Here is a 112,676-nt window from a genome sequence, read left to right on the forward strand (position 1 = left end):
TGGTGGTACAGCACAAAAGTGGGGGTGATCGACCTGAAGAAAAAGTCGATCACCATGGGTAAAGGATGTTAAAAAGTGTTCACTATGCCCCCGAACACCTGTCTGCCATGTCCCCGGACTGTACACCGGGAGAGGGAGAGGGTTAGGGTGAGGGCAAGCCCCGCTCAGCCCCTATCCGCCCTTACTTCTTCTCCGCCGCGAGCGCGGCCAGGCGCACGATCACCTCAACCGACTTCGCCATCACATTCAGCGACGCAAACTCATGCTTGCCGTGATAGTTGTAGCCGCCGGTAAACAGATTCGGACACGGCAGTCCTTTCCATGACAGCGCCGATCCGTCGGTGCCGCCGCGAATCGGCTTCACGTTCGGCTCAATACCGCAGTCGCGCATCGCCTGCAGCGCCAGCTCAATGATGTGCGGATGCGGTTCCACCTTCTCCCGCATATTGCGATAGCTGTCGCTGATTTCCACCTTGATGGAGCACTCAGCCTGCAGACCTTTACCGACGCGGCGGCCAATCTCCTGCAGCAGCTGCTTACGCTGTTCGTAGCTGTCGGCATCAAAATCACGAATCAGGTACATCAGCTCGGCGTGCTCAACCGATCCCTTAATAGTGTGCAGGTGGAAAAAGCCTTCATAGCCGTCGGTAAACTGCGGCTTCTCTTTGGCCGGCAGCTCGGCGTGGAAGCGCATCGCCAGGTCCAGCGCGTTCACCATCACGTTTTTCGCACTGCCGGGATGCACGTTGTTACCGGTGATTTTGACCAGCGCCGTCGCGGCATTAAAGTTCTCGAACTCAAACTCGCCGAGATCGCTGCCGTCAACGGTATAAGCCCAGTCAGCCGCAAACCCCTCAACGTCGAAGTGCGACGTGCCGCGACCGATCTCTTCATCCGGGGTAAAGGCCACGCGAATGGCGCCGTGCGGCACATCCCCTTTGGCCAGCTCGGCCATTGCCGTCATGATCTCAGCGATACCGGCTTTATCATCAGCGCCCAGCAGCGTTTTACCGTCGGTGGTGATCAGCGTATGCCCGGTCAGCTTGTGCAGCACCGGGAACATCACCGGCGAGAGCACTTCATCCCCATTGCCCAGCGCGATGTCACCGCCACGATAGTTTTCAATGATCTGCGGATTGACATTTTTCGCGGTGAAATCCGGCGAGGTATCCATGTGGGAAATAAAACCGATCACCGGCGTCGGCCAGTCGACGTTTGCCGGCAGGGTGCCCATCACACAGCAATGATCGCTTAAGGTGACGTCCACAAAACCCAGCGCAATAAGCTCTTCCTGTAACTGACGCGCCAGCGTCCACTGCCCTTCGCTGCTCGGCACCTGCCGCGCCTGAGGTTTTGCCTGGGTTTCTACTGCCACATAACTGAGAAAACGCTCAAGTAATTGATCCATCTGTCATCCCTCTAAAGAACCTGCATTATTATCATGGGGCCTGATTATCGCCATGTTGCGTCAAATCATTATCCTTCAGGTTAGCCCTCTCAGCCCAATCGTGCGCTGAAATTCGCCCTGCCAGCCACCCGTCCGGCTGGCCCGGTGAGCATACTCCAGCAATTTGCAGACTTTTCAAGGTTATTCCGTGTCTGAACATGGCAATGGCGCATTTTTCAGGTATTATCGCGCCCTTCATCACGGCAAGCTGTCGCCGGCGGCTATGCTGTAACCTGATTATCATCAGACTGAGTGACTAAAATGACGCAAACACGCGCGCAGCAGGCGCTGGTTACGCTTTCTGGCATCAGTAAAGCTTTCGATGGCAAAACCATCATCCCGGATTTCGACCTGACCATCGGTCATGGCGAATTTATCACCCTGCTTGGCCCCTCCGGCTGCGGTAAGACCACGATTCTGCGCCTGATCGCCGGGCTGGAAAGCGCCGACAGCGGACGTATCCATCTGGATGAGAGCGACATCACTGAAACGCCCGCCGAGCATCGCCATATCAATACCGTGTTTCAGAGCTACGCGCTGTTTCCGCACATGTCGGTGTTTGAAAACGTCGCGTTTGGCCTGCGCATGCAGAAAACCCCGGCGGCAGAGCTGACGCAGCGCGTCAACGAGGCGCTGGCGATGGTGCAGCTGGAAAGCTTTGCCGCGCGCCGGCCACACCAGCTCTCCGGCGGCCAGCAGCAGCGCGTGGCGATTGCGCGGGCGGTGGTCAACCGGCCCAAAGTGCTGCTGCTTGATGAGTCGCTCTCCGCGCTGGATTACAAACTGCGCCGCCAGATGCAAAACGAGCTGAAAGCGCTGCAGCGCAAGCTGGGCATCACGTTTGTGTTTGTCACGCACGATCAGGAAGAAGCGCTGACCATGTCCGATCGCATCGTGGTGATGCGTGACGGGCGCATTGAGCAGGACGGCACGCCGCGCGAGATCTACGAAGAGCCCGCGAACCTGTTTGTGGCGCGCTTCATTGGCGAAATCAACGTGTTTGATGCAGAAGTGATCGGTAGCGCGCACGCGCCGCAGGTACGGGCTCGCGTCGAAGGCCGCGAGTGTGATATTCACTGCCCGTTCCCGGTCAAACCCGGCGATCGGCTGCATGTGCTGCTGCGACCGGAAGATTTGCGCGTCGAGGAGATCGATCACGACAGCCGCAGCGAAAACCTGATCGGCTATGTGCGCGAACGCAACTATAAAGGCATGACGCTGGAATCCACCGTCGAACTGGAGAACGGCAAGCTGCTCACCGTCAGCGAGTTCTTTAATGAGGACGATCCGGATTTTGACCACTCGCTGAACCAGAAAATGGCGGTCAGCTGGGTGCCAAACTGGGAGGTGGTGCTGCCGTATGAAACGGATGCGTGATCGTCTGCAGAAAGCCATTGTGGCGCTGATCGTCGGCTGGCTGACGCTGTTCGTGTTGCTGCCGAATCTGATGATCTTCGTCACCAGCTTTCTGACGCGCGACGACGCGCACTTTGCCAGCATGGTGTTCACCCTGAACAACTACGGCCGGCTCCTCGATCCGCTGTATGCCGACGTGCTGCTGCACTCGCTCAACATGGCCTGCATCGCCACGCTGTGCTGCCTGCTGCTCGGCTACCCTTTTGCCTGGTGCCTGACCAGACTGCCGGCGCGTCTGCGTCCGCTGATGCTGTTTCTGCTGATTGTGCCGTTCTGGACCAACTCGCTGATCCGCATTTATGGTCTGAAAATTTTTCTCAGCACGCGCGGCTGGCTCAATGAATTTCTGCTGTGGCTCGGCGTCATCGACAAGCCGTTTCGCATCATGTTCACCCCGGAAGCGGTGATCCTTGGGCTGATCTATATTCTGCTGCCATTTATGGTACTGCCGCTCTACTCCAGCCTTGAGAAGCTGGATAAATCCTGCCTGGAAGCGGCGCGCGATCTTGGCGCCAGCAGGCTACAGACCTTCATCCGTATCATTTTGCCGCTGACCCTGCCCGGTATCGTTGCCGGCGCGCTACTGGTATTTATCCCGGCGATGGGGCTGTTCTACGTAGCGGATTTAATGGGCGGAGCAAAGAACCTGTTGATTGGTAACGTAATCAAAAGCCAGTTCCTCAATATTCGTGACTGGCCGTTTGGTGCCGCCACCAGCATTGTCATGACGCTGCTGATGGGGCTGATGCTGCTGGTTTACTGGCGCGCAGCGCGTCTGCTGAATCACAAGGCGGCATTGCAATGATGGCGCGCGGATTACGCTACGGCTTCATGGCCGTGATTTATGCCTGGTTCTACATTCCGATCATCATCCTGATCGTTAACTCCTTCAATGCCTCGCGCTTCGGCATCAACTGGCAGGGCTTCAGCACCCAGTGGTATCGCCTGCTGGTCAATAACGACAGCCTGATTCAGGCGGCGCAGCATTCGCTGATCATGGGCGTGCTGTCGGCCAGTTGCGCGACGCTGATCGGCTCGCTCACCGCCGTGGCGCTGTACCGCTACCGTTTTCGCGGCAAGCCGTTTGTCAGCGGTATGCTATTTGTGGTGATGATGTCGCCGGATATCGTGATGGCGATTTCGCTACTGGTGCTGTTTATGCTGCTGGGGATTTCGCTCGGCTTCTGGTCGCTGCTGTTTTCCCACATCACTTTCTGCCTGCCGTTTGTGGTGATTACCGTCTATTCGCGCCTGAAAGGCTTTGACGTGCGCATGCTGGAGGCGGCAAAAGATCTCGGCGCCAGCGAAGTGACTATTCTGCGCAAGATTTTGCTGCCGCTGGCGCTGCCGGCAGTGGCCGCGGGCTGGCTGCTGAGTTTCACCCTGTCGATGGATGATGTGGTGGTGTCGTCATTTGTCACCGGGCCCGGCTTCGAAATTTTGCCGCTGAAAATTTATTCCATGGTGAAGGTGGGCGTGTCGCCGGAGGTGAACGCGCTGGCTACCATTTTGATGCTGCTGTCGCTGCTACTGGTGGCAGCCAGTCAGCTGTTGCTGCGTGATAAAACCAAATAGAGGATAACCGATGAAAAAGTGGTCTCACTGGCTGGCGGCTGGGGCGCTGGCACTGGGTATGCAAAGCGCTCAGGCGGATGACAACAACACGCTTTACTTCTATAACTGGACCGAATACGTGCCGCCCGGGCTGCTGGAGCAGTTCACCAAAGAGACCGGCATCAAAGTGATTTATTCCACCTATGAATCCAATGAAAGCATGTACGCCAAGCTGAAAACCTGGAAAGCAGGCGCTTACGATCTGGTGGTGCCGTCGACCTACTTCATCGCCAAAATGCGCAACGAGGGCATGCTGCAGAAGATCGACAAGTCACAGCTGAGCAACTTCCGCAACCTCGATCCCGACCTGCTGAACAAGCCGTTTGATCCGAACAACGACTATTCCATTCCCTATATCTGGGGCGCAACCGCCATTGGCGTGAACACCGACGAGGTGGATGCGAAAACCCTGACCCAATGGGCCGATCTGTGGAAACCTCAGTATAAGCAGAGCCTGCTGCTGACCGATGACGCGCGTGAAGTGTTCCAGATGGCGCTGCGCAAGCTCGGCTACTCCGGTAATACGCAGGATCCAAAACAGATTGAAGCCGCCTATGAAGAGCTGAAAAAGCTGATGCCGAACGTGCTGGCGTTCAACTCGGATAATCCCGGCAATCCGTTTATGGAAGGCGAAGTCAACGTCGGCATGATCTGGAATGGCTCCGCCTGGGTAGCGCGCCAGGCTGGCACGCCGCTGCAGATTATCTGGCCGAAAGAGGGCGGGATTTTCTGGATGGATAACCTGGCGATCCCGGCGAATGCGAAAAATAAAGCGGGCGCGCTGAAGCTGATTAACTTCCTGCTGCGCCCGGATGTGGCGGCTAAAGTGGCAGAAACCATCGGTTATCCGACGCCCAACCTGGCGGCAAGAAAGCTGCTGCCGCCCGAGGTGGCCAGCGATCCGTCACTCTATCCGCCGGCTGAAGTGATCAAAAACGGCGAGTGGCAGAACGATGTCGGTGCCGCCAGCGTGCAGTACGAAACGCTGTTCCAGAAGCTGAAAGCGGGACGGTGAGGTTCTGAGGTGGAGGTTGTGCGGCCTGGCCCTCACCCTGCCCTCTCCCAGAGGGAGAGGGTTCATTTGTGCCGGATTCAGCCTGAACTTAAATCCTGCGCGTTTTTCCCCTTCTCCCGCCGGGAGAAGGCCGGGATGAGGGGAAACGCGCAGTACGCTGACTATTTATACAAGCCGCGCAAAAAAGTATGCACGAATTCGGGCACCACTTCGCTGGCTAAGCCGTAATGCGCTTCAGCGAATTCGTTACCGACCTGACTGGGGGCCAGATTCAGCTCCACGGTATGCGCACCCTGCAGTTTCGCCTCGTGCACAAAGCCTGCCGCCGGGTAGACGTGGCCTGAGGTGCCAATGGCGATAAACAGATCGGCCTGTTCCAGCGCCTGATAAATCTCCTCCATGCCGAGCGGCATTTCACCAAACCACACCACGTGCGGACGCAGCCGCGACGGGAACTGGCAGCAGGTACAGCGATCGTCCGGACCGACGTCCTCTGTCCACGCCAGCACCTGACCGCTGTGCTCACAGCGCACCTTCAGTAACTCACCGTGCATATGCAGCACGCGCTGGCTGCCGGCGCGCTCGTGCAGGTTATCGATATTCTGTGTCACCAGCAGGAAATTATCGCCCAGCACCTGCTCCAGTTCGGCCAGCGCTTTGTGCGCCGCGTTAGGCTGGATTTCTGGCTGCTGCAACTGACGCCGGCGCGCGTTGTAGAACCCCTGCACCAGCGCCGGATCGCGGCGAAAGCCTTCGGGCGTCGCCACATCTTCCACGCGATGCTCTTCCCACAGGCCATCTTCCGCGCGGAAGGTGCGGATGCCGGATTCTGCCGAAATTCCGGCACCGGTCAGCACCACCACGTGCGGCTGCGGATGGGCGGCAAGTTCGACCTGACGATCGCGCTCAAAGATGCGCTGGCGAAAGCGCTGATGCACTTTGCGGCGGTTCTTTTTGTAGCGGGCGAGTCGAAGGCGGCGGCGCGGTTGGCGCATAAAGGCTCCTTAATCTGCGGCGCTGAACGCCGCGCTGCGGGTGTTTTCCGGGTTACTCAGACCCGATAATAGCGGCTGGGTATGACGGCTGCATGCCGCAGACGCTGAAAATGTGCGCAGCCGCGAAGGCGGCTGCGTGTTTTGTCTTTACTGACCGCTCAGCACGCGGGCAGGATCGATGCGGCTGGCACGCCGCGCCGGATACCAGCTGGCAATCAGGCTCAGGCCAATCGCCGTTGCCAGCACGATGGCCACATCCAGCCAGTGCAGCTCGGACGGCAGAAAGTCGATAAAATAGATATCGCCCGCCAGCAGCTGATGCCCGGTAAGGTGCTCCACTACGCGCATTACCGGCGTCAGATTGAGCGCCACCAGCACGCCGACCACCACACCGCTGACGCTGCCCAGCAGCCCGGCCAGCAGGCCATACCAGATAAAGATGGCACGAATCAGGCCGTCTTTCGCCCCCAGCGTGCGCAGTACGGCGATATCGCTGCTCTTGTCCTTCACCGCCATCACCAGCGTCGACACGATATTAAAGCAGGCCACGCCAATCACCAGCACCATCGCCAGATACATGATGGCGCGAATCATCTGGATGTCACGATACATGTAGCCGTAAGTGCCAATCCAGCTGCGGATGGTGACATAGGAGTGGGTGGCTTCGCCGGCATCGCGCACCAGCTTCTGTGCCTGGAACGGATCGCTCATCTTCAGCGCAATGCCGCTGACGCTGTCGCCCAGATCCAGATACTTTTGCGCATCGGCCAGCGGCACCAGCGCCAGACTGTGATCCAGCATGCCGCTCAGCTGCAGAATACCGCTCACCTGCAGACGAATGCGTTTTGGCTGCAGCAGTTTGTTCTCGCCATCATTATTCGGGATCATGATGGTGATCCAGTCGCCCTGCTTTACGTTGAGCGATTTGGCGATGCCGCCGCCCAGAATGATCTGCTGCCTGCCGGCGCTGAACTGCGACCAGGCATCGCCGCTGACAAAACGCGGCAGCGCGCTGAGCCGCGGCTCCTGCTGAGGATCAACGCCCTTAACCTGCAGCGCCTGCAGCTTCGCACCGCTCTCAATCAATCCGGTAAAGTTAACGTAAGGCGCCGCCGCGGCGATGCCTGGCACCTGTTCGATGGGCGCAATCATCGGCTGCCAGTTGCGAAATGGCTGGTTAACCGCCTCAATTTCGCCGTGCGGTACCACGGCCAGAATGCGGTTGTTGAGCTCCCGCTCGAAACCGTTCATCGCGCTCAGCCCGATGATCAGCACCGCCACGCCAAGCGCAATGCCGATGGTCGAGATGATGGAGATCAGCGACACCATGCCGCCGCGCCGCCGGCCGCGGCTGAAGCGCAGCCCGAGCAGCAGGGATAAAGAGGACGCCATCAGATCGCTCCCAGCGTCAGGTGATCGCTCAGCTGGCCGTCGCGCATTTCCATCTGACGGCTCAGGCGCTTCGCCAGGTTGAGGTCATGCGTCACCACCAGAAACGCGGTGCCCTGCTGCACGTTGAGCTCGCCGAGCAGTTCAAAAATGGCATCCGCGTTGCGCGCATCGAGATTACCGGTGGGCTCATCGGCCATCACCAGCCGCGGCCGGTTCACCAGCGCCCGGGCAATCGCCACGCGCTGACGTTCACCGCCCGACAGCTCAGAAGGCCGGTGCGCCGCGCGCTTTTCCAGGCCAACCGCCGCCAGCATCTCGCGTGCGCGCGCTTCCGCTTCGGCTTTGCCGGTTTTGCCAATCAACAGCGGCATGGCTACGTTCTCCAGCGCGCTGAAGTCCGGCAGCAAATGGTGAAACTGATAAATGAAGCCGAGTTCCCGGTTGCGCAGCTCTGCTTTGGCCGCCGACGACATGGCGTTGAGCGATTTCCCGTCAAACACCACGTCACCGGAGGTCGGCGCATCCAGCCCGCCCAGCAGGTGCAGTAAGGTACTTTTGCCGGAGCCAGAGCTGCCGACGATGGCCGTCAGTTCGCCCGGCTGCAGGCTAAAAGCCACATTGCGCAGCACATCGGTCTGCACGCTGCCTTCCTGATAGCGTTTGCACAGGTCACGACACTGCAACAAAGGGGTATTACTCATAACGTAAAGCCTCAGCGGGTTGAACGGCGGCAGCGCGCCATGACGGATAGAGGGTAGACAGCAGCGCCACGGCCATCGAGACCAGCGCAATGGTGATCACCTGCCAGACATTGATATCCACCGGCAGCGCGGCGCCATCAAGGAACAGGCCGATCACCGGCATTAAATTGTTGAGCTGGCTGGCCAGCAGCACGCCCAGCAGCGTACCGAGCAGCGCGCCGATAATACCGGCGCTGGCGCCCTGCACCATAAATACCGCGACGATTTGCCGCCGCGTTAAGCCCTGGGTTTGCAGGATCGCCACTTCCGCCTGCTTCTCCATGATAAGCAGGCCCAGCGAGGTAATGATATTGAAGGCGGCGACGGCAATAATCAGGCTGAGCAGCAGCCCCATCATGTTTTTCTCCATGCGCACCGCCTGGAACAGGTCGCCCTTGCGTTCGCGCCAGTCTTTCCACGTCAGCCCCTGCGGCAGCGGCTGCTGGCTCAGCGCATCGACATTCAGCGGCTTATCCAGCCACAGGCGCCAGCCGGTAATGTTGCCGAGCGGATAGCGCATCACGCGCGAGGCATCCTGCTGGTTCACCAGAATCTGATAGCCATCGACTTCGCTATTGGCCGCGTAGGTTCCGGCAACGGTAAAGATGCGCTGGCTCGGCACGCGCCCCACCGGGGTAAACTGACTGACCGATGGCACCATCAGGCGCAGCTGATCGCCGCGCTTCACGCCCAGCTGCGAGGCCAGCAGTTCACCGAGAATGACCTTATACTGGCCCGGCTGCAGCACGCTCTGCTGAGTGTTGACCAGATAAGGCGTCAGCGGATCCGGTTCGTCAGGATTGATGCCCAGCATCACGCCCACCGACACGTTGCGCGCACTCTGCAACACCACATCGGCGGTGGTCAGCGGCGCAATACGCGTCACGCCCTGCAGTTTGAGATCCTGCGCGCGCATCTGCTGCGGATTGATGCTGCCGGTGTCGCTGGTCACCAGCGCCTGCGGCATCAGGCCGAGAATGTTGCCTTCCAGCTCGCGCTCAAAGCCGTTCATCACCGACAGCACTGTCACCAGTGCCAGCACGCCGAGCGTGATACCAATAGTCGAGAGCCAGGAGACGAAACGACCGAAACGGTCTGAAGCACGTCCACGCATGTAGCGCAAACCGATGAATAACGCGACTGGTTGATACATGAGATCCGTCTTGGCCGTTGCTCAAAATTAAGTAGAGCGATGATAAAGGAGCCGTCTGCTTTATGAAACCTCTAACCCGCTGAGTCAGTTGCAAAGTTGCGTCAAAATGCGTCCTCCTGCGCGACAATGCACAAAATTACGACAAAATAGTGACGCTATTAGTACGATTATTCGTCAGCAGGTGGGTTAGACTTAGCTTGCAGTACCGGTTTTCGCATCACAGTAAGCGCAGTACGGAGGTTCTTACCATGAGCAGGTTTCCTAAAGGCAGTATCGTTAAACATAAATCTGGCGAGATCAAAGGCGAAGTGGTCAATGTCTTTGAGCAGGGAGACGCGCTAACCGGTTATTATGTGAAGTGGGACGATGGCAACAACAGCTACCATGTCGAGCGCGAGCTGTCATGGGCCAATGTGGATCGTCCTCGCATGCACTACACACAGCAATCCAGTAAATAACGTGACGTGGCCAGGTCGCCATCAATGGCGACCTGGCAACCGGCCATACTGGCGGCCCTTCAGGGTGCCGCTAAGGTAAGGTGCGCATTCATGCACCCTGACATAAACTCAGAAAGGAGAGATGATCCTCACGGCGGAATGTGGAATGATGACGCCCTGGAAACTGAGGAGAGAATGTCGGACCTTATGTCGGAACAGCGTCGTTATACCCTGCCTGCTAAAGCAGGCGACCATCGTCAGCTCGGTCAGCTGGTCGGCGCCGCGCAGGCGGTTGAGTGTGCCAGCATCACCGAACGCCACAGCGGTCCGGTGTTAATGATCACCCCGGATATGCAATCGGCCCTGCGGCTGCAGGAGGAGATCAGGCAGTTTACCGATCTGCCGGTCACCAATCTTGCTGACTGGGAAACACTGCCCTACGACAGCTTCTCGCCCCATCAGGACATTATTTCCGCCCGTCTTTCTACGCTGTACCAGCTGCCCACCCTGACGCGCGGCATGCTGATTCTGCCGGTCAATACGCTGATGCAGCGCGTTTGCCCGCACAGCTTCCTGCACGGCCATGCGCTGGTGATGCAGCAGGGCCAGAAACTGTCGCGCGATGCCCTGCGCGACCAGCTGGAGCAGGCCGGTTATCGCCATGTCGATCAGGTGATGGAGCATGGCGAGTACGCGACGCGCGGCGCGCTGCTCGACCTGTTCCCGATGGGCAGCGATCAGCCTTACCGCATCGATTTCTTTGATGATGAGATCGACAGCCTGCGCCTGTTTGACGTCGACTCACAGCGCACGCTGGAGGCGGTGAGCGCCATCAACCTGCTGCCGGCGCATGAATTTCCCACCGACAAAGCGGCCATTGAGCTGTTCCGCAGCCGCTGGCGTGAAACCTTCGACGTGCGGCGCGAACCCGAGCACGTCTATCAGCAGGTGAGCAAAGGCACGCTGCCGGCCGGGATTGAGTACTGGCAGCCGCTGTTTTTCGAGCAGGAACTGCCTACCCTGTTTAGCTATCTGCCCGCCAGCACGCTGGTGCTGAACAGCGGCGATCTGCACGCCAGCGCTGAACGTTTCTGGCAGGATGCTAACGCACGCTATGAAAATCGTCGCATCGATCCTATGCGCCCGCTGCTGGAACCGGCCACGCTATGGCTGCGCCCGGATGCGCTGCTGAGCGAGCTGAAAAACTGGCCGCGCATGCAGCTCAGCGCTGAAACGCTGCCGGAGAAAGCCGCGAACAGTAATCTGGGCTATCAGCCATTGCCGGAGCTGACGGTGCAGGCGCAGGCCAAAGCGCCGCTCGATCTGCTGCGTCAGTTCCTCGAGCAGTTTACCGGTCAGGTGATTTTCTCAGTAGAAAGCGAAGGTCGCCGCGAGAGCCTGCAGGAGCTGCTGTCCCGCATCAAACTGCGCCCGCAGCCGATCGATCACTTCGAGCAGGCCGATGAGCAGCCGTACAGCCTGATGATTGGCGCCAGCGAGCGCGGCTTTATCGACACCCAGCGCCAGCGCGCGCTGATTTGCGAAAACGATCTGCTCGGCGAGCGCGTCAGCCGGCGGCGTCAGGACAATCGCCGCACCATCAATCCGGATGTACTGATTCGTAACCTCGCCGAGCTGCACCCTGGCCAGCCGGTGGTGCATCTTGAACACGGTGTGGGGCGCTACATCGGCCTGACCACGCTGGAAGCCGGCGGTATCGTGGCTGAGTATCTGATGCTCTCCTATGCCGGCGATGCCAAACTTTACGTCCCGGTGTCATCGCTGCATCTGATCAGCCGTTACGCCGGCGGTGCCGATGAAAATGCGCCGCTGCACAAACTGGGCAGCGATGCCTGGTCACGCGCGCGCCAGAAAGCGGCGGAGAAAGTCCGTGACGTGGCCGCTGAGCTGCTGGATATCTATGCCCAGCGCGCGGCCAAGGCCGGCTTTGCCTTTAAGCACGACCGCGAGCAGTATCAGCTGTTCTGCGAAGGTTTCCCGTTTGAAACCACGCCGGATCAGGCGCAGGCAATTAACGCCGTGCTCAGCGATATGTGCCAGCCGCTGGCCATGGACCGCCTGGTGTGCGGCGATGTTGGCTTTGGTAAAACCGAAGTGGCGATGCGCGCTGCCTTCCTTGCGGTGGAGAACGGCAAACAGGTGGCGGTGCTGGTGCCAACTACCCTGCTGGCGCAGCAGCATTACGACAACTTCCGCGACCGCTTCGCCAACTGGCCGGTGCGCATTGAGATGCTGTCGCGCTTCCGCAGCGCCAAAGAGCAGGCGCAGGTGCTGGAGCAGGCCAGCGAGGGCAAAATTGATATTCTGATCGGCACCCACAAGCTGCTGATGAGCGATCTTAAGTGGCGCGATCTCGGTTTGCTGATCGTCGATGAGGAGCACCGTTTCGGCGTGCGTCACAAGGAACGCATCAAAGCGATGCGCGCTGACGTCGATATTCTGACGCTCACCGCAACGCCGATTCCGCGTACTCTGAACATGGCGATGAGCGGCATGCGCGATCTGTCGATTATCGCCACGCCACCGGCGCGCCGTCTGGCGGTGAAAACCTTCGTGCGCGAGTATGACAGCCTGGTGGTGCGCGAAGCGATCCTGCGTGAAGTGCTGCGCGGCGGCCAGGTTTACTATCTCTACAACGACGTCGAGAACATCGAGAAAGCAGCGCAGCGGCTGGCCGAGCTGGTGCCGGAAGCGCGCATCGCCATCGGCCACGGTCAGATGCGTGAGCGCGATCTGGAACGGGTGATGAACGATTTCCACCACCAGCGTTTCAACGTGCTGGTGTGCACCACCATCATCGAAACCGGGATCGATGTGCCGAGCGCCAATACCATCATCATTGAGCGCGCCGACCATTTCGGTCTGGCGCAGCTGCATCAGCTGCGTGGCCGCGTTGGCCGTTCACATCATCAGGCCTATGCCTGGCTGCTGACGCCGCACCCGAAAGCGATGACCACCGATGCCCAGAAGCGACTGGAAGCGATTGCCTCGCTGGAAGATCTGGGCGCTGGCTTTGCGCTGGCGACGCACGATCTGGAGATTCGCGGTGCCGGTGAACTGCTGGGTGAAGATCAGAGCGGTCAGATGGAGACCATTGGTTTCACGCTCTACATGGAGCTGCTGGAAAACGCGGTGGATGCACTCAAGGCCGGACGTGAACCGTCGCTGGAAGATCTCACCAGCAATCAGACCGAGATTGAGCTGCGCATGCCTGCCCTGCTGCCGGATGATTTTATTCCGGACGTCAATACGCGCCTGTCGCTGTATAAACGCATCGCCAGTGCGGCCGATGAACAGGAGCTGGCCGAGCTGAAAATTGAGATGATTGACCGCTTCGGCAAGCTGCCCGACGCCGCGCGTAACCTGCTCGACATCGCCGCGCTGCGCCTGGTGGCGCGCCAGCTGGGGCTGCGTAAAATCGAAGCCAGCGAAAAAGGCGGCTTTTTTGAGTTCGCGCCGCAGAATCAGGTCGATCCCGGCTGGCTGATCGGCCTGCTGCAGAAAGATGCCAAGCAGTGGAAGCTGGATGGCCCGACGCGACTGAAATTCACCCGCGATCTGAGCGAACGCAAAACACGCATGGAATGGGTGCAGAATTTCGTCGCCGAGCTGGCGAAGAACCGGGTTTAAGGAGCGAGCTCGCAAACTTAGCGGAAAAAATTAAATCACCGCTTGATCCTGTGATATCACAAGGATGGCATCACAGGATTTATTCATGGAAGGAGCTCAATGATGAGCAGGCGAGAGGATATTCTTGACGGCAGTAAAGCAGAAAGAAGTGCTTACGGCCTGGTTTACACAGAAGTATTGGGCTGGATAGATCTCGGTCACGCCCAGGGCAATGACATCAGACAGTTATGGGCGCAAATGCTGTGCGGCGAAGCACAGAGCGGCCTGACGTATGACGTTACCTATAAACAATCAATGGCTGGCCTCAAAAGGCGCCTGACTGTGGGAAAATCAATCACCTGGCGTCTCAAAAAAGGTCTGTCATATCACCAAAAGCAAAGCATAGCTCTTGCCATGATGATGACGCTGGCGCGCAGGTTTGAAGGGCTGCAGAATTCTTTCCCTTTTAGCTGGGCTACTGACAGCGGATTCAGTGGCGAAGACCTTGTATCGGATCTCCTGGGTTTTTACCGGGTTGTGGCATGCATGAGCGGCATTTTCAGCTACCTGAAACCAGTGAGTCAGGCGGATGCATTAAGACGCTGGGACCATTATGGAAAAATTGGCTCCTGGAAAAACGAAACCTTTAAGCCACTGCTTTTCCCTGACCCTCTTCAATTCCCTAACGCCAAACCTCACTTTGGTCAGTTACCGATCTTCATGCGAAGCGTAACGCCCTATAATCGGTGGACATCAGAAGATGTTAGCATCATAGACCCGGACCGTGGCTTTATCCATTTTGGTAAGGGCATATCAAAACTATGAAAAAATCGCTCAGGATCCTACTTTGCGTTCTCATTGCGTGTGTGGTCGGTATGGCCTATGGCTTGAATTATCTCCGTATGGAGTTTGCAGATAGCGCTAATTATACAGAGCACGACACGCTGGATTACGACTTTTATACGCCTGATTTACTCAAAAAGATGCCGCGCATTACTGATAACTATAGCTTTTATTACAGTAACGTATCAGGTCCCAACCCCGCACTGATTTTTCAGCTGAGGTTTATTGGCGCGACCAACGCAGATAAAATTAATGCGTTTATGAAAGAAAAGGGTTTTAAACAAAGCGAAGCGTGCAGTTTTGCAGGTGACTGCTGGACTGGCGACGATCCGCTTGTCACCGTATCGATTGAAATTGAGGAACAACCGCGCACAGTTCTCGTTTCGATGGTAGATAAGCGAACCTGATTACCTCATAACATGCCTGCCAACAGATAATAAGCCAGACCGGTGATAGCTGATGAAATTCGTCATGAGGTATAAGCTCCGGATCTCTTTTCTTCACCCTGAATAAAAAAAACCAACGTAAAAAAAGCGCCTTGCGGCGCTTTTTTTGTTACTGCTGCTGTGAAGTAGCTTTGCCCAATCAGGCCTGATTCGAATTCAGGATCAGCTGACCATTACGGTCGAGCGGGATGCGGGTGCCAGGGTCATTCTCCATGCGGATTTTGCCCTGCTGGTCGCCTATTTTATAGGTCACGTCATAACCCAGCATTTTTTCCTGTTTATCGTACACGGTTTTGCAGCGCTGCTCGCTGGTGGTGTAGGTGTCACGATCCTGCAGCGCACCCTGCACCTGGTTACCGCCGTAACCGCCTGCCAGCGCACCGGCTACGGTCGCGATATCCCGGCCGCGGCCACCGCCGAACTGGTGACCAATCACACCACCGGCCACGGCACCCAGCACGGAACCGGCGATGCGGTTCTCATCCTGCACCGGACGACGGTGCGTGAGGGTAACGTTGCGGCACTCCTGACGCGGCTGCTTGATGCTCTCTTTGATTGGCGTTGCCGAAAGCACCTGAGCATACTGCGGGCCACGATCAAACACATCCATGCTGGCGACGGCGGCCACGCCCAACGCTGCTGCTACGCCGATTCCAATACCCGCTAACATTGATTTATTCACAGGAATGTCCTCCTGAAGTTGTTACCGCGCATTCCTGCCGCAACCCGATCCCGGGTTACCGAGGCATAACCGGCGTGCGCGCCGCGCCGTGTTCGTTGGCATAAGTTTTACAGATGGTCCGAAAATGCAACATCAGATTAATGGAGGAAACGCAGCGGAAAGCCAGCAGGACCAGCTTTTAGGAGAGTTCTGAGCGGCAGTGTCATTGCGCCGTAATCTGGCGCTGATTGAACGGCAATCAGCAGGTTACGGCAGCCGGGCGCGCAGCGGGCGGGGATGACCGCCCGCCAGCCATCAATGCAGTTTGAGACGCGGACGCAGCACGCGGTTGAGGCTGCCGACCAGCATCATCAGACCGGTCTTGAAGTATCCATGGAGCGCAATCTGGTGCATACGGTACAAGGAGATGTAGACAAAACGCGCAATACGCCCTTCCACCATCATCGAACCGCGCATCAGGTTCCCCATCAGGCTGCCGACGGTACTGAAGCGGGACAGCGACACCAGCGAGCCGTGATCTTTATACACGTAGGCTTTGAGCGGCTTGCCTTTGCGCTGGGCGAGGATGTTTTCCAGTGCTCGCGACGCCATCTGGTGCGCCGACTGCGCGCGCGGCGGCACGAATCCGCCGCCCGGCAGCGCGCAGGAGGCGCAGTCGCCGATGGCGTAAATATCGTCGTCCAGCGTGGTCTGCAGCGTCTCTTTGACCACCAGCTGATTAATGCGGTTGGTCTCCAGCCCGCCAATCTCTTTCATGAAGTCTGGCGCTTTAATACCCGCCGCCCACACCATCAGATCGGCTTCGATGAATTCGCCCCCTTTGGTATTCAGACCGTTGGCTGCTGCGCTGGTGACCATGGTTTGCGTCAGTACGCGCACGCCAAGCTTGCTCAGCTCCTGATGCGCCGCTGCGGAGATGCGCGGCGGCAGCGCAGGCAGAATACGCTCGCCGGCTTCCACCAGCGTAACGTTGAGCGCGCTGCTGTCGAGACCCTTATAGCCGTAGCTGTGCAGTTGTTTCACTGCGTTATACAGTTCTGCCGACAGCTCGACGCCGGTCGCGCCGCCGCCGACAATGGCGATATTGACTTTCTGCAGCTGCCCTTCGCTGGCAGAGAAGCGCAGGAACAGGTTGAGCATCTCATTATGGAACCGACGCGCCTGATGCGGGTTGTCGAGGAAGATGCAGTGATCTTTCACGCCTGGCGTGCCGAAATCGTTCGAGGTGCTGCCCAGCGCCATCACCAGACGGTCATACGCCAGTTCGCGCTGCGGTACCAGTAGCCCACCCTCCGCGTCGCGGATCTCCGCCAGTTCAATGGTTTTTGTGTCGCGATTAATTTGCGTCAGCGAACCCAGCTGGAACTGGAAACCGTGGTTGCGCGCATGCGCCAGATAGCTGAGCGCATCAATACCTTCATCCATCGAACCGGTCGCCACTTCATGCAGCAGCGGTTTCCACAGATGGCTGTGGTTACGATCGACCAGGATGATCTCCGCCTTTTTTTTGCGGCCGAGTTTATGGCCGAGCTGCGTTGCCAGCTCCAGCCCTCCGGCACCGCCACCGACGATGACGATTTTTTCCATGCTTGTAGTCAATGAAGACCCCCTCAAAGTTGTAAACCAAAAGTTAATTAATGGTTATATAAAACCTTAATAAACATAGGGTTGGCGACATTTAATCGCGAGCTGAGGGCAGAATAGCACGGCATAATCATCCGGACATAAGAAAATTGATGTACATCAATCTTTGCACTGCATTATCAGAATGTTACACGTTTTGTGCGCCGCATCACACGGCGCAGCAGCACTCAGGCAAGGGTTTTGAACGCTTTGATGCGTTGCAGATGCGGGGCAATATTTTTGAATTTGTGGCTGGCCTCCTCGTCCCACACGATTTCGTAGTACGGGTGCAATGCGGCCGCGCTGCGCTGATTATCCAGCGCTTCATCGTGACGTGACAAAATGGTCAGGCAGCGGTCGCGGTTCTTTTCACGGAAGTTGCTGACGCATTTGGTGGCGATATCAAGATACTCTTCCGGCCGGTCGATCTTGCCTTCCATGTTTTCATCAGGAAACAGGTTGGGATTGAATATCGCCTGGCGCATGCCGCAAAGGAAGCCGATGCGTTCCGCCCAGTAGCCGCCCAGGCCGACGCCACAAATCAACGGATGCGCATCGCTGCCCTGCTGGAGCAGTTTGTCGCACTCTTTCAGCAGAAACTGCATGTCGTGTTTCGGATGGCGGGTGCTGTAGCTGATAAGTCTGACGTCCGGGTCAATAAACTGCAGCTGCAGCACCTTTTCATGGTTGCCCGGACTGTTGGAATCAAAACCGTGCAGATAGATGATCATGATTATCCTCAGCGTGGAGTGAGATCCGGGCAGCGGCGATTATCTGCCCGACGCTTTGTGCGCCAGCCAGCGATCCTGCAGGTCACTGAGCTGACGCTGATTTTGCCGCCAGCGCTCGCTGGCCTGCAAACTCTGACGGTCAAAACGTCCCTGATGGTATAACTGCGTGACGCGCGTCGCCTGGATCGGCGTCAAATTATCCAGCACGCTCACCGCGCCAGCACGCTGATTGCACACCAGGATCATATCGCAGCCGGCATTCAGCGACTGCTGAGCCCGTTCCGCATAGCTGCCCATCACCGCCGCGCCCTCCATCGACAGATCGTCTGAGAAGATCACCCCGTTGAAGCCCAGCTCCTGCCGCAGCACCGTTTGCAGCCAGTAAGGCGAACCACTGGCCGGCAGCGGGTCCACTTCAGTATAGATAACATGCGCGGGCATCACCGCATCCAGCAGCTGCTCATCAATCAGCTGCTGGAAGATTGCCATGTCATGCTGGCGCAGCGTGGCCGCATCGCGCGTATCGCGCGGCGTCTCTTTGTGCGAATCCGCGCTGACCGCGCCGTGGCCCGGGAAGTGCTTGCCGGTGGTTTTCATGCCGGCTTCGTGCATGCCGTGGATAAACTGACGCGCCATCTGCAGCGCAATCACCGGATCGGCGTGGAAAGCGCGATCGCCGATGGCCGCGCTGATGTGGCCGATATCCAGCACCGGCGCAAAGCTGATATCGATATCCATGGCGATCATTTCCGCCGCCATTTGCCAGCCGGCCTGCTGCGCCAGCTCGCCGGCGCGCGCCATGTCATGCAGCGCGGCGAAGGATTGCATCGCCGGCAGCTGAGTAAAACCGTCGCGGAAGCGCTGCACGCGTCCGCCTTCCTGATCGACCGCCACCAGCAGCCGGTTGCGCGACGCCGCGCGAATCTGGCGCACCAGCTCCGCCAGCTGCGCAACATCATGGAAGTTGCGGGCGAACAGGATCAGTCCGCCTGTCAGCGGATGTTGCAGAATTTCGCGCTCTTCGGCGTCCAGCTCGTAGCCTTCGACGTCCAGCATCAGCGGTCCGGGCGTTGTCATCGTCATGTTTCGGTTCCTGAATTAAAGATCCTGCCAGCTGGCCTGCGCCAGCCGTTGCAATGTTTGATCGTGGCTCTGCTCGGCGCGCAGCTGATACCAGCTGGCCATCAGCAGCTGCAGCCACGGCTGCCAGCGCCGGCTTTGACGCCGCAGCGCCGTGGCCGACAGCCGCGCCTCGGCGGCATAGTCGGTTATCCAGTAATCGTGTTCAGCGCCATCCACCGCGCCGATAGCGGCCAGCTCCAGCGCCACGTCGCCATCCGCAGCATATTCCCAGTCAATTAAACGCAGGCCATCCGGGGTGGCAATCAGATTGCCAGGGTGGACGTCCATGTGCAGCGGTGCCAGCCGCAGCGGCGACGGTTCGCCGCGCTGCAGCAACTGGTTTAAGCGCCGCTGCCAGCGCCAGTGCCGTTGCTGACAAAGCTGCCAGTAGCGCTGCAGCAACGGTGTCAGCCGTAAGCGATAACCGGTTAGCGGCTGGTGATGCAGGCGCAGCAGCAGCGTCAGCACCGCTGCGCGTTGCGCGCTGAACTGATCCGGCGACAGCACCTCACCGGGCAGCCAGCGCTGCAGCAGCCACGGCGCCTGCCATGCCAGCGGCTGCGGCGCCAGCGCCGTGGCACGCAGCTGACGCAGGATGCGGTATTCGCGCTGGCGATCGACAAACGGGATGGGCTGTGGCGGTGTCCGGCGCGCCAGCAGATCGCCCTGATCGCTGCGTACCTGCACGCTGTTACCGCTCAGTCCTGGCAGCGCGAAAAAATGACCGGCAGCTTGCGCCGTCGGCCATTGTTGCTGAACCAGATGCTGCAGCCGGGGATCAGGGTTGTGCAACGCCGTTGCCCGACCAGATGATTTCGCCGGTCTGCACCAGCATCAGCTGCATTTGCAGCACAGGGGCTTTCACATCGCCCTGCGCGTTGCTGTACAGCACATACTGCGCGTTGACGATGCGCGCCAGGCCAATCGCTTTGCTGCGCGAGTTGAGGCTATCCTCTGGCGACAGGCCGAGCGTTTGCTTCGCCTGATTAAGCTGATCGTTTGAGACCAGGCTGAACTTGCCGTTATTGGCCAGCGCGTTCTCAATCGCTGCCGTGGCTTTTTCCGTTTGCAGCGAGCCGTTGGTGCTGTTTTTGATGCGATCCACCAGCAGCACGCTGCCCGGATTGACGCCCGCCGACTGCACCATATTGGCGACTAACGGCTGGACGCTGGCGTTCCAGTTGATGGTTTTCAGCTTCGGCGGCTGCGGCACAGTTTGCGGCGGCGGCACCGGCTGCGCGGGCGGTTGCTCTGGCTGGGTTGGCGTGGTCGGCTGCGTCGGTTCAACCGGCGCCGGGGTTTGTTGTTTCACCACACAACCGGTGAGCATCAGCGCAAACAGTAGCGCGCCGGAACGTTGTACACTGCGAATCACAGGTTACTCCTCAAAGATAAAGATAGAGACGCACCTTGCTGGCGGTCGGGTTACCCATTTGCGAGGCCACTTCTACGCTGCCGTGCGCCGGTACGGTTTGAGTCTGCGCCGGCTCCTGCGGCTCAATCTCCAGCCCTTTGTCATCGTACCAGTAGAAACGATAGTGCACGGTGACCGGCGTTTCACGCAGATTTTGCAGCACGCTGGCGGCGCGCTGCTGGCCGTCGCGGCTGGTCAGCGCGGGCTCATCGGTGATGATGCCCGCCGACAGTACGGCAGACTCCATCACCAGCGACTGGGAGGTGTTGATCATCGGCTTATCGCTGCTGCAGCCCACCAGGGTCAGCAACAGCAAGCCGCTCAGCCATTGACGCATCACAAGGTCCGCCTGAGGTTAGATGGCCAGCATCGGGCCCAGCGGCTGTCCGCCGACCAGGTGCATATGAATGTGGTAAACCTCCTGCCCACCGTGACGGTTGCAGTTGATGATGAGGCGATAGCCATCCTCGGCGATGCCTTCATCACGGGCAATTTTTGCGGCGGCGGTGACCATGCGGCCCAGCGCCTGCTCATGCGCCGCCTGCACATCGTTGGCAGTCGGAATCAGTACGTTGGGGACAATCAGAATGTGGGTAGGCGCTTTGGGCGCGATATCGCGGAAGGCGGTGACCAGTTCGTCCTGATAAACCACGTCGGCGGGAATTTCGCGACGAATGATTTTACTGAAAATGGTTTCTTCAGCCATGGTGCAGTTCCTTAAGCCTGAGTTCAGTCAGGCAGTATGCGTGAGGAATTCCGTTTCTTTCAACCTCAGGACCACTTTTCTTCATTAAATGGCTGCCTTTGCATCACTTTTTCACGCTGGCGCGTCACTGCGGGCGGTGTCTGGCGGCGGTAAAATAAAAAACCCCTCGGATGAGGGGTTTTGTCGCACCGAAGTTGCAGTGCGGTGAAGCGGCGGCAGAGGAGTAAAGCGTCCCGCGACAGGGATGTCGCGGGACGAGCCCCAGGGATGGTGTTGGCGTCTTTACGATCTGACGCCGCTTCACCGCACCGGCCCGGCCTGCCGTCATGTCACTTACATACTGCGGATATAGTCATCCATCTCGGTTTTCAGGTTATCGGACTTGGTGCCGAAAATCGCCTGCACACCGGAACCCGCCACCACAACACCACGCGCGCCGAGGTTTTTCAGTTCAGCCTGATCCACCTTCGCTACGTCCGCCACGCTGACGCGCAGACGGGTAATACAGGCATCAAGGTTAGTGATGTTCTCTTTGCCACCGAACGCCGTGACCAGCTTGCCCGCCATTTCACTGCCGGTCGCGCTGCTCTGCTCAATCGCCGTATCTTCACGACCCGGGGTTTTCAGATTCAGTTTTGCGATCAGCACGCGGAACACGGTGTAGTACACCAGACCGTAGATGATACCGACAATCGGGAACAGCCAGATTTTGCTGCTGTTGCCGCTCAGCACGATGAAGTCGATCAGACCGTGTGAGAAGCTGGTGCCATCACGCATGCCCAGCAGAATACAGATTGGGAACGCCAGGCCCGCCAGGATGGCATGGATCACGTACAGGATCGGTGCCACGAACATGAAAGAGAACTCGATCGGCTCGGTGATACCGGTCAGGAACGAGGTCAGCGCGGCGGAGATCATGATACCGCCCACTTTGGCGCGGTTTTCAGGTTTAGAAGAATGCCAGATGGCGATAGCCGCAGCCGGCAGACCGTACATCTTGAACAGGAAGCCGCCAGACAGTTTACCGGCAGTCGGGTCACCCGCCATGTAGCGCGGAATGTCACCGTGGAAGACCTGACCAGCCGCGTTGGTGAATTCACCAATCTGCATCTGGAAAGGAACGTTCCAGATGTGATGCAGACCAAACGGCACCAGCGCACGCTCAACCACACCGTAAATACCGAACGCCACCACCGGGTTCTGATAAGCCGCCCACTGGGAGAAGTCCTGAATCGCGGTACCAATAGGTGGCCAGATGAAGGACAGCACCACACCGGTGAAAATCGCGGTCAGACCGGAAATGATCGGCACAAAGCGCTTACCGGCGAAGAAGCCGAGGTATTCCGGCAGCTTGATGCGGTAGAAACGGTTGAACATGTAGGCTGCAATCGAACCGGCAATAATGCCGCCCAGCACCCCGGTATCGGCGAGGTGTTTGGCTTCGATCTCGGCTGCCGGCAGATGCAGCACCAGCGGCGCGACCACAGCCAGGGTTTTCACCATAATGCCGTAGGCGACCACGGCGGCCAGCGCCGACACGCCATCGTTATTGGTAAAGCCCAGTGCCACACCGATCGCAAAGATCAGCGGCATGTTAGCAAACACCGAACCACCCGCTTCGGCCATCACGTGGGAAACCACTTCCGGCAGCCAGCTGAAGTTAGCAGAACCAACACCTAACAAAATACCGGCAATCGGCAGAACCGATACCGGCAACATCAGCGATTTACCTACCTTTTGCAGGTTCGCAAATGCGTTCTTGAACATAGAAGCTCCTGAGTATGAGTGCATTTTTTAGCGCAGTGCGCATGGCAAAGGGGGAGGATCCTTAGCCGGGGTGACGCTGAGCGTCTTTTGATTTATTACGAAGGGTAAAATAAATGACGACACGTTACTTTGACGGCTATCACGTTTCACCAAACACAGCGCTGAAATTTCAGTCATTTCTTACTGACTTGCTGCTATAAACAGCAATAAATCACTGCCTGCGCCGCGAAACACGCAGCGCAGATGAGTGATTTCAGATTAATTACAGAGTTTGAAATAAAGCGCGTTAGCCGCCGAGTCGGCTCATCGGCACCTTAAACAGGCGGGAGAAGTTTTCCGTGGTGGCGGCCGCAAGGGTCTCAAGATCGACGCCCTTCACCACGGCCATATACTCAGCCACGTCGCGGGTGAAGGCAGGCTGGTTTTCTTTGCCGCGATGCGGTACCGGGGCCAGATAGGGTGAATCGGTTTCAACCAGAATGCGCTCCAGCGGTACATAGCGCGCTGCTTCGCGGATCTGTTCAGCGTTGCGGAAGGTCACAATGCCGGAGAAGGAGATGTAGAACCCAAGATCCAGCAGCTGCGCCGCCGTCTCTTTGTCTTCCGTGAAACAGTGCAGCACGCCGCCGCACCGCTCTACCTGCTCTTCACGCAGAATGGCCAGCGTGTCTTCGCGCGCATCGCGGGTGTGCACAATAATCGGCTTATTCAGCGCAATGCCGGTGCGGATGTGCTCACGGAACGAGGCCTGCTGCTGCGCTTTGGTCTCCTGCTGGTAAAAATAATCCAGCCCGGTTTCGCCCAGTGCAATCACCTGCTCTTCCGCCGCCAGACGGCGAAACTCTTCCACGTCATACGGCGTTTCCTGATTGAGCGGATGCACGCCGCAGGCCAGCGCGATGTTGTCGCGATCGCCGACCAGCTGTTTGATTTTGTAGTAATCCGGCAGCGTGGTGGCAATCGCCAGCATGAATTTCACATCCCGCGCCGCCGCTTTGGCAATCACGTCATCCAGATCGCGGTGCTGGGTTTCATAATCAAGGCCATCAAGATGGCAGTGCGAATCAACAATAAACATAGATCTCTCTTTTACCCTTAGCCGACCGTCGCGGGAGACAGCAAACGTCCCCAGGCAAGCAGACAGTCGGTCAGAATCAGTTCACGATTAAGCGCCGCCACGTGTAGCAGCTGCTCGCGACACTGCAGCCACTGCTGCACGCTGGCATTCAGCGCGCTGCTGCTGAACTGCTGCGCCAGCTGCGTCACCACGTCCGGGCGATCGCCATTACTCAGCCAGTTGCTGGCGCCCTGCTGCACTTTCATCGCATCCACCAGCAGCGAAAGCAGCCAGCCGAGGCGAACCGCCACATCGTCGCTGTTGAGCGCCGGCAACAGCTGCAGAATATCGCCGCTCAGTGCGCTGTTCAGGCTGTCGCACAGCGTTTGCCGTGCCTGCCAGCGGTCCGGCTGTAACAAGGCCAGCGCCGCAGCCGGTGCACCGTTGCTCAGACGCAGCGCCGCGCGCAATATCGCTTCCGGCTGCGGCTGCTGTTTCTGCAGCCATTGCAGGCTGTGCGTCTCTTCCGGCGGCGACAGATGCCACGTCATACAGCGGCTGCGCAGCGTGGCCAGCAGTCGCGACGGCTCGCGCACGCTGAGGAAAAACCAGCAGTTAGCGGGCGGCTCTTCCAGCGTTTTCAGGAGCGCGTTGGCGGCGGCTTCGGTCAGTTGCGCCGCATCCGGCAGCCAGACAATTTTCGCGCCGCCCTGCTGGGCAAAATGGTACAGCTTCTCACTGACGTCGCGAACCGCGTCAATGCCGAGCGAGGCTTTCCCCTTTTCTGCTTCCAGCCGATACCAGTCCGGATGGGTGTGTGCCTGCATCAGCTGGCAGCCGTGACACTGACCGCAGCTTTTCAGTCCCTGCGGCTGCTGACACATCAGCCAGCGGCTGACGCCCCACACCAGCGCATCGTCGCCCATGCCCTCAATGGCCTGAATCAGCAGCGCATGATGTGCCTGTCCACTCTGATGGCGAGCAATGATCTGTCGGTATGGCTGGTTCAGCCACGGATACCAGTTCATGCCGCCTGACCCGCCAGCCACTGACGCAGCACGGCTTTAAGTGACGCTGTCACATTATCAATCGGCTGTGTCGCATCGATGGTTTTGATGGTCGGATCGGCAGCGGCCAGCGCCTGATAGCGTTCGCGTGTGCGGGTAAAAAAGTTCAGCGACTCCTGCTCAATGCGATCCAGTTCGCCGCGCGCCCGGGCACGCTGCAGGCCAATCTCTGGCGTGACGTCGAGATAGAGCGTCAGGTCGGGACGAAAATCGCCCAGCACCGCATCGCGCAGCGTGGTCATCAGCTGAGTGTCGAGCCCGCGGCCACCGCCCTGATACGCCTGCGACGAAAGATCGTGACGGTCGCCCACCACCCAGGCACCGCGTGCCAGCGCCGGTTTGATGACGTTTTCTACCAGCTGCACCCGCGCCGCATACAGCATCAGCAGCTCGGCTTTATCACTCACCTGTTCGCCATCAATGCCCTGTTTTACCAGCACGCGCAGCTGTTCGGCCAAAGGCGTGCCGCCCGGCTCACGGGTAAAGACCACGTCTTCAATACCCTGCTCATGCAGGGCCGCGACCACCGCCTCACGCGCGGTGGTTTTGCCGGCGCCTTCCAGCCCTTCGATGACGATAAACTTACTTTTCATTTTTTTCCTTCATCGCCAGCCGGTAAACCTGCACGGCTTTATTATGACTGGCCAGATTGGTGGTAAAGGTGTGACCGCCTTTGCCATCCGCGACGAAATAGAGGTAATTGGTCTTCTCCGGATGGGCCGCCGCTTCCAGCGAGGCGCGCCCCGGCATGGCAATCGGTCCCGGCGGCAGGCCGCTGATGGTATAGGTATTGTACGCGGTCGGGGTCTCAAGATCCTTGCGCGTCAGCGTACCGGTATAGCTGTCGCCCATTCCGTAGATCACCGTGGGATCGGTCTGCAGTTTCATACCGGTGCGCAGGCGATTGATGAATACCGAGGCAACGCGCGCGCGCTCTTCGCTGACGCCGGTCTCTTTTTCGATAATCGACGCCATGGTGACCATCTGCTGCGGCGTTTTATACGGCAGACTGGCCATCCGCCCCTGCCAGATCTCATCCACCAGCTTGTTCATGCGCGTGTGCGCCCGCTCCAGCAGTGCCACATCGCTGGTGTTGGCAGTATACAGATAGGTATCCGGATAGAAACCGCCTTCCAGCTGGCTGACATCAAGCTTAAGCGCGGCCGCAACGCTGGCAAATTCATCATCCGGCAGCGTGTGTTTAAGGTATGGCGCTTTACGCAGCTCAGCCAGCCACTCTTTCAGCCGGGAACCCTCGACAAAGCGCAGCGGAAATTGCGCCTCTTTGCCGCTGGCCAGCAACTGCAGTAGCTGGCGCACCGTCATGTCGGTCTCAAGGCGATACGTCCCGGCTTTGAAGTTAGCCAGATCGGGCTCCAGCTTCAGCAACGGGCCAAACCAGATGCTTTGCAGAATGATGTGCTGGCTCTCCAGCTGCGCTTCCAGCACCACGCGACCGCTGCCGGCCGGCAGGGTATACAGGGTTTCCTGGTGAATGGTTAATGGCGTCGCGGCAAAGCGTTTAATCTGCCAGTAGCTAAATGCGGCAGCCAGGCCAGCGATGACTACGGCGCCGGCAACTATTTTTTTCATTCGGGTCATGATGCTTCCATCGTCTGGCAACTGGCGAGCAGTTGCTGGTACAGCGTACGTGCGGCAAAGGTGACGTCGTCTATTTGCCGCACGGGTAATACTGGCATCAGCGCGTTACAGATTACCACTTCATCGGCGCTTAACACCGCCGTTCGGCTGGCCTCCACCTGCTGGCAGTCGTGACCGGCCTGGGCCAGCTGCGCCAGCAGATAACGACGCATGATGCCATCAACGCCCGCCTGCGCGAGGCGCGGCGTGAAAATGACCTCACCGCTGCGCCAGAATAAATTGGCCGCACAGCATTCCACTACCGTCCCGGCGGTGTCAAGCACCAGCGCTTCGTCAGCGTCGCACGTGTCCAGCTGCTGGCGAATCAGCACCTGCTCCAGCCGGTTGAGATGTTTGATGCCGGCCAGCAGCGGGTTCTGCGCCAGCCGCACCGGGCTGGTCACCAGCCGCGCGCCCTGCTGCTGCAGCGTGGCGTAGTGCTGTGGCCAGGGGGCGAGCGCGATGATACGCGTGGGTTGTGTGCAGCCGGCGCGACTGTAGCCGCGTCCGCCCGCCCCCGGCGTCAGGATCACTTTGAGCACTGCTTCGCGCTGGCCCGCCGCCGCGCGGCGCATCTCTTCCGCCAGTAAGGCGCGGTCCGGCGCGGCCATCAGCAAACGCTGGCAGCCGTCCTGCAGACGCTGCAGATGCGCCTCCAGCAGCTGGATATGGCCCTCTCTGACTGCCGCGGTGGTGAAACAGCCGTCACCAAACTGCACCGCGCGGTCGCGGGCAGAAAGGGTGTCCTGTGCCACTCCGTTAATCCACATGCGCTTCTCCTCTGCCGCTGGCGTCAGCGTTGAATAGCACTGTGGCGCGTAACATTCCACGCCACTGCGTGACAAAATATAAAAAAGGCCCGCATTGCGGGCCTCTGTTCGGCTGGATAGCGCTTATACCTTGCGGAAGATCAGCGAGCCGTTGGTGCCGCCGAATCCAAAGGAGTTACACAGCGTGTACTCCAGTCCGCTGACCTGGCGCGCCGTATGCGGCACAAAGTCCAGATCGCAACCTTCGTCAGGATTGTCGAGGTTGATGGTTGGCGGAACCGCCTGGTCGCGCAGCGCCAGAATCGAATAAATCGCTTCTACCGCGCCTGCCGCACCCAGCAGGTGACCGGTCATCGACTTGGTCGAGCTGACCATCACGCTGTGCGCTGACGCACCAAATACCGACTTCACCGCCTGCGCTTCGGCTTTGTCACCGGCCGGCGTTGAGGTGCCGTGTGCGTTAACGTAGCCAATCTGCGCCGGATCCAGCTGCGCGTCACGCAGCGCGTTGACCATCGCTGCGGCTGCACCTGAACCGTCTTCCGGTGGTGATGTCATGTGGTAAGCGTCGCTGCTCATGCCGAAACCAACGATTTCCGCATAAATCTTCGCACCGCGTTTTTTCGCGTGTTCGTACTCTTCCAGCACCACGATACCGGCACCGTCGCCCAGCACGAAACCGTCACGATCTTTATCCCACGGACGGCTCGCCGCCTGCGGATTATCGTTACGGGTAGAGAGCGCACGCGCCGCGCCGAAACCGCCTACGCCCAGTGGCGTACTGGCTTTCTCAGCACCGCCGGCCAGCATCACATCTGCGTCGTTATACGCGATGATGCGCGCCGCATGACCAATATTGTGCACGCCGGAAGTACAGGCGGTCGCAATCGAGATGCTCGGACCTTTCAGGCCGTACATGATGGTCAGGTGGCCAGCGACCATGTTAACGATGGTTGAAGGCACGAAGAATGGACTGATTTTGCGCGGACCGCCATTGACCAGCGAAGTATGGTTATCTTCGATCAAACCCAGACCGCCGATGCCGGAACCGATAGCCGCACCGATACGTCCGGCATTCTCATCAGTTACGACCAGACCGGAGTCCGCCATAGCCTGAATACCGGCCACAACGCCGTACTGGATGAAGTCATCCATCTTGCGTTGATCTTTGCGCGAGATGTATTCATCGCAATTAAAATCTTTGACCAGACCCGCAAAACGCGTTGCGTAGGCACTGGTATCAAAATGGTCGATCAGGTTAATGCCGCTCTGACCGGCAAGGAGAGCACGCCAGGTAGACTCTACGGTATTGCCGACAGGAGACAACATGCCAAGACCGGTCACAACTACACGACGCTTAGACACGTTCGTCCTCCAGGGAGGGAAATAATGACGCTATGTGGGGCAAACATAAAACTCAGGCGGTCGAATGACCGCCTGAAGATATTCATTAACCTTTATGGTTATTGATATAGTCGATCGCTGCCTGAACGGTAGTGATTTTCTCAGCTTCTTCGTCTGGAATTTCAGTATCAAACTCTTCTTCCAGAGCCATTACCAGCTCAACGGTGTCAAGAGAATCTGCACCCAGGTCTTCAACGAAAGAAGCGCCGTTAACCACTTCGTCTTCTTTAACGCCCAGCTGCTCAGCTACGATTTTCTTAACGCGTTGTTCGATATCGCTCATACTATTTAATTTCCTATCAAAACTCGCTTTCGCGATGGTTTTCGTAGTGTATAAAATGTTGAAAAAGATGCAACAAAATCCCGGCTGGTCGAACCACGATTTTGCGTTATTCTGCGGTGTTTACCGCAGATAATGCAAATGATTTCGTGATTATCAGACCATGTACATGCCGCCATTGACGTGCAGCGTCTCACCCGTGATGTAGGCGGCTTCGTCAGAGGCTAAGAATGCAACAGCATTGGCAATCTCCTGCGGGTCGCCTAAACGACCTGCCGGCACTTCTGCCAGAATGCCCGAGCGCTGATCTTCGTTCAGTGCACGCGTCATGTCCGTCTCAATAAAGCCCGGAGCCACGACGTTTACGGTAATGCCACGTGACGCAACTTCTCGCGCCAGTGATTTGCTAAAGCCAATCAAACCTGCTTTTGCTGCCGCATAGTTTGCCTGACCCGCGTTACCCATGGTTCCAACTACCGAACCGATGGTAATGATACGGCCCACGCGCTTTTTCATCATGGCACGCATGACCGCCTTCGACAGGCGGAACACCGATGTCAGGTTGGTATCGAGGATATCCGCCCACTCATCGTCTTTCATGCGCATCAGCAGATTGTCACGCGTAATGCCTGCATTATTGACCAAAATGTCAACTTCGCCAAATTCGGCGCGAACTTTCTCGAGCACGCTCTCAATAGAGGCCGCATCGGTCACGTTCAGCAGCAGACCTTTGCCCTTGTCGCCGAGGTAAGCACTGATGGCTTCCGCGCCGCTTTCGCTGGTGGCAGTACCCACCACTTTTGCACCGCGTGCCGCCAGCGTTTCCGCGATGGCACGTCCGATACCGCGGCTGGCGCCGGTCACCAGCGCTACTTTACCTTCAAAGCTCATGATTTTCCTCTTATTCCTGGCCAAGCGCCGCAGCCAGTGACGACGGATCGTTCACCGCTGCAGCCGTCAGGCTGTCCACAATTCGTTTGGTCAGGCCGGTCAGCACTTTACCCGGACCGATTTCCAGCAGTTCAGTCACGCCCTGTGCAGCAATAAACTCAACCGCCTCAGTCCAGCGCACCGGGCTGTACAGCTGACGCACCAGTGCGCTGCGAATCGCCGCGGCGTCGCTTTCGCACTTAACGTCAACGTTATTGACCACCGGTACCGACGGCGCATTAAAGGTCACGCTTTCCAGCGCCACCGCCAGCTTATCCGCCGCAGGTTTCATCAGCGCGCAGTGTGACGGCACGCTGACCGGCAGCGGCAGCGCGCGTTTGGCACCGGCCGCCTTACAGGCGGCACCGGCACGTTCAACCGCTTCTTTATTGCCGGCGATAACCACCTGACCCGGCGAGTTGAAGTTGACCGGCGAAACCACCTGGCCCTGCGCGCTCTCTTCACAAGCTTTGCGAATTGCCGCGTCGTCGAGACCGATAATCGCCTGCATGGCGCCCGTACCTTCCGGCACCGCTTCCTGCATCAGTTTGCCGCGCAGTTCAACCAGCTTAATGGCGTCAGCAAAATTCAGCACGCCCGCACACACCAGCGCAGAGTATTCACCGAGGCTGTGTCCGGCCATCAGCGCGGGTTGTGCGCCATTTTTGCTCTGCCAGACGCGATAAATCGCGACCGAGGCTGCCAGCAGCGCCGGCTGGGTCTGCCAGGTTTTATTCAGCTCTTCAGCCGGACCCTGCTGGACCAGCTGCCATAAGTCGTAACCCAGCGCGTCAGAAGCTTCACGGAAAGTGGCTTCAACCTGTGGATTTTCCGCTGCCAGATCGGCCAGCATGCCGACGGTCTGCGATCCCTGTCCCGGGAAAACAAAAGCAATTTGCGTCATCTTGCGTTCCTGTCAATCAAAAGCGAACCAGCGCCGAGCCCCAGGTGAAACCGCCACCAAAGGCCTCGAGCAAAATCAGGTGTCCGGGCTTGATGCGGCCATCACGTACCGCTTCGTCCAGCGCGCTTGGCACCGACGCTGCCGAGGTGTTGCCGTGTCGATCCAGCGTCACCACCACTTTATCCATGCCCATGCCGAGCTTTTTGGCGGTGGCGCTGATGATGCGCAGGTTGGCCTGATGCGGCACCAGCCAGTCAAGCTGTTCACGATCGAGATTATTCGCCTGTAGCGTTTCATCGACGATATGCGCCAGCTCAGTGACCGCGACCTTAAACACTTCGTTGCCGGCCATGGTGAGGTAAGCCGGCTCATCCTGATGCGCGCGATCCTGGTACGGCAGCGTCAGCAGCTTACCGTAGCGGCCATCGGCATGCAGATGCGTGGAGAGGATGCCCGCTTCTTCGCTTGCGCCGAGCACCACGGCACCCGCGCCATCACCAAACAGGATGATGGTGCCGCGATCGTCAGGATCGAGGGTGCGAGCCAGCACATCCGCGCCGATCACCAGCGCGTGCTTCACCGCACCGTTTTTGATGTATTGATCGGCCACGCTCAGCGCATAGGTAAAGCCGGCACAGGCGGCGGCGAGATCGAAGGCGGCGCAGTCGTTGATTTCCAGCATCTGCTGGATCATGCACGCTGAGCTCGGGAAGGCATGGCTGGAAGAGGTGGTTGCCACGATGATCAGGCCAACGTCGCTGGCAGCTACGCCCGCCATTTCCAGCGCACGCTGGGCAGCGGTGAAGCCCATGCTGGCCACCGTTTCATCCGGTGCCGCAATGCGACGTTCACGAATACCGGTCCGGGTGACAATCCACTCGTCCGAAGTCTCCACCATTTTTTCCAGGTCCGCATTGCTGCGAACCTGCTCAGGCAAATAGCTGCCCGTACCGATAATTTTGGTAAACATCTACGCTTTGTCACTCCTGGCTAATACAGCGTCAAGGCGCGCGGCAATTCTCTCGGGAACTTGCTTGCGCACCGCCTGCTCTGCCTGTTCTATCGCCACGGCAAACGCGCGTTGATTCGCCGCGCCGTGGCTCTTGATCACTGTCCCGCGCAATCCTAACAGACAAGCGCCATTGTACTGGTCGGGGTTGAGATGACCGAAAAGTTTAGCCAGACGCTTTTGGATCCAGCGTCCCAGCCATTTCAGCCACCAGGCCCGTTTTTTTCCTTCACCTGACGATTTGAGCAGAGAAAGAAACATTCTTACCACGCCTTCCATGGTCTTCAACGTGACATTACCCACGAAGCCATCACAGACCAGCACATCCGTCTTGCCGGTGAGGAGATCGTTCCCCTCAAGGTAACCAATATAGTTGATCTGCGGCGAGGCCCGCAGCACCGCCGATGCGGCGCGAATCGTCTCCAGCCCCTTCGTCTCTTCCTGACCGATGTTGAGCAGCGCGACGCGCGGCTGGCTGATTTCCAGCACTTCTTCCGCCATCACCGCACCCATCACGGCAAACTGCACCAGCATTTCACTGTCGGAATCGACGTTAGCGCCCAGATCCAGCACCACCGTCTTGCCGTGCTGCTGATGCGGCAGCACGGTCATCAACGCCGGACGCTCAATGCCATCCAGCGGCTTCAGTAATAATTTTGCCAGGCCCATCAGCGCACCGGTATTGCCGGCACTGACGCACGCCTGCGCTTTCCCCTCTTTCACCAGCTCTAACGCCACGCGCATGGAGCTGCCGCGGCTGTTACGAATCGCCTGCGAGGGTTTGGCATCACTTGCAATAACCGATTCGGCAGGGATTACCTGCACACGCCCCAGTAACGAGGAATCCGCTTTGGCAAGAAATGACGAGATGATGTCGGGATCGCCGACCAGAAGAAGAACCAGCTGCGAATGAGAGGCCAGTGCCTGCAAGGCTGCAGGCACTGTCACGCAGGGACCGAAGTCCCCGCCCATGGCATCAACTGCCAGGGTCAAACGTGTCAAGGTATCGCCTTGCGTAACCGCAAAGAATTACTTGGTGATAACCTTGCGACCGCGGTAGTAACCATCCGCAGTGATATGGTGACGCAGATGAGTTTCACCAGAAACTTTATCTACTGACAGAGTGGTAGTGGTCAGCGCATCGTGCGAACGACGCATACCACGCTTAGAACGGGTTGGTTTATTCTGTTGTACGGCCATGGACCTTACTCCTATTACTTACGCTTTAAACTGGCTAATACGGCAAATGGGTTTGGTTTTTCCGCCTCTTCAGGCAGCTGGCCAAAGACCATGTCCGCGTCGGACACTTCACAGTGTTCAGAATCATGCACCGGAACGACCGGCAGCGCGAGGATGAGTTCATCTTCGATCACCGCCAGCAGGTCGATTTCACCGAAATCGTTGACATCGACCGGCTCGTAGGCTTCCGGCAGTGCCTCGGCCTGCTCATCAGAAGAGACAGGACTGAAGCAATAGCTTACGTGCACAGCATGCGGGAACGGTTGGTTGCAGCGTTGACATAACAACGTTACCTGCACATCGGCTGTTCCTTGCAGAACCGCGAGGCGCTGGTTGTCAACCGCAAACGACATGGCACATTCCACATCACTGTCCACACTCACGACCGTTTCGGCCAGGCGCGCCACCAATTCAGGTGCGTAAACACCGTGATAATCCAGGCGTTTTTGCGCGGCGCGGACCGGATCGAGCGTCAGGGGTAATTTTACCTTTTGCATAGGGCGCGCATATTAACTTTGTAACGTCATAGAGTCAAAGAAAAAGGCCGGTTTACAGCATCTTTCACCCGTTAGTCGCATCCAGTGCGGCGCATAGTTTAAAATGCCTGTCATCTTTACGCTATCACTTCTGCAAAAAAATGATGACACCGCTGGTTTTAGCCTCAACCTCTCCGTTCCGTCAGGCGCTGCTGCGCAAGCTCGGCCTGCCGTTTATCACTGCCGCCCCTGAAAGCGATGAAACGCCGCTGCCGGGAGAAGCCGCGCCGCAGCTGGTGCAGCGTCTGGCCATTGCCAAAGCGCAGGCGCTGGCCGCGCGCTATCCTGCGCACTGGATCATTGGGTCCGATCAGGTCTGTGTACTGGACGGCCGCATCGCCGGCAAGCCGCATACCGCAGAGAACGCCTGCCAGCAGCTGGCGCTGGCGAGCGGTAAAGCCATCACCTTTTATACCGGTCTGGCACTGATTCACCCTGCCAGCGCGCAGCAGCATGTGCTGTGTGAACCCTTTACCGTGCATTTTCGGCAACTGAGCGCGGCAGAGATTGCGCGCTACGTCGAGCTGGAGCAGCCGCTGCAGTGCGCCGGCAGTTTCAAAAGTGAGGGACTGGGGATTTGTCTGTTCGAACGGCTGGAGGGGCGCGATCCCAATAGCCTGATTGGCTTACCGCTGATCGCGCTGAATGGCCTGCTAAGGCAGGCGGGCATCAACCCGCTGAGCTGATGCCACGCTGTCAGGCTTTTTTCTGCTGGCGCAGCTGGGACAGGCAGTGCTTCAGTGCCTTATCCAGCGGCGCTTCCATACGCAGGCTTTCGCCGGTGTTGGGATGGGTAAACGTCAGTGCGGCAGCATGCAGGAACAGCCGCGCCAGACCGGTTGGTGCCAGCTGGCGATCGAATTCGCGATCGCCATAGCGATCGTCAAAGGCAATCGGGTGCCCGCCATGCAGGGTATGCACGCGAATCTGATGCGTACGTCCGGTCACCGGACTGGCTTTAACTAATGTCGCCAGGCCAAAACGTTCTTCAACTTTGAAGCGCGTTTCTGACGGCTTGCCCTCGGCGCTGACCCGCACCACGCGCTCGCCGCTTTGCAGAATGTTTTTCAGCAGCGGCGCCTGCACCACTTTCAGGTGCGATGGCCAGTCGCCGCGCACCAGCGCCAGATAATCCTTCTGCATGCCCTTCTCACGCAGCTGCTCGTGCAGTGAACGCAGCGCCGAGCGCTTCTTCGCCACCAGCAAAATGCCGGACGTGTCACGATCGAGACGGTGCACCAGTTCAAGGAAACGCGCCTCCGGGCGCAGCGCGCGCAGCCCTTCAATCACGCCGAAGCTCAGCCCGCTGCCGCCGTGCACCGCGGTGCCGGACGGTTTGTTCAGCACCAGCAGATAATCGTCTTCATACAGAATGCACGACTCCAGCGCCGCCACTTTATCCAGTTTGGGCGACACTGCCTGCTCTTCACGCTCGGCCACGCGCACCGGCGGCACGCGCACTTCGTCGCCGTCTTCCAGCTTATATTCAGGTTTTACGCGCTTCTTATTCACCCGCACCTCGCCTTTACGCAGAATGCGGTAAATCATGCTTTTCGGCACTCCTTTCAGCTGGGTGCGCAAAAAGTTATCAATGCGTTGACCGGCATTTTCAGCCGTGATGGCGACAAACTGTACGCCGGGATTCTCTGTTTTCATGGCGGCGATTCTAAATAGTGTCCCCGGATAGCGCCACCCCTTTTTCTGTGCTTAACTCTGACTTTATCGCCGCGTTACGCGGCCAGAATGCTGGCTTTTTCAACGATGCGATGATTACTCCTGCAAATGAACAGGTTAAGGATGAACAAACTTCACAGCTCGGTAAAAGTCGCCTTGCTATAAGTTGCTAAGCAATGGAATAATGCAGAGGTTTCTGTCCTGGAAAGAGTCAGGCAGGAAAAAGAGCGAAATTAAGGTATTTTGCCGGATGAAACGGACACGCAGCAATGGCGTAAGACGTGATGTTTAATCAGGCACTTAGCGGGCTGCGGGTTGCGGCCTGGACGACAGACTGGGATGTGTGGATTTTTGAATACTCTGTAGCACTTCCACCTTCAGGCGCTGGTTTTCCTTATGAAAAACAGGCCACCGACAAGATTTGCGCCCCTTTAGCCGCCGACAACCGTGAGGTTGACGTCAGTGCATGCAGACACGGGGCCATCGGTTGATTCTCGTCCAGGGTAACGATGCCCGCAGCTTTATCACTCATGTGAGAATAACGAGTAAGTCACGATGAAAAGAATGTTAATCAACGCAACTCAGCAGGAGGAGTTGCGCGTTGCCCTTGTTGACGGACAACGTCTGTACGATCTGGATATCGAAAGCCCCGGACACGAGCAGAAAAAAGCCAACATCTACAAAGGTAAAATCACCCGTATTGAACCCAGCCTCGAAGCTGCGTTTGTTGATTACGGTGCCGAGCGTCACGGTTTCCTCCCTCTGAAAGAAATTTCCCGCGAATACTTCCCTGCTAATTACAACGCGCATGGCCGTCCGAACATCAAAGATGTGCTGCGTGAAGGCCAGGAAGTGATCGTACAAATCGATAAAGAGGAGCGCGGTAATAAAGGGGCAGCACTGACCACCTTTATTTCGCTGGCCGGTAGCTATCTGGTGCTGATGCCCAACAACCCGCGCGCTGGCGGCATTTCCCGCCGTATCGAAGGTGATGACCGTACCGAGCTGAAAGAGGCGCTGTCAGCGCTGGAGCTGCCGGACGGCATGGGCCTGATCGTGCGTACCGCTGGCGTCGGCAAATCTGCCGAATCGCTGCAGTGGGACCTCAGCTTCCGTCTGAAGCACTGGGAAGCCATCAAAAAAGCCGCAGACAGCCGCCCGGCACCGTTCCTGATTCATCAGGAAAGTAACGTGATTGTGCGCGCCTTCCGCGACTACCTGCGTCAGGATATCGGTGAAATCCTTATCGATAACCCGAAAGTGCTGGAGCTGGCGCGTCAGCACATCGCCGCGCTCGGTCGTCCGGACTTCAGCAGCAAAATCAAACTGTACACCGGTGAAATTCCGCTGTTCAGCCACTACCAGATCGAATCGCAGATTGAATCGGCGTTCCAGCGCGAAGTGCGTCTGCCGTCCGGCGGTTCTATCGTTATCGACAGCACCGAAGCGCTGACCGCCATCGATATCAACTCCGCCCGCGCTACACGCGGTGGTGATATCGAAGAGACCGCCTTCAACACCAACCTGGAAGCCGCCGACGAGATTGCCCGTCAGCTACGTCTGCGCGACCTCGGTGGTCTGATTGTTATCGACTTCATCGATATGACGCCGGTGCGCCATCAGCGCGCCGTGGAAAACCGTCTGCGTGAAGCGGTACGTCAGGATCGGGCGCGTATCCAGATCAGCCACATTTCACGCTTTGGTCTGCTGGAGATGTCGCGTCAGCGCCTCAGCCCGTCACTGGGTGAGTCCAGCCATCACGTCTGCCCGCGCTGTAGCGGTACCGGCACCATTCGTGATAACGAATCGCTGTCGCTGTCGATCCTGCGTCTGATTGAAGAAGAAGCGCTGAAAGACAACACCAAAGAAGTGCACGCCATTGTGCCGGTTCAGGTGGCCTCTTACCTGCTGAACGAAAAACGTGAAGCGGTCAGTGCGATTGAGAAACGTCAGGGCGGCGTGCGTGCCATCATCGTGCCAAACGATCAGATGGAAACGCCGCACTACTCGGTGCTGCGCGTGCGCAAAGGTGAAGAGACGCAAACCCTCTCCTATCACCTGCCGAAACTGCATGAAGCTGAGATGGCGCTGCCTTCGGAAGAAGAGCACGCTGAGCGTCGTCGTCCGGAGCAGCCTGCACTGGCCGCCTTCGTGATGCCGGATGCACCACCGGCTCCGGTTGAAGTGAGCGAAGAGAGCCAGCCGGCAGCGGTTGACGTCAAAGCCAAACCGGCGGTCGCAGCACCCGCGACCGTCAGCACCGGTTTTGTTGCGCGCCTGCTTGGTGGCCTGAAAAAACTGTTTGCTGGTGATGCTCCCGCCGCAGCCCCTGCTGAAGAGAAGACCGAAGCGAAAACCGCGGAAGGTGACAGCACCCAGCAGCGTGGTGAGCGTCGTAACAATCGCCGCAACAACAACAATCGCCGCGAGCGCACACCGCGTAACAGTGAGCATGCACAGAGCCGTGAAGGTCGTGAGCCACGTGAAGCGCGCGAGCCACGTGAACCCCGTGAGCCTCGTGAAGCCCGCGAGCCACGCGATCAGGATAACCGCCGTAACAAGCGTCAGAATGACGCGCGCGGCGAACGTCCGGCGCTGACTGAAGAGCAACTGCAGCAGCGTGATGAGCAGCAGCAACAGCGTCGCGAACAGCGTGCTGAGCGCCAGCGTCGTCGTCAGGAAGAAAAGCGTGCGCAGCAGGAACCGCAGGTTGCTGAGCAGGTGCCTGTTGTTGATAGCGTTGATGACAGCGTTGCGCAGGAAGACGAACGCGTTCAGGTTATGCCGCGTCGCAAACAGCGCCAGCTCAGTCAGCGCGTGCGCGTAGGTGACAACGCTGAGGCGATCCCTGCTGAGCTGCCTGCCGCCGCCGTTACTGAAGCGGTGCAGGAAAACAGCCAGCGCGCCCAGCTGAAAGAGCAAGCCGAAACCGCTCAGGATGAGCAGGATGACAGCGAGAACCGTGACGGGGCCAACATGCCGCGCCGTTCACGTCGCTCACCGCGTCATCTGCGCGTCAGCGGTCAGCGTCGTCGTCGCTATCGTGACGAGCGCTACCCTACGCAGTCTGCGATGCCGCTGGAAACAGCAGCTGCCTCACCAGAGATGGCGTCAGGCAAAGTGTGGATCACCTATCCGGTCACACAGACTCATGAGCACTTCACCTCTAACCAGGCGCTGAACGAAATGCCAGACTATGGCTATCAGGATGCCGCCCCGGCGGAAGAACTGCCTGTAGCTGTCGAAGCCGCTGCCGTGGCACAGCCAGAAACGCCAGCGCCAGAAGTGGTGCATCAGGCTGAACCGCAGGCGCACACTGAGGTGCCGGTGGTGAATACTGATGACCTGACGCCAGTGGCGGCACCGGTTGATCACCAGCCAGCAGTGATTTCCGCAGCCGATGAAGCAGTTGCACAGGAAACCGCAGCAGAAGCGCAACCGGCTGTTACGCCTGCCGATGAGACGCAGCCAGTGGTTACCGAAGTGGTTACCGAAGCGGTTAGCGCAGCGGAACAGGCTCCGATCGAGGTGTCACCCGCGGTTGAAGCGCAGGTAGAAGAAGTGCTGTCCGCGCCGGTAGCGGCCGAAGCACCAGTCGCGCCGGTCACCGAACCGCACGCACCGGTTGCCGCCCGTGATACCGGGGTCAGCCATGCTGAGACCCGCTTTAAGCATCACGCTACGGCGCCGATGACCAAAGCACCGGCACCGGCATGGGAACCTGAGCCCGTGCGCCACAGTGACTGGGTCCGTCCGGCCTTCAACTTCGAAGGACGCGGTTCAGCCGGTGGTCACAGTGCCACGCATCAGGCTACCGCACCGGCTACCCGTCCGGAAAGCGCGTAAGTCTCTGCTGTAGAACATTACCGTATCCAAACCCCGGCTGGTCCGGGGTTTTTTATTGCCCGCATTCTCCCCTCCCACCTGACTGAACACTCTGAATAAAAGCCAAAAAAAATCCCACGGCCCTCGCAGGCAGTGGGAAAAACTAAGCGTACCCGGTTTAAGTACGCTCAAACAGTCAGGTTTATTTATTCATCTGGAACAGCGACATCTTCGACATATCGCTAAAGGTGGTGTACGACGCCTGCAGCAGCTGCTGCTGCATGGTGTAGGTAGAAATGGCTTCGGTGTAATCGACGTTCACCAGCGTGCTCATCTGATCTTTCAGCGTCACCTTGCGGTCGTCACCTTTTGCATCCAGCGTATCCAGTTCGTCCAGCTGGGTACCAATCTCAGAACGCACCGCCAGCACGTTGTTCAGCGAGTTGCTGAAGCCACGGTTGGCCTTGTCCATCGCCGCGCTGAAGGTCTGTTTAGTGGCATCGTCAGCGTCATTCTGCGGCACTTTCAGCGCCGCAATGGCGTCATCCAGCATATCGAACAGGTTAGTCTGGCTGGCGCTGCCATCCGGCTCCGGCTTGGCGTTGCTGGTCAGCTGGTCAAAAATTGAATTACCGGTATGGCCCACCGTCATGGTGCGTTCGCTGTCGACTTTCTGGGTGATCGCGTCGCTGCCACCGCTATAGATGATTTTACCGCTGGCATCTTCGGTGAACGGCGGCTTGTCGGACTCATAGCCGGCAAACAGGTAGCGGCCGTTCCCGTCTTTGCTGTTGGCCAGGTTGAGCAGCTGCGAGCGAATGCCCTCCAGCTGGGTAGCATAAGACGCACGGTCATCGTCACTCAGCGAGCCGTTACCGGCGCTGATCAGCGTGGATTGCGCCGACTGAATCGCCGTCGTGACATCACTCAGCGTGCTCTCTTCCAGCGACAGTCCCTGATTTGCGAACGAACGCGCCAGCGCAAACTGGCTGTCGCGCGCCTGCGTCTGCGACAGCACCACAGCGCGCGAAGCGGCGATCGGATCGTCAGACGGATTGGTCACGCGGCGACCGGTTGACAGTTGTTCACCCGCTTTCAGCCAGGAGGATTGCGCGTCAGTGACGCCGCGCACCTGCTGGTCGAAAATCATATTGGTACTGAGTCTCATCGGTCAGGCCTCCCGTATTAACCGCGAATGCTCATCAGAGCATCGAAAATGGTATTGGCGGTTTGCAGTACCTGCGCGTTCGCCATGTAAAATTGCTGATATTTGCTCAGGTTGGCGTACTCTTCGTCGAGGTTTACGCCAGAAACCGACTGCTGACGTTCGGTCAGCTGCGTCACCACGCCCTTCTGGGTGGTAGCGGCGGTTTCGAGGTTTTTGGTTTTGTTGCCGACGGTGCTCACCAGGCTGGCATAACCCTGCGCCAGCGTGGCGTTACCGTTAATCAGTTTGGCATCCTGCAGGTCCAGCAGCTTTTGCGCGTTACGGTTATCGCTGGCGCCACCCGCAGCCGAAGCTGCCGCGATCTGCGATTCACTGGTGATAGCCACTGACATGCCGCTAATCACATCCTGCACCGGTTTGACCAGGAAGCTGTCTTTGGCGTTAGCCGTTCCATTTACCGTTAATGACAGTCCGTCAAAGCTCATGGTGGTATTGCCGGCACCGTCGCTGCCCATGGTCGGCGTCACTTTCACGTTGTCGGAAAGACGCGTCACCGACCAGTTGCTGCCGTCATAGCTGACGCTGTAGTTAGAGGCTTTCATCGCCCCGGTGTCGGTCCAGCTGGCACTGACGGTGGCGGCTGAGGTGTTTTTGCTGTTGGTCACCACTGTCGGGCTACCAATATTGAAGAAGTTGATGCCGGTGTTGCCTTTGCTGTCATAGCCCTGGCTGTGCACCTGGTTGAAGCTGGTGGTGAATGCCGCTGCCAGCTGCCCGAGCTGGTTCTGCGCGTTATCCAGATCCTGGGTACGGAACGCCAGCAGGCCCCCGAGCGAACCGGTGGTCAGCGTTTTTTCCGGGATCTCAACGTTACCGGCCTGCTTATCGACATAGCCCACGGTAATGCGCGACGCATCGCTGCTGGAAGGCATGGCGATCAGCGAGGTGGTTTTGCTGCCGTTGACCAGCGTGGTGTTGCCCATCGAGACGATGTAGTTACCGTCCTGCTGCGAAACGTTTACGCCGACCAGGCCATTCAGGTTATTGACCAGCTGATCGCGCTGATCGAGCAGGTCGTTAGGCGCAGAGCCGCCGCCGGTGGTCAGCTTGGCGATCTGCGTGTTGAGATCGGCAATCTGGCTGGAGTAGGTGTTGATCTGCTCGACGCTGGCTTTGATGTCCGTATTGACGCTGTTTTGCATGCTGGTCAGATACTGTGCGGTAGTCTGGAACTGGTTTACCAGTCCCTGCGCATAGCTCAGCATAGACTGACGCGCAGAAGGATCGTCCGCGTTACTCACCACGTTCTGCACGTTAGTGAAAAAGCTCTGAATCGAGTCAGACAGGCTGGTGGTCGACGTCGACAGCAGATCATCAATATTCGAAATCTGGTTGTACTGTGAATTGACCGCGCTGTAGTTGGCGCTGTTACCGCGCAACTGGGCGGTAATAAACTCATCGTATTCACGCTGCACGCCGGTCACGTTGACGCCGTTGCCATAATAGTTGCTGCCCTGCAGCGTACTGTTGGCCTGCGACAGCAAAATCGTCTGGCGCGAATAACCGGCCACGGTGTAATTACTGATGTTGTTACTGGTGGTGCTTAATGCGGCCTGTGCGGCGCTCAGCCCGCTCATCGCGGAGTTAATTATGCTGGACATCTCGGTTCCTTTTTCCCGTTAACCGGGCTGGCAGTCATCAGTGCGATTGCGCGGGCCACAACGCCCGCGGCATGTGAAGGTTATCGGCGTGCTTAAGCGAAACTTGAGCAGAAAAATCAGAACAGGTCGGTGAAATCCTGGCTGTAAGCCTTAACCACTTTTTCGCCCATGTTTTTGAATTGCTGGATCATTCCTACCAGTTTCTGCGCATATTTCGGGTCAGTCGCGTAGCCGGCCGCCTGCAGCGCGCGCGCACCCTGCTCGGCGCTCGGTGCGTTCGCCACCGCCGCATAACGTGGATTACTGGAAATCAACCGGACGTAGTCGCTGAGCGCTTCGAAATAGGAGCCATAAACGCGGAAGGTGGCGCGCACTTTCTTCGCTTCACCGCCCTCGTATTCCGTGGTCATGATGTCGGTGGTTTCGCCCTTCCAGTCGCCGCTGGCTTTGATCCCGAACACGTTGTAGCTCGGCTTGCCGTCGCGCGTCAGGATCTGCCGCTGGCCCCAGCCGGACTCCAGTGCCGCCTGCGCCAGAATCAGATGGTGAGGAATGCCGCTCTGCTGGCTGGCCACTTTCGCCGGCTGCGCCAGCTGGGCGATAAACTCATTGCTGTCACCCGGCAGGCTGGCCGGCGAGACCGGCAGACGCGGCACCGCTTTGCGCACCATCTGCTCCAGCTGCGTGGGCGCCATGCTGCTATAGATGAAGCTGTTATCCAGTTTCATCGGCACGGTACCGGCGCTTTCGTCCGGTGCCTGCGCCGGCTGCATCTGTTTGACAATGGTGTCGGCCAGACCCAGTCCGCGCTTGCCGATTTCCTGTGCAATCTGCTGATCGTAAAGCGAGGTGTAAAGCCGCGTCTGATCGTTGCTCAGCATGCCATCCTGCGGCAGCGCTTCACGCATGCTCTTCAGCATCATCTGCACGAACATCCCTTCGACCTGCTTCGCCACCTGCAGCGCTTTGCCTTTCGGATCCACGGCAGCCTGGCGTTTCAGTTCGTTCAGCGAGCGGCTGTCATACGCCGCGTTCATCAGCGATTGCGTATCGGTCATCAGATAATTTCCAGCTTCGCGCGCAGGCAGCCCGCGCTCTCCATCGATTGCAGAATCGACATCAGCTCAATCGGTGTCGCACCCAGCGCATTCAGCGCCCGCACTACGTTGTTCAGGTTGGCACTGGCGTTAACCCGCTGCAGCGCGCCACCGCTCTGACGCAGATCGATCTGCGTTTGCGTGGTGGCAACCGTCTGACCACCGGCAAACGGCGTATCCGGCTGGCTGACGTTCTGCTGCTGATTAACCGTGACCGACAGGTTGCCCTGCGCCACCGCACAGGTGTTGAGCGTCACTTCGCGATTCATCACCACTGAACCGGTGCGCGAGTTAATGATCACTTTGGCGTCTTCCAGCGGTACCGACACGTCGATGTTCTGGATCTCCGCCAGCAGACGTACCTGCGAGCTGTTGTTTGGCGACACGCGAATTTGCACGGTACGGGCGTCCAGCGGCAGCGCTGACCCTACGCCACGGCTGTTGATGGCATCGGCGATGCGCTGCGCCATAGTGAAATCTTCGTTGTTAAGCTGCAGGTTGATGGTGTTCTGGCTGCCGAAGTTGCTCTGCAGCTCACGTTCCACGGTGGCGCCACCGGTAATGCGGCCGCCGTTGAGCTGGTTAACCTGCACGCTGCTGCCGCCGGCCGAGGCTCCCGCCCCGCCGACCAGAATGTTACCCTGCGCCAGCGCGTAAACCTGGTTATCGACGCCCTTCAGCGGCGTCATCAGCAGCGTACCGCCGCGCAAGCTTTTGGCGTTACCCAGAGAGGACACCACCACGTCAACCGTCTGTCCCTGACGGGCAAACGACGGCAGTTTGGCGGTGACCATCACCGCCGCCACGTTTTTCAGCTGCATGTTGGTGCCGGCAGGCACGGTGATGCCCAGCTGCGACAGCATGTTACTCACCGTTTGCGTGGTGAACGGCGTCTGGGTGGTCTGGTCACCGGTGCCGTCAAGGCCAACCACCAGACCGTAACCAATCAGCTGGTTATCGCGTACGCCCTGCACGCTGGTGAGATCGCGGATGCGGTCGGCCTGCGCCATCAGGCTGCTGATGCCGAGCAACAGGCCCAGGCCCAAACGCAGCAGTGTAGTGTTTTTCATCATGACCTCTTACATCGGCGAGACGTTCAGGAAGAAGCGCTGGAACCAACCCATGGTCTGCGCCTCATTGATATAACCGTTACCGACGTACTCAATACGTGCATCGGCGACCTGCGTTGACAGCACCGCGTTGCTGGCGCTGATGGTGCGCGGGTTCACTACGCCAGAGAAGCGAATAAATTCGGTGCCCTGGTTGATTTCAATCTGTTTCTCGCCGACCACGCGCAGGTTGCCGTTCGACAGCACCTGGTTAACGGTGACGGTGATGGTGCCGGTAAAGGTATTGTTGGCGGTTGCGCCACCTTTGCCAGCGAAATCGTTTTTGCCGTTGGCATCGAGCGCGGCTTTTTCGCCGCCGGCGCCCACCAGTCCGGCCAGGCCGGTTGGGATGGCGCTCAGGCCAAAGCTGTTACTGCCGTCGCGGCTGGCATTGGCTGAAGAGCTTTTGCTGGCGCTGACGTTTTCCTGCAGCGTAATGGTCAGGGTGTCACCAATGTTACGTGGACGACGATCCTCAAACAGCGGCTGATAGCCGTAGTTGAGCGGCGCCACGCCCTGAAAAATGGAACCGTTCACCACCGGCGGTGCGGATGGCGTCGGCTCAGCCGTCGTCGCACCCTGTACCAGTGGCGTGCGCGGCACCAGCGCACAACCGTTAAGGGTCAGTAGCAGCGTGGCTACTAACCAATGCCCAGGCTTGAGAATCACTTGCTTCGCCACGGAGTTCTGACCTTTTTCATGTTCTTAATCGGGCCAGACGCGCTGGCCCAACGATCCCGGCATTACAGCTGGGTTAACTTCTGCAGCATCTGATCGGAGGTGCTGATCGCTTTGCTGTTGATCTCATAAGCGCGCTGCGTCTGGATCATGGTCACCAGCTCTTCCGCCACGTTGACGTTGGAGGTTTCCACGTAACCCTGATACAGCAGACCGGCCCCGTTCTGGCCCGGCGTGCTTTCGGTCGGCGCACCTGAGGCCTGGGTTTCCTGATAGAGGTTTTCCCCGACGCTATCCAGTCCGGCATCGTTCATGAAGGTGCTGAGCGTCAGCTGGCCAACCTGCGCCGGCTGCGTCTGCCCCTGCTGTGTCACCGTCACTACGCCGTCACGCGCAATGGTGATGCTGGTGGCATTCGCCGGAATAGTGATGCCTGGCTGCACCGGAAAACCGGCGTTGGTCACCAGCTGGCCGTTCTGGTCCACCTGGAACGAGCCGTCGCGGGTATACGCAGAGGTGCCGTCCGGCATCTGCACCTGGAAATAGCCCTGACCGTTGATCGCCACATCTTTTGAGTTGCTGGTCTGCGACAGGTTGCCCTGGTTGTGCAGACGTTCGGTGGTCACCGGACGCACACCGGTACCGATCTGCAGGCCCGACGGCAGCGTGGTCTGTTCTGACGACTGCGCACCCGGCTGACGCAGGGTCTGGTACATCAGGTCTTCGAACACCGCGCGTGAACGCTTAAAGCCGTTGGTGCTGACGTTCGCCAGGTTGTTGGCGATGACGTCCATGTTGGTCTGCTGTGCGTCAAGACCGGTTTTCGCGATCCATAAAGAACGAATCATTGTGTTTTCCTTAAGCCTTAGCTGCTCATATTGAGCAGCTGATTAGCCCGCTGTTCGTTTTCATCGACGTTGGAGATCACTTTCATCTGCATCTCGAAACGTCGGGCGTTGGCGATCATGTCGACCATGGTTTCCACGGGCTTCACGTTGCTGCCCTCCAGCACGCCCGGCATCACCTGCACGGTCGCGTCATTCGGCAGCGCCGCGCCGCGCTGTGCCTGAGTGGCGGCGTTGGGACGGAACATGCCGTCATCACCGCGCGTCAGTTCCTGGCCTGTGGCACGTACCAGCTTCAGCCGTCCGAGCTGCACCGTGGCGTTCGGCGCGTCACCGGCGTTAAGCGCGGTGATGGAGCCGTCGGCGGCAATGGTCAGTTGCGCGCCCTGCGGCACGGCAATCGGACCGCCATCGCCCATCACGGGATTGCCCTGAATGGTCAGCTGGCCGGTCGGGCTAATCTGCATGTTACCGTTGCGGGTATAAGCTTCGCTGCCGTCAGCGGTACGCACCGCCAGCCAGCCATCCTGCTGCACCGCCACATCGAGCGGACGCTCGGTATAATCGAGCGAGCCCTGCGACATATCGGCACCCGGCGTCGAAGCGGCCACCAGCGTACGTGTTGGCAGCGACCAGCCGTTGACCGGCACCGCGCGCAGCGCATTGAGCTGAGCGCGAAAGCCCGGCGTCGAGGCGTTGGCGAGGTTGCTGGCGGTGACAGACTGTTGCTCCATCGTCTGACTGGCCGCGCCCATCGCGGTATATATTGCGTGATCCATAAAGCAATCCCGTTAGCGTATTAACGAAGGTTGACCAGGGTGTTAAGAATCTGGTCCTGCGTTTTGATGGTCTGGCTGTTGGCCTGATAGTTACGCTGGGCAACGATCATATTCACCAGCTCTTTACTCAGGTCGACGTTGGACGCTTCCAGCGCGCCGGAGGTCAGGTTGCCGTAGGTACCGGTGCCTGCCAGACCGACTGCCGCCTGGCCCGAAGAGTTGGTTGCCGACCAGACGTTATCACCCTCGGACTTCAGCCCTTCCGGGTTAGAGAAACTCGCCAGCACAATCTGACCCAGCAGCTGGGTTTTCTGGTTGGAGTAAGTCCCGGTGATGGTGCCGTCGTCGTTGATGGTGTAGCTGGTCAGATCGCCCGGTGCATAGCCATCCTGGGTTGGGTTACCGAAGTTGGTTTTGCCGGTGTTCTGCTGCAGGCTGCCGAGCACGCTGAGGCTGACGGCCTGGTTGGCCGCAGCACCGTTGGCACCCTGAATGGTCAGCGCCACGGTGCTGGCCGAGGTCAGGTTACCGCTGGTATCGAATACCATGTTGAAGTTACCAGCAGCCTGACCGGTGGTGGAATCAATCGCGTGCACCGTCCAGTTGTTGTCGGCCGTTTTGACGTAGTACAGATCCAGCGCGTGGTCGTTACCCTGCGAGTCGTACACGGTCACGGTGCTTTTAGCGTTGTAAGTATCCACGTTGGTCGCCGTGAACGCACCGCCGGTTGGCACCGCATCGGTTGAGTTCAGGTTGGATACCATGGTGGCGGTAGTGGTGGCGCGCGCCGACATCTGGGTGGTCGGAATGCTCAGCGCGACCGGGTTGGCACCGGCCTGAATGGTTGGCGGAGTGCCGTTAGCCGGATAGCCGGTTACGGTCAGGCCCTGGGTGTTCACCAGGTTACGGTTTTCGTCCAGCGTGAACTGGCCGTTGCGCGAATAGAACACGCCGCCGCTGGCGTCGGTCAGACGGAAGAAACCGTTGCCGCTCAGCGCCACGTCCAGCCCACGGCTGGTGGAAGTGGTGGTGCCGTCGTTAAAGTTCTGAATCACCGCTGCGACTTTGGTACCCATACCAACGTTCGAACCGGCGAACATATCGGCAAACGCGATGGTGCTGGATTTAAAGCCGGCCGTCGCCGAGTTGGCGATGTTGTTACCAATAACGTCGAGGTTGCTGGAGGCAGCGCCCAGGCCGCTCACCGCTTGTGAAAATGACATGCTATTTCTCCTGCTAAGAGGTTAGTCAGAGAATCTGACGAATTTCATCGAGGGTCGCGGAGCCCATGGTGCCGAGATCCAGTTTTGCGGTGTTATTCACGGTGCTGACGCCGTTGACATAGGCGTAGTTCAGCGGCTGTGCCACCAGTTGGGTGCTGCCATTGCTGGCGGCGAGTGAAACCGTATATTTGCCGTCCGGTGCGGCGCTGCCATCGTCCATCTTGCCGTCCCACGAGAAGGTGTGAACGCCGGCGCTGAGACCGCCGAGATCGATGGAGCGCACTACGCTGCCGTTGCCATCTTTGATGGTGACGCTGGTGGCGGTCGACGCGGTGCCCAGCTCCACGCCAAACGGCGTGCTGGTGCCGCTGCCGACCAGCACCTGGCTGCCCTTCACCATCACGCCATGGCCGATCAGCGTTGAGCTCTGCAGCGACTGGCTGGTGCTGATCTGACCGGAGATCGATCCCAGCGTGGTATTGAGTTTTTCAATGCCGCTCAGGGTGTTGATCTGCGTCAGCTGGGTTGTCAGCTGACTGTTGTCCATCGGGTTAGTCGGGTCCTGATTTTTTAGCTGCGTCACCAGCATGTTCAGGAACTGGTTTTGCAGATCCTGCGCGCTGTTGCCGCTGCCGGTGCTGCTGCTGGAGCTGAGGACCGTGGGGTCGAGGTTGTCTTTAATCCCTACTGCAAGGCTCATAATGCGTCTCCGTTACTGACCCATGGTGAGGGTTTTCATCATCATTGACTTCACCGTGTTCAGCACTTCGACGTTGGCCTGATAGCTGCGCGACGCGGACATGGTGTTAACGGTTTCGGCGACCACGTCGACGTTAGGCATTTTGACGTAGCCTTTCTGGTCAGCCAGCGGATTACCCGGGTCATACACCAGTTTGGCGGGCGTCGGGTCGTTCACGACACCGGCTACTTTGACGCCGCCGGTGGCCGCGCCCTGAGCGGCATCGGTCTGGAAAATCACCTGCTTCGCCACGTACGGCTGGCCGTCCGGCCCGGTGACGCTGTCGGCGTTGGCCAGGTTACTGGCGCTGACGTTGAGCCGCTGTGACTGTGCGGTCATCGCAGAACCGGCGATATCAAAGATATTCAGCAATGCCATGATTATTGCCCCTGCAGAACGCTCATCATGCCTTTGATCTGGCTACTGATGAGGGTGAGATCGGTTTGGTATTTCAGGCTGTTATCCGCAAACTGCGTACGCTCGCGATCCATATCCACGGTGTTACCATCCGCGGCAGGCTGATCGGGAATGCGGTACAGCAGATCCAGTGCGGGCTGTGAGTTGGTCTGCGCTTCAATGTGACGTGATGACGTGACATTGAGCGCCAGGCTGCTGCCTTCGGCACGGCCGTTCTGCATCACCTTGCTCAGCTGGCTGGCAAAGTCGATATCCCGCGCCTGGTAGCCCGGGGTATCGGCGTTGGCAATGTTAGACGCCAGAATCTCCTGGCGCTGCGCCCGCAGGTTTAATGCTTCTGTACCAAATCGCAGCGCGGCATCGAGTTTGTCGAGCATGCTTCCTCCGCGAATGAGAATTTCGAGCTGACAGCTTAATGGGACAAAAGCAAGGGCTATCGTCTGAATAGCAGCAAAAATCGTGGCTATTTTTCACCTTGAATTTTTGGTGCGCGGAGTAGACTCAGTGCCATCTTTTCGACAGGAGGCGTTGATGCGTACAACTTCTTCCCTGCTGGCCCTGCTGTGGCTGGCCTTCGCGACGCCCGGCTATGCCGCCGATCTCAGCGCGCAGCTGACTCAGTTCTTTCAGGCGCGCGATCCGCAGCACGCCGCCGGTATGACGGTGGTGGTCCGCACGCCGCAGACGCAGTGGCCCGCCTGCGACACACCGCAGCTGCTGCTGCCGGGTAACAGTCGCCAGTGGGGCAATCTGAGCATTGCCGCCAGCTGCGGCCAGAATCGTCGCTATCTGCAGGTGCAGGTGCAGGTCACCGGCGAGTATCTGGTGGCCAATCGTCAGCTGGCGCGCGGCAGCAACGTCAGCGCCAGTGATTTCCGCCTGGAGAGTGGCCGGCTGGATACGCTGCCGGCGCGCGCGCTGCTCAGCAGCAGCAATCTGGCGGACGCCATTGCCCTGCGTGACATTGCGCCAGGCCAGCCGGTGACGGCCACCATGCTGCGCCAGCCGTGGCGGGTGAAAGCCGGTCAGAATGTGATGGTAATTGCCAGCGGCAACGGCTTTAATGCCAGCAGTGAAGGTCGTGCGTTAAACAACGCCAGCGCGGCGCAGACGGTGCGCGTGCGCATGAGCAATGGCCAGGTGGTAAGCGGTCGTGTCAGCGAGGATGGGAATATTCTGATATCGCTATAAAGCGTTAAAGAACGCTGTTGTTCTGCCGATAGAGATATCAACAATGATATTACCCTATGCTGACTCAGTTGGCTGATCCCCAACTGACCCTAACAGGAGCCACACCATGAGTATCGACAGAACGCAGCCTTTAAAACCGGTGAGCACTGTACAAACCCGTGACAGCAGCGACAACCAGGCAAAAGTGCGTCAGAACAGCGCACCGGCCGCCAGCACCAGCCAGAATGGTGCAGAAGTGACGCTGAGTCCCGCTCAGGCGCAGCTGATGCAGCCGGGCAGCAAAGATATTAACACAGCGCGCGTAGAGCAGCTGAAGACCGCCATTCGTAATGGTGAACTGAAAATGGATACCGGTAAGATCGCCGATGCGCTGATCGCCGATACCAGGGCGTTTTTAGAGGGTAAATAGTCCCGATGGATAATCTGCTGACCACCTTAGATAAAATGCAGGATGTGCTGAGTTCGCTTAACGTCGTGATGGATGAAGAGCAGCAGCAACTTTCTGCCGGACGGATTAATGGCAACCTGCTGCAGCGCATTACAGAAGATAAAAGCGCGCTGCTGACGACGTTGAATTATCTGGACGAGATGCGCCGCAAAACCGAGCTGTCGCTGGGTACCAAAGCGCCTTATCGTGGTCACAGTGATATTGCACGCCGCTGGCACAGCATTCAGCAACATACCCAGCGTCTGCGCGACGCCAATCAGCACAATGGCATGCTGTTGCAGCATCAGATGACCTTTACTGAACAGGCGCTGTCGGTGCTGAAACCGCATCAGACCCAGTCGTTCTACGGTCCGGACGGTCGTGGTTTAGGGCAGGCCACGCTGAGCCGCAAAGGCTAAACGCAGCCGTGCTGCGGGTCCGCTGAATCAGGGTCGGCCACGCCGGGCGACCCTTTTTTATTGTGCGCTCACACCGCCGTGCGGCGGGCAAAATCGCGCGGGCGGAAACCCAGTAAACCGAGCATCACGAAGTAAGCGCCGCCGCCAATGGCGCACACCGCCGCCAGCCGCAGTAGCCGCCACCACATCTGCCCCTCTTCCCACGCCGGCATCACCTGCAGAATGCCCAGCAGCGCAGCAGCCATCACCGCCACGGCGACCAGCAGACGCAGCAGGAAACCGTGCCAGCCCGGCTGCGGCTGAAAGATTTGCTGTTTGCGCAGCTGCCAGTAGAGCAGCGCCGCATTCAGGCAGGCCGCCAGACCAATCGACAGCGACAGACCGGCGTGCTTCAGCGGGCCAATAAACGCCAGGTTCATCAGCTGGGTCATGATCAAGGTGGCGATAGCAATCTTTACCGGCGTTTTGATGTCCTGCCGCGAATAGAAGCCCGGCGCCAGCACTTTCACCACGATCAGCCCCATCAGCCCAACCGAATAGGCAATCAGCGCGCGCTGGGTCATCGCCGCATCAAAAGCGGTAAATTTGCCGTACTGGAACAGCGCCACGGTGAGCGGACCGGAAAGAATGCCCAGCGCAACCGCGCTTGGCAGCGCCAGCAGGAAGCACAGACGCAGGCCCCAGTCCATCAGACGGGAATATTCATCGTGGTTGCCGCTGGCAAAACTCTTCGCCAGCGACGGCAGCAGGATGGTGCCGAGCGCCACGCCCAGCACGCCAGAGGGAAACTCCATCAGACGATCGGCGTAGTACATCCACGACACCGAGCCGGAGACCAGAAACGAGGCGAAAATGGTATTGATGATCAGCGAGATCTGGCTCACCGATACGCCGAGAATCGCCGGGCCCATCTGGCGCATCACCCGCCACACGCCGGCATCGCGCAGGTTGACGCGCGGCAGTACCAGCATGCCAATCTTTTTCAGGTGCGGCAGTTGATAAAACAGCTGCAGCAGCCCGCCCACCACCACTGCCCACGCCAGCGCCATCACCGGCGGATGGAAGTGCGGTGCGGCAAACAGCGCAAAGCCAATCATGCTGATATTCAGCAGCGTGGGCGCGAACGCCGGGACGGAGAAGCGGTTCCAGGTGTTGAGAATCGCCCCGGCCAGCGACGCCAGCGAGATCAGCAGAATATAAGGAAAGGTGACGCGCAACAGCGAACTGGTTAAGGCGAACTTGTCGGCGGTATCGGCAAAACCCGGCGCCGTCACCACAATCACCCAGGGCGCAGCGACCATACCCAGCACCGTCACCACCGCCAGCACCAGCGTCAGCAGGCCTGATACATAGGCAACAAACACCCGCGTGGCGTCTTCGCCCTGCTTGCTTTTATATTCGGCAAGAATTGGCACGAAGGCCTGTGAAAAGGCGCCTTCGGCGAAAATACGGCGCAGCAGATTGGGCAGTTTGAACGCCACGAAAAAGGCATCGGTGGCCATGCCAGCCCCGAAAACGCGCGCCACAATGGCGTCGCGGGCAAAGCCCAGCACGCGGGAAAACAGGGTCATCGAACTGACCGCAGCCAGCGATTTCAGCAAATTCATAATGAGTGGCGCATCCTGAAAAGTGTCGGATAAATGAGCAACTTAGCGCGGACATCCTGCGATGTCCGGCGATAGTCTACTGCTGCGGTGGGAAATGACCAGCATTGAGTGTTACAAGGGATTATTCCTGTACGGCGTCGCGCCACAGTTTTTCCACCAGACGCTGCGCCGCCAGCGCCTGTTCACCGCTGGTTTCAGGCATCGTCTGATTTTCCACGCACTGGATAAAATGGTGTGCCGCACCGCTGAAGCCACGCTGGGTCAGATGACTTTGCCACGCCGGCGGGGCATCACTGCGCAGGCCGCTAAGCGTCTCTTCACGCCAGTCGCGCATCTCATTAATTTCGATGTAACGCCCGTCGCAGATGGCGCTGACCACTTCACGCTGCGTGCCCGCGCGGCGATGCATACTGGTGGTAATTTGCAGCGATCCGGCCGAGAAATGGTGCTCACCGTAGAGCATTGCGCCGTCATCATGGGTGTCGATATGGCCGAGCTCCAGCCTGAGCTTGCCGCCGGCCAGCCACAGCGCGGTATCGACCACGTGCAGATAATCATCCAGCAGGGTAAAGCGCAGGTCGTGCGGGCCGACGCTGTCTGCCCGGTGTTTCTCAATGCGCAGCGAGGACGCGCCCGGCAGCTGCGCTTTCAGCTGCTGGTAGCGCGGTGCAAAGCGCCGGTTGAAGGCCACCATCAGTTTGCGTTTGCGCTTTTCCGCCAGCGCCACCAGCGTCTCGGCCTGCTGCAGCGTTTCGGCCAGCGGCTTATCGACACAAACATCTTTACCGGCCAGCAGCAGCGCCTGCACCACCTCAAAATGGCTGGCAGTGCTGCTGTGCACAAACACCGCATCGCTGGCCGCCGCCAGCGCATCCAGCTGACTAAAATAAGGAATACGGTAACTGTCGCAGATCGGCTGCGCCCGCGCCTGGCTGGGCGAGAACGCGCCGACCAGCTGCCAGCCGCTGGCCTGCGCCAGCACCGGCAGCCAGGCTTTCTGCGCGATACCGCCAAGCCCCACCACACCAATACGCAGCGTCATTTCACGCCTCCCGCTGCAGCAGTTGCTGCAGCTGAGCATCAAGGCGCGCCACCTGCGCTTCCAGCTGAGCAACGCGCGCGGCCAGATCGTCAGACTCAGGCGACGCGGTGTGGCTGGCAGGTAGTTCGTCCACCACCTCGCCGCCAAACAGGTGCATATAGCGGCTTTCACGCTTGCCCGGCTCGCGCGCCAGACGCACCACCATGGGGCCTTCGTCGCGCGTCGTCAGCCCCTCCAGCGTGCGTTCCACCTCGGCCATGTCCTGAAACTCATGCAGACGACCACTGCGGGTACGCAGTTCGCCCGGCGTCTGCGCGCCGCGCAGGAACAGTAGCGTCAGCACCGCCACTTCGGCGGCATTCAGCTGCAGATTGCCAAACGCCGAGTTGCAGAAACGCTGTTCATATTTGCTGACACGCTGACCGAAACCGCTGTTAGCGGTGACCAGATGCTTTTTCACCAGCTCATCGAGCTGAGCCTGCACCTCGCTTTCGCTCAGGTTCATTACCGGCTCACGGTTAGATTTCTGATTACAGGCGGTGACCACGCCATTGAGGGATAACGGATATTGATCCGGCGTGGTGACCTGCTTCTCCAGCAGGCAGCCGATCACGCGCAATGCCTGCGCGGAGAGAGCCATCTTCATTACGTGTTCCTTTTATTATTGTCCGCGACGATCCGGGTTCCATTCGCGCCAGGTAAGCGCCGTCAGCACATGATCCTGCCAGCGACCATCAATCAGTAAATAGTCTTTGGCGTAGCCCTCTTTTTCAAAGCCGAGGCGCGCCAGCAAATCACCGCTGCGCTGATTGTGCGGCATATAGTTGGCCATGATGCGATGAATGCGCTGCTGGCGCTGCATATAGCGAATCGCCGCCTGCAGCGCCTCAAACATCATGCCCTGCCCCTGCCACTTCTCTCCCAGCGAGTAGCCGAGATAACAGGCATGAAACGATCCGCGCAGCACATTGCTGAAGTTGGCGACGCCGCGCACTTCATGCTCTTCCGGGTCCATCAGCACAAAATAGAACGCGGAGCCCTGTTTATGCATGTCGGCAATTAAACCCAGGCGCGCCTGCCAGCCAGAGGGATAACAGTGGCTCTCATCGCGCACCGGTTCCCAGGGTTTAAGAAAGGCGCGGTTTTCGGCGTAGTAATCCGCCAGACGCCAGGCATCGCGTTCATGTACTAAACGCACCACCAGACGATCGGTGGTAAGCCGCACGCGCGGGCCAGCAGAGCGATAGCCAAACATCATGACTCCTGAAATCCATAACGAAAGAAAGATGTACGCCAGCGGCGTTACTTCTCACTATAACCGTCACCCCGGCTGCGGTAAAACCCCGCGCATCGCTCATGGCAATTGATTCCGATTAAGGATTAATTTCTCTTCAGGCTGGATAAAAAAATATCATCCTGAAAACGCTATTTTTCCCGCCGGAGCAGGCAGAAAATAGACCAACTGGTCACTTTTCCTTCTCACTTGCTCAGGATTCAGCATGTCACGGGTTGCGCGGGCACGACGCCTTGGAAAAACGTTTCTGTTAGTCGATAACATGCTGGTGGTAATGGGATTCTTTGTGGTGTTTCCCCTGATCTCCATTCACTTTGTGGAACAGCTTGGCTGGGCCGCGCTGCTGGTGGGCATTGCGCTCGGCCTGCGTCAGCTGGTGCAGCAGGGGCTTGGCATCTTCGGTGGGGCGATTGCTGACCGCTTTGGCGCGCGGCCGCTGATCGTTACCGGCATGCTGATGCGTGCCGCCGGTTTCGCCTGTATGGCGCTGGCGCATCAGCCGTGGCTGCTGTGGCTGGCCTGCCTGCTGTCCGGACTGGGCGGCACGCTGTTCGATCCGCCACGCAGCGCGCTGGTGGTGAAACTGGTGCGGGCACGCGAGCGCGGACGCTTCTTTTCGCTGCTGATGATGCAGGACAGCGCCGGCGCGGTGCTGGGCACGCTGATTGGCAGCTGGCTGCTGGCGTGGGATTTCCGTCTGGTGTGCTGGGTCGGTGCGGCGGTGTTTGTCGTCGCCGCCATCTTTAACGCCGTGTGGCTGCCAGCATGGCGCATCTCTACGGAGCGTATCGCCATGCGCGAGGGAATGCAGCGCGTGTGGCGCGACCGCCGTTTCCGCCTGTATGTCTTTACCCTGACCGGCTATTACATTCTCGCCGTGCAGGTGATGCTGATGCTGCCGGTCATGGTCAATCAGGTGGCGGGCGCACCGGCGGCGGTGAAGTGGATGTACGCGATTGAAGCACTGCTGTCACTCAGCCTGCTCTATCCGCTGGCGCGCTGGAGTGAAAAGCGCTTCCGCCTGGAAACACGCCTGATGGCCGGACTGTTTCTGATGACCTTCAGCCTGCTGCCGGTTGGCATGACCGATTCGCTGCCGTCGCTGTTTTTGCTGATCGCCGTCTTCTATCTCGGATCGATCATCGCTGAACCGGCGCGTGAAACCCTGAGTGCGTCCCTGGCCAGCGCCCGGGCACGCGGCAGCTACATGGGGTTCAGCCGGCTCGGCCTGGCGATTGGCGGGCTGATTGGTTACTCCGGTGGCGGCTGGATGTTCGATATGGGCCAGCAGCTGGCCCTGCCGGAGCTGCCGTGGATGCTGCTCAGCACCGTCGGCATGATCACGCTGCTGGCGCTGTGGTGGCAGTTCCAGCCGCGCCAGGTGGCACCGGCGATCTTCAGCAGCTAGTTTGCCGGTTCAGGCGTTCTCTTCCATACTTCCCGCACGTCCGGAAAAAGGGTGACCTCCGTCACCCTGAGAATCACAGGAGAAACGGGATGAAACTTTACATCTACGATCACTGCCCTTTCTGCGTCAAAGCACGCATGATATTTGGCCTGAAAAACCTGCCGGTTGAGCTGATTGTGATGCTCAATGATGATGAAGCAACGCCGAAAAAGCTGATTGGCCAGAAAATGGCGCCGATTCTGCAAAAAGCCGATGGCAGTGCGATGCCGGAGAGCATGGATATCGTGCGCTTTGTCGATAATCAGGATCGCCAGCCGCTGCTGACCGGCAAGCAAAATCCCGCCATCGCCGACTGGCTGCGACGGGTCAATGGCTACATCAACAAGCTGCTGCTGCCGCGCATCGCCGAGGCCGCGTTTGCTGAATTTGCCACCCCCGAAGCGCGTGATTACTTCCGCGAAAAGAAACAGGCCAGCCTCGGTGACTTTGCCGAACTGCGTAAGCATGCCCCGGGTTTCATCAAAAATATCAGCGATGATTTGCGCCAGCTGGATAAATTGATTGTTAAACCCAATGCGGTAAACGGCGAGTTGTCTGAGGATGACATTCATCTGTTTCCGCTGCTGCGCTCGCTGACGCTGGTTTCCGGTATCGAATGGCCGAGCCGTGTCGCCGACTACCGCGATAATATGGCAAAACAGACGCAGGTGAATCTGCTGTCGTCGATTGCGGCCTGATGGCGCTGTGATGAGAAGCGCGCGGCTGCGTTTCTCATCTCTCTCCTGGTGACACCTGGCCCTGAATCAGGCAGGCTTAAGGCTGTTTGGCCGTATCAACCAGGAAGAAGAAATCATGAAGAAGGCGTTTCCCGGGCTGTTTGCCCTGTTTTTTGCCGTGCTGCTCAGCGGCTGTAACCAATTGACGCAATACACCATCAGCGAGCAGGAAGTGAATCAGGCGCTGCAAAAGCGCAACAACTATGAGAAAGACATCGGCGTGTCCGGGCTGGTGAATGCCCATATTGTACTGACCGACCTGAGCAGCCAGATTGGCCGTGAAGAACCCGGCAAAGTGACGCTGTCTGGTAAAGCCAACATCAACGTCAGCTCGCTGTTTGGTCCGCAGCAGGCCGAAATGCAGCTGAAGATGAAAGCGCAACCGGTGTATAACGCGCAGCAGGGCGCCATCTATCTGCAGGACCTCGAAATCGTCGACGCGCAGGTGCAACCTGAGAAGATGGCGTCGATTATGAAAACCCTTACGCCGTATCTGAACGAATCCCTCAAGCGCTATTTCAATGAAAAACCCGCCTACGTGCTGAGCGCCGACCGCAGCAAAGGTGAGGCGCTGGCGAAGAAACTGGCTAAAGGGCTGGAAGTGAAGCCTGGCCAGCTGGTGATTCCGTTTACCGATTAACGTTGCAAGGGGCCGTTCTCAGTGGCGGCCCTGCATAGCGTGGCAGGATGCCGACATGATTCTGCCCGCGCCTGCCACGCTGCTACGCAATTTGCCGCGCCTGCGGTTATTTCTCTCCCGCACTGCAAAATCCCGTGCAAACGGTTGCCCGCCCCCTTATGATTAGTCCCCGGCCTAAACGAGCCATTTCGTTTTCACCTCAGCCGGAGCCTTTTTGAATGACAGCCCAACCCCAGCAAATCACGATTCGCCGCCCTGACGACTGGCACATCCACCTGCGCGATGGCGCGATGCTCAATGCAGTGCTGCCCTATACCAGCGCGGTGAATGGTCGTGCGATTGTCATGCCAAATCTGGTTCCGCCGGTTACCAGCGTTGCGGCTGCCGAAGCGTATCGCGCACGCATCATGGCGGCGCTGCCTGCTGGGCATCACTTCACGCCGCTGATGACCTGTTACCTCACCGATTCGCTTGATGCGGACGAAATCGAACGCGGCTTCCGCAGCGGGATTTTTACGGCGGCTAAACTCTATCCGGCACACGCCACCACCAACTCCAGCCATGGCGTCACCAACATTGCTTCAATTGCCAGCGTGCTGGAGCGCATGCAGGAAATCGGTATGCCGATGCTGGTGCACGGCGAAGTCACCGATGCGCACATTGATATCTTTGATCGTGAAGCGCGTTTCATCGAAACCGTGCTGCAGCCGCTGCGCCAGCAGTTCCCGGGTCTGAAAGTGGTGATGGAACACATCACCACGAAGGAAGCTGCAGAGTATGTGGCCGCCGGTAACGAACTGCTTGGCGCGACCATTACGCCACAGCATCTGATGTTCAACCGCAACCACATGCTGGTGGGCGGCGTGCGCCCGCATCTCTACTGTCTGCCCATTCTGAAGCGCAACATTCATCAGGAAGCGCTGCGTAACCTGGTGGCAAGCGGCAACCGGCGTGTCTTCCTGGGCACTGACACGGCACCGCACCTGCGCCATCTGAAAGAAGCCAGCTGCGGCTGTGCCGGCGTATTTAATGCGCCGACGTCGCTGCCCGCTTATCTGACCGTGTTTGAAGAGCTTGGCGCACTGGAGCATTTTGAAGCCTTCTGCTCTGAGAACGGCCCCAGGTTCTACGGCCTGCCGCTCAACGACGGTACCCTGACGCTGGTGCGTGAGCCGTGGACGGTGCAGGAGAGCATCACGGTCGCTGACGATACGCTGGTTCCATTCCTCGCCGGTGAAACCCTTAACTGGCGCATCAAAGAATAATTATCTGCCGCTTGCCTTCGGGAATTTTATACTGTACAAATAACCAGTATATTATCCCGGAGGCGTTTATGCGTGTTGAAATTACCGTAGCAAAGACTCAGCCCCTTCCCGCCGGTGCACTGGATGCACTGAGCGCTGAACTCACTCGCCGTATCTCCCGCGATTTTCCCGACGACAATCATCACGTCAAAGTGCGCTATGCCGGTGGTAACCAGCTCAACGTGTTTGGCGGCTGTAAAGAATCACGCGACCGCATCAGCGATATTTTGCAGGAAACCTGGGAAAGCGCTGACGACTGGTTTATTACCGATTAACCGCCACTGTGCCGTTTTTGCCGGGCCCGCCGCCCGGCTTTTTTGTTTTTATTTCCCGCTCGCCAGAAAAACCCGCGCCAGCTAGACTCTGATTAAACGATGTCCTATTCTTGCCTCGTCGTGCTTACAGGAGGTGTGTTGCACATGACTACTGAAAAACCAGAAGAGGCGATGACGTTTGGGGAATTACTGGCCTTCATTGCTGAACAGCAACGCCGTTTGACCGTGCTGGAAAATGCCTTTGCTACGCTGACCTTCTGTCTGGACGATCGCGCCAGTCAGCTGCTGGCTCACAATCTGACGCTCGAAGCGCAAAACCAAAATCATGACGCTCAGTTACAGCAGCATTTTGCCCGGCTGGCGGACGAGATCCACCGGCGCAAAGGGCAGCTGCCTGCCGAGTCGCAGGGATAATTTCAGATTTTTACCCTGGCGTTCAGCCCGTTAAAGTTTTAATGCTGAGATGCCGATAATCGGTATGACGACATGTTGCGCTGCGACAATAAATACCCAGCTGCGTATGGCGTTTATTTATTCGTTGAAAACCGGCTTTTGGCTGCTTTTATTTTGCTGTGTTTTTAACCACCACACTTTTTAACTACTGTACTGTTAATTCCATGTTATAATTATCTCGCTAGTGCAAGATACAGACGCATTGAACCTCGAAAGCACTTCGTTTAACGAGTAATAAGGAGGTTATAATGGACAGAAGTAAAGACGTCATCCAGACCCATCCGCTGGTGGGATGGGATATCAGCACCGTTGACAGCTATGACGCCATGATGATCCGCCTGCACTCGCTATCATCGCAGGACCAGAAAGAAGAAGAAGCTGACGTGGGCCCAACATACTGGCTGACAACTGACGTAGCCAGACAGTTTATCTCAATCCTCGAAGCTGGCATTGCAAAGATCGAGTCCACTGAGCAATACCTACGCGATAATCGCAAGCACTAATCATCACCATCGCGTGAAAAGGCACCCTACAGGGTGCCTTTTTCATGGGCGCACTCTTTTGATATGCTATTGAAAAAAATCGCCGTTTTGCAGGAGTGATGTCGTCATGGTTTATGATCTGATTGTGGTGGGAAGTGGTTCCGTCGGAGCTGCCGCGGGTTTCTATGCGACCCAGGCGGGCCTGTCGGTGCTGATGATCGACAGCGCGCACCCGCCCCACAGCCAGGGGACGCATCACGGCGAAACCCGTCTGATTCGTCACGCTTACGGCGAAGGTGAACGCTACGTGCCGCTGGTGCTGCGCGCCCAGACGCTGTGGGACGAGCTGGAGCGCCAGAGCGGCGAACGCATTATGCACCGCAGTGGCATTCTTAATCTGGCGCCAGCCAGCTCGGATTTCATTCACAACGTGATCGACAGCGCTAACCGCTGGCAGTTAGCGGTGCAGGTGTTACAAGCCGATGAGGTGCGTAAACGCTGGCCGCAGCTTAGCGTACCGGACGGCTACGTAGGCGTGTTTGAGCCCAACTCTGGCTTCCTGAAATGCGAACAGGCGGTACGCAGCTGGGTGCAGCTGGCGGAACAGGCCGGCTGCGCGCAGCTGTTTAACTGCCCGGTCAGCGCAATTGGCCGCGAGGGCGATCTGCAGCAGGTCACCACCAGCGATGGCATATTCCGCGCGCGCAAGCTGCTGATCAGCGCCGGCACCTGGGTCAGTCAGCTGGTGGACAATCTGCCCGTTACGCCGGTGCGCAAGGTGTTTGCCTGGTATCAGGCCGATGGGCGCTACAGCGAAAATAACCAGTTCCCCGGCTTTACGGTAGAGATGCCGGATGGCAGCCATTTCTACGGCTTCCCGGCAGACAATAATGCCCTGAAAGTGGGACGCCACGATGGCGGTCAGCCGATGCAGACGCCAGCGGACCGCAAACCGTTCGGCAGCATCGCCGCTGACGGTAACGAAGCCTTTAGCTTCCTGCGCCAGTTTCTGCCAGGCGTAGGCGTGTGCCTGCATGGTGAAGCCTGCAGCTATGACAACACGCCGGATGAAGATTTTATTATCGATACCCTGCCCGGTGAGCCTGACCGACTGATCATCACCGGCCTGAGCGGCCACGGGTTTAAATTCGCCAGCGTGCTGGGTGAACTGGCCAGCGAATTTGCGCAGAATAAACCGTTCTCCTTTGACCTCACGCCCTTCTCACTTTCGCGTTTTGCCTGATTTTGTTGCTGCCGGTGCGGAGCGCACTGGCAGTTGTTGACCTTTCCTGACACAGATTTACTTTACGTCCGCGTTTATGGCGCATTTGGTGTAGCAATACCCATTGCCGCCAGGACTAAAACTGCTATTTGCTTATCTATTCAGAATTATTGAATTACACCGCCAGCCTTTCGCCATATATATCGAACCCGTAAATTCAAAGTTATAGAAAAGTAAGGACGATTGATTTTCTATTTCAGGTTGTAGATTCTCATTACCACTTATTTCCTGATAACGGCTTAACTATGTGGCGTAATTCTCCACGGCATTACGGTGCGTTAACCATTGCGTTGCACTGGCTGATGGCGCTGACGATTTACGGTATGTTCGCGCTGGGTTTATGGATGGTCGGACTTGGCTACTACGACGGCTGGTATCACAGCGCCCCTGAGATTCACAAAGGCATCGGCATCTTACTGTTTGCCGCTCTGCTGCTGCGCCTGTGCTGGCGCGTCATATCGCCACCGCCGTCACCGCTCGCCAGTTACTCGCCGCACGTACGCCGTGCCGCCCATGCTGTGCACTGGCTGCTGTATGGCCTGCTGCTGGTGTTGCTGATCAGCGGCTATCTGATCTCTACCGCAGACGGCAAGCCGGTCTCAGTGTTTGGCTGGTTTGAGGTACCGGCACTGTTTACCGGCGCGGGTGAGCAGGCCGATGTCGCCGGTGAGGTCCATTTATGGCTGGCGTGGGCTCTGGTGCTGTTGTCTGCCCTGCACGCCCTGGCCGCGCTGAAACACCATTTTGTCGATCGCGACATGACGCTGAAACGGATGCTCGGTTACCGCATCCCCTTAACCTCTGAAAAGGAAAAGTAATTTGATCAGGAAAACCCTGCTGGCGCTCAGCGCCGCTGCCCTCTTTTCGACCAGCCTGAGTGCCAGCGCGGCTGAGTATAAGTTTGATAAAGAGGGTCAGCACGCGTTTGTCCAGTTCCGCATTCAGCATCTTGGCTACAGCTGGCTGTACGGCAGCTTTAAAGATTTTGATGGCAGCTTCACCTTTGATGAAGCCAATCCCGCCGCGGACAAGGTCAATGTGACCATCAATACCAACAGCCTCGATACCAACCATGCCGAGCGCGACAAGCATTTGCGCAGCGCAGATTTCCTCAACACCGGCAAATTCCCTCAGGCCAGCTTCAGCTCGACTGAGGTTAAAAAACAGGGTACGGATTATAAGATCACCGGCAACCTGACGCTCAACGGCGTAACGAAGCCGATCACGCTGGATGCGCAGCTGATTGGGGAAGGCAAGGATCCGTGGGGCGGTTATCGCGCCGGCTTTGCCGCCAGCGGCGAAATTGTGCTGAAAGAGTTCAACATCAGCAAAGATCTCGGTCCGGCCTCGCAAAAAGCCGAGCTGATCATTTCAGTCGAAGGTGTGCGTCAGTAATCAGCAGTACAGCCTGGCGGGCAATGCGCCAGGCTGTTAAGCCGTTACTTTTTGTCCAGCGCGGGGATCGCCATGGTCATGTTGAGTAAACCGCGCGATTTATTGAACACTTTGTTGCCATTTTCACGGCCAGCGCGGCGCGCGCGCTGCTCTTCCGGCGCCAGTTTCGACTCTTCCATGCACAGCGGGCTGCAGCAGTTCTGATACTTTTCTGCACAGCTCGGGCACTGGATAAACAGAAGATGGCAGCCGTCATTAACGCAGTTGGTGTGGCTGTCGCACGGTGCACCACACTGATGGCAGCTGGAGAGAATATCGTCAGAGATACGCTCGCCCATACGCTCGTCAAACACGAAGTTTTTGCCTTTGAAGCGCACCGGTAAACCCTGCTCGCGCGCGCGGCGGGTATATTCAATGATGCCCCCTTCAATGTGGTAAACATCATCAAAACCGTTGTGTTTCATCCACGCACTGGCTTTTTCACAGCGGATGCCGCCGGTACAGTACATGACGATTTTTTTGTCTTTCTGCGCCTGCAGCATATCCACCGCCATCGGCAGCTGATCGCGGAACGTATCGGCTGGCACTTCCAGCGCGTTGTCGAAGTGGCCCACTTCGTATTCGTAGTGGTTACGCATATCCACAAACACCGCATCCGGATCGTCGAGCATGGCGTTGACTTCGGCCGCTTTGAGATAGTTACCGACGTTACTGGCGTCGAAGCTACCGTCTTCAATACCGTCAGCCACGATGCGATCGCGCACTTTCAGGCGCAGCACCCAGAACGATTTGCCGTCGTCATCCAGCGCGATGTTCATGCGCAGATTGTCGAGCGCCGGGTCAAAGGCATAGAGCATCGCCTTCATCGCCTCATAGCGACTGGCCGGCACGCTGATTTGCGCATTAATCCCTTCCTGCGCCACGTAGACGCGGCCGAACACCTTCAGCTGGGTTAAGGCAACATAGAGACGGTCGCGGAATGCCTGTGGATCGGCAATCTGGAAGTATTTGTAAAAAGAGACTGTGGTACGCGGCTCGGTTTCGGCCAGCATACGTTCTTTCAGCTCTTTATTGGAAACGAGGTTGTGTAACACTGGCATGGTGAACACCTGTTAGCAATCAGAGAAATTTAGCGCGCATATGATACCTGAATTGAGCGTGATGCAAAGCCTCTGGTGCAATTCTCCTGCCATCAGCCACAATCGATGGGGTTCTGCGTTGTGCTCGCTAATATCTGCGCAGAAATGCTGTTCGTCGTGCGCTGACGCACGGATGGTTGATTTCAGTCAGAGAGAAAAAATGGCATAATCCCGGCCAATTACAGAAACCGGACTCTCTGGTACACGACGCAGGACATTGATATTTCCATGACGCAACTTCCGCAATTTACCCGCGAACTCCTTCATCCACGCTACTGGCTGACCTGGCTGGGCATCGGTTTCCTCTATGTGCTGGTGCTGTTGCCCTACCCGCTGCTGTACGTGACTGGCTGCGGGCTGGGACGCCTTGCCATGCGTTTTATGAAGCGTCGTGTTCAGGTCGCGCAACGCAATCTGGCGCTGTGCTTCCCCGATATGCCGACCAGCGAACGTGAAGCCATGGTGAAGCACAATTTCGAATCGGTGGGAATGGGGCTGATTGAGACCGGCATGGCGTGGTTCTGGCCGGACTGGCGTATTCGTAAATGGGTCAGCACCAGCGGCCTGGAGCACGTTACCGAGGCGCTGGCACAAAAGCGCGGCATCCTGCTGATTGGCATGCACTTCCTGACGCTGGAACTGGGTGCGCGCGTGTTTGGCATGTACAACCCGGGCATTGGTGTGTATCGCCCTAACGACAACAAGTTACTGGACTGGCTGCAAACCTGGGGACGCATGCGTTCCAATAAAAGCATGCTGGATCGCAAAGACCTGAAAGGCATGATCCGCGCCATGAAGAACAACGACATCATCTGGTATGCGCCTGATCACGACTACGGCCCGCGCAGCAGTGTATTCGCCCCGTTCTTTGCCGTTCAGGAAGCCGCGACCACCACCGGCACGCATATGCTGATTCGTCTGGCCAATCCGAGCGTGGTGCCGTTTCTGGCACGCCGCCTGCCGCACGGCCGCGGCTACGAACTGAAAATGATGCCGGATATCCGCCACAAATTCTCACTGGAGAGTGAACTGGATACCGCTATCGTGATGAATAAAGTGGTGGAAGAGACGGTGCTGCTGGCGCCTGAGCAGTATATGTGGCTGCATCGTCGCTTTAAAACCCGGCCCGAAGGGCAGCCTTCACGCTATTAATCGGTTGCGGGGTATTATCAATGCCCCGCGTTATTTACCGCACATTTGCCTTAATTCACGTGATTATTGGCGCAGTGGCGCGCTAAAAAAGGCCCAGCCTGAACTGCTATGTCTTCCACTCGCTGACACTTAAGTTAACGGCAGCCTTTACGCCGCCTGCTGCTATCTTGCGCATTAATAACGGTTTTTCGCTGCTACGCTAACGCGTTCTCCCTCGCCCGCCGCTGCTTTTCAGTGCCTGAGTTTATACAGCAATACGCGTAAAATTTGACGGGTGCGGATCTGATTTTGACGACTTCCAGGCCTTTTCCTATTTAATTTTACTCAGGCTTGCCTTCTTACTTACTTATCTAATAAATTTTACTGATTAAACAAGTATTTGTCTGAAAGTTCACCGCCATATTCTCTTTTGATTAAAAATTCATCTTTAATATATCTTTATGGAATTGGTTAGCCCGATTGAATCCAGTTAGTTTCGACCCTGACAGTTAGTTCGTTAACTGCGCGTTTAAAAATATAAAAAGATTACACACAGCAAATATATTCAGGACACATAATATGAATAAAGGTATCTACTACTACGTGACGATCAGTACCGATCAGGAGGGTTACCATCTGCTGCATCGGAAAGAGTGTAAACGTCTGCCGGTTAAGGAGGATATGGTGTTCATCGGTACGCTCTATAATTTAAATCAGGCTTTGGCCACCGCACGAATTAATTTTAAAAAGGTGAAACCCTGTATTAAATGCTGCATCCGTTATTCTGCACCCGTGTTACGCGAGTCGGTACGACCGGTTCTGCACTTTCCGCAAAAAATGATGTAACCGGCGCGGGTGGATGACTTTTTACCCATCCACCCCGTCATTGTTCTCTCCCGCCCTGACAGCCGCCAATTTTCGTCTATTCTTCTGTGAAATCCCTTTTTGCACTGACAAGGAGTTGCAGATGAGCCTGTATAGTACTTTAGAAGAAGCCATTGAAGCCGCACGCGAAGAGTTTCTCGCCAGCCAGCCTGAACTGGAGCAGGATGACGCCAGCGTCAGCCAGTTTGCGCTGCAGAAGTACGTGATGCAGGATGGCGACATTATGTGGCAGGCGGAGTTTTTCGCTGATGAAGACGGCCAGGGCGAATGCCTGCCAATCTGCAGCGGTGAAGCGGCGCAGGCGGTGTTCGACGGTAATTTCGATGAAATTGAGCTGCGCCAGGAGTGGCAGTCGGAAAATACCCTGCACGAATGGGACGAAGGCGAATTTCAGCTGGAGCCGCCGCGCGACCTGGAAGAAGGCGAGGCAGCGGCCGAAGAGTGGGAAGACGACGACAGTCCGTCAGACAACTGGGCGTAAGTTACTCGTACGGGCCGTGCTGTGCGTCAACCGGCAGTAGCAGCGTGTCCATCACCAGCGACAGCGGCAGATCGAGAATGGTCAGCACGCGCCACGGCCCGTCACGCACATCCCACTGCACGCCCGGATAATACTGGTTGCCGTGCCCCTGTCCGGGTACGGTCCGGCTGATAATGCTGCCACAGCCCGTCAGCAGCAAAATGGCGGCGCACAGCGCAATTAACTTCAGGCAATATTTCACTGCATTTACTCATCCTGAACTGACACCCCTGATTCTGATGTGCGTCAGTGACTGTTTAAATGTGCTCAGGAACGCTGGCACGTGTCATCGCGCCATTTTAGCTGCGGGTGCAGCTAAACCGCTATGCCTTTATGCGTAAAGATTGTGTGAGGCGCGTTGTGCCCCCCGCTGAAGCGCAGGCATAAAAAAAGCGGCATCGCTGCCGCTTTTTCATCACCGTTAGCCTGTCAGGCGCGCTGAGGCAGCGCCTGCGGGTTAAGCGTGAGTTTCTGATAACTCTCTACCCACTGATGATATTTATCCGCTCTTTCCCACAAACGCGTGTGCACGCGCGCCAGCACCACCGGATCGCTGATCAGCTGCAGACGCTGTTCGCGATTCAGTTTTTCCGGTGCATCGCTCAATGCCTGATCGACGCGGCGATCGCGTGCGTGATCCAGCAGTGCGCTCTGCTTATGGCGCGATGTCGCCATCGCCGTCGCCAGCGCGTTGAACGCCGGATTGAACAGCGCATGCATAAAGCCATGCTTCAGCGCACGTTCCCGGTTCAGCTGCAGATAGTGATCGGTGTCGACCAGCTCTTTCGGCGGCTCATACTCTTCCGGGATCAGGAACAGCCTGGCACGCTTACTCTTCAGCCCGACCGTGGCACGACTCGACATCACCGAGACAAACGGCGACAGAATCAGCGAGAAGACGATTGGCGCCAGCCACCACAGGAAGTTGAGATCGAGCACGCCCATCCCGACGGCCCAGACAATGCCCAGCAGCATCTGTGAACCATGGCGACGGAACGCTTCGCTCCACGGCGTGGCGTCATCGTCACGCTGCGGCGAGTTCCACACCACTTCCCAGCCGAGGAAGGCGCTGACCACAAACACGGTGTGGAACAGCATGCGCACCGGTGCCAGCAGCACCGAGAACAGCATCTCAAGCAGTAGCGAGAGGAACAGGCGGAATGCGCCACCGTACGGTTTCGCCCCTTTAAACCAGATCAGCACCACGCTGAGCAGTTTTGGCAGGAACAGCAGCACCAGCGTGGTGGAGAACAGCGCAATGGCCAAATCCGGACGCCACTGCGGCCACACCGGGAACAGCTGACGCGGCTGCAGGAAGTAGGTCGGTTCCATCAGCGTATGCACCACCTGCAGGGCGGTCGACAACGCAAGGAACATAAACCACAGTGGCGCCGACAGGTAGGACATCACGCCGGTCAGGAACACCGCGCGGTGCACCGGGTGCATGCCTTTTACCAGGAACAGGCGGAAGTTCATCAGGTTGCCGTGGCACCAGCGACGGTCACGCTTCAGCTCATCCAGCAGGTTCGGCGGCAGCTCTTCATAAGAACCCGGCAGATCGTAGGCGATCCACACGCCCCAGCCGGCACGACGCATCAGCGCCGCTTCCACGAAGTCATGTGACAGGATCGAACCGGCGAAGGAGCCTTCACCCGGCAGCGGTGCCAGCGCACAGTGTTCAATAAACGGCTGCACGCGAATGATGGCGTTGTGCCCCCAGTAGTGCGATTCGCCCAGCTGCCAGAAGTGCAGACCGGCGGTAAACAGCGGCCCGTAAACGCGGGTGGCGAACTGCTGACAGCGCGCATACAGCGTATCCATGCCTGAAGCTTTTGGCGACGACTGGATAATACCGGCGTTCGGGTTCGCTTCCATCATGCGCACCAGACCGGTAAGACACTCACCGCTCATCACGCTGTCGGCGTCCAGCACCACCATGTAGCTGTAGTTGCTGCCCCAGCGACGGCAGAAGTCATCGATGTTGCCGCTTTTACGCTTCACGCGGCGGCGACGACGGCGATAGAAGATCTTGCCTGCCCCACCGACATCCCGCACCAGCTCCATCCACGCTTTTTGCTCGGCGATGGCGATGTCGGCATCGTAGCTGTCGCTCAGGATGTAAACGTCGAAATGCTCCGCGTTACCGGTGCGTTTCACTGACTCCCAGGTGGCGCGCAGACCGGCGAACACGCGTTCCACGTCTTCGTTACAGATTGGCATGATCAGCGCGGTGCGATGTTCCGGATTGAGCGGCTCATCACCGGTGGTCGAGTACGAGATGCTGTACTTATCGCGACCGATCAGCAGCTGCAGGAAGCCCATCAGCGCGGTCCAGAAACCGGCCGATACCCAGCAGAACAGGATGGCAAACAGGAACAGGATGCCGGTCTGCAGAATATACGGCAGGATCAGCTCCACCGACTGCAGCCAGTTCTGGTTAAACAGCTCGACCGGATCGAGCAGCGTCCAGCCCTGATACGGCAGAATGGTTTTCATGTACCAGGTGGCGACCACGGTCTGCAGAATGGTCAGAATCAGCAGCACGTAGCGACGCATGGAACCTACGTGGCGCCATTTGTCTTCCGCTTTCTGCTCTTCCACCGTGGCATAGCGTGGATTGCCTTTCTGCCCGCGCAGGGAATCCCAGGCGCGCGCAATCGGGTTAGTACGCCAGGCTTCCGGGAACATCAGCGAACGCTTCACCGGCGGCATCGCCTTCAGCGTGGTGCGGTCGAGATAATCTTTACTGAGCTGCTGGCCACCGGCGAGCGAATCCGGCCACGCCATGGAAACGCGCGACGAGACCGATTTCAGCGGCGCATCGTCCGGCCGTTCGCTGGCGGCGATATCCTGCCCCAGCGCGCTGTGAATGGCATGAAATGCCTGCGCATTCTGCAGCGAGGCGCTGAGCGTGGCGCGTGCTGCCGCATCAAGCGGCAGCGCCTCCACGTAAGATTGAGGTAAATAAGTCGATTTATTCATTGGCAGGTAACTGATAGCTCCAGGTTTCCGTCAATGTCTTGTCGCCGCTCACCAGCGCCGCACGCATTTCGGTCGGCTGCTTGTTGTCTTTCACGCGCAGACGCAGCACCAGACGCCAGCCTTTGGTGACCGGGTTGTAGCGTACGCTCTGCTCGACCACGTCGGCGTTGTTACCGACGCTGACCTGCGGCGCCACCTGGGTGTTTTCCGGCAGCTTGCTCATCGCTTTACCGACAAAGTCCACGGTAAAGGCGATGGAACCATCCGGCTGACGCACCAGGTTAGACTGCTTCACATCGCCCGCAGAACGCAGCGTGTCTTTCACCCAAGCCACATCGTCCTGGTGCAGCTGGTTTTCATCACGCGTAAAGTGCAGACGGTATTTGAAGTTCATCTCTTTGCCTGGCTCTGGCAGGCTCTCCGGCGTCCAGAAGGCCACGATGTTATCGTTGGTTTCATCCGCCGTCGGGATCTCTACCAGCTCTACGCGGCCTTTGCCCCAGTCGCCCTGCGGCTCAACCCAGCCGCTTGGACGCAGATCATAGCGGTCGTCCAGGTCCTGGTAATGGCTGAAGTCACGGCCACGCTGCAGCAGACCGAAGCCTTTCGGGTTTTCGATGGTAAAGGTGCTGACCGCCAGGTGTTTCGGGTTATTGAGCGGACGCCAGATCCACTCGCCATTTCCGGCGTGAATCGACAGGCCATTTGAATCATGCAGTTCCTGACGGAAGTTGCTGACCGGCGACGGCTGGTTAGCGCCAAACAGGAACATACTGGTGAGTGGGGCTACGCCAAGTTTACCGACGTTGTCACGCAGATACACTTTAGACTGCACGTCCACGGTGGACTCTTTGCCTGGCTGGATCACAAAGCGATAGGCACCGGCGGCGCGCGGAGAATCCAGCAGCGCATAAATTACCAGCTGTTTATCCTGCGGCTTCGGCCGCTCAATCCAGAACTCTTTAAAGCGCGGGAACTCCTCACCGGAAGGCAGCGCGGTATCAATCGCCAGACCACGCGCCGACAGGCCATACACCTGGCCTTCGCCAATCACGCGGAAATAGCTGGCACCCAGGAAGCTGGTGATCTCATCGTCTTTACCCTTTTTATTTAAAGGATACAGCACTTTGAAACCGGCAAAACCGAGGTTTTTCACCGCATCGGCATCGTGTTTCACGTTGCCGAAATTGAAGTAGTCAGGGTTATATTTGATTTCACGTACCGAAGACGCGGTGACTTCATTGATTTTCACCGGCGTGTCGAAATACATGCCCTGATGATAGAACTCGAGCTTAAACGGCGTGCGCAGTTTGCCCCAGTATGCTTTGTCGTGGTTAAACTGGATCTGCTGATAGTCAGCAAACTTCATTTCACGAAACTGAGAGGGTAAATTGCTTTTTGGCGCTTCAAAACCTTTCCCTGCCAGCGCCTTAGCTTGCTTTGCCACATCATCAATGTTGAACGCCCAGCTATTGTTGGCGTACAACGCCAGCAGAACTGCTGCGCCTACCCAGCGCATCTTCACCAGCCCGCCATTATTCTTCACTTTAGTCAGCACATCCCCCCCTTTCGTGTGCTTAGATCAAACCCATTTATCTTAAAGGATTATTCGGTTTTCCGACAGCTTATGTAAAAGATTGTTCCCCTGATTCGTAAGCCGAAAGTGTACTTTTCGGATAATTAAACCCGGAAGATTAAGAAACAGATTCACCTGATAGTATACGCTGTTTACAGCCGGTAGAATTTCGTCCGGCATAATCCGGTTTCAGGGTGAAACCGGCAAGTAAACTGACAAACCGGAAGCTTATGAGTTCAGCCAAACCCGAACGTGAATATTTCCTCGACTCGATTCGAGCGTATTTAATGCTGCTGGGCGTGCCTTTTCACGTCTCACTGATTTACTCGACCCAACGCTGGTCGGTTAACAGCCAGGACGCCTCACTGTGGCTGACGGTGCTGAATGATTTTATTCACGCCTTCCGCATGCAGGTGTTCTTTGTTATTTCAGGTTATTTCTCGTATATGCTCTATCTGCGCTATCAGCCCAACAGCTGGCTGAAGGTGCGGCTGGAGCGCGTCGGCATTCCGCTGTTAACCGCAGTGCCGCTCATTACCCTGCCGCAGTTTTTTATGCTGAAAAATCTCACCAGCAAAGTCGGCGACTGGGCAAACTTCTCGCTGTATGACAAGTACAACGCGCTGATGTGGGATCTGATTTCGCACCTGTGGTTTTTACTGGTACTGGTGATTCTCACCGCGTTTGGCATGCTGAGCTTCCGCTGGCTGCGCGATCAGCAGCGCCGCATCGATTATCAGCAGGTTGGCTGGGGCAAGCTGACGCTGGCCCTGCTGGCCTATGCGCTGGTGTGGTGCGCCTTCCGCCGGCTGATTTTCCACTTTGCTCCCGCGCTGTTAATGGATGGCCTGTTCAGCATTGCGGTAATGCAGTCGCTGTTCTTCCTGCCGTTCTTTATGCTGGGTGCGCTGAGCTGGAAACATCAGGCGCTGAAAGCGCTGTTTGTGCGTTTTAATCCGGTGATGTGCTTTGGTGCCATTGCGGTGTTTATCGCGTACAGCCTGAATCAGCGCTACAGCAGCGGTGAAGGCTGGCTGTACGAGCTTGATGCCATCATTTCTACGCTGATGGGCTTGTGTATGCTGAACGTCTGCTTTAGCTTCGGCCACAAGCTGCTGAACAGCCACTCGCCGCGCATCATGTATCTGGTGAACGCGTCGCTGTTTATTTATCTGGTGCACCATCCGCTGACCATCCTGTACGGCATCTACGTTACGCCACACATCAGCAGTAATACGCTGGGCTTCTTTGTCGGCCTGCTGATGGTGTTTGGCGTTGCCTTTGCCCTGTACGAGATTCATCTGCGTATCCCGCTGCTGCGCTTTTTGTTCTCCGGCAAGCCGCAGCGCAAACCAGAGACCTCCGCGCAGACGTAACGGCGTGCTTACCCGCCGGGCTGCGCGCGGTGCAGCCCGGCTATAGCAGCCACTCCACCGGCAGACGCCATACCAGCCGCACCAGCAAACGCTGCAACAGCGTGCACTGCGGCTCGTGCTTATGCACCACTTCCCGCGCTTCGCCGCTGTACTCCACCCAGTTAACGCGGCCCCACTTATCCAGTCGCAGTGCCCAGGCGCGGTCGCGCATGCCGCTGCTGAAGCGCTGATGGGTCTGCTGCGCCAGCGCTTCGCTCTCAATCACCAGCCCCATCTCCGTATTCAGCACCGCCGAACGCGGATCGAAATTAAACGAGCCAATAAACACTTTGCGGTTATCGACGGTGAAAGTCTTGGCGTGCAGGCTGGAGCCGGAATTCCCGGTCAGGCCGCGATCGTGCGGGGCATCCGCGGCATTGGCCTGCGGCTTCAGTTCGTAGAGCGCAATGCCGTGACGCAGCAGCTTCTTGCGCCAGCGCGCATAGCCGGCGTGAACCACGGTGACATCATTGGCGGCCAGCGAGTTAGTTAAGATGGCGATCTTAACGCCCCGCCGCTTCAGCGCCAGCAGCTGCGCCACGCCGGCACGGGTCGGGACAAAATAGGCCGAGATGATATCGAACTGCTGCTGCGGCGTGCCGATCACCTCCAGCATGCGCTGCGGCAGCAAAGAGGAGCGCTTCGCTTTGCCCAGCCCTTTGCGCGGATCGTCACTTAACAGCCGCGTGTGTGCCCAGGTCATGCTCAACGAGCCCTGCTCCAGCTGGCTGACAAACGAAGATTTCTCCAGCCGCGCCAGATAGCGCTGCACCGCCTCGCTCTGCTGCCACTCCGGCGGTAAACGCACCGCTTCATGCGGCGGTGCGCCGGTGTCCACGACGCTGCGCAATGGCGATACCGCTTTGCTGTGCCAGTAGCGGGCGAAATCTTCCGCCACTTCATCTACCGCCGGTCCCAGCGCCAGCACGTCGAGATCGGTAAACAGCGGCTCATTGCCGGTGCCAAAATATTCGTCGCCGATGTTACGGCCACCCACCAGCGTTACCGCGCCGTCCACGGTCAGGCTTTTGTTGTGCATCCGGCGATTCAGGCGGGCGAAGTCAGTCAGATAGCCCAGCGCGCGCAGGGTTCGAAACGAGAAGGGATTAAACAGCCGCACGGCGATATTCGGATGCCGATCGAGTTCGGCCAGCGTTTCATCCAGCCCGGGCGTATTGTTGTCATCCAGCAGCAGGCGCACCTGCACGCCGCGCTCCGCCGCATCCAGCAGCGCGCTGAACAGCAGGCGTCCGGACATGTCGTTGTGCCAGATGTAATACTGGACGTCGATGGTGTGCTGCGCCATGCCCATCAGCAGATAGCGTGCCGCAAACGCATCCAGCCCATCGTTCAGCGGATGAATGCCGCTCAGTCCCGGATGACGGGCACATTGCTGTTGCGCATGTTCTCTCAGCCCGTCGCCCGGCCGTTCGCGTGAGGAACGCAGTGCCGCTTCGCTCATACTCAATCCCTGCTTACCCTGAAGCTGTTATTGTTGGTATCACCGCACGTAAAGGCAATCAGAGCCGTCTACTTCCGCGTCGGGTGCGGCGTTAATTTAGTCTAGACTTAGCCAGGCGTTCTGCATCCGGCGTTCTTCGTGAGGAGAAGATCATGACTCAGCTATCCCCGCGCCATCAGCCCCGGCTATTTCGCAGCTTTTTTCAGGGCAGCTTCCCCTGCTCTACCGCCTGCCGCAGCGGCGGGCGACGACTGGATATGGTCATCAGCAGCGGCCACGACATGCTGCTGGAGAAAGATTACGCCGCGCTGGCGCAGGAGGGATTGCGCACCGCGCGCGACGGCGCCCGCTGGCACCTGATTGAGGCCACGCCAGGTGAATACGACTGGCGCACCTTTCTGCCGATGATTCACGCGGCGGCGCGTCATGATTTACAAATCATCTGGGAGCTGGCGCACTTTGGCTACCCCGATCATCTCGATATCTGGAAGCCGGCGTTTGTGGAGCACTTTGGCCGCTTCGCGCGCGCCATGGCTCAGCTGATGCGGGATGAGGGCGTGGAGCAGCCGTTCTTTACGCCTATCAATCAGATATCCTTCTGGTCCTGGGCCGGCGCCGATGTCTCGTGGCTCGATCCCTACGCCAGCGCGCGCGGTCGCGAACTGAAACGTCAATTGGTGCGCGCCTCGCTGGCGGCCATGCACGCCATTCGCGACGTCTATCCGGACGCCCGCTTCGTGCTGACCGACCCGCTGGTGCAGATCGCCGCCGATCCGCACAACCCCGACAGTAAACCCTATGCCGACAGCCAGCATCAGGCGCAGTTTGAAGCCTGGGACTGGCTGGCAGGACGCGATGCGCCGGAGCTGGGTGGTCAGCCCGATTTTCTCGACATCCTGGGGCTGAACTATTATCCCGACAACCACTGGTTCTTCTCCGGCGACACCATTCCGCCCGACCACCCGCAGCGTCAGCCGCTGCACCGGCTGCTGATGCAGTGCTGGCAGCGTTATCAGCGCCCGCTACTGCTGGCAGAAACCGGCGCGGAAGGCGACGCGCGCGCGCCCTGGCTGCGGCATGTCAGTGATGAAGCGCGGCTGGCCTTAGCGCAGGGCGTGGCGCTGGAGGGCATTTCGCTCTATCCGGTGGTGGAGTATCCGGCGTGGGCCGACGATCGGCGCTCGCCTGGCGCGCTGTTTGGTCTGGGCGATCCCAATGGCAATCGCACCCTGCACGAAGCGCTGGCGCTGGAGTTACGCAGTCAGCAGATTAAATGGCGCACCCAGGATTAAGAGTGCTGCACCGGGCTGGCGGTTTTGGGCGGGCAGGTTTGTACATCCAGTGACGGATCGGCTGGATGGCGCACGTCCGTCAGCCAGGTCATGGTGAAAAGGAACACTACGCCGATCAGGCAGGCGGAAAGCAGTCCAATGATGGCGATCAGTTTGTCATCCCGGGATTCCATCGACATCTCCTTGCGGGCGTCCGTAGTCGGTTGCTGGCCTCAGCTCATCCATAATGTAAGCATCAGGACGAAGATTATAAGGGTAACCGAGGTCACTGCAAGTACCACAATGGCGAAGTGCGCATCATCCAGCGGTTGCCGTAAAGGTTCGTCGTGATCGTCAGGTGGCGCGGGTGAACTCATGATGACTCAACAGGAAAGAGGCGTTTTTCAGCGGGATTGCCGCACAGAGTGTAATGGAATAGCGGCCAACGTACAGCACTATTTCTGGCGGAAAAGACCACGGAGCGTCACTACGCCCCGTGGTGGCCGCTTAGAAATCGTAGCTCATGCTGATTTTCAGCGTGCGCGGGTCGCCCTGCGCGAGATAGGTGCCGGTGTCATCAACGTTTGACCAGTACTTCTCATTGGTGACGTTTTCGACCGCCACGCGCCACACCAGATCGTTCTGATTCACCTTCATGCGGTAACGCATACCGAGATCCAGCGTGGTGTAGCTGTCCAGCTTGAGGGTGTTGGCCGAGTTGGCATACTGAGAGCCGCTGTGGTTGAGCAGCGCCGTGGCCGTCAGCCCCTCCACCGGCTTGATGTCATACTCCGCGCCCAGCACGTAGGTGTAGCGCGGCACGCCGATCGCCTGTTTGCCATCGTAAGTGCCGCCGGCGGTTTTCTTCATCACCGGATCGATCCAGGTGGCGCTGGCGTTGAGGCGCAGGCCCAGCACCGGCTCACCAAACACGTTGGCTTCCACGCCGCGATGGCGCTGCTCGCCATCCATGACGTAGACATTGTCACTGTTGATCAGGCCGGACGGTTTCTGGATTTCAAACAGCCCCAGCGAGCCGCCGATGCGGCCGAAATCCGTTTTCACACCGATCTCATTCTGCTTCGAGTGCGCCACGCCGGTCACGGTGCCATAGTTGACGGCGTCTTTAGGTGCCACTTCACCAGGCTGCAGCGCTTCCGTATGGTTCGCGTACAGCGCCACTTCTTTCCATGGCTTGTAAACCACGCCGTACGTTGGCATCCAGCGGTCGTTGGTGAAGCGCGAATCAACGCTTTCCGCGCCGGTGTTGTAGTTATAGCTGCGCACCACCACTTTCTGATGGCGTGCACCGACGGTCACCAGCAGCGTATCGTCCAGTAATCCCAGCGTATCGCTCAGCAGATAGCCCTGAGTGCGGGTGCGCGACGTGGTAAGCGGATCGGAGAACTTGCCGCCGGCGAAGGTGGCCGCCGGTTCCGTCACGTCACCGCTGTGGTAGATATTAAACGGCGTGCCCACCAGCGACATGTCGTAGGCATTTTTCGCATTGGTGGTCAGCGCCGAGTAACCCACGTTGACTTTATGGCTGACAAAACCGGTGTGGAACTCACCGCGCAGCCCCACCATGCCGCTCATGTTGTCCTGAATACGGTTGGAGTAGAAGCTGCTGATGGTACCGTCACCGTTGCTGTTGGTAATGGTCGGCGCGCCGTAGTTGCCGGTTTCATGGGCGTGCTGTGCGCCGAGGCCGGTATAGGCCGTCCAGCTGTCGGTAATATCGTATTCTGCTTTGGCGATACCGAATTCAGATTCCATATCGCTGTACACCCATTTCTGGCTGTAGTTGTGCGAATTTGACGGCACCGCCGGGATCACGCCGGCGCTGGCGAATTTCACGCCCTGTAAGCCGTCATGGAAGGTTTTCTTCTGATAGCCAACGTCCAGCGAGGTGCGCAGCCGGTCGCCGCGATAATCAAGACCGACCGAAGCCGCCGTGGTGCGTTTTTTCTCGCCGTCAACGCCGGTTTCGCCCTCGCGATGCACGGCGTTAAACCGCACGCCAAACTGATTGTTATCGCCAAAGCGACGCCCCACGTCCAGCGTTCCGCCGACCTGAGACGAGGAGGTGTAATCGAGGCCCACGCGATTGATCGGCGTATCTTCGGCATGTTTCGGCTCGAGGTTGATCATACCGCCGACGCCGGAACTGGCTGCGCCGTTAACCAGACTGTTGGCGCCTTTGAAGATCTCCACGCGATCGATCAGCGAAGCGTCCATCACCTGGCGCGGCACCACGCCCGGCAGACCGCCGAAAGTCATATCATCGCCGTCGAGAGTGAAACCCCGAATGCGGTAAGTTTCAGCAAAATTGCCGTAACCTTTGACGTTCTGCACGCCCGCATCGTTGCGCACCACATCGGCGATGGTTTGCGCTTGCTGGTCCTGAATCATTTTTGCCGTATAGCCGATGACGTTGAACGGCACGTCCATGGCGTTTTGCTCGCCCAGCATGCCGAGGCGACCGCCGTGGGCAATCTGGCCGTCGAGAAAGGCCGGTACTAAGTCGTTGCCGCCGGGTTTGAATTCACTCTGCGGCGTGGCGGTAACGGTCAGCGTCTGCTGTTCGTTAGCGCCCTGAGGAGCATTACTGGTGTTAGTGGTAGCAGCCATCACTGGCAAACAACCGGCGCTGACCAGCATGGCCAGCAGCGTCGGTTTCATTCCGGGATTGAAAGGCGTTCTGCGCATGGTTATCCCCTGATGTAAATTATACTGAGAATCATTATTATTGCGGTTTGCGATTATGCGCAGCGTACAGACAAATGCAAGCGAAATCCGGCGGTGTATCACCGCCAGAGGCATCATCGGGGAGGAAGATTCCCGCCGGGCGACGGGAATGAGGGGTAAACGGAGAGACTCAGGCGTCGCGCCAGCGTTTAAACACCAGCGAGGTGTTGATACCGCCAAAAGCAAAGTTGTTTGACTGGACGTAATCGGTCTGAAGCTGCCGGGGCGCGCCAGTGATGTAATCCAGCTCACCGCATTCGGCGGCGGGCTGCGTCAGATTCAGCGTTGGCGCAAACCAGCCCTCACGCATCATCTCAATACTCATCCACGCTTCCAGCGCGCCGCAGGCACCCAGCGTGTGACCGAAGTAGCTTTTCAGCGAAGAGATGGGCGTACGATTGCCAAAAATCGCTGCCGTCGCCTGGCTTTCGGCAATATCGCCGCGATCGGTGGCGGTACCGTGTGCGTTAATGTAACCAATCTGCGCTGCCGTCACCCCTGCGCTGTCCAGCGCGCGCTGAATACAAATCTGCATGGTTTCACGCTGCGGCTGAGTGATATGGGCCGCGTCACAGTTAGTGTGAAAACCGACCAGCTCCGCATAGATGGTCGCGCCGCGCGCCTGCGCATGTGCCAGCGATTCCAGAATCAGCGTGCCCGCCCCTTCGCCAATCACCAGACCGTCGCGCTGTTGATCGAACGGTGCCGGCGAGGTGTGCGGCGCGTCGTTACGCTGGCTGGTGGCAAACAGCGTATCGAACACGGCGGCTTCCGAGGGGCACAGCTCCTCTGCCCCGCCCGCGACCATCACGGTCTGATAGCCATGGCGAATGGCTTCCCACGCGTAGCCAATCGCCTGGCTGCCGGAAGTGCAGGCGCTGGACGTGGGGATCACGCGACCGCGCAGACCAAAAAACAGCCCGGCGTTTACCGCCGTGGTGTGCGGCATCATCTGCACGTAGGTGGTGCCGGTGATGTTGTTGGTGTGCTTTTCCGTCAGCATGGTGGCGAATTCGCTCACCGGACCGGTGCTGCCGGTCGAAGACCCATAGGCGATGCCGGTTTCACCATTGGTCAGCACCGGATGGTCAATCAGGCCGGCCTGCTCCAGCGCCAGCTCGGTGGCACGCGTCGCCAGCAGTGAGACGCGGCCCATGGCGCGGATGCGTTTACGCGTGTAGTGCGGCGGCAGCGTGAAGTCATCGATCGGCGCGCCCAGCAGCGTGTGCAGGCCATCATAGACTTGCCACTCCGGCATTTTACGTACCGCATTCTGGCCCTGTTTAATGCGCTGCGCCACCGCGCTCCAGCTCTCACCGAAAGCGGTGACGCCGCCCATACCGGTAACCACTACCCGCTGCATCACAACATCCCTCCGTTGATGGAAATCACCTGCCGCGTAACGTAGCCAGCGATATCCGACATCAGATAGCTGGCCAGGCCAGCGACTTCGTCTGCCGCGCCCATACGTTTCATCGGAATGATTTTCAGCGCTTCGTCGATTACCTGTGGCTCAAGATCGGTCATGCCGGTATCGATCAAACCTGGCGCGATACAGTTAACGGTGATTTTGCGTTTCGCCAGTTCAATCGCCAGCGCTTTCGTGGCGCCGATGATACCGGCCTTGGCCGCGCTATAGTTGACCTGCCCGCGGTTGCCCATCATGCCAGATACCGAAGAGAGGGTAATGATGCGTCCGCCCTGGCGCAGGCCGATCATCGGCATGACGCAGGGATGAATCACGTTGTAGAAGCTGTCGAGGTTGGTGTGGATCACGCTGTCCCATTCGTCTTCGGTGAGCGCCGGAAAAGCACCGTCGCGGGTAATGCCCGCATTGCTGATCACACCATAATAAGCACCGTGCGCAGCGATATCCTGCTCCAGCGCGTTACGCGTGGCTTCCCGCTGTGCCACGTCAAACTGCAGCGTGCGGCCGCGGCCGCCTGCGGCAACGATCTGCGCCAGCGTCTGCTGCGCACCGGCGGCGTCGCGGTGGTAATGCACCACAATATCAAATCCGTCGGCGGCCAGACGTAAAGCCATGGCACGGCCAATACCTTTACTGGCCCCGGTTACTAATACGCTGCGGGTCATCACTCGGTTCCTTGTTGCGCTAATCGGGTTAATTCGTCGTCGTCGGGCTGGTAGGTGTTCAGTCGTCCGCTGGCCAGCAGGCTGGTGCCGCAGCGGATCTCGCCCTCAAAACTGCCCAGCTTGTCATCGCGCATCAGCAGGTGCATCTCAATCTGCAACGCACTGTGTGCCGCGAAGGTGGACGCACTGGCGCGATAGCCGCGCCCGCCCAGCAGCATGCCGGGGCGGATGTCACTGGCGCCGCGCTGGCGGGCATGAAAGCCGGACCAGACGCCCACGGTCTGCGCCATAATCTCGACGCCAAACCACGCCGGCAGTTCGCCCTGCGGCGTGAGAAACGGTGCCAGCACGCCGTGCGGGCTCACCGTGACCGCACAGACAACGCTGTCTGGCGTGACGTCAAGCACGCGCTCAAGCAGCAACAGCGGCGCGCGATGCGGCAGGTAATCGCCCACCGGCAAAAAATCATTCATGCGAAGATCCTACAATCAGGCAGGTATTGTTCCCGCCAAAGGCAAATGAGTTGGAGGCAATCACCGGGCGCGCCAGCGGCTGTGCCACCGTCAGCAGTCCACAGGGCGGCAGCGTACTATCCTGCGTCGCATGCGAAAAATCCTGCGGCGGCAGCGACAACTGTTGCTGGATAATCAGGGCCGCCAGCGCGGCTTCGGTGGCGCCTGCTGCGCCCAGCGTGTGGCCAGTGAGGTGCTTGGTGGAGCTGCACGGCACGGCATCGCCAAACAGGCGGTGAATCACCGCTGCTTCAACCTGATCGTTGAGCGGCGTGGCGGTACCGTGCAGATTGATATAGCCCACCTCGTGCGGCTGCAAACCGGCCTGCTGCAGCGCCATGCGCATGGCGGCTTCCGCGCCCACGCCCTGCGGATGCGGCGCTGACATGTGCCAGGCATCTGACGATTCACCGCAGCCCAGCAGCGCCAGTGGCTGTGGCTCGCGCGTCAGCAGCAGCAGCGCCGCCGCTTCACCAATCGAAATACCGTCGCGCCCGGCGCTGAACGGTGCGCAGTGATGTTCCGACAGCGAATCGAGGCTGGCAAAGCCGTTAATCGGCATGCGGCTGAGCGAGTCCGCACCGCCAACCAGCGCCACGTCGGCCAGACCGGCAGCAATCAGCCGCGCCCCGCTGATGATGGCGCGCGCGCTGGAGGAGCAGGCCGTAGAAATCGTGTACGCCGGGCCATCCAGCTGCAGATAGTGCGCCAGAAAGCGCGACGGATCGCCCAGTTCCTGCATCCGGTAGTCATAACCGGCATGACCGCCGTCCGTCTGCCGATCGCCCTCATCCACGCCGGAAGTACTGGTGCCCAGCACGGTGGCCACGCGGGCGCGACCATAGCGCGTAATCGCCTCATCCAGCGCTGGCTGACACTGCTGCAGCGCCGCCAGCAGCAAACGATTGTTACGCGTATCATGCGCCGCCAGTTCAGCCGGTACCGGCGGCAGCGCGCCCGGCACTTCACCCAGCCAGCAGCGTTTGCCCTGCGCTAACCAGCCGTCACGCGGCTGCATGCCGGGCGCTGTGCCCTGCTGTAGCTGGGCGGCAATCTGCGCCAGGCTGCTGCCCAGCGCATTGACCATGCCAAAAGCCGACAGGTAAATCATGAGGAGGCGTCCAGATGCTGGATGTGAATCTGATAGCCAAAGGCGCGCTGATCAACGCTAATCGGCTCACGCTGTTCCCCGCGCTGCAGATAATGAATCTGGCTGATCAGCTGGCCGGAAGCATCGCGCAATTCGCGCCGGTCGCCCACATCGCGTAGCGTCCAGCCGGACGGCAATTGCGGCTGCCACGCGCTGACCGGCCAGTAGCTCAGCATAATATCGGCCAGCACCTGGCTGGCTGGCGGCAGGTCGGGCAGCGCCATCATCTGCTGGGTATGAATCCCCTGTTGATCGTAAGTGACGCGGAATAGCCGGATGCCAAGCGATGACAGCCCGGCCAGCGAGATCTGCTGCGCATTCGCGCTGAGCAGCACCAGCAATGACTGGGTTTTGCCCTTCACGCGCCCGGTCAGCAACTGCTGCTGCTGAAAGCCGGGCGAGATACCCGGTGCCGGCAGCGTGACGCGCACGCCGGGTTTGAGCCAGGCCGTGGGCCGGCTGGACTCGTCATGGTGAGACGCACATCCGCTCAGCAGCAGGCTGAGCGCCAGCAGTAACGCACCCATTCTCATCGTGATTTCCTTTTTCCGCCCGCCAGCGCCAGCGGCGCCAGTAAAAATGCACAAAAAATTCCGCTGCACAGCACGGTACCAAAGCTGCTGATGGCGCTGGTGCTGCTGAATACCAGCATGCCCAGCGTCAGCAGCGTGGTCATCATCGCCAGCGTCACCGCCAGCATCGACGTCAGCGGCGTGCCGCGCGGATTACTGAAGAACAGCGTGTAATTGATGCCAATGCCCAGCACCAGAATCAGCGCCAGCAGCGCAAACAGATTCAGACTGGCACCCAGCCAGCCGAGCGTGGCCAGCGCGGCCGCCAGCGACAGCCATGACGGCAGCGCGCTGCGCAGCCCGGCTTTGAGGCCAAGGCGCAGGGTATAGCTGACGGTGATCAGCAGCAGCGCCAGCGCCAGCAGGCCGCTTAGCAACGTGCGCCAGAAGCCAAACAGCTCATCGTAACGGGCCTTGCGATCAACCCAGCTCACACCTGCCTGCGCTGTCGCCAGCTTTTGCAGCGCGGCACTGTTCTGCACGCCGCTCACCGGGACCAGCACGCTGCTGCGTCCGTCAGGCAGCGACAGCCACAGCAACCGCCAGCCTTCACTCAGCGGACTCGCCAGCCACGCCTGCACGCTGACCGGCATCGGCTGCAGACTGGCCTGCGCCGGATTAATCCCGGCCTGTTGCAGACGCGCCATGATAGTTGGGGCCGCCTGCTGTAACAGCGCGACATCCTGCTGCTGCTGTTCAAGCGTGCTGAGCGGCAGCAGGCGATAGCTCGCCAGCCAGCCCTGCTGCTGCGCGCGCTGCAGTTCGGGCGCCAGCGCATTAAGCCGCTGCAACACCTGCTGCTCGTTATCACCCCAGACGACAAACCAGGTTTGATCGGCCTGTTGCCCGGTGAGCTGCGCCAGCTGGCGATCCTGCGCCAGCAGCTGCGCCGGCGCGCTCTGCAGATGAGCAATATTATCGTCGACGCGCAGCTGTAAGATGCCGCTCAGCGCGTAAAGGGCTACCAGCAGCGGTAACCCGACGCGCAGCCCGCGCTGGCGGCGCCACGCGGCCAGCCAGCGCGCCAGCCACACCATCGCCGGCACCGGTCGCACCGGCAGACCGCGCACCAGCCACGGATAGAAACAGATCACCGTCAGGCACGAGGCGCTCAGGCCGCTGGCGGCAAATACCGCCAGCTGGCGCAGCCCGGGAAACGGTGCCAGCAACATCAGCAGCCAGGCGATCGCCGTGGTGCCCAGCGCCAGCAGCAGCGTACCGCGCACTTTATGCAGACTCTGCCACGGTGTGGCGTGCTCGCCGTGCACCATGCGTTCCGTCAGGTAGTACAGCGTATAATCGGCCGAGATGCCGACAATACTGAGACTCATCACCAGCGTGGTGAGATGCAGCTCACCAAAAAACAGCAGCGTGAACACGGTGCCGGCCATCGCCCCGATGGCTACCGACAGCGCGCTCAGCGCCAGCGGCCGCAGTGATCGAAACACCAGCCACACCAGCAGCAGCAAACCGCCCAGCGTCACGCTGCCCAGCGTGGCAACATCATGCTGCGCGCGCTGGCTGGCATCGTCGCTGAACAGCACCGTGCCGCGCGTCAGCAGCTGCGCCTGCGGCCAGCGCTGTTTCAACTGCTGCTCAAGCTGATGCAGCGCGCTGACCAGCTGATGGCTCTGCGCCATGCTGAAGGCGTTATGTACCAGTTCGCCGTGCAGAAAATACCAGCGGCGCTGCTGCGCATCGCTGACCGTCAGCCAGCCGTTGTGCAGCACCATTTTGCTGGCGTTCTGCTGCAGCGCCAGCTGCGCGCCACGCACCAGCAGCAGCGGGTCACCGGCAAGCTCTTTGCTGCTCACCCCGGCAAACGCCGAAAACAGCTGCGCCAGAATCCAGTCGGCCTGCGCGCCGCCGCCGTGCTGCAGTCGCGCACGCGTCAGCGGATCGATCAGCCCGTTGCGATGCTGATAAGCAAAGCTTCCCCAGCGCTGCAGCTGATCATCATCCAGCGCGCCGCTAACCTCACTGAGCATCGGCAGTGCCCGGAGCTGCGCCTGCAACCACGCGGCGGCGGCGTCACCGTCCGCACCAGGCGCACTTACCAGCCACACCAGCTGGCGGTCGAGCCGCTGCATAAAGCCCTGCTGAATCTCCGCCGGTGCCTGGCCAAGATTCTGCTGCGGCAGCAGAGCCAGCACGCTGCTGTTAATGTGGCTGCGCGGCAGTAACCAGGCCAGCGCCAGCATCAGCAGCAGACAGACGGCCAGCCAGGCGCGCGCGGCAAAAATCTCACTGCGCTGCGGCAAAACGGGCTCGCTCTTCATCAGTCAGTTGGCCGGGCTGCGTACGGGTATCGCTCAGGGTGATTTCCGTTTTATCGCCCTGGCGGTCATCCAGCGTAATGCGGTTGAGATACGCCGCGCCCTGCAGATCGATGCGGTTGAAGATCTTATTCAGCGGTGCCGCTTTCGGCGTCAGGCTCAGCTGCCAGCCGTCGCCACCGTCATCGTGGAAATCGAGCACAAAATTCTCGCGCAGTACCTGCTCATCCGCCTGGAACAGCGCGCGCAACAGATGGTTAAACTGGAACATCTGCGGATTGCTGTCAGCGGTGATCACCTGCGGTGGCTGGCCGCTCATGCTTTGCACCATGCGGTGATCATCCAGAATCAGCGTCATCGGGAACGGTGTCGCCTGGTGCCACCACAGCCCCTGCTGCTGAGCAATCAACAGCTGGCCGCGCGACACCAGCGGCTGTGCCATGCCAGCGATGCTGCGCACCTGAACAAAGCTGGCGCGAATCACCGGCTGGCTGGCAAAGCGCTGCTGTAGCTGTTCCAGCGTCACCGCGCTGGCGCTGGCGCTGAGCAACGTCAGCAGCAGGCAGAACAGACGAATCATGATGACACCCCCAAACGCTGCAGCAGAATATCCGGCGAGACAAAGCACATCTCCTGCGTGCTGGCGCTGACCGCCACCTGCAGCGTGTGCGCTTTGGTGGTCACCTGCCCGGCAGCGTTACGGATGACATAATCGATGCGCAGCCGGTTTTCATATTCGCTGATGCTGGCTTCAACACGAATGGCCTCTTCACAGCGCAGCGGCAGGCGGTATTTAACCCGGGTATCGACCACCGGCCAGACGTAGCCGCTGGCGCTCATCTCTGCATAGCTGTAGTTGATGCTGCGCAGCAGCGCTTCACGCGCCACTTCGAAGTAGCGGAAATAGTTGCCGTGCCACACCACGCCCATCGGATCGCAGTCATGAAACGAGACCACCCGTTCAATCTCCGCGCGCCAGCTTGCGTCACGCATCGCGTTGCTCCTCTTCGGGCAGAGCCCAGAAATCGTAAAAGTTAAACCAGTCCAGCGGTGCCAGCAGGGCATGATGCTGCAGGCGCGCAGCGTAGCGATCGACCGCCGCCTGCAGCGCCTGCTGTCGCCCATTGCGCGGCAGCGGTAAAGGATCGGCAAAGGCCTCGCAGTGCACGCGCAGTTTGCCCTGCTGGCGCAGCGCGAACATCAGCAGCACCGGACAGCGCAGCGCCGCCGCCAGCACAAAGGGTCCCTGCGGGAACGGTGCCGGTTGGCCCATAAATTCACTCCACACCACGCGCCGTTCGCCGCCGCGCTGACGCTGCACGGCGGTGCGGTCGCCAACAATGGCCACCCACTCACCGGCATCCAGCTTTTGCTGCAGTAAAATTGCGGTGTCCGGGCCGATATCACTGACCGGCAGCAGATTGACGCCCGCCTGCGGCGCAATGCTCTCCAGCACTGCGCGGAAGCGCTGGGCGTTGTCGGTGAACACCAGCGCGTTGATCACCAGACCGCTGACCTGCTTCGCCATCGCCCGGCAGGCTTCGATATCGCCCAGATGCGAGGCGAGAATCAGCTGGCCTTTGCCTTCAGCGGCGCGAATCACCGTTTCCGCACCGGGCGCGAAGTCGATATCGCGTCCCCATTGCAGGTCACCGCGCCAGCTGGCGACTTTATCCAGCATGCTGTTGCCAAAACGCAGGAAGTGGCAATAGCTGCTGAGCGGCCGCGGCAGCGCAATCTGCTGTTGATGCGCCACGGCCTGTACGCGCGTCAGCCACTGCTGCGACGCCGCCCGCGCCGCGCGACCGCTGAGCCAGTACACCGCCACCACCGGCCACAGCAGCAGAATAAACGGCAGGCGGCCGGCACGCTGGTACAGCCACAGCATAAAGCGCAGCCCCCACTGGCCGCGGCGCTCTGGCGTCGCTGCCCAGTGCGCCTGCTGACGCCGGCGGGATAGCAGCTGCGGGATGCGTGGCAGCATGCCAAAGAACAGACGGGTGTGCATCCACGAGATACGCAGGTTGTCATGCAGCGCGTCAAAGTGTGAGACGCCGCTCGGCGGATAGGTCACGCGCGTGCGGATAAACCGGCTCGGCGTGCCCTGCCAGTAGAGGCGCACCATGATCTCGGTGTCAAAATCCATGCGCTGGCCGATAGCGCGGCGATCGCACAGCTCAAGCGACGCTGCCAGCGGATAGACGCGGAAACCGCACATGCTGTCTTTCAGCGAAAACGACAGCGTTTCCACCCATACCCAGAAATGGGTGATGTAGCGTCCATAGAGCCGGGATTTCGGGATTGAGGCATCGTACTGCGGCTGGCCGGAGATCAGGCAGTGCGGATAGCGTTCGGCCTCTGCCAGCATGCGCGGTGTGTCCTCCACCTGATGCTGTCCGTCGGCGTCCAGCTGCAGCGCATGACTAAAGCCCACGGCCGCGGCGGCGCGCAGTCCGGCAATCACCGCCGCTCCCTTACCTTGGTTGTGCGGCAGCGTCAGCACCCGGAGCTGCGGCGCATCCAGCGCAGCGATGTGCTGTTTGGTCCGGGCATCGCTGCCGTCGTCGACCACGATCACCGGCAGGTTGAACGGGGCCAGCCGCGCCAGCACCGACGCCAGCATGGCACCGTGGTTGTAGCAGGGAATCAGCACGCAGGGCGCAAAAGAGGCACTCAGCACAGGCGAATCTTCCCGCTGCTGGCGACCTCAGCCTGCGCACCGCGCAGCAGCGCGTAGCGAAAACTCAACAGCGACTTTTCCGGCAGCCACTGCAACTGCAGTTCCAGCTGCGCATCCGGCGGCACCGGCTGCTGGAATTTGATGTTTTCAATCGAGGCAAAACTCTTACCCGGCGCGAGGCGCGTCAGGCCGTAGTGCAGCACCCAGTCAAGCTGCGCCACTCCCGGCAGAATCGGCAGCGTCGGGAAGTGGCCGCGAAACCATAGCAGGTCGGCAGCCACCAGCAGGCGCAGGGTGAGCGTGCCATCCTGCTGTTGCGCGTTTAATTCAACCGGTAACATCAAACAGTTCCTCTATCTGCGGCCATGCGCGTTTGCTCTGCGCGGTGACCGGAATTGCCGTCACCACACGCCAGTAGCGCGGCATGGCGACCGGCTCCAGCCAGGGTTGCAGCGCGCGTTTCCATTGTTGTTTACGCTGGTGCAGCGTGGCGGCGTCTGGCAGCTGCGGCAGCGCCAGCACCACCGCGATGGCATGGCGGCCGTGACGCTGAATCGCCAGCGCGGCGGCATCTTCCACACAAGGCAGCGCCAGCAGGCGACGCTCTACTTCGCTCAGCGACACGCGCTTGTCTTCAATTTTCACCACCCGATCCTGGCGCCCTGCCAGCTGAAACTGGCCCGACGGCTGCTGCACAATACGGTCGTCCAGCGCACAGCCCGCGCGGCTCTCCAGCAGATCGGAGAAGACCTGCCAGCGCTGCGGCGCGATCTCGCGCAGCGAGACGTGGGGGAAACACTGCCACAGCGCAGCGTCATCGCTGGCCCGGCGCCACGCGATCACCCCGGTTTCGGTACTGCCGTAAATTTCATCCACCGCGCAGTCCAGCGTTTGCTGCGCGCGTTGCGCATCCGCGCCCGGCAACGCGCCGCCCGCGGAGACAATCAGTGCACAGGGCGGCGCCACCAGCGCCGTGTCCAGCCGGCGCAAAAACGCCGGGCTGCTGATAAAGGCGTAGCGGCGATCGGCACGCTGATCCGCCAGTTGCTCACCATAAAAAATTTGCTGCGCGGCGAACGGCAGGCCGAGCGCCATCGGCAGAATAATGCGAAAACTCAGGCCATACAGATGCTGATGGCTTACCGAGGCAATGACGTGACACGCCTGCAGACGCGTGCCCCACAGATCGGCCAGCCACTGAGCTTCCAGATCCATAGCGCGCAGTGATTTGACCACGCAACGAGGCGTTCCGGTTGAGCCGGAGGTGAACAGCACCAGACTCGCCTGCGCCGCTATATCTGGCAGGGCGCCCTGCGCCAGCGCGCCGTCCCAGCGTAGCTGTGGCAGGGTGACCGCCAGCGGCATATCGCTGATCACGCCATCAAGACTGTCGTGCATCTCTTCCAGCTGCGCTGCGCGGCAGTGGCCGGGGATGACCGGCGTTTTGCCGGCGTACCAGCTCGCCAGCAGCGCCACGGTAAAGTGGTAACTGTTGTCAAAGCACAGCGCCCAGCGTGCGCCAGGCTGCGCCTGTAGCTGATGGGTTAAGCCCAGCACCTGCTGCCGCATCTGCGCCAGCGTATGCAGCTGTTGCCCCTGCCAGGCGACGAGACGATCGGCGCCGTGCAGCCAGTCGCGAATCGCCACGGCCTTCATGCGTGTTTCCTCATGCGCTGACGCAGCAGCCATTCGCCGCCCATCAGCGCGCCCATCAGCACATAGCTGATGCACCCGTTCCAGAGTGTCCATAGCCGGATATGACTCAGCAGGCAGGTAGTCAGGGCCACGCTGCCGTTGAAAATAAAAAACCCGCACCACACCTGCGTCACGCGTCGGGTATAACGGACGGCACGCGGCGGCAGCTGAGGTTCACGCAGGCGCGCCAGGCGCTCTACCAGCGGCATCGGGCTGAACAGCGACGCGGCGAACAGCAGAAGCAACAGGCCATTCACCACCACCGGATACCACAGCAGCAGATGCTGCGCCCGCAACACGATACTGGCGAGAGACAGCAGGCAGCCGATCAGCGCCAGCAGCAGCAGCGTGCGGTTCAGCGCGCCCTGCGCCTGACGCAGGCTCCAGATGCGCGCCGCAAACACCAGCGCCAGCAGCACCAGCACGCCGCGCCACTGCGGGTGAGTCAGCGCCAGCCATACCAGCAATGGCCAGGCGATCAGCGCCAGCGCGTTCAGCAGCTGCAACAGCCTGTGCATGGCGTTTATCAGGCCTGGTCGCGCATCAGCTGGTCGACGGCGTCAACCACGTCCTGTACGGTGCGCACCGCGCGGAAGGCTTCTGGCTTGATCTTACGCCCGGTGCGTTTTTGCAGATGCACCACCATGTCAACCGCATCAATACTGTCGAGTTCGAGATCTTCATACAGGCGAGCGTCCGGGCGGATCTCGTCCGGATCAATTTCGAACAGCGTAGCCAGCAGCGTCGCCACTTCCTGGTAAATATCTTGTTTATTCATGTCGACGGTTCTCAGGCTTGCTGTTGTTCAACAAAAGCGGCCAGCGTGGCCACGGAAAAAAAGTGCGCCCGCAGCGTTTCGCTCTCGGCGGAGAGCTGCACGCCGAAGCGGTTTTTCACCGCCAGTCCCAGCTCCAGCGCATCGATCGAGTCGAGCCCCAGCCCTTCGCCAAACAGCGGTGCATCGCTATCGATATCATCCGGACTGATATCTTCCAGATTCAGCGTGTCGATAATCATGGTTTTAATGTCGTCAATCAGTGCTTGCATAACTTACTTTGTCTCTTCAGGCACCAGCGCCTGTTGCAGATAACGCGTCAAACGGCGCGCGGCCAGCGGCTGCGCATCCTCATCCGCTTCGTGAAAGGCGTGGCTGGCAATACGCGATTGTACGCGTACCGTAAAAACCGGTTTAACCAGCGGAATCTGATACCAGCGGCTTTGCTTGTCGAGCATACGCTGGGTACAGGTGATATGAATCACGCGCAGATCGCATCCGGCGCGCACCGCAATATTTGCCGCACCGCGCTGCAGTTGCAGCGGCTGGCCGTAGCGGGTGCGCGTCCCTTCGGGGAAAATTAGAATGGTATCGCCGCGTGCCAGCCGCTGCTGGCTATCCGGCAGTAGCGTCTCCGCCTCGCTGTTGATCAGGTAATCGGCTGATTTAATAACGCCGCGGAAGAAAATGTTGTGCTGCAGGTCGGCCTTCACCAGGCAATCCATCTCGGGTAACAGCGAGGCGATCATCACGTAATCGATCAGCGACGGATGGTTGGCGACAATCAGGCAGCCGCGATCCTGACGCAGCGCTTCTGCACCCAGCATCTGATAGTCATACACGCCGACAAAACGGCAGAAGCGCAGAAAGCAGCGAAAGTTCAACGCAATGCTGCGGCGCGCGATCTGCCGCCGGCGCAGACCGTCACGCTGAATCAGCAGCAGCAGGTTGAACCAGATCAGCGACAGCAACAGACCGCCAATGCTGAACAGGCTAAAGCAAAGCGCGGTCATCACCAGCCGCCAGTAATAGTTGCCACCGCGCCGCTGACGCATCGGCATAGCGTTATCCGCCATGAGCACGCTCCCAGCGCCACTGATGACGCTCGCCGGCCAGGGTGAAATCCGCCGTTTCGCTCAGCATCGCATGCAGAAACTGCAGGCTCTGCGGCAGCGCATCGGGCTGAGCGCGGGCGGCGATCGCCGTACAGCGCCACGCTTCGCCGGCGCGCAGCAGCAGCGCAACCGCGTAGGGTGCATTAAAGGTATCGATCTCCGGCAGCCACGGACGGTAGTAGTCGGGCACCAGCCCGTCAAAATCCACCAGCAGCACCTGCCGGTAACCGGCCTGATGCAGCGTGATGACCTCAAGCAGGCCCTGCTGGAAGCTGTCGATGCCGGCAGAAATTGACGATGACACTAATGGCTGACGTGCGGCGATGGTCAGGCTGCCGACCGCCGAGTTGTGCACCGACATCGCGAAGTCGGTGGGGGATAGCGGCTGGCCGTCCGCAAGCGTACGCAGAATACGCAGATTGCGTTCCAGTTCGCCATGGCGGCTGGTAAACACCACGGCGTCAACCGACTGTCGGGCCAGCAGCGCAAGGCCGCACTCAACGGCAGCGCGGCTGCCGGGGCTGAGACGACGGGCAGTCATCATCGGTAAAAACTGAGGTTTGGCGATAGCCAGGCAGGCATCCAGTACCGGCGCGTGTTGCGCCCAGCGCTGCCAGTCGTCGGCACTGCTGTGGCCCGGCGCGATGGCATGCCAGTCAACAAGGGAGTAAGCGAGTTTCATACCTGCATTCTTTCTTCAGCCTCAGGGATGGTCAGATTTTCGCTGCGCGGCATCCCTTCCCTGCTCTCTATTCCAGTCATCCGCCTCACGCGGATGTCGCCGAGTTCTCAGGCGGACATCGGGTCCGCCTGTTTCTATTTCGGCAGCGTGCCAGCTAACTTTACGATTAACTGTTAGCGGCGCGCGTGATGACTTATTTTACCGCCTGCACCGCCAGACGGGTCTGGATGCCCTGGTTCAGGTTCTGAATCCAGCGGTTGTAGTTACGGTGAATCTGGCCACTGCCTGCTTTCAGATTGGTGCTACTGACGTAATCAATGCGGTAGCTGTTAGCAGTATAGGTAATACGGATATTCGCCGTGTGGCCGCGTTCTGCCAGCAGACCATTCATCACGCCCGAACCCGCCGGTGAGATCACCCAGTGATTGGCCGCGCCAGCTTCCACGATAGCGCGCTGCATCTGCTGATCGCTGTAGCTCTGCGCGACCGTCTGGCTGACGTTCTGGATCGGTGCCGTGCGCGATGCACAGCCGGTGATAAATACCGCTGCAACCAGCAGTGCCAGCGTGGCTTTTTTATTCATCATTTCCTTTTCTTCCCCTGTCATGGCAAGCCGCGCAACCACGCGGCCGTGCAGGCAACAACCCCTGCATAGTTCCGTTCAGACTGTGTAAAGCGCCGCGGATAATACCACTAATTGTAAAGACAAGTAAAAAAAAGCATGAACCACTTAAGTTCGGGCTGGTGCTGTTGTGAAAGCGGGGTGAACGGGCTTTAGACGTCATTTATGACCGCAGCCAGGCGGCTGCGGCATGATGATCAACCCTGCCAGCCGCCGCCGAGGGCGCGGTAGAGATCGATTTGCGCCAGCAGCAGCGTGTTTTTCACCGCCACAATATTCAGCTGGGTGCTGAACAGCGTGCGCTGCGCATCAAGCTCATCAAGGTAGGACGCATAGCCATTCTGATAACGGTTGCGCGCAATCCGCCACGCCTCGGCAACGTAGCGCTCCTGCGCCTGCAGTTCCGTCAGCTGCTGCTGGCTGCGCGTAATGGCATCCAGCGCGTTATCCACCTCGGCAAAGGCGTTGCGCACCACTCTTTCGTAGCCGTACAGCGCCTGGTTGCGCGATGCCATCGCCACATCCACCTGTGCGGTCAGCGCTTCGCGGTTGAGCAGCGGTGCCAGCACGCTGCCGCCGATGCTCCACAGGCGGAACGGATTATCCAGCAGATCGTGTAGCTGGCTGCTCTGCAGCGTGCCGGACGCCGTCAGGTTGAGCGATGGCAGCAGCTGTGCCTGTGCCGCCGCCAGCGACGCGTCGCTCGCCAGCAGCAGGCGCTGCGCCTGGACTATGTCAGGCCGGCGATTCAGCAGCTGCGACGGCAGCAGCGCCGGCAGTGCGTGTGGTCGCAGCTGGTCGAACTGGCTGCTGCGCGCAATCTGGCGCGGATTCATGCCCACCAGAATGCTGAGTGCGTTCTCCTGCTGGGCGATCTGATGCTGCAGCTGGGGAATTTGCGCTTTCGCCGTCTGATACTCCGATGCCGCCTGCATCCATTCCAGCCGCGAGGTATAGCCGGTTTCGAACTGACGCTGCGCCAGGTTCAGCGAGTTCTGCCGCGTTTCCAGCGTGGCCTCGGTGACGCGCAGCTGCTCGTCGAGCGCGCACAGGCTGAGGTAACCGGACGCGACCGAGCTGGCCACCGTCAGCTCGGCTGCCGAGGCCGCCGCACGCTGCGCCGCCAGCGTGGCTTCCGCCGCGCGGGTGCTGTTGCTGCGGCTGCCCCACAAGTCGACCTCATAATTCGCCTGCAGCAGTCCCTGAAATACCGCACTTTCGTACGGCTGGCCGGTTGCCGCTGACAGCGCACGCTGATGGGTTGCCGCCACGCCCGCCGACAGCGTGGGGAAGTTGTCGCCCTGCGCAGCGCGCAGCTCGGCGCGATACTGATCGACGCGCGACCGGGCAATGAGAATATCGCTGTTGTGTTGCAGCGCCTGGTTCACCAGCCAGTTGAGGCGATCATCACCAAAGCTGCGCCACCACTGTGCTTCCGGCGCGGCGGCGGGCCCGACCTGCTGGCGCCAGTCGGGCGGAATCGGCAGCGACGACGGCGCCTGCTCCACTTCGCGGGCGCAGCCGGTCAGCAGCATCGCGATGAGCACCGCGAGTAACGGCCGCTTCATAACGCATCCCGGTGTGGTTCGGCGGCGGTATCAATGTCGACTTCCACTGACATCCCGGGCCGCAGCTGCTGCAGTTCATCACCAAGAATTTTGATGCGCACCGGAATGCGCTGGGCGATTTTCACGAAGTTACCGGTGGCGTTATCTGGCGAGATAGCGCTGAACTCAGATCCGGCCGCGGGCGAGATAAACTCAACGCGGCCGTCAAAGCGCTTGCCGTCCAGCGCATCAACGCGGATCGACACCGGCAGACCGGGGCGCACGCGCGCCAGCTGGGTTTCCTTCAGGTTGGCGATCACCCATTTATTATCCGGCACCACCGAGGTCAGCCGCGTGCCGGCAGTAACGTACGTGCCTTTGCGCACCGACAGCTGACCGAGCTGGCCGCTGTCCGGCGCGATAATGCGCGTATTGTCCAGATCGATATTGGCCAGCTCCAGTGCCGCCTGCGCGCTGGCTACGTCGCCGGCCAGCGCCGCGCGGTTAACGATAGTGGTTTGCAGATTCTGCTGCGAGACCGCCACCTGCGCCGCCGCCTGGCGCAGCTGGGCCTGAGCCTGCGCATTGGCTGCGCGCGCGGCGTCACGCTCGCGTACCGACAGCGAGCCATCCGCCGCCAGATTTTCCACCCGCCTCAAATCCAGACTGCTTTTCAGCGCCTGCGCTTTGGCATTCTCCAGCGCGGCTTTATTGCTGGCGATTGTGGCCTCCGCACTCTTCTGCTGCTGCTGGTTGTTATTCTGCGCGGCAATCTTCATCGCCAGCTGTGCCTGCGCCTGATGCACGCGCTGGCGATAGATACGATCGTCAATGGTCATCAGCAGCTGTCCTTTGCGCACCGGCTGCAGATCCACCACCTCAACGTTCGTCAGGTAGCCGCTGACCTGCGGGCTGATAAAGGTCACCTGGCCGCGCACGTAGGCGTTTTCCGTTGACTGGATGGTGCTGGTGAAGGGCCACAGCTGCCAGGCGTATAAGATCACCAGCACGCCCACGATGGCGATACCGCTCCCGGCGGCGATAGAGAGAATGCGTCGGCGGTTGGTGCGCTCGCGCTCCGCAGCCTGTAGATCGTCCTGTTGACTCATGGGGTCTCCGTTCGGTTTGCTGGCGCAGCCTGCTGCTGTTGCTCAGTCAGATTATGTCGCGCCTGGCGCCAGTTGAGATAACGCAGCCGCGTCAGGCGCCACAGCACCCACATCAGCGTTACCATTGCCAGCGCGGCAGTCAGTAAATAGGTATCGTTATAAGCCAGCACGTTGGCCTGCAGCGTGGCCACGGTTTGCAGCTGACTGTTGCTCTGCGCGCTGAGCAGGCCGCTGTCCGCCAGCTGGCTGCGAAACAGCGCGCTGTACTGGCTAAGGCGATCCACCACATTGGGATCGAGCAGCGACAGCTGATCGCCCAGCAGGCTGGAGTGATATTTTTCGCGCCACGTCTGGAAGGTGCCGAGAATGGCGGAGCCAATCAGCCCGCCAAGATTCTGGCTCATGCCAAACAGCACGACAAAACTCACCAGATTTTTCGGCTGAGTCACCACGCCGCCGATGCCAAGCAGCATCGCTGGCCCAAGGAAAAAGGCACTGCTGAAACCGAGCAGAAACTGGCTGAAGTAGAGATTGCTGGCGCGCGTCAGCGGGCTGGATTGCGCATCCATCAGCGAGGCGACAATCATTACGGCCAGCGAGACCACGATTGGCCAGCTCAGATGGTTGGGTTTGATGGTCAGCGCGCTGGCAATCATGCCGCAGATCACGCCCGCAATGATCGCCAGCGCCAGCCCGCGCATCTGATCGTTGAGCAGGCCCAGCTGCTGCAGAAAGCCCACCGCGCCGGTATTCTGCTCGGCCAGCACGATGCGCATCATGATCATCACGATGCCGAGCCGCACGATCATGCCATTGCTCAGCCAGCGGGTGTTAATCAGCGGGTTAGCGCGGTTATGCTCCAGCACCACCGCCGCGACAATCAGCACCAGCGCCAGCGCCAGACAGACACCAAGCCAGGGTGTGCTGAACCACCACTCAATGCGACCGAGCGACAGCACGCCGCACAATAACGCCATGCCCGGTGCCAGCAGCATAAAGGTGACGAAATCGAGCTTTTCGAACGCTTTGATACGGTCGCCCGGCGGCAGCTTGACCACCAGCACGCAGCCCAGCGCAATCATCGCCAGGCCCAGCTCAAAAAGATAGAGGCCGCGCCACTCCTCCAGCTGCAGCAGCTCGCTGGAGAACAGCCGCGCCAGCGGAATCGCCAGCTGTGAGGCGGTGATACCAATCACCAGCGCTTTGAGACGGTGCTTCGCCGGCCAGGCCTGGATCTGATAATAGATGCCCAGCGAGCTGAGCGCCGCGCCCACCATGCCGTGCGCGGTACGCACGATAATCGCCGAGCTGAGATCGTTAGCGAGGATGTGAAAAAACGCCACGATGACGTACAGCACCAGAAAAGCTTCGGTAAACAGCCGCAGACCAAACTGCTGGCGGAACTTCACCAGCAACAGATTAATGGAGATATTGCCCATCACGTAGACCGCCGGCAGCCAGGCGATTTCGTTGCTGTATGCGGCGAAGGTGCCCTGCAGATTGGTGAGGTTGGCGGTCACCAGCGCATTACTCAGCGCGCCGGTAATGGAGATCAGCAGGCCGATCAGACCAAACGCGATGCGTTTCGATGGCGCATGCAGCGGTGTCGAGGGCGATCCCGGCAGCATCGGCTTTTCGTGCGGCAGCCATTCGCGGGGGGCGTACGGGTTACGTTTCGCCACGGCTATACGTTTCCTAAGCGTTCAAGCAGCTGCTGCAACACGTTTTCGGTCACTGCCAGCGCGGCGGGATCGATATCGGCCAGCAGCTGGGCGCGCAGCGCATCCGCCTGCGTTTTCACCGTAGCGAACGCCTCGCCGCCCTGCTCGGTTAACACCAGCAGGCGCTTGCGACGATCTTCCTTTGGCTGCACCCCTGCCAGCAGCTGCTGTTTCACCAGCCGATCGACCAGCGGCACCACACTGGCTTCCTCCAGCCCCAATAGCTGTGCCAGCGCCTTTTGCGTCGGCGGTTCACTGGCGGTCGCTATGCTGGCAATTGCCAGCCAGCTACTCATACTCAAACCGCTCTCTTTCAGGCGACGATCAACCGCCAGCCGCCACGCATGGGCAGTAAGATGCAACAGACGGGAAAACGGTTGTGGATGGTCAGTCAAAGCGTAGTGGCCTAATGGTTAGAGTTCTAACTAAATGGGAGGGTTATTATAAGCTAAGCGACGTGCGAATGAAAAGTTTGCTTACATCAGCAAATTTAGTCGTGCTGCACGCAGATTACCAGTTTCACTTAAGTCGCGGAAAGGCCCGATCAGGTCGTGTGTACAGCTTGCCTGTATAACTTTTTTCGGCAAAATACCCTATAATATTGAGTAAATTAGCCTGATAAGCACGAAATGCACAAGCCGCCGCTTGTACAGATTAGGGGTTACTGTATAACTTTAGCCGCCATGAATCGGTTAACGATTCGGTAACGAATGATGCAGTTGCGTCGCCTCTGAAGGTGTTGTGGATTTCCACCTTCAGAGGTGTCTTTTTGTGTTGGGTGGTGAGTCAGGTTTTTCGCGCCTGTCCGCGCGGAAATATTTCATCCTGGTTGTGCTGGCCGCTGGGCCATCAGCCAATCTTAAGGGCTTACACATGCAAAATGCCGTCAACAGCAGCGATGTCCTCGCTGACAATTTCAAACAGGCCGTCAACAGTGAAACCAATGAGATGGAAGTCTTAGGCCATCTGATTGCTGAAATCCTGCACAGCGGTATGCCGGTGACCAATAAGGCCATTATTGCCGCCCTGATTGGCCGGCTGGAGCAGGAAGCCGATGTCGTCCAGCTGGATGTCTACCGTCACCTGCTGGAACTGGTGGTTCACCAGACTCCGGATGATTTTTCGCTGTAGCCGCAGCGGATTCCAGGGATGGAATCAACCTTATCGCCCCGTTTTACTGGCGCCTCGCGTCATCCCCCGGTAACATCGCCCGCGTTAACTTTTCCATTAAATATTGCTATGCCGTGACGGCATGCGCATCCAATAGAAGAGCCTGCAACAGATGAGTCAAACTGCCGATCGCCCCGCAGCCACAGCGAGCGACATCACGGTCGCACGTGTGCTGCGTTCACCCTCTCTTTTCACCCGCGAGTGCCTGGCCGGGGTGATTACCGCCCTGGCGCTGATACCGGAAGTGATTTCGTTCTCCGTGATTGCCGGCGTCGACCCTAAAGTCAGCCTTGTCGCTTCGGTGGTACTGTGCCTGACGCTGTCGATTCTGGGAGGACGGCCAGCGATGGTCACCGCGGCGGCCGGTTCCGTCGCGCTGGTGATCGGGCCGATGGTGCACGCGCATGGCGTGGAGTACATTCTGCCGGCGGTGATCCTCGGCGGTGTTATTCAGATCATTTTCGGCCTTGCCGGGCTGTCGCGCATGATGCGCTATATTCCGCGCTCGGTGATGATCGGCTTCGTTAACGCGCTGGGCATACTGATTTTCTTTGCGCAGGTGCCGCACGTCTGGGGCCAGTCGGGTCTGGTGTGGCTGCTGTTCGCCGCCACGCTGGCCATCGTGCTGCTGCTGCCCAAAGTGCTTAAAAGCGTGCCTTCGCCGCTGGTGGCTATCGTGGCTGTCACCGCAGTCGCGCTGCTGCTGGGCTATCGCGTGCCCAACGTCGGCGATGAAGGGCCAATGCGCGCCGGAATGCCGGATTTCACTACCCTGCTGGTACCGCTTAATCTGCACACGCTGCAGATTGTCTGGCCCACCGCGCTGTCGGTCGCCTTCGTCGGCCTGATGGAATCCCTGCTGACCGCCAAACTGGTGGATGACATGACCGATACGCCTTCTGGCAAGCGGCGTGAATCCTGGGCGCTGGGCGTCGGCAATATTCTGGCAGGGTTTTACGGCGGTATCGCCGGCTGCGCGATGATCGGCCAGACCATTGTTAACGTTGAGCTGGGCAAGGCGCGTACCCGGGTGTCCACCGTGGCCGCGGCGCTGGTGCTGCTGTTGCTGGTCACCGGTCTGAGCCAGATCATGGCACAGATTCCAATGGTGGTGCTGGCGGGCATTATGATGGTGGTCGCGGTAAAAACCGTGAACTGGCACAGCCTGCAGCCGGCCACGCTAAAACGCATGCCGTGGTCGGAAACGCTGGTGATGGTGCTGACTGTCGCCGTCACGGTGTGGACCGGTAACCTCGCGCTTGGCGTGCTGGTGGGCGTGATGCTCGCCATGATGCTGTTTGCACGCCGCATCGCTCACGTGATCCATGCCGAACGCCAGCTGAGTGACGATGGCCAGCAGGTGCACTACACGGTGCGCGGCCCGCTGTTTTTCGCCAGCAGCAACGATCTGTTTGAGCATTTTGACTACGGCCACGATCCGCAGCGCGTCACCATCGATTTGACCCACGCGCAGATTTGGGATGCCTCCAGCGTGGCGGCGCTCGACGCCATTGAGTACCGCTACCAGCGGCACGGCGCCAGCGTCACCTTCACCGGTCTGGATAACCGCAGCAGCGATTTCCGCGATCGCCTCAGCGGCAATCTCGGCTAGATGTGCGATAGGGACGCCCGACGCGGGCGTCCTGTTCGGTATTATTTCACCAGGGCAAACAGATCATTGAGCGATTCGCTCATGGTTGGGTGGGTAAAAATCTGGTCACGCAGCACGCTATACGGCAGCCCGGCATCCATTACCGTTTTCACGATGTTAATGACTTCATGCGAGTCCGCTGCCAGCAGCGCCACGCCGAGAATCTGCTGGCTGCCATTATCAACCACGGCTTTCAGCATGCCACGGGTGTCGTCAATAACGCGCGCACGTGGAATCGCGGCGACCGGCAGTGTCACCACCTGAATATCCCGCCCCTGCGCGCGCGCCTGCGCTTCAGTCAAACCAATGCGTGATAACACAGGCGTCATAAACACGGAATACGGGATGTTAATGCGGTCTTCGGTGGTGCGCGTGCCCTTACCCAGCAACTGATCGTAAACGATGCGGAAATCATCAAGCGAAATATAGGTAAACTGTGGCCCGCCGGTAACATCGCCCAGCGCCCAGATATGATCCACAGAGGTTTTAAGCTGTTTATCGACGCGCACCGCGCCGCGCGCATCGGTCACCACTCCCGCATTTTCCAGTTTCAGTGCCTTCGTCGCCGGGCGACGGCCCGTGGCGACCAGCAGCACATCGACTTCACGATCGCCCTGTGCGGTATGCAGCGTCACGCTGTCGCGACCGCTGGTTACACGCTGTAATGCAGTGTTGAGCTCGAGCTTAACGCCCTGCTCCTGCAGGATCCTGGCTATCGCCGCACTGATATCATCATCTTCCCGCGCCAGAAATTGCGGTGCACTTTCAAACAACGTCACTTCGCTACCAAAACCGGCAAACATGGAAGCAAACTCAACGCCAATATAACCGCCGCCAAGGATCCCCAGCCGCTGCGGCAGTTGCGTTAAATTCAGGATACCGCTGCTATCAACCACGCGCGGTCCGGCAACTAAGCCTTCCAGCACGGGAAACACCGCTTCGGCACCGCTATTGATAAAAATTCGCTCAGCATGAATCTGGCTGACCTGCTGCGAGGAGGTGATTTTCAGCGTGTGGGCATCCACAAATTCCGCCTCACCATCAATGATATCGACCTGCGCAATGGCGGCCAGGTTGAGGTAATTCTTCTCACGCAACAATTCCACTACTGCAGCTTTGCGCTGCATGGCCTCGCTGAAACTGGCATGATGTTGCACATCGTGTACCAGTGCTTTCGTTGGGATACAGCCAACATTAATGCAGGTGCCACCATACATTACGCGGGATTTTTCGATGATCGCGACACGCCATCCGGCGCGCCCCAGTGCCGCCGCCAGCGTTTTACCTGCTTTACCAAATCCGATGATTGCTGCCTGATAATGGTTCATGATGTTCTCCATGAGCGTCAAAAATAGTCATCACCCAAAGCTTACGGTTTGCTGCCGCGCCGTATTTCGCCGCAACGCTGGTATTTTTGTCTTTGCGTCTGAATCAAGCGGGCAGTTCAGGGAAAAGGGAAAAAACAGATGGATCCATTGAGTCAACTGCTGCTGCTGCATAACCCGCAGGGCAGCATAGATAAGAACTGCGTGCTGAGCGGTGAGTGGCAACTGCCGCACAGCGCCGGGCACCTGTGCGCAGTGCGCTGGCATACGGTCACTGGTGGCCGGGTCATGCTGGATATGCCCGTCACTGCGGGTGTCGAACTCACTGCTGGCAGCGTCATATTTCTGCCGCAAAACGCCGCGCATCGTATTTATCAGCGCCATACCCAGCCAACCCAACTGGTATGCGGCCTGCTGGAACTGCCCGCGTCGGCGCATGCTTTCCTCACCGCCCTGCCCGAAGTGCTAATGCTGGCCCCCGAACCCACAAGCAGCGATGGTCGCTGGCTGGCTGCGGTGCTGCCGTTCATCACCCAGAGTGCTAACGCACTGCCAGCTGCTGGTGATGCCGCACTTCGCAGCCAGCAGATTGGCAGCCTGTTCACACTGGCGGTGCGTCATGGGCTCTCAACTCACGCAGCGCAACCTGGCTTACTCTCCCTGGCTCTGCATCCACGTCTTGGCCCTTTAATCACCCAACTGTGCGCCGCGCCGGAAAGGCCGTGGACGGTAGAAGCCATGGCTCAGCAAGTGTTTATGTCCCGCGCCTCATTCGCGCTGCTGTTCCGCCAGCTCAGCGCTACCACGCCGCTGGCCGTGCTCACCGCCCTTCGTCTGCAGCTGGCCGCTCAGCGACTGGCGCGCGAAACAGCCCCGTTAATCAACATCGCTCTGGCCGTCGGCTACGCCAGCGAATCATCCTTTCACAAAGCGTTTGTCCGTGAGTTTGGCTGCACACCGGGAGAATACCGACGTCGTGTTGAAACGCTGGCGCAGGACCGCTAAGAGTAAAGAAGAAAACTGTACGCGCTTCGCTTGCGTAAAGGCGGATTCGTGGCTTTGCTTATTTCTCAGTGCGTTAACGATTACGCGGTTCGTAACAGGAGGAGAGCAAGATGAGTGGTTTGATGAAGGCAGCCTTAGCGGCAATGACATTGGTTACCCTGGCCGGCTGTATGCAACACAGCGACGCGGTGGGCAGTGACGGCCGTCCACATGCGCCCAGCAAGCAGTCAGTACCTGGCGCCAGCGAAGGCGAAGGCCCGGTCGGCCAGCCTCAGGATTGAGATTAGCGGGACAGGCGTTATGTCCCGTTTTTATTTTTCAGGCACAAAAAAACCGCCCTTGGGCGGTCACGACATTGCTACTTATTGCTTTGATTTTATTCGGTATTAAATATGGTGCCCGGGGCGGGACTTGAACCCGCACGACCATAAGCCGAGGGATTTTAAATCCCTTGTGTCTACCGATTTCACCACCCGGGCAGGGTTTAAACTGGAGGCGCGTCCCGGAGTCGAACCGAGGTGGACGGATTTGCAATCCGCTGCATGGCCACTCTGCCAACGCGCCTTTTAATCTGAGGTGCAAGCCGTCTGCGACGTGACGTATTGCAATATCTGGAGCGGGAAACGAGACTCGAACTCGCGACCCCGACCTTGGCAAGGTCGTGCTCTACCAACTGAGCTATTCCCGCATTTGCTTATGCTTCACCGAACTTGCTGATTTTATTCAGCTTCTTGCAGCCTTGCTGCCGTTCGATGCGATGCATTCTACTTATCTGACGCAACGAGTCAATAAAATTATCCACACACTGCGTCCGTTTGCTGCTTTTTAAATCGCATCGATCAGCTATCGAGCAAATCGCCGCGTGCCGCGCTTAAATACTGGAACATTGACCAGAAAGTCAGCACCGCTGCGATGTACAACGCCACCACGCCAACGCCTACTACGGTCGCGTCCGGACGCCACAGCAGCGCCACCAGCGACAGCATCTGCGCCGTGGTCTTCACTTTGCCAATCCACGACACCGCCACGCTACTGCGCTTGCCTATCTCCGCCATCCACTCACGTAAGGCCGAGATGATGATTTCACGGGCGATCATGGTGGCGGCCGGCAACGTGATCCACCAGGCGTGGAAATACTCGGCGACCAGCACCAGCGCCATCGCCACCATCACTTTGTCAGCGACCGGATCGAGAAAGGCTCCAAAACGTGTTGTCTGCTTCCAGCGACGCGCGAGGAAGCCATCAAACCAGTCAGTGACCGCAGCAATGACAAACAGCAGCGCCGTCGCGAAGGGAGCCCAGTGAAATGGCAGATAGAACGCCAGCACGAAGAACGGGATCAGAACAACTCGAAACAGGGTAAGACACGTCGGAATGTTAAATTGCATATGCCAGTAACTGTCTGGTGTGAGTAGGATTTAACGTATGTTCCTACATTGCCCACCCTGTTTCAATGTTAGTGTTTCAGCGAGTAGTAGATTTTTTCCGCCAGGGCGAAGGAGATACCCGGTACTTTAGCGATCTCATCGACGCTGGCATTCATCAGCGGTTGCAGGCCGCCCATGTACTTCAGCAGCTGCTGACGCCGTTTGGGTCCGACGCCTTCAATGCTCTCAAGCGCGCTGGTGTTCTTCACTTTAGCGCGTTTTTTCCGGTGGCCCGAAATTGCATGATTGTGAGCGTCGTCACGAATGTGCTGGATAACATGCAGCGCCGGCGAGTCCGGCGGCAGCGAAACGCCCTCGCCTTCCGCCGCAAAGAACAGGGTTTCCAGGCCAGCTTTACGGTCGCTGCCTTTTGCCACGCCGAGCAGAATCGGCCGGTTTTTATCCCACGGCACATCCAGTTCCGCAAACACCTGCTGCGCCTGCGCCAGCTGCCCTTTACCGCCATCGATCAGGATCACATCCGGGATCTTTTCCGGTTCCAGCGCCTTACCGTAACGACGGCGCAGCACCTGATTCATCGCCGCGTAGTCATCACCGGGAGTAATTCCTTCAATGTTGTAGCGGCGATAGTCAGCGCGCAGCGGGCCGTCACGGTTGAACACCACGCAGGACGCGATGGTCTGTTCGCCCATGGTGTGGCTGATGTCGAAACACTCCATGCGGTTAATCTGCTCCAGTTTGAGGAACGCCGCCAGCGCCGCCAGACGCTGCTGAATGGTCGAGTGCTGCGCCAGCCGCGTCGTCAGCGCCGTGGCGGCATTGGTGCGCGCCAGCTTCAGGTAGCGCGCACGGTCGCCGCGCGGTTTGCTCTGAATACTGACTTTGCGCCCGGCCAGTTCGCTCAATGACGCGGCCAGCAGCTCCCGCTCAGGCAAATTGAAGTCCAGCAGGATATCCGCCGGTAAGGTACGCGCTTCGCTGCCCTGCAGATAAAACTGTCCGACAAACGTCTGCACCACTTCGGTGAGTTCCGTGTCTGCGGGCACCTTCGGGAAATAGCTGCGGCTGCCCAGCACTTTGCCCTGCCGGATAAACAGCACGTGCAGACAGGCCATGCCGGCGTCATAGGCCACGCCCATCACGTCGAGATCATCGCCCTGATTGGAGACGAACTGTTTCTCCGTAATCCGCCGCACCGCCTGAATCTGGTCCCGCAGGCGCGCCGCCTCTTCGAAGCGCAGGCCCACGCTGGCCTGCTCCATACGCTGCACCAGCTGATTAATTACCTGATCGTCTTTACCGGCCAGAAACAGCCGCACATAGTCGGTTTGCTGCGCATATTCCTCTTCGCTCACCAGGCCGGCGACGCAGGGGCCGAGGCAACGGCCAATCTGATACTGCAGGCACGGGCGCGAACGGTTGCGGTAGACGCTGTTCTCGCACTGGCGAATCGGAAACACCTTTTGCAGCAGCGCCAGGGTTTCACGCACCGCATAGCCGTTGGGAAACGGACCAAAGTATTCGCCTTTAGCGTGTTTGGCACCGCGGTGCATCGCCAGGCGCGGATGCGGATCGCCGCTAAGGAAAATATAGGGGTACGACTTATCATCGCGCAGCAGCACGTTGTAGCGCGGCTGATACAACTTGATGTAGTTGTGCTCCAGCAGCAGCGCTTCGGTCTCGGTATGGGTGACCGTGACATCAATATTATGGATGTTGCTGACCAGCACTTCGGTCTTACGGCTTCCCACCTGCGTGCGGAAATAGCTGCTCAGGCGTTTTTTAAGGTCTTTGGCTTTACCAACATAGATCACCGTGCCTGTCGCGTCATACATGCGGTAGACGCCGGGCTGACTGGTCACAGTGCTGAGAAAGGCTTTAGGATTGAAAACGTCACTCACTACTGATTAACGGCTCCGCATTGAACAGGCCATGGCGTATGGCCAGATGCGTTAACTCTACGTCACCACTGATGTTCAACTTGCTGAACATGCGATAGCGATAGCTATTAACGGTTTTCGGGCTCAGGTTAAGCTGCTCGGAAATCTCCGTCACCTTTTGCCCTCGGGTAATCATCAGCATAATCTGCAATTCCCTTTCCGACAAACAGCTGAACGGTGATTCGGCGCGCTGCGGCTCAATCTGGCTCAGCGCCATCTGCTGAGCGATATCAGAGGCGATGTAACGCTGACCAGCGTGCACCGAGCGAATGGCGCTGACCACTTCCTGCGGCGCCGCCCCTTTGCTGAGATAACCTGCCGCACCGGCCTGCATGACTTTCGCTGGCAGGGGATTTTCGGTGTGGATAGTCAGCATGATGATGCGGATATCCGGATTGAAGCGCACGATTTTGCGCGTCGCCTCCAGTCCGCCAATGCCGGGCATGTTCATGTCCATCAGCACCACATCCACAGGATGAGTGCGGCACCATTTTACCGCATCCTCACCACAGGCCACTTCCCCGGCAATCACCAGTCCCTTCATATCTTCCAGTATGCGACGAATACCGGCGCGTACCAGTTCATGGTCATCAACAAGAAGCAGGCTGATCAACGGGACGTACTCCGCAGGTTAGTGGGGGAAAATATATTTCAGGGGCGTTATCTTACCGGGTTTCGCGTGGAAAGAACATCAGGGGCGCCAGATAAATCTCAAAACTAATGACCCATGTCAAATAGCAGGCCGCAGTGATTGTTTTTTTTAGCTGATGCAATACCATACTGGAATAAAATTGTTAAAATGTGACTAATATCATTAAGTTATAATTTATAACCCGCCTTCGCTTCTTTCCGCCGGCAGCACCAAAAAATAATCTTTCCCTGGAAGTTTTTTGCGCACAAAAAAAAGCGAACGGTGCAATTAATTAACCGTCTGCGCGCGGGTCGATGATGTGGCCTAAATTCTTCCATCAAGCGTATGATATACTCTGTTTTTTATGCACGGGAAGAATGTGTGCGCACAAGGTCATTCCACAAAGGAGATAATGATGAGTGATGAAGATTTCGTAACATCGCGCGATACCCAGGCGCTGGCGGATGAAGTCGCCTGCCTGAAAATGATGGTGACGCTGATCCTGAAAGGTATGGGCCAGGCTGATGCCGGTAAGGTGATCATCAACATGGAGCGTTACGTCCAGTCCGCGCTGGCCGATAAACCGCAGGCCGAGGTGTTCAGCAACACCATCCGCCAGATTAAAACCGCCTACCGTCAGTAAGCGGCGTGCCCTGCGCATCCTGCGCGGGGCGTTAGCTGTGTGACTGCCAGTTGACCGACACGCCCAGCGAGGGCAGCACTTCTTCCGGACTGAAGCGACGCGTGCCGCGATACTTCTCCGCCAGCGCCGGCTGCTGCACCGGAATACGAATGGCAAACAGATTGTCTTCTGACTGGATCAGTCCCGGCGAGAGCGGCTCGTACACCACCTGATGCTGCTCAAACATCTTCTCCAGCATCGGCGTGGCTGAACTGATCAAATACTCCATCCCGCTCAGCTCTGCCAGCTGTACCGAATGCCATAAGATGTTCAGCGGCAGCTCGGCATCGACTTCAAGGCGGGCCGAATAGCGCGACATTTCCCACACTTTTTGCTGATCAAAAGGCAGCACCATGCCTTCCGGCACTTCCGGCTCGTGCCACGGTAGCAGACGTGCGCAGCCACAAATGCCCTGACGCGCAGTCCAGGCAATCAGCCAGGTGACATCGGAACGATCGAAGCGATCGTATTCCTGTCCCGGCGTACTGAGTCGCGGCGGAATTGACCAGCCCTCGCCACGCGCAAAGACGCTGTAACGATAGGTGCCCAACTCGGCCAGCAAAGAGGACGGCATATCCTTTAGCTGTGTTTGAATTATTTTCATCATGCGCCCCTGACATCCCCATGTTTGCAATGATTTATTAAGCGCCAGCCTGGCGGAGTTTCCGGCGCAGGGTAGACAACTGACTGCGGCTTAGGAACTACTAAAATTAGTAGTTGCCTTTTCGCTATATCAGGCCGATGGCTGCGGCATAACAGGCAATCTGCGTTTTATTGGAAACATTAAAACGCTTTTGCATATTCTTTTGGTGAAAATTTACCGTGTGTTCAGAAATAGCCAGAATGAGGGAAATTTCGGCCGAGGTTTTTCCCTCCGCTGTCCATTTCAATATTTCCAGCTCGCGCTGACTAAAATCATTCGATAACACCACCATTGAGCCGTCATTCAGACGGTCCAGCACACGCAAACTCAGTTCCGCCAGGAAGTGCAGTTGCACCTCCAGCTCAACGCGTCTGTGCTGGGTCTGGCTGGGTTGTTGCGATGCTATAGATAATATACCAATGGCACGATTTAGCGCCATTGCCGAGCATGAAAAGCCACTTACCAGCCCTGCTGCATTGGCTTCTGCCCATAAATTGCCTGCGCCGGTAAATAAATCACGCGTCCACTCCACGCCGCGACCGGGCTGCTGGCAGAGCATTAACACCGGATCCACCGCATAGTAATTTTCACTCTCGTAGCGTTTCACCCAGCTCTGCGGATAGGTGCTAAAGAGAAAAATACGCGGTCGGGTAAAAGGCACCGGATGCTGTACCAAAAAGGCAAAAGCATCAAATCCAAGGGCCTCAACATGTTTTTGCAGCAGCGATTTCAATTGCAGCACTTCGGAAAGCGCCTGAAATTCTTTTTCAGTTTCGCCTCGCCAGACGAAATAATTATCGATGGTCATTATTGCCCTGGCGCTGTTTCACGCCTTATTCATAACAGGATATCTGTGCCGATTAATGTAAAAAATAAATTAACCAGAGAAAAAATATTGATTGAAACCAGAGCGGCATTGCGGGCAAAAAGTGATAACTACCTTGTTGTCAATATGTTACCCAAATGAGAAATTAAACTATGGTGCGTATGCCAGCGGCACCATCAGGATGATAAGTCGTGCGAATCAGAATAAGATTTTTCTGAAGAATTTTCAATCGTCCTGTTGATTAAACGCCAGACTTCGCAGATAAAACATTCGCCTCATCATTAATCGCTATTATCTTTGCCATTCCCCTTTTTTATACCGCCCGTCATAATCTTCCTGCTGATTAAGTCCGCAGCGCGGCTTAATTCCAGTTATTTCTGCAGTGTTTCCCTGCCGTGCCCCTGTGGCAGACATTTCCGGCACCGTCTTTTCCAGCTACGCTTTAGCAGAGGCGCAAGGTGGCAGGCACCAGCATAGCTCCGCAGGCTGGCGCGATTTCAGCAAACTGAGTGGGACTGACTATGTTAAACCAGCTGGCATTACCCTTTCTGGTCGTGGGCATGTGTACCGCCCTGATGATAGCTAAAGATCTGTTGCGTCACCCGCATCCGCTGGCGGTCATGAATATCATCTGGCCGCTCACCGGGCTGTACATGCCGTTTTTCGGCTGGCTGGCATGGTGGTATCTCGGGCGTAAACCGTCACGTCAGCGAAAACTGGCGCTGCTGCTGCCATCCGGATTAACCGGTTATGCCAGCTGGCAAACCATTTTTATTTCCACCTCGCTCTCTGCCGCCGCCTGTATATTCGGCGACATCATCACCCTGCCAATAGTCACTCTGCTCAAGCATTTTGCAATTAGCCCCGCGCTGTGGTTACAGGCGGTTATTTGCGTGATGATTTCGTTACTGGCGGGATTATTTTTTCAGTTTCTGGCCATTCGCCAGCGGGAACAACTTTCTATTGTCCGTACGTTATTATTAGCGCTGAAAACAGAAACCTTTCCGCTGCTGATTTATCAAACGGGAATCTTTATCTTTATGACGCTGGCCCTAAAATATGTGCTTAATCAACAGCTCAATCCCCTGCTCAGCGCCTTCTGGTTTATGTTACAGCTGGCGATGCTCACCGGATTTATTTTCTCCTGGCCGGCAAATCATTTCCTCATCAAACGCGGATTAAACCCGGCGGTGTAGTTTAGCGACAAAAGCCTGCGCCGCGCATGCCAAGGTGGAAATGGCTGGCATGCGCCGCATTGTAATCCGGCCCCAGCGCATTACCGAAGCTGGCACAGCCGTTGCGCCATAACGCGTGCAAACCGGCAGCGGCCTGCGGCGGTTGCTGCCAGTTTTTGCCTACCTGCAGCCAGCGCCCGTCCGCCAGCTGAAACCCCGTGATGTCCCACGCCTCCGCCGTCGCGTGTTCACTGCGGCGTCCTTCCTGGCGGTGATAAATATTGCGGCAGGCGTAACTGCCAACATGCGCGATGCGGCGCAGCGGCGAGGTAATGCCGGCCTGCTGCAGCGCCGCATTGCTGCGTGTAACATACAGCGTGCTGGCCACCGCCATCGGACAGCTGGCAAGAAAACTGCTGCTCAGCGTGACCTCACCGAAGCGGCTGATGCGCAGCGGTTGATCAATCGGACAATCGCCCTGCAGCGGCGGCACCTCACGGAAACTGACTCTGCCCTGCGCGCTGGCCGCGCGCATCACCGCCAGACACGCGGCCGGATCGCTGCTCAGCCGCTGCAGCTTGTAGCGCGTCATCCAGCCCGGCGGATCGGTAACCTGGAGCGGTATAAACGGATTCCACTGTGGCGGCAGATGCGTTTTCAGCCAGGGTAAACTCCACCAGCCGCACAGGGCCAGCAGCACTATCGCGAGCAAAGCGCGCACGCTGCCTCACTTTTTCCGGGTTCATCGAAATGACAAGTGTAGAACCCTGCGCAGCGCTGCGGGGTGCAAGCGGCTCATTTGCAGAACATTTACGCAAAATGACGGCACGGCGCGCCATGTAAATATTTACTGACACGGTAAAGCACGCAAAAGGGTACAAAGGTTTAAAAACCATTACCGAGAGTGGCCGCCTTTCCTCTATCTTATGCCCTCTTGCCCTGTGCAAAAGCACGTTATTCAACAGCCAGCAGAGCTGACACAACATCAAGACAGGAAAGATATTTTTATGGTTGATCAATCTAAAGCGGCGCCCATTGAGGCCGAACAGCCGGAAAAACTCCGGCGCAACCTGCATAACCGTCACATCCAGCTTATCGCTATCGGCGGTGCCATTGGCACCGGTCTGTTCATGGGCTCCGGTAAAACCATCAGCCTGGCGGGTCCGTCGATCATCTTCGTCTATATGATCATCGGTTTTATGCTGTTCTTTGTGATGCGCGCTATGGGTGAGCTGCTGCTCTCCAACCTTGAGTACAAATCCTTCAGCGACTTTGCCGCCGATCTGCTCGGTCCGTGGGCCGGTTATTTCACCGGCTGGACTTACTGGTTCTGCTGGGTGGTGACCGGCATCGCCGACGTGGTGGCGATCAGCGCCTATTTCCAGCTGTGGTTCCCGAACTTCTCAATCTGGATGAGCGCGCTGCTGTGCGTGTTTGTTTTCCTTGCCCTGAACATCGCCACGGTAAAACTGTTTGGCGAGATGGAGTTCTGGTTCGCCATTATCAAAATCGTCGCCATCGTGGCGTTAATCATCACCGGGATTGTGCTGGTCAGCCTGCACTACCCTTCGCCGAACGGGAGCCACGCGGCGCTGAGCAACATCTGGGATCACGGCGGCATGTTCCCGAAAGGGCTGAGCGGTTTCTTTGCCGGCTTCCAGATTGCGGTGTTTGCCTTTGTCGGCATTGAACTGGTGGGTACGGCGGCGGCGGAGACCAAAGATCCGCATAAAGTTCTGCCGCGTGCCATCAACGCGATCCCGCTGCGCATCATCATGTTCTACGTGCTGGCGCTGCTGGTGATCATGGCGGTGACGCCGTGGAACCAGGTCATGCCGGATCGCAGTCCGTTCGTTGAAATGTTTGTGCTGATTGGCCTGCCGGCCGCTGCCAGCATCGTTAACTTTGTGGTGCTGACCTCCGCAGCCTCCTCAGCCAACAGCGGCATCTTCTCCACCAGCCGCATGCTGTATGGCCTGGCGGAACAGGGCGTGGCGCATAAAGCGTTTGGTCGCCTCTCAGCGCGCGCGGTGCCAACCACCGGCCTGTTCTTCTCCTGCCTGTGTCTGCTGGCTGGCGTGGCGTTGATCTATCTGATTCCGGATGTGATGACGGTCTTCACCATGGTGACCACGGTTTCGGCGATTCTGTTCATGTTTGTCTGGACCATTATCCTGTGCAGCTACCTGGCCTACCGCAAACAGCATCCGCAGCGGCATGCGGCGTCACGCTTCAAAATGCCACTTGGCAAGCTGATGTGCTGGGTGTGCATGGCTTTCTTTGCCTTTGTGCTGGTGCTGCTGACGCTGCAGGAAGATACGCGCCAGGCGCTGATGGTGACGCCACTGTGGTTTGTGGTGCTGACCATGGGCTGGCTGCTACGCCGGCGTAAAGCCTGATCCACCTAAACGAAAAGGCCCGGTTATCCGGGCCTTTTCGTTATAAGCGCTCTGTGAATTTGTGCCACGCCTGCGCCAGCGACGGCCGCAGCGAATCTTCCCGCTGTGGTGCTGCTGCCGGCGCTGCGGCGGGACCGAGATTAAAGGTAAAGGTGTAATCCGGCTCTTCCCCCATGCGCAAATCCACAATCAGCGTATCGTTGCCCTGCTGGCGCATGGCATAAAATCCATGGCTGAACCACGCAATGCGTTCGGCGTGCCACTGGCCTTTAAACGGGGCAAAAAGCGCGGGATGGCGATCGTACCAGCGAATCTGTAGGGGACGATCGGGCGACAGTAGCGACCACCAGGCTTCCCCGTAGCGCTGCGGCGTGATAATCACCGTGCGCCACACCAGCGTATTGAACGCGGTGGGCGTCACCAGCAGTTGCTGCGGCTGCACGGCCTGCTGCGTCAACTGATGCTCAATATGCCGGGTAGCAATACTCTGCGCCACCATACTCCAGCCCAGGTACAGCGTGCTGATGAGCAATCCGGCCTGATTCCAGCGCAGCCCGCACGCATCCCGCCGCCACAGTGCGACGATCAGGGCGATCAGCAGCGGTAGCGTGTAGAGCGGATCGATGATGAACATGCTGCCGATGGCGAACGGGTAATCGGTCAGCGGCAGCCCGAGCTGCGTGCCGTACACCGTGGTCAGGTCCAGCAGCGGATGCGTGATCAATGCCAGCCAGATGGCGAGGCACCAGGCGCGCCAGTGCTGCCGGCTGCGCGTCGCGCCGGCCACCAGCCAGCTGGGTAACGGTGCCACCAGTGTCAGCCACAGCAGCGCGTGGCTCTCGGTGCGGTGCAGCGTCATGTTGCGAATGGCATCGCCGTGGTCGATAAACACGTCGAGGTCCGGCAGCGTGCCCGCGACCGCCCCCGCCAGTGCCGCCTGCC

General features: G+C 58.6%; 115 protein-coding genes and 3 tRNA genes. 36 read left to right on the plus strand and 82 right to left on the minus strand.

Going from position 1 to position 112,676, the window contains the following annotated elements:
* Positions 1 to 72 (plus strand): hypothetical protein (locus FT726_RS04020; RefSeq protein ID WP_225614602.1); only part of this gene is annotated, 72 nt, incomplete at its 5' end.
* 109 nt (positions 73 to 181) lie between these two features.
* Here FT726_RS04020 and pepT read toward each other — a convergent pair.
* Positions 182 to 1,408, minus strand: coding sequence for a peptidase T (gene pepT, locus FT726_RS04025; RefSeq protein ID WP_125309338.1), 1,227 nt, complete (start codon positions 1,406 to 1,408; stop codon positions 182 to 184).
* 300 nt (positions 1,409 to 1,708) lie between these two features.
* Here pepT and potA point away from each other — a divergent pair, with 300 nt between their 5' ends.
* The 4 genes from potA to potD are packed head-to-tail and all read left to right on the plus strand — an operon-like array spanning position 1,709 to position 5,492.
* Entirely contained in the window at positions 1,709 to 2,824 is a 1,116-nt protein-coding gene (gene potA, locus FT726_RS04030) for a spermidine/putrescine ABC transporter ATP-binding protein PotA (protein ID WP_136547110.1), read from the plus strand.
* Positions 2,817 to 3,668, plus strand: a complete 852-nt coding sequence (gene potB / locus FT726_RS04035; RefSeq protein ID WP_346302434.1) for a spermidine/putrescine ABC transporter permease PotB — start codon at positions 2,817 to 2,819, stop codon at positions 3,666 to 3,668. The genes potA and potB overlap by 8 nt, the downstream gene beginning before the upstream one ends.
* Positions 3,665 to 4,438: a spermidine/putrescine ABC transporter permease PotC gene (gene potC, locus FT726_RS04040; RefSeq protein ID WP_088517712.1), complete on the plus strand. Its 774-nt coding sequence runs from the start codon at positions 3,665 to 3,667 to the stop codon at positions 4,436 to 4,438. Before potB ends, potC begins: the two co-directional genes overlap by 4 nt.
* A 10-nt stretch (positions 4,439 to 4,448) precedes the next feature.
* On the plus strand, positions 4,449 to 5,492 hold the full coding sequence (gene potD, locus FT726_RS04045) for a spermidine/putrescine ABC transporter substrate-binding protein PotD (RefSeq protein ID WP_088517713.1): 1,044 nt from the start codon (positions 4,449 to 4,451) through the stop codon (positions 5,490 to 5,492).
* 161 nt (positions 5,493 to 5,653) lie between these two features.
* On the opposite strand, the gene cobB is transcribed toward potD, so the two are convergent.
* The 4 genes from cobB to lolC all read right to left on the minus strand — a co-directional run bounded on the left by cobB (position 5,654) and on the right by lolC (position 9,772).
* Positions 5,654 to 6,487, minus strand: coding sequence for a Sir2 family NAD+-dependent deacetylase (gene cobB, locus FT726_RS04050; protein WP_010617227.1), 834 nt, complete (start codon positions 6,485 to 6,487; stop codon positions 5,654 to 5,656).
* A gap of 147 nt (positions 6,488 to 6,634) precedes the next feature.
* Positions 6,635 to 7,879 (minus strand): lipoprotein-releasing ABC transporter permease subunit LolE, encoded by a 1,245-nt coding sequence (lolE, locus tag FT726_RS04055; RefSeq protein ID WP_021506385.1) that lies wholly within the window; start codon positions 7,877 to 7,879, stop codon positions 6,635 to 6,637.
* Positions 7,879 to 8,580 (minus strand): lipoprotein-releasing ABC transporter ATP-binding protein LolD, encoded by a 702-nt coding sequence (gene lolD / locus FT726_RS04060; RefSeq protein ID WP_021506386.1) that lies wholly within the window; start codon positions 8,578 to 8,580, stop codon positions 7,879 to 7,881. Before lolD ends, lolE begins: the two co-directional genes overlap by 1 nt.
* Positions 8,573 to 9,772 carry a lipoprotein-releasing ABC transporter permease subunit LolC gene (lolC, locus tag FT726_RS04065; protein WP_021506387.1) on the minus strand — a complete coding sequence of 400 codons (1,200 nt, stop codon included), beginning with the start codon at positions 9,770 to 9,772 and terminating at the stop codon, positions 8,573 to 8,575. The genes lolD and lolC overlap by 8 nt, the downstream gene beginning before the upstream one ends.
* 248 nt (positions 9,773 to 10,020) lie before the next feature.
* Here lolC and FT726_RS04070 point away from each other — a divergent pair, with 248 nt between their 5' ends.
* The 4 genes from FT726_RS04070 (at position 10,021) to FT726_RS04085 (ending at position 15,089) form a co-directional block, all read left to right on the plus strand.
* The gene (locus tag FT726_RS04070) at positions 10,021 to 10,230 is read left to right on the plus strand and encodes a hypothetical protein (protein ID WP_021506388.1); all 210 of its coding nucleotides are present in this window, start codon (positions 10,021 to 10,023) and stop codon (positions 10,228 to 10,230) included.
* Between the two features lie 186 nt (positions 10,231 to 10,416).
* On the plus strand, positions 10,417 to 13,860 hold the full coding sequence (gene mfd, locus FT726_RS04075) for a transcription-repair coupling factor (RefSeq protein ID WP_058769639.1): 3,444 nt from the start codon (positions 10,417 to 10,419) through the stop codon (positions 13,858 to 13,860).
* A gap of 102 nt (positions 13,861 to 13,962) precedes the next feature.
* Positions 13,963 to 14,664, plus strand: coding sequence for a hypothetical protein (locus FT726_RS04080; RefSeq protein ID WP_288422988.1), 702 nt, complete (start codon positions 13,963 to 13,965; stop codon positions 14,662 to 14,664).
* A complete protein-coding gene (locus FT726_RS04085; RefSeq protein ID WP_215480209.1) occupies positions 14,661 to 15,089 on the plus strand; it encodes a hypothetical protein in 429 nt (142 codons plus the stop codon). Before FT726_RS04080 ends, FT726_RS04085 begins: the two co-directional genes overlap by 4 nt.
* Positions 15,090 to 15,267: 178 nt before the next feature.
* Here FT726_RS04085 and FT726_RS04090 read toward each other — a convergent pair whose 3' ends face one another.
* The 22 genes from FT726_RS04090 to yceD all read right to left on the minus strand — a co-directional run bounded on the left by FT726_RS04090 (position 15,268) and on the right by yceD (position 33,971).
* Positions 15,268 to 15,810 (minus strand): glycine zipper 2TM domain-containing protein, encoded by a 543-nt coding sequence (locus tag FT726_RS04090; RefSeq protein ID WP_031279257.1) that lies wholly within the window; start codon positions 15,808 to 15,810, stop codon positions 15,268 to 15,270.
* Between the two features lie 294 nt (positions 15,811 to 16,104).
* Positions 16,105 to 17,409 (minus strand): NAD(P)/FAD-dependent oxidoreductase, encoded by a 1,305-nt coding sequence (locus FT726_RS04095; protein ID WP_031279261.1) that lies wholly within the window; start codon positions 17,407 to 17,409, stop codon positions 16,105 to 16,107.
* Between the two features lie 212 nt (positions 17,410 to 17,621).
* On the minus strand, positions 17,622 to 18,164 hold the full coding sequence (gene ycfP, locus FT726_RS04100; protein ID WP_021506392.1) for an alpha/beta hydrolase YcfP: 543 nt from the start codon (positions 18,162 to 18,164) through the stop codon (positions 17,622 to 17,624).
* 39 nt (positions 18,165 to 18,203) lie between these two features.
* Positions 18,204 to 19,247 carry a beta-N-acetylhexosaminidase gene (gene nagZ, locus FT726_RS04105; RefSeq protein ID WP_104186868.1) on the minus strand — a complete coding sequence of 348 codons (1,044 nt, stop codon included), beginning with the start codon at positions 19,245 to 19,247 and terminating at the stop codon, positions 18,204 to 18,206.
* 15 nt (positions 19,248 to 19,262) lie between these two features.
* On the minus strand, positions 19,263 to 20,078 hold the full coding sequence (gene thiK, locus FT726_RS04110; RefSeq protein WP_346302419.1) for a thiamine kinase: 816 nt from the start codon (positions 20,076 to 20,078) through the stop codon (positions 19,263 to 19,265).
* Positions 20,065 to 20,661: a penicillin-binding protein activator LpoB gene (gene lpoB, locus FT726_RS04115; RefSeq protein ID WP_288422652.1), complete on the minus strand. Its 597-nt coding sequence runs from the start codon at positions 20,659 to 20,661 to the stop codon at positions 20,065 to 20,067. The genes thiK and lpoB overlap by 14 nt, the downstream gene beginning before the upstream one ends.
* A 10-nt stretch (positions 20,662 to 20,671) precedes the next feature.
* Positions 20,672 to 21,037, minus strand: coding sequence for a YcfL family protein (locus tag FT726_RS04120; protein WP_021506396.1), 366 nt, complete (start codon positions 21,035 to 21,037; stop codon positions 20,672 to 20,674).
* An 18-nt stretch (positions 21,038 to 21,055) separates the two neighbouring features.
* Positions 21,056 to 21,406, minus strand: a complete 351-nt coding sequence (hinT, locus tag FT726_RS04125) for a purine nucleoside phosphoramidase (protein WP_021506397.1) — start codon at positions 21,404 to 21,406, stop codon at positions 21,056 to 21,058.
* Positions 21,407 to 21,739: 333 nt separating this feature from the next.
* On the minus strand, positions 21,740 to 23,173 hold the full coding sequence (gene ptsG, locus FT726_RS04130; protein WP_346302420.1) for a PTS glucose transporter subunit IIBC: 1,434 nt from the start codon (positions 23,171 to 23,173) through the stop codon (positions 21,740 to 21,742).
* A 286-nt stretch (positions 23,174 to 23,459) separates the two neighbouring features.
* The gene (locus FT726_RS04135) at positions 23,460 to 24,251 is read right to left on the minus strand and encodes a metal-dependent hydrolase (RefSeq protein ID WP_059010432.1); all 792 of its coding nucleotides are present in this window, start codon (positions 24,249 to 24,251) and stop codon (positions 23,460 to 23,462) included.
* A 17-nt stretch (positions 24,252 to 24,268) separates the two neighbouring features.
* Positions 24,269 to 25,258 carry a DNA polymerase III subunit delta' gene (gene holB, locus FT726_RS04140; RefSeq protein ID WP_346302421.1) on the minus strand — a complete coding sequence of 330 codons (990 nt, stop codon included), beginning with the start codon at positions 25,256 to 25,258 and terminating at the stop codon, positions 24,269 to 24,271.
* Positions 25,255 to 25,890 (minus strand): dTMP kinase, encoded by a 636-nt coding sequence (gene tmk, locus FT726_RS04145; protein WP_282996114.1) that lies wholly within the window; start codon positions 25,888 to 25,890, stop codon positions 25,255 to 25,257. Before tmk ends, holB begins: the two co-directional genes overlap by 4 nt.
* On the minus strand, positions 25,880 to 26,899 hold the full coding sequence (mltG, locus tag FT726_RS04150) for an endolytic transglycosylase MltG (RefSeq protein WP_282996115.1): 1,020 nt from the start codon (positions 26,897 to 26,899) through the stop codon (positions 25,880 to 25,882). Before mltG ends, tmk begins: the two co-directional genes overlap by 11 nt.
* Positions 26,896 to 27,708, minus strand: coding sequence for an aminodeoxychorismate lyase (pabC, locus tag FT726_RS04155; RefSeq protein ID WP_282996116.1), 813 nt, complete (start codon positions 27,706 to 27,708; stop codon positions 26,896 to 26,898). Before pabC ends, mltG begins: the two co-directional genes overlap by 4 nt.
* A 123-nt stretch (positions 27,709 to 27,831) precedes the next feature.
* Positions 27,832 to 29,073, minus strand: a complete 1,242-nt coding sequence (fabF, locus tag FT726_RS04160; RefSeq protein ID WP_058759473.1) for a beta-ketoacyl-ACP synthase II — start codon at positions 29,071 to 29,073, stop codon at positions 27,832 to 27,834.
* Between the two features lie 85 nt (positions 29,074 to 29,158).
* Positions 29,159 to 29,395, minus strand: coding sequence for an acyl carrier protein (gene acpP / locus FT726_RS04165; protein ID WP_010617251.1), 237 nt, complete (start codon positions 29,393 to 29,395; stop codon positions 29,159 to 29,161).
* Positions 29,396 to 29,548: 153 nt separating this feature from the next.
* Entirely contained in the window at positions 29,549 to 30,283 is a 735-nt protein-coding gene (gene fabG / locus FT726_RS04170) for a 3-oxoacyl-ACP reductase FabG (protein ID WP_021506405.1), read from the minus strand.
* A 10-nt stretch (positions 30,284 to 30,293) separates the two neighbouring features.
* Positions 30,294 to 31,226: an ACP S-malonyltransferase gene (gene fabD, locus FT726_RS04175; RefSeq protein WP_058759472.1), complete on the minus strand. Its 933-nt coding sequence runs from the start codon at positions 31,224 to 31,226 to the stop codon at positions 30,294 to 30,296.
* Between the two features lie 16 nt (positions 31,227 to 31,242).
* Positions 31,243 to 32,196 (minus strand): beta-ketoacyl-ACP synthase III, encoded by a 954-nt coding sequence (locus FT726_RS04180; protein ID WP_021506407.1) that lies wholly within the window; start codon positions 32,194 to 32,196, stop codon positions 31,243 to 31,245.
* Positions 32,197 to 33,237, minus strand: a complete 1,041-nt coding sequence (gene plsX, locus FT726_RS04185; protein ID WP_031279271.1) for a phosphate acyltransferase PlsX — start codon at positions 33,235 to 33,237, stop codon at positions 32,197 to 32,199.
* A gap of 27 nt (positions 33,238 to 33,264) precedes the next feature.
* Positions 33,265 to 33,435: a 50S ribosomal protein L32 gene (gene rpmF / locus FT726_RS04190; RefSeq protein ID WP_016192161.1), complete on the minus strand. Its 171-nt coding sequence runs from the start codon at positions 33,433 to 33,435 to the stop codon at positions 33,265 to 33,267.
* Positions 33,436 to 33,449: 14 nt separating this feature from the next.
* Positions 33,450 to 33,971, minus strand: coding sequence for a 23S rRNA accumulation protein YceD (gene yceD / locus FT726_RS04195; RefSeq protein WP_058759469.1), 522 nt, complete (start codon positions 33,969 to 33,971; stop codon positions 33,450 to 33,452).
* A gap of 143 nt (positions 33,972 to 34,114) precedes the next feature.
* Between yceD and FT726_RS04200 the strand changes: the two genes are divergently transcribed.
* Complete coding sequence (locus tag FT726_RS04200; protein WP_207899730.1) at positions 34,115 to 34,696, plus strand: Maf-like protein; 582 nt, start codon at positions 34,115 to 34,117, stop codon at positions 34,694 to 34,696.
* A gap of 10 nt (positions 34,697 to 34,706) precedes the next feature.
* On the opposite strand, the gene rluC is transcribed toward FT726_RS04200, so the two are convergent.
* On the minus strand, positions 34,707 to 35,666 hold the full coding sequence (gene rluC, locus FT726_RS04205) for a 23S rRNA pseudouridine(955/2504/2580) synthase RluC (RefSeq protein ID WP_021506411.1): 960 nt from the start codon (positions 35,664 to 35,666) through the stop codon (positions 34,707 to 34,709).
* 573 nt (positions 35,667 to 36,239) lie between these two features.
* Between rluC and rne the strand changes: the two genes are divergently transcribed.
* Positions 36,240 to 39,530, plus strand: coding sequence for a ribonuclease E (rne, locus tag FT726_RS04210; protein WP_346302422.1), 3,291 nt, complete (start codon positions 36,240 to 36,242; stop codon positions 39,528 to 39,530).
* A gap of 181 nt (positions 39,531 to 39,711) precedes the next feature.
* Here rne and flgL read toward each other — a convergent pair whose 3' ends face one another.
* The 11 genes from flgL to flgB form a co-directional block, all read right to left on the minus strand.
* Positions 39,712 to 40,677 carry a flagellar hook-associated protein FlgL gene (gene flgL, locus FT726_RS04215; RefSeq protein WP_031279278.1) on the minus strand — a complete coding sequence of 322 codons (966 nt, stop codon included), beginning with the start codon at positions 40,675 to 40,677 and terminating at the stop codon, positions 39,712 to 39,714.
* 17 nt (positions 40,678 to 40,694) lie between these two features.
* A complete protein-coding gene (flgK, locus tag FT726_RS04220; RefSeq protein WP_021506414.1) occupies positions 40,695 to 42,338 on the minus strand; it encodes a flagellar hook-associated protein FlgK in 1,644 nt (547 codons plus the stop codon).
* 116 nt (positions 42,339 to 42,454) lie between these two features.
* Entirely contained in the window at positions 42,455 to 43,396 is a 942-nt protein-coding gene (flgJ, locus tag FT726_RS04225) for a flagellar assembly peptidoglycan hydrolase FlgJ (RefSeq protein ID WP_021506415.1), read from the minus strand.
* Positions 43,396 to 44,445, minus strand: a complete 1,050-nt coding sequence (locus FT726_RS04230) for a flagellar basal body P-ring protein FlgI (protein ID WP_230201060.1) — start codon at positions 44,443 to 44,445, stop codon at positions 43,396 to 43,398. The genes flgJ and FT726_RS04230 overlap by 1 nt, the downstream gene beginning before the upstream one ends.
* Positions 44,446 to 44,514: 69 nt before the next feature.
* Positions 44,515 to 45,225: a flagellar basal body L-ring protein FlgH gene (locus FT726_RS04235; protein ID WP_021506417.1), complete on the minus strand. Its 711-nt coding sequence runs from the start codon at positions 45,223 to 45,225 to the stop codon at positions 44,515 to 44,517.
* Positions 45,226 to 45,287: 62 nt separating this feature from the next.
* The gene (flgG, locus tag FT726_RS04240) at positions 45,288 to 46,070 is read right to left on the minus strand and encodes a flagellar basal-body rod protein FlgG (RefSeq protein WP_021506418.1); all 783 of its coding nucleotides are present in this window, start codon (positions 46,068 to 46,070) and stop codon (positions 45,288 to 45,290) included.
* Positions 46,071 to 46,087: 17 nt separating this feature from the next.
* Entirely contained in the window at positions 46,088 to 46,846 is a 759-nt protein-coding gene (locus FT726_RS04245; RefSeq protein ID WP_021506419.1) for a flagellar basal body rod protein FlgF, read from the minus strand.
* Positions 46,847 to 46,866: 20 nt separating this feature from the next.
* Positions 46,867 to 48,069: a flagellar hook protein FlgE gene (gene flgE, locus FT726_RS04250; protein WP_021506420.1), complete on the minus strand. Its 1,203-nt coding sequence runs from the start codon at positions 48,067 to 48,069 to the stop codon at positions 46,867 to 46,869.
* Between the two features lie 25 nt (positions 48,070 to 48,094).
* Complete coding sequence (gene flgD / locus FT726_RS04255; RefSeq protein WP_021506421.1) at positions 48,095 to 48,769, minus strand: flagellar hook assembly protein FlgD; 675 nt, start codon at positions 48,767 to 48,769, stop codon at positions 48,095 to 48,097.
* A gap of 12 nt (positions 48,770 to 48,781) precedes the next feature.
* A complete protein-coding gene (gene flgC / locus FT726_RS04260; RefSeq protein ID WP_021506422.1) occupies positions 48,782 to 49,186 on the minus strand; it encodes a flagellar basal body rod protein FlgC in 405 nt (134 codons plus the stop codon).
* Positions 49,187 to 49,188: 2 nt separating this feature from the next.
* Positions 49,189 to 49,602, minus strand: coding sequence for a flagellar basal body rod protein FlgB (gene flgB / locus FT726_RS04265; RefSeq protein ID WP_021506423.1), 414 nt, complete (start codon positions 49,600 to 49,602; stop codon positions 49,189 to 49,191).
* Positions 49,603 to 49,756: 154 nt separating this feature from the next.
* On the opposite strand from flgB, the gene flgA reads away from it, so the two are divergent.
* The 3 genes from flgA to flgN all read left to right on the plus strand — a co-directional run bounded on the left by flgA (position 49,757) and on the right by flgN (position 51,262).
* Complete coding sequence (gene flgA, locus FT726_RS04270; protein ID WP_021506424.1) at positions 49,757 to 50,416, plus strand: flagellar basal body P-ring formation chaperone FlgA; 660 nt, start codon at positions 49,757 to 49,759, stop codon at positions 50,414 to 50,416.
* A gap of 106 nt (positions 50,417 to 50,522) precedes the next feature.
* On the plus strand, positions 50,523 to 50,825 hold the full coding sequence (gene flgM / locus FT726_RS04275) for a flagellar biosynthesis anti-sigma factor FlgM (RefSeq protein ID WP_058775421.1): 303 nt from the start codon (positions 50,523 to 50,525) through the stop codon (positions 50,823 to 50,825).
* Positions 50,826 to 50,830: 5 nt separating this feature from the next.
* A complete protein-coding gene (gene flgN / locus FT726_RS04280) occupies positions 50,831 to 51,262 on the plus strand; it encodes a flagellar export chaperone FlgN (RefSeq protein ID WP_021506426.1) in 432 nt (143 codons plus the stop codon).
* Positions 51,263 to 51,330: 68 nt separating this feature from the next.
* Here the strand turns inward: flgN and murJ are convergent, their stop codons facing one another.
* From murJ to rimJ, 4 genes are all read right to left on the minus strand, one after another.
* Entirely contained in the window at positions 51,331 to 52,869 is a 1,539-nt protein-coding gene (gene murJ, locus FT726_RS04285; protein WP_058759461.1) for a murein biosynthesis integral membrane protein MurJ, read from the minus strand.
* A gap of 121 nt (positions 52,870 to 52,990) precedes the next feature.
* A complete protein-coding gene (locus FT726_RS04290) occupies positions 52,991 to 53,911 on the minus strand; it encodes a Gfo/Idh/MocA family protein (RefSeq protein ID WP_215800211.1) in 921 nt (306 codons plus the stop codon).
* A gap of 1 nt (position 53,912) precedes the next feature.
* The gene (locus FT726_RS04295) at positions 53,913 to 54,557 is read right to left on the minus strand and encodes a DUF480 domain-containing protein (RefSeq protein WP_288422655.1); all 645 of its coding nucleotides are present in this window, start codon (positions 54,555 to 54,557) and stop codon (positions 53,913 to 53,915) included.
* Positions 54,558 to 54,572: 15 nt separating this feature from the next.
* Positions 54,573 to 55,166: a ribosomal protein S5-alanine N-acetyltransferase gene (gene rimJ / locus FT726_RS04300; protein WP_021506430.1), complete on the minus strand. Its 594-nt coding sequence runs from the start codon at positions 55,164 to 55,166 to the stop codon at positions 54,573 to 54,575.
* 244 nt (positions 55,167 to 55,410) lie between these two features.
* On the opposite strand from rimJ, the gene mdtH reads away from it, so the two are divergent.
* The 10 genes from mdtH to FT726_RS04350 all read left to right on the plus strand — a co-directional run bounded on the left by mdtH (position 55,411) and on the right by FT726_RS04350 (position 63,220).
* A complete protein-coding gene (mdtH, locus tag FT726_RS04305; RefSeq protein ID WP_346302423.1) occupies positions 55,411 to 56,613 on the plus strand; it encodes a multidrug efflux MFS transporter MdtH in 1,203 nt (400 codons plus the stop codon).
* A gap of 89 nt (positions 56,614 to 56,702) precedes the next feature.
* Positions 56,703 to 57,350, plus strand: a complete 648-nt coding sequence (gene grxB, locus FT726_RS04310; RefSeq protein WP_021506432.1) for a glutaredoxin 2 — start codon at positions 56,703 to 56,705, stop codon at positions 57,348 to 57,350.
* A 115-nt stretch (positions 57,351 to 57,465) separates the two neighbouring features.
* Entirely contained in the window at positions 57,466 to 58,029 is a 564-nt protein-coding gene (locus tag FT726_RS04315) for a lipoprotein (protein WP_021506433.1), read from the plus strand.
* Positions 58,030 to 58,247: 218 nt separating this feature from the next.
* Positions 58,248 to 59,294 (plus strand): dihydroorotase, encoded by a 1,047-nt coding sequence (gene pyrC / locus FT726_RS04320; protein WP_058759457.1) that lies wholly within the window; start codon positions 58,248 to 58,250, stop codon positions 59,292 to 59,294.
* A gap of 68 nt (positions 59,295 to 59,362) precedes the next feature.
* Complete coding sequence (gene dinI, locus FT726_RS04325; RefSeq protein WP_282995815.1) at positions 59,363 to 59,608, plus strand: DNA damage-inducible protein I; 246 nt, start codon at positions 59,363 to 59,365, stop codon at positions 59,606 to 59,608.
* Between the two features lie 144 nt (positions 59,609 to 59,752).
* Positions 59,753 to 60,022 carry a hypothetical protein gene (locus tag FT726_RS04330; protein WP_010617279.1) on the plus strand — a complete coding sequence of 90 codons (270 nt, stop codon included), beginning with the start codon at positions 59,753 to 59,755 and terminating at the stop codon, positions 60,020 to 60,022.
* Positions 60,023 to 60,309: 287 nt separating this feature from the next.
* The gene (gene bssS / locus FT726_RS04335; protein ID WP_021506436.1) at positions 60,310 to 60,564 is read left to right on the plus strand and encodes a biofilm formation regulator BssS; all 255 of its coding nucleotides are present in this window, start codon (positions 60,310 to 60,312) and stop codon (positions 60,562 to 60,564) included.
* 106 nt (positions 60,565 to 60,670) lie between these two features.
* Positions 60,671 to 61,786 (plus strand): N-methyl-L-tryptophan oxidase, encoded by a 1,116-nt coding sequence (solA, locus tag FT726_RS04340; RefSeq protein WP_127833912.1) that lies wholly within the window; start codon positions 60,671 to 60,673, stop codon positions 61,784 to 61,786.
* 284 nt (positions 61,787 to 62,070) lie between these two features.
* A complete protein-coding gene (locus tag FT726_RS04345) occupies positions 62,071 to 62,643 on the plus strand; it encodes a cytochrome b (RefSeq protein ID WP_059010460.1) in 573 nt (190 codons plus the stop codon).
* 4 nt (positions 62,644 to 62,647) lie between these two features.
* A complete protein-coding gene (locus tag FT726_RS04350) occupies positions 62,648 to 63,220 on the plus strand; it encodes a YceI family protein (protein WP_346302435.1) in 573 nt (190 codons plus the stop codon).
* A 44-nt stretch (positions 63,221 to 63,264) separates the two neighbouring features.
* Here the strand turns inward: FT726_RS04350 and FT726_RS04355 are convergent, their stop codons facing one another.
* A complete protein-coding gene (locus FT726_RS04355) occupies positions 63,265 to 64,320 on the minus strand; it encodes a rhodanese-related sulfurtransferase (protein ID WP_288422659.1) in 1,056 nt (351 codons plus the stop codon).
* Positions 64,321 to 64,587: 267 nt separating this feature from the next.
* Between FT726_RS04355 and FT726_RS04360 the strand changes: the two genes are divergently transcribed.
* The 3 genes from FT726_RS04360 (at position 64,588) to FT726_RS04370 (ending at position 66,856) form a co-directional block, all read left to right on the plus strand.
* Positions 64,588 to 65,511: a Kdo(2)-lipid IV(A) acyltransferase gene (locus FT726_RS04360; RefSeq protein WP_021506441.1), complete on the plus strand. Its 924-nt coding sequence runs from the start codon at positions 64,588 to 64,590 to the stop codon at positions 65,509 to 65,511.
* Between the two features lie 558 nt (positions 65,512 to 66,069).
* Positions 66,070 to 66,336 (plus strand): hypothetical protein, encoded by a 267-nt coding sequence (locus tag FT726_RS04365; protein ID WP_021506442.1) that lies wholly within the window; start codon positions 66,070 to 66,072, stop codon positions 66,334 to 66,336.
* A 121-nt stretch (positions 66,337 to 66,457) separates the two neighbouring features.
* Positions 66,458 to 66,856 carry a MysB family protein gene (locus FT726_RS04370; protein WP_021506443.1) on the plus strand — a complete coding sequence of 133 codons (399 nt, stop codon included), beginning with the start codon at positions 66,458 to 66,460 and terminating at the stop codon, positions 66,854 to 66,856.
* Position 66,857: 1 nt separating this feature from the next.
* On the opposite strand, the gene FT726_RS04375 is transcribed toward FT726_RS04370, so the two are convergent.
* The 3 genes from FT726_RS04375 to FT726_RS04385 all read right to left on the minus strand — a co-directional run bounded on the left by FT726_RS04375 (position 66,858) and on the right by FT726_RS04385 (position 71,405).
* Complete coding sequence (locus tag FT726_RS04375) at positions 66,858 to 67,097, minus strand: YceK/YidQ family lipoprotein (RefSeq protein WP_021506444.1); 240 nt, start codon at positions 67,095 to 67,097, stop codon at positions 66,858 to 66,860.
* Positions 67,098 to 67,324: 227 nt separating this feature from the next.
* Positions 67,325 to 69,877: a glucans biosynthesis glucosyltransferase MdoH gene (gene mdoH / locus FT726_RS04380; protein WP_282996906.1), complete on the minus strand. Its 2,553-nt coding sequence runs from the start codon at positions 69,875 to 69,877 to the stop codon at positions 67,325 to 67,327.
* Entirely contained in the window at positions 69,870 to 71,405 is a 1,536-nt protein-coding gene (locus tag FT726_RS04385; RefSeq protein WP_182688977.1) for a glucan biosynthesis protein G, read from the minus strand. Before FT726_RS04385 ends, mdoH begins: the two co-directional genes overlap by 8 nt.
* Positions 71,406 to 71,683: 278 nt before the next feature.
* Between FT726_RS04385 and mdoC the strand changes: the two genes are divergently transcribed.
* Positions 71,684 to 72,829, plus strand: coding sequence for a glucans biosynthesis protein MdoC (gene mdoC / locus FT726_RS04390; protein WP_346302424.1), 1,146 nt, complete (start codon positions 71,684 to 71,686; stop codon positions 72,827 to 72,829).
* A gap of 40 nt (positions 72,830 to 72,869) precedes the next feature.
* On the opposite strand, the gene FT726_RS04395 is transcribed toward mdoC, so the two are convergent.
* A complete protein-coding gene (locus FT726_RS04395; RefSeq protein ID WP_021506448.1) occupies positions 72,870 to 74,330 on the minus strand; it encodes a phosphatidylserine/phosphatidylglycerophosphate/cardiolipin synthase family protein in 1,461 nt (486 codons plus the stop codon).
* 152 nt (positions 74,331 to 74,482) lie between these two features.
* Here FT726_RS04395 and FT726_RS04400 point away from each other — a divergent pair, with 152 nt between their 5' ends.
* Positions 74,483 to 75,622 (plus strand): hypothetical protein, encoded by a 1,140-nt coding sequence (locus FT726_RS04400; RefSeq protein ID WP_059010467.1) that lies wholly within the window; start codon positions 74,483 to 74,485, stop codon positions 75,620 to 75,622.
* On the opposite strand, the gene FT726_RS04405 is transcribed toward FT726_RS04400, so the two are convergent.
* The 23 genes from FT726_RS04405 to FT726_RS04515 form a co-directional block, all read right to left on the minus strand.
* Positions 75,619 to 75,795: a hypothetical protein gene (locus FT726_RS04405; RefSeq protein WP_021506450.1), complete on the minus strand. Its 177-nt coding sequence runs from the start codon at positions 75,793 to 75,795 to the stop codon at positions 75,619 to 75,621. The two genes, FT726_RS04400 and FT726_RS04405, sit on opposite strands and share 4 nt — an antisense overlap.
* A gap of 313 nt (positions 75,796 to 76,108) precedes the next feature.
* Entirely contained in the window at positions 76,109 to 78,310 is a 2,202-nt protein-coding gene (locus tag FT726_RS04410; RefSeq protein WP_346302425.1) for a TonB-dependent siderophore receptor, read from the minus strand.
* Between the two features lie 169 nt (positions 78,311 to 78,479).
* Positions 78,480 to 79,712 carry a beta-ketoacyl-ACP synthase gene (locus FT726_RS04415; protein WP_222952048.1) on the minus strand — a complete coding sequence of 411 codons (1,233 nt, stop codon included), beginning with the start codon at positions 79,710 to 79,712 and terminating at the stop codon, positions 78,480 to 78,482.
* Positions 79,712 to 80,443, minus strand: a complete 732-nt coding sequence (locus tag FT726_RS04420) for a 3-ketoacyl-ACP reductase FabG2 (protein WP_058759685.1) — start codon at positions 80,441 to 80,443, stop codon at positions 79,712 to 79,714. The genes FT726_RS04415 and FT726_RS04420 overlap by 1 nt, the downstream gene beginning before the upstream one ends.
* Positions 80,443 to 80,916 (minus strand): hotdog family protein, encoded by a 474-nt coding sequence (locus tag FT726_RS04425; protein ID WP_021506454.1) that lies wholly within the window; start codon positions 80,914 to 80,916, stop codon positions 80,443 to 80,445. The genes FT726_RS04420 and FT726_RS04425 overlap by 1 nt, the downstream gene beginning before the upstream one ends.
* A complete protein-coding gene (locus FT726_RS04430) occupies positions 80,909 to 82,066 on the minus strand; it encodes a beta-ketoacyl-[acyl-carrier-protein] synthase family protein (protein WP_288422664.1) in 1,158 nt (385 codons plus the stop codon). The genes FT726_RS04425 and FT726_RS04430 overlap by 8 nt, the downstream gene beginning before the upstream one ends.
* Positions 82,063 to 82,638, minus strand: a complete 576-nt coding sequence (locus FT726_RS04435) for a DUF3261 domain-containing protein (RefSeq protein WP_288422665.1) — start codon at positions 82,636 to 82,638, stop codon at positions 82,063 to 82,065. Before FT726_RS04435 ends, FT726_RS04430 begins: the two co-directional genes overlap by 4 nt.
* Positions 82,635 to 84,956 (minus strand): MMPL family transporter, encoded by a 2,322-nt coding sequence (locus FT726_RS04440; protein WP_346302426.1) that lies wholly within the window; start codon positions 84,954 to 84,956, stop codon positions 82,635 to 82,637. The genes FT726_RS04435 and FT726_RS04440 overlap by 4 nt, the downstream gene beginning before the upstream one ends.
* Positions 84,922 to 85,533, minus strand: coding sequence for an outer membrane lipoprotein carrier protein LolA (locus FT726_RS04445; protein ID WP_211725907.1), 612 nt, complete (start codon positions 85,531 to 85,533; stop codon positions 84,922 to 84,924). Before FT726_RS04445 ends, FT726_RS04440 begins: the two co-directional genes overlap by 35 nt.
* Positions 85,530 to 85,946 carry a thioesterase family protein gene (locus FT726_RS04450; RefSeq protein WP_021508257.1) on the minus strand — a complete coding sequence of 139 codons (417 nt, stop codon included), beginning with the start codon at positions 85,944 to 85,946 and terminating at the stop codon, positions 85,530 to 85,532. Before FT726_RS04450 ends, FT726_RS04445 begins: the two co-directional genes overlap by 4 nt.
* On the minus strand, positions 85,939 to 87,633 hold the full coding sequence (locus tag FT726_RS04455; protein WP_288422667.1) for a glycosyltransferase: 1,695 nt from the start codon (positions 87,631 to 87,633) through the stop codon (positions 85,939 to 85,941). Before FT726_RS04455 ends, FT726_RS04450 begins: the two co-directional genes overlap by 8 nt.
* Complete coding sequence (locus tag FT726_RS04460) at positions 87,627 to 87,974, minus strand: 3-hydroxyacyl-ACP dehydratase FabZ family protein (RefSeq protein WP_278426553.1); 348 nt, start codon at positions 87,972 to 87,974, stop codon at positions 87,627 to 87,629. Before FT726_RS04460 ends, FT726_RS04455 begins: the two co-directional genes overlap by 7 nt.
* Positions 87,961 to 89,289, minus strand: coding sequence for an AMP-binding protein (locus FT726_RS04465; RefSeq protein WP_282995859.1), 1,329 nt, complete (start codon positions 89,287 to 89,289; stop codon positions 87,961 to 87,963). The genes FT726_RS04460 and FT726_RS04465 overlap by 14 nt, the downstream gene beginning before the upstream one ends.
* The gene (locus FT726_RS04470; protein WP_021508261.1) at positions 89,286 to 89,846 is read right to left on the minus strand and encodes a hypothetical protein; all 561 of its coding nucleotides are present in this window, start codon (positions 89,844 to 89,846) and stop codon (positions 89,286 to 89,288) included. The genes FT726_RS04465 and FT726_RS04470 overlap by 4 nt, the downstream gene beginning before the upstream one ends.
* A gap of 8 nt (positions 89,847 to 89,854) precedes the next feature.
* Complete coding sequence (locus FT726_RS04475) at positions 89,855 to 90,106, minus strand: acyl carrier protein (RefSeq protein ID WP_282995860.1); 252 nt, start codon at positions 90,104 to 90,106, stop codon at positions 89,855 to 89,857.
* Positions 90,107 to 90,117: 11 nt separating this feature from the next.
* Positions 90,118 to 90,375, minus strand: a complete 258-nt coding sequence (locus FT726_RS04480) for a phosphopantetheine-binding protein (protein WP_021508263.1) — start codon at positions 90,373 to 90,375, stop codon at positions 90,118 to 90,120.
* Positions 90,376 to 90,378: 3 nt separating this feature from the next.
* On the minus strand, positions 90,379 to 91,179 hold the full coding sequence (locus FT726_RS04485) for a 1-acyl-sn-glycerol-3-phosphate acyltransferase (RefSeq protein ID WP_288422668.1): 801 nt from the start codon (positions 91,177 to 91,179) through the stop codon (positions 90,379 to 90,381).
* The gene (locus FT726_RS04490; protein WP_346302427.1) at positions 91,169 to 91,900 is read right to left on the minus strand and encodes a beta-ketoacyl synthase chain length factor; all 732 of its coding nucleotides are present in this window, start codon (positions 91,898 to 91,900) and stop codon (positions 91,169 to 91,171) included. Before FT726_RS04490 ends, FT726_RS04485 begins: the two co-directional genes overlap by 11 nt.
* Before the next feature lie 193 nt (positions 91,901 to 92,093).
* Positions 92,094 to 92,486 carry a hypothetical protein gene (locus FT726_RS04495; RefSeq protein WP_346302428.1) on the minus strand — a complete coding sequence of 131 codons (393 nt, stop codon included), beginning with the start codon at positions 92,484 to 92,486 and terminating at the stop codon, positions 92,094 to 92,096.
* Positions 92,487 to 92,719: 233 nt separating this feature from the next.
* Positions 92,720 to 94,090 carry an efflux transporter outer membrane subunit gene (locus tag FT726_RS04500; RefSeq protein ID WP_346302429.1) on the minus strand — a complete coding sequence of 457 codons (1,371 nt, stop codon included), beginning with the start codon at positions 94,088 to 94,090 and terminating at the stop codon, positions 92,720 to 92,722.
* Positions 94,087 to 95,178, minus strand: coding sequence for an HlyD family secretion protein (locus FT726_RS04505; protein WP_288422671.1), 1,092 nt, complete (start codon positions 95,176 to 95,178; stop codon positions 94,087 to 94,089). Before FT726_RS04505 ends, FT726_RS04500 begins: the two co-directional genes overlap by 4 nt.
* On the minus strand, positions 95,175 to 96,860 hold the full coding sequence (locus tag FT726_RS04510; RefSeq protein WP_058759699.1) for an MFS transporter: 1,686 nt from the start codon (positions 96,858 to 96,860) through the stop codon (positions 95,175 to 95,177). Before FT726_RS04510 ends, FT726_RS04505 begins: the two co-directional genes overlap by 4 nt.
* Positions 96,861 to 96,862: 2 nt before the next feature.
* Positions 96,863 to 97,294: a MarR family transcriptional regulator gene (locus FT726_RS04515; RefSeq protein ID WP_346302430.1), complete on the minus strand. Its 432-nt coding sequence runs from the start codon at positions 97,292 to 97,294 to the stop codon at positions 96,863 to 96,865.
* Positions 97,295 to 97,772: 478 nt separating this feature from the next.
* Here FT726_RS04515 and FT726_RS04520 point away from each other — a divergent pair, with 478 nt between their 5' ends.
* Both FT726_RS04520 and FT726_RS04525 read left to right on the plus strand, forming a co-directional pair.
* Positions 97,773 to 98,030, plus strand: a complete 258-nt coding sequence (locus FT726_RS04520) for a biofilm/acid-resistance regulator YmgB/AriR (RefSeq protein ID WP_058759735.1) — start codon at positions 97,773 to 97,775, stop codon at positions 98,028 to 98,030.
* Between the two features lie 151 nt (positions 98,031 to 98,181).
* On the plus strand, positions 98,182 to 99,681 hold the full coding sequence (locus FT726_RS04525; RefSeq protein ID WP_288422672.1) for a SulP family inorganic anion transporter: 1,500 nt from the start codon (positions 98,182 to 98,184) through the stop codon (positions 99,679 to 99,681).
* Between the two features lie 41 nt (positions 99,682 to 99,722).
* Here FT726_RS04525 and rclA read toward each other — a convergent pair whose 3' ends face one another.
* Positions 99,723 to 101,048, minus strand: a complete 1,326-nt coding sequence (rclA, locus tag FT726_RS04530; protein ID WP_346302431.1) for a reactive chlorine resistance oxidoreductase RclA — start codon at positions 101,046 to 101,048, stop codon at positions 99,723 to 99,725.
* Positions 101,049 to 101,186: 138 nt separating this feature from the next.
* On the opposite strand from rclA, the gene rclR reads away from it, so the two are divergent.
* Both rclR and FT726_RS04540 read left to right on the plus strand, forming a co-directional pair.
* Positions 101,187 to 102,050, plus strand: coding sequence for a reactive chlorine-specific transcriptional regulator RclR (gene rclR / locus FT726_RS04535; protein ID WP_346302432.1), 864 nt, complete (start codon positions 101,187 to 101,189; stop codon positions 102,048 to 102,050).
* 110 nt (positions 102,051 to 102,160) lie between these two features.
* Complete coding sequence (locus FT726_RS04540; RefSeq protein ID WP_058759704.1) at positions 102,161 to 102,331, plus strand: hypothetical protein; 171 nt, start codon at positions 102,161 to 102,163, stop codon at positions 102,329 to 102,331.
* A gap of 112 nt (positions 102,332 to 102,443) precedes the next feature.
* On the opposite strand, the gene FT726_RS04545 is transcribed toward FT726_RS04540, so the two are convergent.
* The 6 genes from FT726_RS04545 to uvrY form a co-directional block, all read right to left on the minus strand.
* A tRNA-Leu gene (locus FT726_RS04545) sits at positions 102,444 to 102,529 on the minus strand.
* Positions 102,530 to 102,540: 11 nt separating this feature from the next.
* Positions 102,541 to 102,614: transfer RNA gene (locus FT726_RS04550), tRNA-Cys, on the minus strand.
* 48 nt (positions 102,615 to 102,662) lie between these two features.
* Positions 102,663 to 102,738, minus strand: a tRNA-Gly gene (locus tag FT726_RS04555).
* 151 nt (positions 102,739 to 102,889) lie between these two features.
* Positions 102,890 to 103,438 carry a CDP-diacylglycerol--glycerol-3-phosphate 3-phosphatidyltransferase gene (gene pgsA / locus FT726_RS04560; protein WP_021508275.1) on the minus strand — a complete coding sequence of 183 codons (549 nt, stop codon included), beginning with the start codon at positions 103,436 to 103,438 and terminating at the stop codon, positions 102,890 to 102,892.
* A 68-nt stretch (positions 103,439 to 103,506) separates the two neighbouring features.
* Entirely contained in the window at positions 103,507 to 105,339 is a 1,833-nt protein-coding gene (gene uvrC / locus FT726_RS04565; RefSeq protein ID WP_021508276.1) for an excinuclease ABC subunit UvrC, read from the minus strand.
* A complete protein-coding gene (uvrY, locus tag FT726_RS04570) occupies positions 105,332 to 105,991 on the minus strand; it encodes a UvrY/SirA/GacA family response regulator transcription factor (RefSeq protein WP_021508277.1) in 660 nt (219 codons plus the stop codon). The genes uvrC and uvrY overlap by 8 nt, the downstream gene beginning before the upstream one ends.
* Positions 105,992 to 106,424: 433 nt before the next feature.
* On the opposite strand from uvrY, the gene FT726_RS04575 reads away from it, so the two are divergent.
* On the plus strand, positions 106,425 to 106,652 hold the full coding sequence (locus FT726_RS04575; RefSeq protein WP_010616664.1) for a DUF2594 family protein: 228 nt from the start codon (positions 106,425 to 106,427) through the stop codon (positions 106,650 to 106,652).
* Positions 106,653 to 106,683: 31 nt separating this feature from the next.
* On the opposite strand, the gene FT726_RS04580 is transcribed toward FT726_RS04575, so the two are convergent.
* Positions 106,684 to 107,295, minus strand: coding sequence for an acyl-homoserine-lactone synthase (locus FT726_RS04580; protein WP_031279842.1), 612 nt, complete (start codon positions 107,293 to 107,295; stop codon positions 106,684 to 106,686).
* A gap of 124 nt (positions 107,296 to 107,419) precedes the next feature.
* The gene (gene sdiA, locus FT726_RS04585) at positions 107,420 to 108,142 is read right to left on the minus strand and encodes a transcriptional regulator SdiA (protein WP_021508278.1); all 723 of its coding nucleotides are present in this window, start codon (positions 108,140 to 108,142) and stop codon (positions 107,420 to 107,422) included.
* Positions 108,143 to 108,681: 539 nt separating this feature from the next.
* Here sdiA and FT726_RS04590 point away from each other — a divergent pair.
* Positions 108,682 to 109,356 (plus strand): DUF4396 domain-containing protein, encoded by a 675-nt coding sequence (locus FT726_RS04590; protein WP_059008910.1) that lies wholly within the window; start codon positions 108,682 to 108,684, stop codon positions 109,354 to 109,356.
* A gap of 1 nt (position 109,357) precedes the next feature.
* Here FT726_RS04590 and FT726_RS04595 read toward each other — a convergent pair whose 3' ends face one another.
* Entirely contained in the window at positions 109,358 to 110,056 is a 699-nt protein-coding gene (locus FT726_RS04595; RefSeq protein WP_058769587.1) for an extensin family protein, read from the minus strand.
* Between the two features lie 286 nt (positions 110,057 to 110,342).
* Between FT726_RS04595 and cycA the strand changes: the two genes are divergently transcribed.
* The gene (gene cycA, locus FT726_RS04600) at positions 110,343 to 111,734 is read left to right on the plus strand and encodes a D-serine/D-alanine/glycine transporter (RefSeq protein ID WP_125308514.1); all 1,392 of its coding nucleotides are present in this window, start codon (positions 110,343 to 110,345) and stop codon (positions 111,732 to 111,734) included.
* Positions 111,735 to 111,774: 40 nt separating this feature from the next.
* Here cycA and FT726_RS04605 read toward each other — a convergent pair.
* A partial coding sequence (locus FT726_RS04605) for a metal-dependent hydrolase (RefSeq protein ID WP_346302433.1) occupies positions 111,775 to 112,676 on the minus strand: 902 nt, incomplete at its 5' end.

This window comes from Pantoea sp. Morm (assembly GCF_016643525.1).
Taxonomy (GTDB): domain Bacteria; phylum Pseudomonadota; class Gammaproteobacteria; order Enterobacterales; family Enterobacteriaceae; genus Pantoea; species Pantoea dispersa.

Bases quoted from the DNA above. Each gene is read 5' to 3' on its own strand.
- pepT (WP_125309338.1), bottom strand. From the start codon at position 1,408: ATGGATCAATTACTTGAGCGTTTTCTCAGTTATGTGGCAGTAGAAACC.
- potA (WP_136547110.1), top strand. From the start codon at position 1,709: ATGACGCAAACACGCGCGCAGCAGGCGCTGGTTACGCTTTCTGGCATC.
- potB (WP_346302434.1), top strand. From the start codon at position 2,817: ATGCGTGATCGTCTGCAGAAAGCCATTGTGGCGCTGATCGTCGGCTGG.
- potC (WP_088517712.1), top strand. From the start codon at position 3,665: ATGATGGCGCGCGGATTACGCTACGGCTTCATGGCCGTGATTTATGCC.
- potD (WP_088517713.1), top strand. From the start codon at position 4,449: ATGAAAAAGTGGTCTCACTGGCTGGCGGCTGGGGCGCTGGCACTGGGT.
- cobB (WP_010617227.1), bottom strand. From the start codon at position 6,487: ATGCGCCAACCGCGCCGCCGCCTTCGACTCGCCCGCTACAAAAAGAAC.
- lolE (WP_021506385.1), bottom strand. From the start codon at position 7,879: ATGGCGTCCTCTTTATCCCTGCTGCTCGGGCTGCGCTTCAGCCGCGGC.
- lolD (WP_021506386.1), bottom strand. From the start codon at position 8,580: ATGAGTAATACCCCTTTGTTGCAGTGTCGTGACCTGTGCAAACGCTAT.
- lolC (WP_021506387.1), bottom strand. From the start codon at position 9,772: ATGTATCAACCAGTCGCGTTATTCATCGGTTTGCGCTACATGCGTGGA.
- FT726_RS04070 (WP_021506388.1), top strand. From the start codon at position 10,021: ATGAGCAGGTTTCCTAAAGGCAGTATCGTTAAACATAAATCTGGCGAG.
- mfd (WP_058769639.1), top strand. From the start codon at position 10,417: ATGTCGGAACAGCGTCGTTATACCCTGCCTGCTAAAGCAGGCGACCAT.
- FT726_RS04080 (WP_288422988.1), top strand. From the start codon at position 13,963: ATGAGCAGGCGAGAGGATATTCTTGACGGCAGTAAAGCAGAAAGAAGT.
- FT726_RS04085 (WP_215480209.1), top strand. From the start codon at position 14,661: ATGAAAAAATCGCTCAGGATCCTACTTTGCGTTCTCATTGCGTGTGTG.
- ycfP (WP_021506392.1), bottom strand. From the start codon at position 18,164: ATGATCATCTATCTGCACGGTTTTGATTCCAACAGTCCGGGCAACCAT.
- nagZ (WP_104186868.1), bottom strand. From the start codon at position 19,247: ATGACGATGACAACGCCCGGACCGCTGATGCTGGACGTCGAAGGCTAC.
- FT726_RS04120 (WP_021506396.1), bottom strand. From the start codon at position 21,037: ATGCGTCAATGGCTGAGCGGCTTGCTGTTGCTGACCCTGGTGGGCTGC.
- hinT (WP_021506397.1), bottom strand. From the start codon at position 21,406: ATGGCTGAAGAAACCATTTTCAGTAAAATCATTCGTCGCGAAATTCCC.
- ptsG (WP_346302420.1), bottom strand. From the start codon at position 23,173: ATGTTCAAGAACGCATTTGCGAACCTGCAAAAGGTAGGTAAATCGCTG.
- FT726_RS04135 (WP_059010432.1), bottom strand. From the start codon at position 24,251: ATGTTTATTGTTGATTCGCACTGCCATCTTGATGGCCTTGATTATGAA.
- holB (WP_346302421.1), bottom strand. From the start codon at position 25,258: ATGAACTGGTATCCGTGGCTGAACCAGCCATACCGACAGATCATTGCT.
- tmk (WP_282996114.1), bottom strand. From the start codon at position 25,890: ATGAAAAGTAAGTTTATCGTCATCGAAGGGCTGGAAGGCGCCGGCAAA.
- mltG (WP_282996115.1), bottom strand. From the start codon at position 26,899: ATGACCCGAATGAAAAAAATAGTTGCCGGCGCCGTAGTCATCGCTGGC.
- pabC (WP_282996116.1), bottom strand. From the start codon at position 27,708: ATGTGGATTAACGGAGTGGCACAGGACACCCTTTCTGCCCGCGACCGC.
- acpP (WP_010617251.1), bottom strand. From the start codon at position 29,395: ATGAGCGATATCGAACAACGCGTTAAGAAAATCGTAGCTGAGCAGCTG.
- fabG (WP_021506405.1), bottom strand. From the start codon at position 30,283: ATGAGCTTTGAAGGTAAAGTAGCGCTGGTGACCGGCGCCAGCCGCGGT.
- fabD (WP_058759472.1), bottom strand. From the start codon at position 31,226: ATGACGCAAATTGCTTTTGTTTTCCCGGGACAGGGATCGCAGACCGTC.
- FT726_RS04180 (WP_021506407.1), bottom strand. From the start codon at position 32,196: ATGTTTACCAAAATTATCGGTACGGGCAGCTATTTGCCTGAGCAGGTT.
- rpmF (WP_016192161.1), bottom strand. From the start codon at position 33,435: ATGGCCGTACAACAGAATAAACCAACCCGTTCTAAGCGTGGTATGCGT.
- yceD (WP_058759469.1), bottom strand. From the start codon at position 33,971: ATGCAAAAGGTAAAATTACCCCTGACGCTCGATCCGGTCCGCGCCGCG.
- FT726_RS04200 (WP_207899730.1), top strand. From the start codon at position 34,115: ATGACACCGCTGGTTTTAGCCTCAACCTCTCCGTTCCGTCAGGCGCTG.
- rluC (WP_021506411.1), bottom strand. From the start codon at position 35,666: ATGAAAACAGAGAATCCCGGCGTACAGTTTGTCGCCATCACGGCTGAA.
- rne (WP_346302422.1), top strand. From the start codon at position 36,240: ATGAAAAGAATGTTAATCAACGCAACTCAGCAGGAGGAGTTGCGCGTT.
- flgL (WP_031279278.1), bottom strand. From the start codon at position 40,677: ATGAGACTCAGTACCAATATGATTTTCGACCAGCAGGTGCGCGGCGTC.
- flgK (WP_021506414.1), bottom strand. From the start codon at position 42,338: ATGTCCAGCATAATTAACTCCGCGATGAGCGGGCTGAGCGCCGCACAG.
- flgJ (WP_021506415.1), bottom strand. From the start codon at position 43,396: ATGACCGATACGCAATCGCTGATGAACGCGGCGTATGACAGCCGCTCG.
- FT726_RS04230 (WP_230201060.1), bottom strand. From the start codon at position 44,445: ATGGCGCAGGCCGACCGCATCCGCGATCTCACCAGCGTGCAGGGCGTA.
- flgG (WP_021506418.1), bottom strand. From the start codon at position 46,070: ATGATTCGTTCTTTATGGATCGCGAAAACCGGTCTTGACGCACAGCAG.
- FT726_RS04245 (WP_021506419.1), bottom strand. From the start codon at position 46,846: ATGGATCACGCAATATATACCGCGATGGGCGCGGCCAGTCAGACGATG.
- flgE (WP_021506420.1), bottom strand. From the start codon at position 48,069: ATGTCATTTTCACAAGCGGTGAGCGGCCTGGGCGCTGCCTCCAGCAAC.
- flgD (WP_021506421.1), bottom strand. From the start codon at position 48,769: ATGAGCCTTGCAGTAGGGATTAAAGACAACCTCGACCCCACGGTCCTC.
- flgC (WP_021506422.1), bottom strand. From the start codon at position 49,186: ATGGCATTGCTGAATATCTTTGATATCGCCGGTTCTGCGATGACCGCA.
- flgB (WP_021506423.1), bottom strand. From the start codon at position 49,602: ATGCTCGACAAACTCGATGCCGCGCTGCGATTTGGTACAGAAGCATTA.
- flgA (WP_021506424.1), top strand. From the start codon at position 49,757: ATGCGTACAACTTCTTCCCTGCTGGCCCTGCTGTGGCTGGCCTTCGCG.
- flgM (WP_058775421.1), top strand. From the start codon at position 50,523: ATGAGTATCGACAGAACGCAGCCTTTAAAACCGGTGAGCACTGTACAA.
- flgN (WP_021506426.1), top strand. From the start codon at position 50,831: ATGGATAATCTGCTGACCACCTTAGATAAAATGCAGGATGTGCTGAGT.
- murJ (WP_058759461.1), bottom strand. From the start codon at position 52,869: ATGAATTTGCTGAAATCGCTGGCTGCGGTCAGTTCGATGACCCTGTTT.
- FT726_RS04290 (WP_215800211.1), bottom strand. From the start codon at position 53,911: ATGACGCTGCGTATTGGTGTGGTGGGGCTTGGCGGTATCGCGCAGAAA.
- FT726_RS04295 (WP_288422655.1), bottom strand. From the start codon at position 54,557: ATGAAGATGGCTCTCTCCGCGCAGGCATTGCGCGTGATCGGCTGCCTG.
- rimJ (WP_021506430.1), bottom strand. From the start codon at position 55,166: ATGTTTGGCTATCGCTCTGCTGGCCCGCGCGTGCGGCTTACCACCGAT.
- mdtH (WP_346302423.1), top strand. From the start codon at position 55,411: ATGTCACGGGTTGCGCGGGCACGACGCCTTGGAAAAACGTTTCTGTTA.
- grxB (WP_021506432.1), top strand. From the start codon at position 56,703: ATGAAACTTTACATCTACGATCACTGCCCTTTCTGCGTCAAAGCACGC.
- FT726_RS04315 (WP_021506433.1), top strand. From the start codon at position 57,466: ATGAAGAAGGCGTTTCCCGGGCTGTTTGCCCTGTTTTTTGCCGTGCTG.
- pyrC (WP_058759457.1), top strand. From the start codon at position 58,248: ATGACAGCCCAACCCCAGCAAATCACGATTCGCCGCCCTGACGACTGG.
- dinI (WP_282995815.1), top strand. From the start codon at position 59,363: ATGCGTGTTGAAATTACCGTAGCAAAGACTCAGCCCCTTCCCGCCGGT.
- FT726_RS04330 (WP_010617279.1), top strand. From the start codon at position 59,753: ATGACTACTGAAAAACCAGAAGAGGCGATGACGTTTGGGGAATTACTG.
- bssS (WP_021506436.1), top strand. From the start codon at position 60,310: ATGGACAGAAGTAAAGACGTCATCCAGACCCATCCGCTGGTGGGATGG.
- solA (WP_127833912.1), top strand. From the start codon at position 60,671: ATGGTTTATGATCTGATTGTGGTGGGAAGTGGTTCCGTCGGAGCTGCC.
- FT726_RS04345 (WP_059010460.1), top strand. From the start codon at position 62,071: ATGTGGCGTAATTCTCCACGGCATTACGGTGCGTTAACCATTGCGTTG.
- FT726_RS04355 (WP_288422659.1), bottom strand. From the start codon at position 64,320: ATGCCAGTGTTACACAACCTCGTTTCCAATAAAGAGCTGAAAGAACGT.
- FT726_RS04360 (WP_021506441.1), top strand. From the start codon at position 64,588: ATGACGCAACTTCCGCAATTTACCCGCGAACTCCTTCATCCACGCTAC.
- FT726_RS04365 (WP_021506442.1), top strand. From the start codon at position 66,070: ATGAATAAAGGTATCTACTACTACGTGACGATCAGTACCGATCAGGAG.
- FT726_RS04370 (WP_021506443.1), top strand. From the start codon at position 66,458: ATGAGCCTGTATAGTACTTTAGAAGAAGCCATTGAAGCCGCACGCGAA.
- mdoH (WP_282996906.1), bottom strand. From the start codon at position 69,877: ATGAATAAATCGACTTATTTACCTCAATCTTACGTGGAGGCGCTGCCG.
- mdoC (WP_346302424.1), top strand. From the start codon at position 71,684: ATGAGTTCAGCCAAACCCGAACGTGAATATTTCCTCGACTCGATTCGA.
- FT726_RS04395 (WP_021506448.1), bottom strand. From the start codon at position 74,330: ATGAGCGAAGCGGCACTGCGTTCCTCACGCGAACGGCCGGGCGACGGG.
- FT726_RS04400 (WP_059010467.1), top strand. From the start codon at position 74,483: ATGACTCAGCTATCCCCGCGCCATCAGCCCCGGCTATTTCGCAGCTTT.
- FT726_RS04405 (WP_021506450.1), bottom strand. From the start codon at position 75,795: ATGGAATCCCGGGATGACAAACTGATCGCCATCATTGGACTGCTTTCC.
- FT726_RS04410 (WP_346302425.1), bottom strand. From the start codon at position 78,310: ATGCGCAGAACGCCTTTCAATCCCGGAATGAAACCGACGCTGCTGGCC.
- FT726_RS04415 (WP_222952048.1), bottom strand. From the start codon at position 79,712: ATGCAGCGGGTAGTGGTTACCGGTATGGGCGGCGTCACCGCTTTCGGT.
- FT726_RS04420 (WP_058759685.1), bottom strand. From the start codon at position 80,443: ATGACCCGCAGCGTATTAGTAACCGGGGCCAGTAAAGGTATTGGCCGT.
- FT726_RS04425 (WP_021506454.1), bottom strand. From the start codon at position 80,916: ATGAATGATTTTTTGCCGGTGGGCGATTACCTGCCGCATCGCGCGCCG.
- FT726_RS04430 (WP_288422664.1), bottom strand. From the start codon at position 82,066: ATGATTTACCTGTCGGCTTTTGGCATGGTCAATGCGCTGGGCAGCAGC.
- FT726_RS04435 (WP_288422665.1), bottom strand. From the start codon at position 82,638: ATGAGAATGGGTGCGTTACTGCTGGCGCTCAGCCTGCTGCTGAGCGGA.
- FT726_RS04440 (WP_346302426.1), bottom strand. From the start codon at position 84,956: ATGAAGAGCGAGCCCGTTTTGCCGCAGCGCAGTGAGATTTTTGCCGCG.
- FT726_RS04445 (WP_211725907.1), bottom strand. From the start codon at position 85,533: ATGATTCGTCTGTTCTGCCTGCTGCTGACGTTGCTCAGCGCCAGCGCC.
- FT726_RS04450 (WP_021508257.1), bottom strand. From the start codon at position 85,946: ATGCGTGACGCAAGCTGGCGCGCGGAGATTGAACGGGTGGTCTCGTTT.
- FT726_RS04460 (WP_278426553.1), bottom strand. From the start codon at position 87,974: ATGTTACCGGTTGAATTAAACGCGCAACAGCAGGATGGCACGCTCACC.
- FT726_RS04465 (WP_282995859.1), bottom strand. From the start codon at position 89,289: ATGAAGGCCGTGGCGATTCGCGACTGGCTGCACGGCGCCGATCGTCTC.
- FT726_RS04470 (WP_021508261.1), bottom strand. From the start codon at position 89,846: ATGCACAGGCTGTTGCAGCTGCTGAACGCGCTGGCGCTGATCGCCTGG.
- FT726_RS04475 (WP_282995860.1), bottom strand. From the start codon at position 90,106: ATGAATAAACAAGATATTTACCAGGAAGTGGCGACGCTGCTGGCTACG.
- FT726_RS04480 (WP_021508263.1), bottom strand. From the start codon at position 90,375: ATGCAAGCACTGATTGACGACATTAAAACCATGATTATCGACACGCTG.
- FT726_RS04485 (WP_288422668.1), bottom strand. From the start codon at position 91,179: ATGGCGGATAACGCTATGCCGATGCGTCAGCGGCGCGGTGGCAACTAT.
- FT726_RS04490 (WP_346302427.1), bottom strand. From the start codon at position 91,900: ATGAAACTCGCTTACTCCCTTGTTGACTGGCATGCCATCGCGCCGGGC.
- FT726_RS04495 (WP_346302428.1), bottom strand. From the start codon at position 92,486: ATGATGAATAAAAAAGCCACGCTGGCACTGCTGGTTGCAGCGGTATTT.
- FT726_RS04500 (WP_346302429.1), bottom strand. From the start codon at position 94,090: ATGAAGCGGCCGTTACTCGCGGTGCTCATCGCGATGCTGCTGACCGGC.
- FT726_RS04505 (WP_288422671.1), bottom strand. From the start codon at position 95,178: ATGAGTCAACAGGACGATCTACAGGCTGCGGAGCGCGAGCGCACCAAC.
- FT726_RS04520 (WP_058759735.1), top strand. From the start codon at position 97,773: ATGCAAAATGCCGTCAACAGCAGCGATGTCCTCGCTGACAATTTCAAA.
- FT726_RS04525 (WP_288422672.1), top strand. From the start codon at position 98,182: ATGAGTCAAACTGCCGATCGCCCCGCAGCCACAGCGAGCGACATCACG.
- rclA (WP_346302431.1), bottom strand. From the start codon at position 101,048: ATGAACCATTATCAGGCAGCAATCATCGGATTTGGTAAAGCAGGTAAA.
- rclR (WP_346302432.1), top strand. From the start codon at position 101,187: ATGGATCCATTGAGTCAACTGCTGCTGCTGCATAACCCGCAGGGCAGC.
- FT726_RS04540 (WP_058759704.1), top strand. From the start codon at position 102,161: ATGAGTGGTTTGATGAAGGCAGCCTTAGCGGCAATGACATTGGTTACC.
- pgsA (WP_021508275.1), bottom strand. From the start codon at position 103,438: ATGCAATTTAACATTCCGACGTGTCTTACCCTGTTTCGAGTTGTTCTG.
- FT726_RS04575 (WP_010616664.1), top strand. From the start codon at position 106,425: ATGAGTGATGAAGATTTCGTAACATCGCGCGATACCCAGGCGCTGGCG.
- FT726_RS04580 (WP_031279842.1), bottom strand. From the start codon at position 107,295: ATGAAAATAATTCAAACACAGCTAAAGGATATGCCGTCCTCTTTGCTG.
- sdiA (WP_021508278.1), bottom strand. From the start codon at position 108,142: ATGACCATCGATAATTATTTCGTCTGGCGAGGCGAAACTGAAAAAGAA.
- FT726_RS04590 (WP_059008910.1), top strand. From the start codon at position 108,682: ATGTTAAACCAGCTGGCATTACCCTTTCTGGTCGTGGGCATGTGTACC.
- cycA (WP_125308514.1), top strand. From the start codon at position 110,343: ATGGTTGATCAATCTAAAGCGGCGCCCATTGAGGCCGAACAGCCGGAA.